This is a genomic window from Actinomadura macrotermitis, from assembly GCF_009604375.1.
GTDB classification, from domain to species: Bacteria; Actinomycetota; Actinomycetes; order Streptosporangiales; family Streptosporangiaceae; genus Spirillospora; species Spirillospora macrotermitis.
In genome coordinates this window covers 224366-338636 of sequence record NZ_WEGH01000004.1, presented here as the reverse complement: position 1 = coordinate 338636, position 114271 = coordinate 224366, and the positions used below count along the sequence as shown (strand labels likewise).

The 114271-nt window shown below is 73.3% G+C and carries 93 protein-coding genes and 2 pseudogenes (2 of these 95 cut by a window edge); 53 read left to right on the top strand and 42 right to left on the bottom strand.

What is annotated here, in order from left to right:
* A protein-coding gene (locus ACRB68_RS30075) for a hypothetical protein (RefSeq protein WP_328595066.1) crosses the window boundary here: on the top strand, positions 1-326 show its 3' portion. 82 nt of this gene lie to the left of the window's left edge; only the last 326 of its 408 coding nucleotides appear in the window; the start codon falls outside the window, past its left edge; the stop codon is at positions 324-326.
* 13 nt (positions 327-339) lie between these two features.
* Here ACRB68_RS30075 and glgX read toward each other — a convergent pair whose 3' ends face one another.
* From glgX to ACRB68_RS30055, 4 genes are all read right to left on the bottom strand, one after another.
* Positions 340-2439, bottom strand: coding sequence for a glycogen debranching protein GlgX (gene glgX, locus ACRB68_RS30070; RefSeq protein WP_153538465.1), 2100 nt, complete (start codon positions 2437-2439; stop codon positions 340-342).
* A 96-nt stretch (positions 2440-2535) separates the two neighbouring features.
* A complete protein-coding gene (locus tag ACRB68_RS30065) occupies positions 2536-3270 on the bottom strand; it encodes an SUKH-4 family immunity protein (RefSeq protein WP_194293510.1) in 735 nt (244 codons plus the stop codon).
* A gap of 17 nt (positions 3271-3287) precedes the next feature.
* Entirely contained in the window at positions 3288-3800 is a 513-nt protein-coding gene (locus tag ACRB68_RS30060; RefSeq protein WP_153538461.1) for a GNAT family N-acetyltransferase, read from the bottom strand.
* A 10-nt stretch (positions 3801-3810) separates the two neighbouring features.
* Positions 3811-4356, bottom strand: coding sequence for a DUF4262 domain-containing protein (locus ACRB68_RS30055; protein ID WP_153538459.1), 546 nt, complete (start codon positions 4354-4356; stop codon positions 3811-3813).
* 108 nt (positions 4357-4464) lie between these two features.
* Between ACRB68_RS30055 and ACRB68_RS30050 the strand changes: the two genes are divergently transcribed.
* Together ACRB68_RS30050 and ACRB68_RS30045 are read left to right on the top strand one after the other, a co-directional pair.
* Positions 4465-6189 carry a GTPase family protein gene (locus tag ACRB68_RS30050; RefSeq protein ID WP_235960404.1) on the top strand — a complete coding sequence of 575 codons (1725 nt, stop codon included), beginning with the start codon at positions 4465-4467 and terminating at the stop codon, positions 6187-6189.
* Positions 6186-7763: a YfjP family GTPase gene (locus tag ACRB68_RS30045; RefSeq protein ID WP_153538457.1), complete on the top strand. Its 1578-nt coding sequence runs from the start codon at positions 6186-6188 to the stop codon at positions 7761-7763. The genes ACRB68_RS30050 and ACRB68_RS30045 overlap by 4 nt, the downstream gene beginning before the upstream one ends.
* 17 nt (positions 7764-7780) lie before the next feature.
* On the opposite strand, the gene ACRB68_RS30040 is transcribed toward ACRB68_RS30045, so the two are convergent.
* The 3 genes from ACRB68_RS30040 to ACRB68_RS30030 form a co-directional block, all read right to left on the bottom strand.
* Positions 7781-7951 carry a hypothetical protein gene (locus ACRB68_RS30040; RefSeq protein ID WP_153538455.1) on the bottom strand — a complete coding sequence of 57 codons (171 nt, stop codon included), beginning with the start codon at positions 7949-7951 and terminating at the stop codon, positions 7781-7783.
* Positions 7952-8017: 66 nt separating this feature from the next.
* On the bottom strand, positions 8018-8452 hold the full coding sequence (locus tag ACRB68_RS30035) for a PaaI family thioesterase (protein ID WP_153538453.1): 435 nt from the start codon (positions 8450-8452) through the stop codon (positions 8018-8020).
* A 14-nt stretch (positions 8453-8466) separates the two neighbouring features.
* Positions 8467-9393: a zinc-binding dehydrogenase gene (locus ACRB68_RS30030; protein ID WP_153538451.1), complete on the bottom strand. Its 927-nt coding sequence runs from the start codon at positions 9391-9393 to the stop codon at positions 8467-8469.
* Between the two features lie 117 nt (positions 9394-9510).
* Between ACRB68_RS30030 and ACRB68_RS30025 the strand changes: the two genes are divergently transcribed.
* Together ACRB68_RS30025 and ACRB68_RS30020 are read left to right on the top strand one after the other, a co-directional pair.
* Positions 9511-10404, top strand: a complete 894-nt coding sequence (locus ACRB68_RS30025; protein WP_328594960.1) for a LysR family transcriptional regulator — start codon at positions 9511-9513, stop codon at positions 10402-10404.
* A 138-nt stretch (positions 10405-10542) separates the two neighbouring features.
* On the top strand, positions 10543-11895 hold the full coding sequence (locus ACRB68_RS30020) for a polysaccharide lyase 6 family protein (RefSeq protein WP_153538447.1): 1353 nt from the start codon (positions 10543-10545) through the stop codon (positions 11893-11895).
* A 41-nt stretch (positions 11896-11936) separates the two neighbouring features.
* Here ACRB68_RS30020 and ACRB68_RS30015 read toward each other — a convergent pair whose 3' ends face one another.
* The 9 genes from ACRB68_RS30015 to ACRB68_RS29975 all read right to left on the bottom strand — a co-directional run bounded on the left by ACRB68_RS30015 (position 11937) and on the right by ACRB68_RS29975 (position 22599).
* On the bottom strand, positions 11937-12911 hold the full coding sequence (locus ACRB68_RS30015) for an N-acetylglucosamine kinase (protein WP_328594959.1): 975 nt from the start codon (positions 12909-12911) through the stop codon (positions 11937-11939).
* Positions 12908-14158, bottom strand: coding sequence for a 6-phospho-beta-glucosidase (locus ACRB68_RS30010; protein WP_153538445.1), 1251 nt, complete (start codon positions 14156-14158; stop codon positions 12908-12910). Before ACRB68_RS30010 ends, ACRB68_RS30015 begins: the two co-directional genes overlap by 4 nt.
* Positions 14155-15000 (bottom strand): carbohydrate ABC transporter permease, encoded by an 846-nt coding sequence (locus tag ACRB68_RS30005; protein ID WP_153538443.1) that lies wholly within the window; start codon positions 14998-15000, stop codon positions 14155-14157. The genes ACRB68_RS30010 and ACRB68_RS30005 overlap by 4 nt, the downstream gene beginning before the upstream one ends.
* Positions 14997-15956: a carbohydrate ABC transporter permease gene (locus ACRB68_RS30000; protein WP_328594958.1), complete on the bottom strand. Its 960-nt coding sequence runs from the start codon at positions 15954-15956 to the stop codon at positions 14997-14999. Before ACRB68_RS30000 ends, ACRB68_RS30005 begins: the two co-directional genes overlap by 4 nt.
* Before the next feature lie 4 nt (positions 15957-15960).
* On the bottom strand, positions 15961-17280 hold the full coding sequence (locus ACRB68_RS29995) for an ABC transporter substrate-binding protein (protein WP_207709867.1): 1320 nt from the start codon (positions 17278-17280) through the stop codon (positions 15961-15963).
* A gap of 76 nt (positions 17281-17356) precedes the next feature.
* Positions 17357-18574: an ROK family transcriptional regulator gene (locus ACRB68_RS29990; protein WP_153538441.1), complete on the bottom strand. Its 1218-nt coding sequence runs from the start codon at positions 18572-18574 to the stop codon at positions 17357-17359.
* A gap of 106 nt (positions 18575-18680) precedes the next feature.
* Entirely contained in the window at positions 18681-19658 is a 978-nt protein-coding gene (locus tag ACRB68_RS29985; RefSeq protein WP_153538439.1) for a TolB family protein, read from the bottom strand.
* Complete coding sequence (locus tag ACRB68_RS29980; protein ID WP_153538437.1) at positions 19655-20887, bottom strand: MFS transporter; 1233 nt, start codon at positions 20885-20887, stop codon at positions 19655-19657. The genes ACRB68_RS29985 and ACRB68_RS29980 overlap by 4 nt, the downstream gene beginning before the upstream one ends.
* Before the next feature lie 110 nt (positions 20888-20997).
* Entirely contained in the window at positions 20998-22599 is a 1602-nt protein-coding gene (locus ACRB68_RS29975) for a discoidin domain-containing protein (RefSeq protein WP_207709866.1), read from the bottom strand.
* Between the two features lie 279 nt (positions 22600-22878).
* Here ACRB68_RS29975 and ACRB68_RS29970 point away from each other — a divergent pair, with 279 nt between their 5' ends.
* The 6 genes from ACRB68_RS29970 (at position 22879) to ACRB68_RS29945 (ending at position 30469) form a co-directional block, all read left to right on the top strand.
* Complete coding sequence (locus ACRB68_RS29970) at positions 22879-24555, top strand: glycosyl hydrolase family 8 (protein ID WP_328594957.1); 1677 nt, start codon at positions 22879-22881, stop codon at positions 24553-24555.
* Positions 24556-25016: 461 nt separating this feature from the next.
* A complete protein-coding gene (gene cqsA / locus ACRB68_RS29965; RefSeq protein ID WP_153538435.1) occupies positions 25017-26207 on the top strand; it encodes an alpha-hydroxyketone-type quorum-sensing autoinducer synthase in 1191 nt (396 codons plus the stop codon).
* A gap of 9 nt (positions 26208-26216) precedes the next feature.
* Positions 26217-26495 (top strand): acyl carrier protein, encoded by a 279-nt coding sequence (locus ACRB68_RS29960; RefSeq protein ID WP_207709865.1) that lies wholly within the window; start codon positions 26217-26219, stop codon positions 26493-26495.
* A gap of 5 nt (positions 26496-26500) precedes the next feature.
* A complete protein-coding gene (locus tag ACRB68_RS29955) occupies positions 26501-27760 on the top strand; it encodes a beta-ketoacyl-[acyl-carrier-protein] synthase family protein (RefSeq protein WP_153538433.1) in 1260 nt (419 codons plus the stop codon).
* Positions 27757-28725, top strand: a complete 969-nt coding sequence (locus ACRB68_RS29950; RefSeq protein WP_153538431.1) for a beta-ketoacyl synthase N-terminal-like domain-containing protein — start codon at positions 27757-27759, stop codon at positions 28723-28725. The genes ACRB68_RS29955 and ACRB68_RS29950 overlap by 4 nt, the downstream gene beginning before the upstream one ends.
* 100 nt (positions 28726-28825) lie before the next feature.
* Complete coding sequence (locus ACRB68_RS29945; protein ID WP_153538429.1) at positions 28826-30469, top strand: phytoene desaturase family protein; 1644 nt, start codon at positions 28826-28828, stop codon at positions 30467-30469.
* 9 nt (positions 30470-30478) lie between these two features.
* On the opposite strand, the gene ACRB68_RS29940 is transcribed toward ACRB68_RS29945, so the two are convergent.
* Entirely contained in the window at positions 30479-32317 is a 1839-nt protein-coding gene (locus ACRB68_RS29940; RefSeq protein WP_153538427.1) for a glycosyl hydrolase family 18 protein, read from the bottom strand.
* Between the two features lie 307 nt (positions 32318-32624).
* Between ACRB68_RS29940 and ACRB68_RS29935 the strand changes: the two genes are divergently transcribed.
* Positions 32625-34523 (top strand): APC family permease, encoded by a 1899-nt coding sequence (locus ACRB68_RS29935; RefSeq protein ID WP_328594956.1) that lies wholly within the window; start codon positions 32625-32627, stop codon positions 34521-34523.
* A 15-nt stretch (positions 34524-34538) separates the two neighbouring features.
* Here ACRB68_RS29935 and ACRB68_RS29930 read toward each other — a convergent pair whose 3' ends face one another.
* Entirely contained in the window at positions 34539-35492 is a 954-nt protein-coding gene (locus ACRB68_RS29930; RefSeq protein WP_153538425.1) for a carbohydrate kinase family protein, read from the bottom strand.
* Positions 35493-35737: 245 nt separating this feature from the next.
* Between ACRB68_RS29930 and ACRB68_RS29925 the strand changes: the two genes are divergently transcribed.
* The 15 genes from ACRB68_RS29925 to ACRB68_RS29860 all read left to right on the top strand — a co-directional run bounded on the left by ACRB68_RS29925 (position 35738) and on the right by ACRB68_RS29860 (position 50290).
* A complete protein-coding gene (locus ACRB68_RS29925) occupies positions 35738-36085 on the top strand; it encodes an NADH-quinone oxidoreductase subunit A (RefSeq protein WP_153538424.1) in 348 nt (115 codons plus the stop codon).
* On the top strand, positions 36076-37161 hold the full coding sequence (locus ACRB68_RS29920; protein WP_207709864.1) for a hypothetical protein: 1086 nt from the start codon (positions 36076-36078) through the stop codon (positions 37159-37161). The genes ACRB68_RS29925 and ACRB68_RS29920 overlap by 10 nt, the downstream gene beginning before the upstream one ends.
* The gene (locus tag ACRB68_RS29915) at positions 37154-38056 is read left to right on the top strand and encodes a complex I subunit 1 family protein (RefSeq protein WP_328594955.1); all 903 of its coding nucleotides are present in this window, start codon (positions 37154-37156) and stop codon (positions 38054-38056) included. Before ACRB68_RS29920 ends, ACRB68_RS29915 begins: the two co-directional genes overlap by 8 nt.
* Before the next feature lie 12 nt (positions 38057-38068).
* A complete protein-coding gene (locus ACRB68_RS29910; RefSeq protein ID WP_153538422.1) occupies positions 38069-38575 on the top strand; it encodes an NADH-quinone oxidoreductase subunit J in 507 nt (168 codons plus the stop codon).
* The gene (gene nuoK, locus ACRB68_RS29905; protein WP_328594954.1) at positions 38572-38877 is read left to right on the top strand and encodes an NADH-quinone oxidoreductase subunit NuoK; all 306 of its coding nucleotides are present in this window, start codon (positions 38572-38574) and stop codon (positions 38875-38877) included. Before ACRB68_RS29910 ends, nuoK begins: the two co-directional genes overlap by 4 nt.
* On the top strand, positions 38874-40724 hold the full coding sequence (locus tag ACRB68_RS29900; RefSeq protein WP_153538420.1) for a proton-conducting transporter transmembrane domain-containing protein: 1851 nt from the start codon (positions 38874-38876) through the stop codon (positions 40722-40724). The genes nuoK and ACRB68_RS29900 overlap by 4 nt, the downstream gene beginning before the upstream one ends.
* Positions 40721-42220 carry a complex I subunit 4 family protein gene (locus tag ACRB68_RS29895; RefSeq protein ID WP_328594953.1) on the top strand — a complete coding sequence of 500 codons (1500 nt, stop codon included), beginning with the start codon at positions 40721-40723 and terminating at the stop codon, positions 42218-42220. The genes ACRB68_RS29900 and ACRB68_RS29895 overlap by 4 nt, the downstream gene beginning before the upstream one ends.
* Positions 42217-43599 (top strand): NADH-quinone oxidoreductase subunit N, encoded by a 1383-nt coding sequence (locus ACRB68_RS29890; protein WP_328594952.1) that lies wholly within the window; start codon positions 42217-42219, stop codon positions 43597-43599. Before ACRB68_RS29895 ends, ACRB68_RS29890 begins: the two co-directional genes overlap by 4 nt.
* A gap of 104 nt (positions 43600-43703) precedes the next feature.
* Positions 43704-43829 carry a hypothetical protein gene (locus ACRB68_RS42185; RefSeq protein WP_268890496.1) on the top strand — a complete coding sequence of 42 codons (126 nt, stop codon included), beginning with the start codon at positions 43704-43706 and terminating at the stop codon, positions 43827-43829.
* A 66-nt stretch (positions 43830-43895) separates the two neighbouring features.
* Positions 43896-45329, top strand: a complete 1434-nt coding sequence (locus tag ACRB68_RS29885) for an MFS transporter (protein ID WP_153538418.1) — start codon at positions 43896-43898, stop codon at positions 45327-45329.
* 105 nt (positions 45330-45434) lie between these two features.
* Positions 45435-45941: a DUF4396 domain-containing protein gene (locus ACRB68_RS29880; RefSeq protein WP_153538417.1), complete on the top strand. Its 507-nt coding sequence runs from the start codon at positions 45435-45437 to the stop codon at positions 45939-45941.
* Positions 45942-45993: 52 nt separating this feature from the next.
* Entirely contained in the window at positions 45994-46377 is a 384-nt protein-coding gene (locus ACRB68_RS29875) for a BlaI/MecI/CopY family transcriptional regulator (RefSeq protein ID WP_328594951.1), read from the top strand.
* 4 nt (positions 46378-46381) lie between these two features.
* Complete coding sequence (locus ACRB68_RS41650) at positions 46382-47314, top strand: M56 family metallopeptidase (protein ID WP_153538416.1); 933 nt, start codon at positions 46382-46384, stop codon at positions 47312-47314.
* 61 nt (positions 47315-47375) lie between these two features.
* Complete coding sequence (locus tag ACRB68_RS29865; RefSeq protein WP_153538415.1) at positions 47376-49808, top strand: molybdopterin oxidoreductase family protein; 2433 nt, start codon at positions 47376-47378, stop codon at positions 49806-49808.
* Positions 49805-50290, top strand: coding sequence for a hypothetical protein (locus tag ACRB68_RS29860; RefSeq protein WP_153538413.1), 486 nt, complete (start codon positions 49805-49807; stop codon positions 50288-50290). The genes ACRB68_RS29865 and ACRB68_RS29860 overlap by 4 nt, the downstream gene beginning before the upstream one ends.
* A gap of 14 nt (positions 50291-50304) precedes the next feature.
* On the opposite strand, the gene ACRB68_RS29855 is transcribed toward ACRB68_RS29860, so the two are convergent.
* The 4 genes from ACRB68_RS29855 to ACRB68_RS29840 all read right to left on the bottom strand — a co-directional run bounded on the left by ACRB68_RS29855 (position 50305) and on the right by ACRB68_RS29840 (position 55319).
* A complete protein-coding gene (locus ACRB68_RS29855) occupies positions 50305-52119 on the bottom strand; it encodes a glycoside hydrolase family 35 protein (protein ID WP_328594950.1) in 1815 nt (604 codons plus the stop codon).
* The gene (locus ACRB68_RS29850) at positions 52116-52991 is read right to left on the bottom strand and encodes a carbohydrate ABC transporter permease (protein ID WP_153538411.1); all 876 of its coding nucleotides are present in this window, start codon (positions 52989-52991) and stop codon (positions 52116-52118) included. The genes ACRB68_RS29855 and ACRB68_RS29850 overlap by 4 nt, the downstream gene beginning before the upstream one ends.
* Complete coding sequence (locus ACRB68_RS29845; RefSeq protein ID WP_153538409.1) at positions 52988-53947, bottom strand: carbohydrate ABC transporter permease; 960 nt, start codon at positions 53945-53947, stop codon at positions 52988-52990. The genes ACRB68_RS29850 and ACRB68_RS29845 overlap by 4 nt, the downstream gene beginning before the upstream one ends.
* A gap of 73 nt (positions 53948-54020) precedes the next feature.
* Complete coding sequence (locus tag ACRB68_RS29840; protein ID WP_207709863.1) at positions 54021-55319, bottom strand: ABC transporter substrate-binding protein; 1299 nt, start codon at positions 55317-55319, stop codon at positions 54021-54023.
* A gap of 235 nt (positions 55320-55554) precedes the next feature.
* Here ACRB68_RS29840 and ACRB68_RS29835 point away from each other — a divergent pair, with 235 nt between their 5' ends.
* The 5 genes from ACRB68_RS29835 to ACRB68_RS29815 all read left to right on the top strand — a co-directional run bounded on the left by ACRB68_RS29835 (position 55555) and on the right by ACRB68_RS29815 (position 60533).
* Positions 55555-56586, top strand: coding sequence for a LacI family DNA-binding transcriptional regulator (locus ACRB68_RS29835; protein ID WP_207709862.1), 1032 nt, complete (start codon positions 55555-55557; stop codon positions 56584-56586).
* A 312-nt stretch (positions 56587-56898) separates the two neighbouring features.
* Positions 56899-57783 (top strand): SIS domain-containing protein, encoded by an 885-nt coding sequence (locus ACRB68_RS29830; protein ID WP_328594949.1) that lies wholly within the window; start codon positions 56899-56901, stop codon positions 57781-57783.
* Positions 57784-57788: 5 nt separating this feature from the next.
* Positions 57789-58727, top strand: coding sequence for an ROK family protein (locus tag ACRB68_RS29825; protein WP_153538403.1), 939 nt, complete (start codon positions 57789-57791; stop codon positions 58725-58727).
* Between the two features lie 8 nt (positions 58728-58735).
* The gene (locus ACRB68_RS29820) at positions 58736-59641 is read left to right on the top strand and encodes a 1-phosphofructokinase family hexose kinase (protein WP_328594948.1); all 906 of its coding nucleotides are present in this window, start codon (positions 58736-58738) and stop codon (positions 59639-59641) included.
* Between the two features lie 25 nt (positions 59642-59666).
* Positions 59667-60533 carry a class II fructose-bisphosphate aldolase gene (locus ACRB68_RS29815; RefSeq protein ID WP_153538399.1) on the top strand — a complete coding sequence of 289 codons (867 nt, stop codon included), beginning with the start codon at positions 59667-59669 and terminating at the stop codon, positions 60531-60533.
* On the opposite strand, the gene ACRB68_RS29810 is transcribed toward ACRB68_RS29815, so the two are convergent.
* Complete coding sequence (locus ACRB68_RS29810) at positions 60534-61532, bottom strand: LacI family DNA-binding transcriptional regulator (RefSeq protein ID WP_235960536.1); 999 nt, start codon at positions 61530-61532, stop codon at positions 60534-60536.
* Positions 61533-61842: 310 nt separating this feature from the next.
* On the opposite strand from ACRB68_RS29810, the gene ACRB68_RS42640 reads away from it, so the two are divergent.
* Both ACRB68_RS42640 and ACRB68_RS29800 read left to right on the top strand, forming a co-directional pair.
* Complete coding sequence (locus ACRB68_RS42640; protein WP_207709860.1) at positions 61843-64071, top strand: RICIN domain-containing protein; 2229 nt, start codon at positions 61843-61845, stop codon at positions 64069-64071.
* Between the two features lie 222 nt (positions 64072-64293).
* Positions 64294-65472 carry a S8 family peptidase gene (locus ACRB68_RS29800; protein ID WP_153538395.1) on the top strand — a complete coding sequence of 393 codons (1179 nt, stop codon included), beginning with the start codon at positions 64294-64296 and terminating at the stop codon, positions 65470-65472.
* A 47-nt stretch (positions 65473-65519) separates the two neighbouring features.
* Here ACRB68_RS29800 and ACRB68_RS29795 read toward each other — a convergent pair whose 3' ends face one another.
* A complete protein-coding gene (locus ACRB68_RS29795) occupies positions 65520-67913 on the bottom strand; it encodes an FdhF/YdeP family oxidoreductase (RefSeq protein ID WP_328594947.1) in 2394 nt (797 codons plus the stop codon).
* A gap of 317 nt (positions 67914-68230) precedes the next feature.
* Here ACRB68_RS29795 and ACRB68_RS29790 point away from each other — a divergent pair, with 317 nt between their 5' ends.
* The 3 genes from ACRB68_RS29790 to ACRB68_RS29780 all read left to right on the top strand — a co-directional run bounded on the left by ACRB68_RS29790 (position 68231) and on the right by ACRB68_RS29780 (position 70843).
* Positions 68231-68491, top strand: coding sequence for a hypothetical protein (locus ACRB68_RS29790; RefSeq protein ID WP_153538394.1), 261 nt, complete (start codon positions 68231-68233; stop codon positions 68489-68491).
* A gap of 207 nt (positions 68492-68698) precedes the next feature.
* On the top strand, positions 68699-69169 hold the full coding sequence (locus ACRB68_RS29785) for a spore-associated protein A (RefSeq protein ID WP_153538392.1): 471 nt from the start codon (positions 68699-68701) through the stop codon (positions 69167-69169).
* A 159-nt stretch (positions 69170-69328) separates the two neighbouring features.
* Complete coding sequence (locus ACRB68_RS29780) at positions 69329-70843, top strand: ricin-type beta-trefoil lectin domain protein (protein ID WP_153538390.1); 1515 nt, start codon at positions 69329-69331, stop codon at positions 70841-70843.
* A gap of 28 nt (positions 70844-70871) precedes the next feature.
* On the opposite strand, the gene ACRB68_RS29775 is transcribed toward ACRB68_RS29780, so the two are convergent.
* A complete protein-coding gene (locus ACRB68_RS29775; RefSeq protein ID WP_235960529.1) occupies positions 70872-72245 on the bottom strand; it encodes a wax ester/triacylglycerol synthase domain-containing protein in 1374 nt (457 codons plus the stop codon).
* A gap of 537 nt (positions 72246-72782) precedes the next feature.
* Between ACRB68_RS29775 and ACRB68_RS29770 the strand changes: the two genes are divergently transcribed.
* From ACRB68_RS29770 to ACRB68_RS29760, 3 genes are all read left to right on the top strand, one after another.
* Positions 72783-73799 (top strand): beta-ketoacyl-ACP synthase 3, encoded by a 1017-nt coding sequence (locus ACRB68_RS29770; RefSeq protein ID WP_153538386.1) that lies wholly within the window; start codon positions 72783-72785, stop codon positions 73797-73799.
* The gene (locus ACRB68_RS29765) at positions 73792-74607 is read left to right on the top strand and encodes an SDR family oxidoreductase (RefSeq protein WP_153538384.1); all 816 of its coding nucleotides are present in this window, start codon (positions 73792-73794) and stop codon (positions 74605-74607) included. Before ACRB68_RS29770 ends, ACRB68_RS29765 begins: the two co-directional genes overlap by 8 nt.
* Before the next feature lie 250 nt (positions 74608-74857).
* Positions 74858-75895, top strand: coding sequence for a 3-oxoacyl-ACP synthase III family protein (locus tag ACRB68_RS29760; protein ID WP_153538382.1), 1038 nt, complete (start codon positions 74858-74860; stop codon positions 75893-75895).
* 73 nt (positions 75896-75968) lie between these two features.
* Here the strand turns inward: ACRB68_RS29760 and ACRB68_RS29755 are convergent, their stop codons facing one another.
* The 3 genes from ACRB68_RS29755 to ACRB68_RS29745 all read right to left on the bottom strand — a co-directional run bounded on the left by ACRB68_RS29755 (position 75969) and on the right by ACRB68_RS29745 (position 79471).
* Positions 75969-76976, bottom strand: a complete 1008-nt coding sequence (locus ACRB68_RS29755; protein ID WP_153538380.1) for an AurF N-oxygenase family protein — start codon at positions 76974-76976, stop codon at positions 75969-75971.
* Between the two features lie 411 nt (positions 76977-77387).
* On the bottom strand, positions 77388-78782 hold the full coding sequence (locus ACRB68_RS29750; RefSeq protein ID WP_153538378.1) for a wax ester/triacylglycerol synthase domain-containing protein: 1395 nt from the start codon (positions 78780-78782) through the stop codon (positions 77388-77390).
* A gap of 434 nt (positions 78783-79216) precedes the next feature.
* Positions 79217-79471 carry an acyl carrier protein gene (locus tag ACRB68_RS29745; protein WP_153538376.1) on the bottom strand — a complete coding sequence of 85 codons (255 nt, stop codon included), beginning with the start codon at positions 79469-79471 and terminating at the stop codon, positions 79217-79219.
* A 246-nt stretch (positions 79472-79717) separates the two neighbouring features.
* On the opposite strand from ACRB68_RS29745, the gene ACRB68_RS29740 reads away from it, so the two are divergent.
* Complete coding sequence (locus ACRB68_RS29740; protein WP_407924320.1) at positions 79718-80677, top strand: beta-ketoacyl-ACP synthase 3; 960 nt, start codon at positions 79718-79720, stop codon at positions 80675-80677.
* Positions 80678-81514: 837 nt separating this feature from the next.
* Positions 81515-82921 (top strand): serine/threonine protein kinase, encoded by a 1407-nt coding sequence (locus tag ACRB68_RS29735; protein ID WP_153538374.1) that lies wholly within the window; start codon positions 81515-81517, stop codon positions 82919-82921.
* A gap of 140 nt (positions 82922-83061) precedes the next feature.
* On the opposite strand, the gene ACRB68_RS29730 is transcribed toward ACRB68_RS29735, so the two are convergent.
* The 3 genes from ACRB68_RS29730 to ACRB68_RS40330 form a co-directional block, all read right to left on the bottom strand.
* Complete coding sequence (locus tag ACRB68_RS29730; protein WP_153538372.1) at positions 83062-88611, bottom strand: SDR family oxidoreductase; 5550 nt, start codon at positions 88609-88611, stop codon at positions 83062-83064.
* A 6-nt stretch (positions 88612-88617) separates the two neighbouring features.
* The gene (locus ACRB68_RS29725) at positions 88618-89943 is read right to left on the bottom strand and encodes an acyltransferase domain-containing protein (protein WP_153538370.1); all 1326 of its coding nucleotides are present in this window, start codon (positions 89941-89943) and stop codon (positions 88618-88620) included.
* A gap of 148 nt (positions 89944-90091) precedes the next feature.
* Positions 90092-90259 carry a hypothetical protein gene (locus ACRB68_RS40330; protein WP_194293548.1) on the bottom strand — a complete coding sequence of 56 codons (168 nt, stop codon included), beginning with the start codon at positions 90257-90259 and terminating at the stop codon, positions 90092-90094.
* 860 nt (positions 90260-91119) lie between these two features.
* On the opposite strand from ACRB68_RS40330, the pseudogene ACRB68_RS41640 reads away from it, so the two are divergent.
* Positions 91120-91237: pseudogene (locus tag ACRB68_RS41640) on the top strand (IS5/IS1182 family transposase); the annotation flags it as partial.
* A 59-nt stretch (positions 91238-91296) separates the two neighbouring features.
* On the opposite strand, the gene ACRB68_RS29710 reads toward ACRB68_RS41640, so the two are convergent.
* A complete protein-coding gene (locus ACRB68_RS29710; RefSeq protein ID WP_153538364.1) occupies positions 91297-91542 on the bottom strand; it encodes a hypothetical protein in 246 nt (81 codons plus the stop codon).
* 719 nt (positions 91543-92261) lie between these two features.
* Between ACRB68_RS29710 and ACRB68_RS29705 the strand changes: the two genes are divergently transcribed.
* The 5 genes and pseudogenes from ACRB68_RS29705 to ACRB68_RS42890 all read left to right on the top strand — a co-directional run bounded on the left by ACRB68_RS29705 (position 92262) and on the right by ACRB68_RS42890 (position 97812).
* Positions 92262-93182, top strand: a complete 921-nt coding sequence (locus ACRB68_RS29705) for a metal-dependent hydrolase (RefSeq protein ID WP_153538362.1) — start codon at positions 92262-92264, stop codon at positions 93180-93182.
* A gap of 752 nt (positions 93183-93934) precedes the next feature.
* Positions 93935-94196, top strand: a pseudogene (locus ACRB68_RS42895) (IS630 family transposase); the annotation flags it as partial.
* Between the two features lie 1029 nt (positions 94197-95225).
* Entirely contained in the window at positions 95226-96422 is a 1197-nt protein-coding gene (locus ACRB68_RS29695) for an alpha-hydroxy-acid oxidizing protein (protein ID WP_153538360.1), read from the top strand.
* A gap of 187 nt (positions 96423-96609) precedes the next feature.
* Positions 96610-96780, top strand: a complete 171-nt coding sequence (locus ACRB68_RS29690) for a hypothetical protein (RefSeq protein WP_153538358.1) — start codon at positions 96610-96612, stop codon at positions 96778-96780.
* 519 nt (positions 96781-97299) lie between these two features.
* On the top strand, positions 97300-97812 hold the full coding sequence (locus tag ACRB68_RS42890) for a transposase (RefSeq protein WP_207709859.1): 513 nt from the start codon (positions 97300-97302) through the stop codon (positions 97810-97812).
* Positions 97813-98167: 355 nt separating this feature from the next.
* Here the strand turns inward: ACRB68_RS42890 and ACRB68_RS29680 are convergent, their stop codons facing one another.
* Positions 98168-99148, bottom strand: a complete 981-nt coding sequence (locus tag ACRB68_RS29680; RefSeq protein WP_153538356.1) for a 3-oxoacyl-ACP synthase III family protein — start codon at positions 99146-99148, stop codon at positions 98168-98170.
* A gap of 229 nt (positions 99149-99377) precedes the next feature.
* On the opposite strand from ACRB68_RS29680, the gene ACRB68_RS29675 reads away from it, so the two are divergent.
* Together ACRB68_RS29675 and ACRB68_RS29670 are read left to right on the top strand one after the other, a co-directional pair.
* The gene (locus tag ACRB68_RS29675; protein WP_194293508.1) at positions 99378-100277 is read left to right on the top strand and encodes a patatin-like phospholipase family protein; all 900 of its coding nucleotides are present in this window, start codon (positions 99378-99380) and stop codon (positions 100275-100277) included.
* Positions 100278-100418: 141 nt separating this feature from the next.
* Positions 100419-101267 carry an SDR family oxidoreductase gene (locus tag ACRB68_RS29670; RefSeq protein WP_207709858.1) on the top strand — a complete coding sequence of 283 codons (849 nt, stop codon included), beginning with the start codon at positions 100419-100421 and terminating at the stop codon, positions 101265-101267.
* Between the two features lie 72 nt (positions 101268-101339).
* On the opposite strand, the gene ACRB68_RS29665 is transcribed toward ACRB68_RS29670, so the two are convergent.
* From ACRB68_RS29665 to ACRB68_RS29655, 3 genes are all read right to left on the bottom strand, one after another.
* A complete protein-coding gene (locus tag ACRB68_RS29665; RefSeq protein WP_153538352.1) occupies positions 101340-102749 on the bottom strand; it encodes a wax ester/triacylglycerol synthase domain-containing protein in 1410 nt (469 codons plus the stop codon).
* 359 nt (positions 102750-103108) lie between these two features.
* Positions 103109-104737: an acyl-CoA dehydrogenase family protein gene (locus ACRB68_RS29660; RefSeq protein ID WP_328594945.1), complete on the bottom strand. Its 1629-nt coding sequence runs from the start codon at positions 104735-104737 to the stop codon at positions 103109-103111.
* Complete coding sequence (locus tag ACRB68_RS29655) at positions 104734-105333, bottom strand: TetR/AcrR family transcriptional regulator (protein ID WP_153538350.1); 600 nt, start codon at positions 105331-105333, stop codon at positions 104734-104736. Before ACRB68_RS29655 ends, ACRB68_RS29660 begins: the two co-directional genes overlap by 4 nt.
* A 118-nt stretch (positions 105334-105451) precedes the next feature.
* On the opposite strand from ACRB68_RS29655, the gene ACRB68_RS29650 reads away from it, so the two are divergent.
* A complete protein-coding gene (locus ACRB68_RS29650) occupies positions 105452-106135 on the top strand; it encodes a DUF1707 SHOCT-like domain-containing protein (protein WP_153538348.1) in 684 nt (227 codons plus the stop codon).
* Between the two features lie 18 nt (positions 106136-106153).
* Here ACRB68_RS29650 and ACRB68_RS29645 read toward each other — a convergent pair whose 3' ends face one another.
* Both ACRB68_RS29645 and ACRB68_RS29640 read right to left on the bottom strand, forming a co-directional pair.
* Positions 106154-106417, bottom strand: coding sequence for a hypothetical protein (locus tag ACRB68_RS29645; RefSeq protein WP_153538346.1), 264 nt, complete (start codon positions 106415-106417; stop codon positions 106154-106156).
* Between the two features lie 31 nt (positions 106418-106448).
* On the bottom strand, positions 106449-107948 hold the full coding sequence (locus ACRB68_RS29640; RefSeq protein ID WP_153539279.1) for a flavin-containing monooxygenase: 1500 nt from the start codon (positions 107946-107948) through the stop codon (positions 106449-106451).
* 152 nt (positions 107949-108100) lie between these two features.
* On the opposite strand from ACRB68_RS29640, the gene ACRB68_RS29635 reads away from it, so the two are divergent.
* Positions 108101-108715 carry a TetR/AcrR family transcriptional regulator gene (locus tag ACRB68_RS29635; protein WP_153538344.1) on the top strand — a complete coding sequence of 205 codons (615 nt, stop codon included), beginning with the start codon at positions 108101-108103 and terminating at the stop codon, positions 108713-108715.
* Here ACRB68_RS29635 and ACRB68_RS29630 read toward each other — a convergent pair.
* A complete protein-coding gene (locus ACRB68_RS29630) occupies positions 108712-108948 on the bottom strand; it encodes a hypothetical protein (RefSeq protein WP_153538342.1) in 237 nt (78 codons plus the stop codon). The genes ACRB68_RS29635 and ACRB68_RS29630 overlap by 4 nt on opposite strands.
* Positions 108949-109090: 142 nt before the next feature.
* Here ACRB68_RS29630 and ACRB68_RS29625 point away from each other — a divergent pair, with 142 nt between their 5' ends.
* Entirely contained in the window at positions 109091-111832 is a 2742-nt protein-coding gene (locus ACRB68_RS29625; protein ID WP_207709857.1) for a SpoIIE family protein phosphatase, read from the top strand.
* A gap of 93 nt (positions 111833-111925) precedes the next feature.
* On the opposite strand, the gene ACRB68_RS29620 is transcribed toward ACRB68_RS29625, so the two are convergent.
* The 3 genes from ACRB68_RS29620 to ACRB68_RS29610 all read right to left on the bottom strand — a co-directional run.
* Positions 111926-112657: a sirohydrochlorin chelatase gene (locus ACRB68_RS29620; protein ID WP_407924319.1), complete on the bottom strand. Its 732-nt coding sequence runs from the start codon at positions 112655-112657 to the stop codon at positions 111926-111928.
* A 5-nt stretch (positions 112658-112662) separates the two neighbouring features.
* Positions 112663-113373, bottom strand: a complete 711-nt coding sequence (locus ACRB68_RS29615) for a phosphoadenylyl-sulfate reductase (RefSeq protein WP_328594944.1) — start codon at positions 113371-113373, stop codon at positions 112663-112665.
* Positions 113374-113579: 206 nt separating this feature from the next.
* Positions 113580-114271: the 3' portion of a nitrite/sulfite reductase gene (locus ACRB68_RS29610; RefSeq protein ID WP_328594943.1), read on the bottom strand. Its footprint extends 961 nt past the window's final position; only the last 692 of its 1653 coding nucleotides appear in the window; its start codon lies beyond the right edge, outside the window; its stop codon occupies positions 113580-113582.

Sequence of the window (114271 nt, the reverse complement as noted above, 5' to 3'; positions counted from 1 at the left end):
GCGGCCAGGCGACCAAGGTCACCCGGTTCCCGGCGCTGATCCTGGTCGGCCACCCGAGCGCCGCCGTGCTCGGCCTGCTGGTCTGGATCGGCTACCTGCTGTCGGGCGCCGCCGTCTACGCCTGGACGGCGTTCGCGGCGCTGCTGGTGACGATCGCGCAGGGCGTGCTGCTGTTCACCCGCTGGCTGATCGGCCACGGCGGCCGGCACGCGCGCGGCACCGACCAGCCGTTCCCGGCCGCCGCGGTGGTGATCCACGGCCTGGTCGCGGCGGCCACCCTGGTCCTGGTCCTGGTCACCGCGATCAACGCCGGGAGCCGCCCCTGAAGGGCCGTCCGGCTCAGGCCAGGCGGCGCAGGACGACCAGGGAGCGGTCGGTGAGCTGCACGTGGTCGCGGGCCTTCAGCCGGCGCCGCTCGCCGGCGGTGCGCGGCGCCGCGGTGTCCAGCACGAACTCCCAGCGCTCCCCGTAGGCGGCGCCGGGCAGGGCGAAGTCCAGCGGCGCGGCGCCCGCGTTGATCAGCAGCAGGAACGAGTCGTCGCGGACGGGCCGGCCGCGCGGGTCCGGCTCGGTGATCGCGTCGCCGTTCAGGAACGCCGCGAGCGACTTGGCGTACCCGGCGTCCCAGTCGCGGCCGGTCATCGGCTCGCCCGCCGGGGTCAGCCAGACGATGTCGGCGAGGTTGTCGCTGCCGGGGCCGGCGCCCTGGAAGAAGCGGCGGCGGCGGAAGACCGGGTGCTCCGCGCGGAGCCGGGTCAGGGTGCGGACGAACTCCAGCTCGCCGGTGTCGTCCCAGTGCACCCAGGCCAGCTCGTTGTCCTGGCAGTAGGCGTTGTTGTTGCCGAGCTGGGTGCGGCCGAGCTCGTCGCCGTGCGACAGCATCGGCACGCCCTGCGACAGGAACAGCGTGGCCAGGAAGTTGCGCTTCTGGCGCGCGCGCAGCTCCTGGATACGCGGGTCGCCGGTCTCCCCCTCGGCGCCGCAGTTCCAGGAGCGGTTGTCGTCGGTGCCGTCGCGGTTGCCCTCGCCGTTGGCCTCGTTGTGCTTGACGTCGTAGGAGACCAGGTCCTGCAGCGGGAACCCGTCGTGGCAGGTGACGAAGTTGATCGAGGCGAACGGGCGGCGCGAGCTGTGCTCGTACAGGTCCGAGGAGCCGGTGAGGCGGGAGGCGAACTCGGGCACCGTCGCGTAGGAGCCGCGCCAGAAGTCGCGGACGGTGTCGCGGTACTTGCCGTTCCACTCGGTCCACAGCGGCGGGAAGTTGCCCACCTGGTAGCCGCCCTCGCCGACGTCCCACGGCTCGGCGATCAGCTTGACCTGCGAGACGACCGGGTCCTGCTGGACCAGGTCGAAGAACGCCGCGAGCCGGTCCACGTCGTGCAGCTCGCGGGCGAGCGCCGAGGCCAGGTCGAACCGGAACCCGTCGACGTGCATCTCCAGGATCCAGTAGCGCAGCGAGTCCATGATCAGCTGCAGCGCGTGCGGGCTGCGCACGTTCAGCGAGTTGCCGCAGCCGGTGTAGTCCAGGTGGTAGCGCCGGTCGTCGTCGCGCAGCCGGTAGTAGGCGGCGTTGTCGATGCCGCGGAACGACAGCGTCGGCCCGAGGTGGTCGCCCTCGGCGGTGTGGTTGTAGACCACGTCGAGGATCACCTCGATGCCGGCCTCGTGCAGGGCGCGGACCATCGCCTTGAACTCCAGCACCTGCTCGCCGTACTGGCCCGAGGCGCTGTAGGCGTTGTGCGGGGCGAGGAACCCGATGGTGTTGTAGCCCCAGTAGTTCGTCAGGCCGCGCGCGACCAGGGCGTGCTCGGGCACGAACTGGTGCACCGGCATCAGCTCCACCGCGGTCACGCCGAGGTTCCTCAGGTGGTCGATCATCACCGGGTGCGCGAGCCCGGCGTAGGTGCCGCGCTGCTCGGCCGGGATGCCCGGGTGCAGCTTGGTCAGCCCCTTGACGTGCGCCTCGTAGATGACGGTCTCGTGGTAGGGGATGCGCGGCGGCCGGTCGTCGCCCCAGTTGAAGAACGGGTTGATGACGACGTTCTTCGGCATGTACGGGGCGCTGTCGTCGGTGTTCAGCGCGTCGGGGTCGGCGAACCGGTAGGAGAACAGCGACTCGTGCCAGCGCAGGCTGCCCGCGACGGCCTTGCCGTAGGGGTCGAGCAGCAGCTTGGCGGGGTTGCAGCGGTCGCCGTCCTCGGGCCGGTACGGGCCGTGCACCCGGTAGCCGTAGCGCTGCCCGGGCCCGACGCCGGGCAGGTAGCCGTGCCAGACGAACCCGTCGACCTCGGGCAGCTCGTGCCGGGTCTCCCGGCCGCCCCCGTCGAACAGGCACAGCTCGACCCGCCGGGCCACCTCGGAGAACAGCGCGAAATTGGTGCCCGTGCCGTCCCAGGTGGCGCCCAGCGGGTAGGGCTCGCCAGGCCAGACCTCCGGCATCGTCCCGCTCCTCGGTTCAGTGTTCACGGCCGCGTCGATTGTGACCTACCCGTCCGCCATGTGTACTCCGCGAACGCGCGGCCGTCAGCCCGATCATCAACATGGGCGGTCGTAGACGGCCTCGAGCCACAGCGACTCGGCGCCGCCCGGCCCGATGGTCGGGTCGACGGCCCGCACGCCCGCCAGGGCGCGCCGTTCGCAGTCGCGGGCGCGTTCCAGATGGGCGTCGGCGGCGTCCTCCCACGCCGACATGACCGCCGCCGCGCGCTCGGCCGAGCCGTGCCGCTCCAGCAGCTCGGCGCGGGTGCCGGGCACCGGCGGCTCGGTCAGCTCGCGCAGCGGCCCGGCCGCGGCGCTCCACCGCCAGGCGACCTCTACGAACCGGGCGACCGAGGCGTTGAGGTAGGCGACGGCGGGCCGGTACAGGTCGCGGTAGATGCCGCGCAGCGGCAGCGGCAGGTCGGCGGCGGTGACCGGCCGGTCCCGGACGGCGAGGACGCGGCCGTCGCCGGCGACCGCGCCGATCCGCGGCGTCGCGCCCGAGCCGCCCCAGCGGCCGAGGTCGTACAGGCGCTGGCCGGGGGAGGCCAGGCGGCGCTCCTGCGGCCCGGCCAGGTTGGGGACCAGCAGCGGCTCGCGGCCGGGCTGCGGCGCGGGCCGCAGCGCGATGTCGGTCGGCAGGCCCCAGCGCAGCAGCGCCGCGCGGTCGTCGGCGGGCAGGTCCCAGGAGCCGACGGGGTCGGCGGGGAAGGCGCAGCGGCGTTCCGCGTCGACCACCTCGTCCAGCGGCGCGGTGAACGCCTCGTGCAGCCGGTCCTCGATCGTCGTCATGCTCATCGCCCCCGCGCTCACCGGTCCCGCCACACGATCTCGCCGTCGGCCAGGTCGCCGGTCGGGCGCAGGCCGAGCTTGCGGGCGACGGCGGCCGAGGCGGCGTTGGCGGGGTGGATGGACGCCGACAGCGCGGTGACGCCGTGGCCGCGCAGCCAGCCGGTGACGGCGGCGGCGGCCTCGGTGGCGAAACCGAACCCCTGGTAGTGCGTGCCGATCACCCAGGCGACCGACGCGGACAGGCCGTCCACGCCGGGGGTGACGGTGGCCTGCACGGTGCCGACGGCCTGCGCGTCGCGGCGGCGGCGGGCGATCCAGTTCAGCCAGCCCTCCTGGTGGAACGGCGCGGGCCCGGCGGCCAGGCGCTGGTAGCGCGCGCGCAGCTCGCCGAGCGGGAGCGGGGCGCCGCCGATGAAGTCGTGGAGCCGCAGGTCGTCCAGCACCTGCGTCATCTCCTCGGCGTGGTGGGCGCCGAGGGGTTCCAGCAGCAGCCGCTGCGTCTGGACGGGCGCGGCGATCGGTCCGAACATTGTGCCGACCTTACAGATGCCGAGTCCAAGATCCGGCCGGATGCTGGCGTGGATGAAGCCAAAGCCAGGGCTGGGAATGGCGGAACGGCAGCTCGGTGCCGGGCTGCCAGGGGAACAGACCGCCCTCGTCGGGCCACACCACCTGGAGGAACTCCAGCGGCGGGCGGCGGTAGAACGACACCGCCCCCGGGAGCAGCGCGCGGTACCAGGGCTGCTCCACCGCGCGGAACGCGGCGGGGCGGCCGCGCACGGCGTCGTCCAGCCGGCCGCCGGCGACCGGCCCGGCGCCCTCGGCGGTGCGCCGGCCGAGCGCGTTCAAGATCTCCTCGGTCTCGTACACGTCGCCGCCGAACATGGCCAGCTCGGGCGCCCGGTGGCTGTGCCAGAGGCCGACGGTGTAGGCCCAGCCGGGACCGTCGTCGCCGGGGACGAGCACGACGCTCCAGCCGTACTGGGTGATGTGCACGATCGTGCGGAGCAGGAAGTTGTCCATCCGGTCGCGGTCGCCGTAGTCGTGGCAGAGCACGCAGTGGCAGGGCGGGGGGCCGTCGGACATGACTTTCAGCTTACGATCATTTTCGGTGAACGGTCCCGCCGCCGGCGCGTCCCGCAGATAGTCGCCGCCGGAGCGTTGCGAGCGCGCCTGGCGGGGAAGGCCGGGCGTATGGCGGATGGGTTGTCGGCGGCGCTGCTGGAGCTGAGGCACCGGCTCGATCATGATCTTTTCCCGCTGGCGATCGGGGACGCCGCGGCCGACCGGCGCGCGCTGCGGGAGCTGGCCGGGCAGCTCGACGACTACCTGCTGCCGCGCCTGGCCGCGATCGACGCGCCGCTGCTGGCGGTCGTCGGCGGCTCCACCGGCGCGGGCAAGTCCACCCTGGTCAACTCGCTGGCCGGGGCGGACGTCACCGAGGCGGGCGTGCTGCGCCCGACCACGCTCGCGCCGACCCTGGTCGTGCACCCGGCCGACGCGCGGTGGTTCCTGTCCGCGCACGTGCTGCCCGGCCTGCCCCGGGTCACCGGCCACGGCCGCGGCGAGCCCGGCACGCTGAAGGTCGTCACCACCGAGGCCGTCCCGGCGGGGCTGGCGCTGCTGGACGCGCCCGACATCGACTCGGTCGTCACCGCCAACCGCGAGCTGGCGTCCCAGCTGCTCGCCGCCGCCGACCTCTGGCTGTTCGTGACCACCGCGTCCCGCTACGCCGACGAGGTGCCCTGGGGGTTCCTGCGCACCGCGCACGAGCGCAGCACCGCCCTCGCGATCATCTTGCAGCGGGTGCCGCGCGACGCGCTCGGCCCGGTGAGCCGCGACCTGAACCGGCTGCTGGACGAGCACGGCCTCGGCGGCACCCCGCTGTTCGCGGTGCCCGAGCTGGACCTGCCCGCCGAGAGCACCCGGCTGCCCGCCGCGGCCGTCCGGCCGGTCCGGCAGTGGCTGGACGGGTTGTCGGCCGACGCGCAGGCCCGCGCCGAGGTCGTCCGGCGCACCCTGTCGGGCGCGCTGGACAGCCTGGCGGTGCGAGTCCCCGCGCTCGCCGACGCCGCCGACCGGCAGCGGCTCGGCGCCGGCGAGCTGCGGGCGCTGGCCGGCCGGAGCTACGCCTCGGCGATGACGGCGTTCGACGAGGGCATGCGCGACGGCACGCTGCTGCGCGGCGAGGTCCTCGCCCGCTGGCAGGACTTCGTCGGGACCGGCGACCTGATGCGCGGCCTGGAGTCGCGCGTCGGGCGGCTGCGCGACCGGATCACCGCCGCGCTGCGCGGCCGCCCCGCGACCGCCCGGGAGCTGCGCACCGCGCTGGAGAGCGGCGTCGGATCGCTGATCCGCTCGGTCGCCGACGGCGCCGCCGAGCGCGCGGTGGAGGCGTGGCTGGCCACCCCGGCGGGCCGTGACCTGCTGGAACGCGCGGGCGTGGCGGCGGCGGGCCGGCTCGGCCGGGCCTCGCCGGAGCTGCGCGACCGGGTGGACGCCGCCGTCCGCGACTGGCAGGGGTACGTGCTGGAGCTGGTGCGCACCGAGGGCGCGGACCGGCGCGGCGTCGCCCGCGCGGCCTCGTTCGGGGTGAACGGGCTCGGGCTGCTGCTGATGATCGGGGTGTTCGCCTCCACCGGCGGCCTCAGCGGGCTGGAGATCGGCATCGCGGGCGGCACCGGCGTGCTCAGCCAGAAGCTGCTGGAGGCGGTCTTCGGCGACCAGGCCGTCCGCGGCCTCACCGACAGTGCCCGCGACGACCTGCGCCGCCGGGTCCGCGCGCTGCTGGACGCCGAGGAGGAGCGCTTCACCGCGCTGCTGGACCAGGTGGCCGTCCCCGACAGCGCACCGCTGCGCGCCGCCGCGGCGGCCGTGCACGCGCACCGGCGCGAGCTGCCCGAAGGGGAGGCGCGATGAGGCCGCGGCGGCGCCCGACACTGGACGAACGGCTGTCGGCGCTCGGCGCGGCCGCCGCGCTGGCCGAGGGGAGGCTGGACGAGGCGCCCGTCGAACACGCCCGCGCGGTCGTCGCGCGGGCCGGGGCGCGCGCCGCGCTGTCGGCCGAGCACAGCGTCGCGGCCCTGGCCGGCGCGACCGGCAGCGGCAAGTCGTCGCTGTTCAACGCCCTGTCCGGCACCGATCTGGCCGACGTCGGCGTCACCCGCCCGACGACCTCGGCCGCGCAGGCGGTGCGCTGGGACCCCGAGGGGTCCGGCCCGCTGCTGGACTGGCTGCGGGTGCCCAAGCGGCACACCGCCGAACCCGACACCGCCCTGTCGGGGCTGGTGCTGCTCGACCTGCCCGACCACGACTCGATCGAGGTGGCGCACCGGCTGGAGGTGGACCGGCTCGTCGGCGTGGTCGACATGCTCGTGTGGGTGCTCGATCCGCAGAAGTACGCCGACGCGGCCGTCCACGAACGCTACCTGCGGCCTCTGGCGCGGCACCGCGACGTCATGGTCGTCGTGCTCAACCAGGTCGACCGGCTGCCCGGCGGCGCCGTCGCGCGCTGCCTGGACGACCTGCGCCGCCTGCTCGCCGACGACGGCCTGGCCGGGGTGCCCGTCCTCGGCGTGTCCGCCCGCACCGGCCAGGGCCTGCCCGAGCTGCGCGCGCTGCTCGCCGACCGGGTCTCCGCGCGGCGGCTGTGGGCGGCGCGGCTCGCCGCCGACGCCGCCACCGCGGCCGACGGGCTCGCCAAGGCCGCCGGGTCGACCGCGAAACCGGGGAAACCGGCGGGCGGCCTGGCCGGGCCGCTCACCACCGCCCTCGCCGACGCGGCCGGGGTGCCGGCGATCGTGGCGGCCGTCGGCAAGGCGCACCGGCACCGTGCGGCCGCCGCGACCGGCTGGCCCGCGACCCGGTGGCTGCGCCGGCTGCGCGCCGACCCGCTGCGCCGCCTGCGCCTTGGCGGCGGGCGCACCTCGCTGCCGGCCGGGACGGCCGTCCAGAAGTCCGCGGTCGACCTCGCCGTCCGCGAGGCCGGCGCGGGACTGGCCACCGGGCTGCCCGAGCCGTGGGCCCGGTCGGTCCGGGAGGCTGCGCGCGCGCAGAACGACGAGCTCGCCGAGGCGCTCGACAAGGCCGTCGCCGCCGCCTCCCTGGACGCGGCCCGCCGGCCCCGCTGGTGGACCCTCGCGGGGGTGCTCCAGTGGGTGGTGTTCGCCGCGGCCGTCGTCGGCGCGCTCTGGCTGTTCGCGCTGTTCCTCGTCGGCTACCTGCGGCTGCCCGAACCGCCGACGCCCGAGGCCGGCGACGTGCCCTGGCCCACCGCCCTGCTGCTCGGCGGCGTCCTCGCCGGCCTGCTGCTCGCCCTGCTGTTCCGGGGCCTGGCATGGGTCGGCGGGCGCCGCCGCGCCCGCAAGGCGTCCCGGGCGCTGCGCGCGGCGGTCGCCGATGTCGGCGAGCGGCTCGTCCTCGGCCCGGCCGAGGACGAACGCGCCCGCTTCACCGAGTTCACCGGCGACCTGGCCCGCGCCCGCGCGGGCTGACCACCACGGGACGAACGTCAGGTGCGCAGAGCGTAGACAGCGGCTCCGGCGGCCAGCACGGCGAAGACCCCCGGCCCGATCATCGCCCCGAGACCGGCCGTCACCGCGTCGGAAAGGCCGAGCCGCTTTTGCAGTCCCGGTTCGGCGGGTGCGCTTTCCGGGACAGGGTCGTGCTGCGCTGAGGTCATTTCAGGTAGGGGTTTAGTGCGGGCAAGGAAAAGGGAATGCGAAAGGGAGGCGGGCCGTCCAGGTGTTCAGTTCGCCGCCAGGCGGGCCGTCGCCGTGGCCAGCACGATGTCCTTCACCCGCAGGACGGCCTTGGTGGTGACCACGTCCCCTTCGCAGGACTCCGGGATCGCCTCCAGGGTGACCGGCTCGTCCGAGGGCACGACGTCGAGGTACTCGACGTCCAGGCCGAGGATCCGGATGCCGTTCAGCCTGCCGCGCTCCTGGAGCACGTGGTGGATCGCCGCCCAGCCGGACACCTCCTCCAAGAGGACGGCGAGCAGGCCGTTGTGCAGCCGGCCCGGCGCCCCCTCGTAGAAAGCGCCGCCCTGCCATTCGGCCGTGACGCCCTTGCCGGCCGGGTGGTGCCGCAGCCCCAGCCCGTCGGAACGGGCCGGGCCGCACGCCCAGCAGATGGAGCCGGGAGCGATCCGTTCGTTGATGCTCTGTACGGATGAAGCCATGTGCGCCTCCGTGGCTAGTCGGGGATGACCAGGACCGCCTTGCCGCCGTCGAGCTTGCGTTCGGCCAGCAGCTCGATCGCGGTGTTGAGGTCCGACCAGTCGCCGCTGAACCCGATCGTCGGGTGCAGCCGCCCGTCGGCCACCAGGTCCACCAGGATCCGCAGGTCCCGGTCGACCGGGTCGGTCGAGGCGTAGGAGATGTAGTTCTGGACGCGGGCGCCCTCGTGCCCGATGAAGTCGTAGACCGCCAGCCGCCCCGGCTCCCCGGAGCTGGTGCCGAGGACCACGATGGTGCCGCCCGGGACGATCTGCTTGACGGCCGCATTGAACGCTTCGCCGCCCACCGACTCCTGGATCAGGTCGAACGGCCCGGCCGCCTGGTCCACCGCCGCGACGGTCTCGTGCGCGCCGAGCCCGCGCAGCTCGTCGCGGACCAGGCCGGCGCGGGTGGTGACCGCGCTCACCCGCGCGCCCGAGCGGGCGGCGAGCTCGACCTGGAAGCGGCCGACCGCGCCGTTGGCGCCGGTGACCAGGACCCGCAGGCCGAGCAGGTTCCCGCCGATCCGCAGGGTGCGCAGCGCCGTCAGGCCGGCGATGGGCAAGGTGGCGGCCTGCTCGATGGTGACGCCGTCGGGCAGGACGGCCAGCCGGCCGGTGGGGACGGCCGCGAGCCGGGACCAGCCCGCGCCCTCCACCAGGCCGACGACCCGGGCCCCGGCGGGCGGCCCGGAGCCGTCCCCGGCCGGCTCCACCACCACGCCGGCGATGTCCTGGCCCGGCCGCCACCCCGCGGCCCTGGCCTTGAGCAGCGCCAGCTCGCCGCGGTTGACCGAGAAGGCGCGGACCGCGACCAGCGCCTCGCCCGGTCCGGGGCGGGGCTCCGCGGCCTCGCCGAACGCGGTCGGCGCGATACCGCCCGGTGTGCCGATAATTGTGCGCATGCTCTCCTCCGTGCGAGTATGACGTTGCGATACCAATGAATCAGAAGCGGTACCGGCCACCAAGGAGCAATCGGTTATCGCTGCGATCATTGATGGTGATCGACGGGGCGGGCGGTAGTGGACCTTCGGCAATTGGAATGCTTTCTCGCGGTGGCGGAAGAACTGCATTTCGGCCGCGCGGCCGAACGCCTCAACGTGGTGCAGCCGTCGGTCAGCCAGCAGATCCAGCGGCTGGAGCGCGGCCTCGGGGTGCGGTTGTTCGACCGGACCTCGCGCCAGGTGGCCCTGACCGCCGCGGGGATGCGGCTGGTGCCCGAGGCCAGGGCGATCATGTCGGCCGTCGAGCGGGCCGCCGCGGCGGTCCGCGAGGACGGCGGGAGCGTGCTGCGGCTCGGCACCGCCGACGTGCTCGGGGAGCGGCTGGACGTGCTGCTGGAGCTGTTCGGCCGGCGCCTGCCGGGCGGTTCGGTGAACCTGGTCCAGGTGAGCCCGCGCGAGCGCCTGGAGCGGGTGCGCTCGGGCGCCCTGGACGCCGCGCTGATCCGGTCGGCGGCGCCCGTCCCGGGCGTGCGGCTGCGGCCCCTGTGGGAGGACCGGGTGGTCGCCGCCATTCCGGCGGCCCATCGGCTGGCGGCGAATGCGCGGCTCAGGCTGCGCGATCTCGGCGGGCTTCCTTTGCGTCTCGTCCCGCGCGAGGACAACGCGACCTTCGTCGACAAGATCATGGCGTCCTGCCGGGCCGCGGGATTCGAGCCGCGGCTCGGCCCGCCGTTCACCGGGCTGCAGGACACCCTGGTCGAGATCGCCTTCTCCGACGGTTCGTGGACGGTCCTGTACGAGGCCACCGGGCGCATCGTGTCCACCCGGCGGATCGCCGTCCGCCCGCTGGACGACCCCGGCCTCAGCGTCACGACCTACCTGGTCACCGGCGAGAACCCCGGGCCCGCGGCCCGTGCCCTCCTGGACGCCTGCGCCGAGGAGTTCACCGCCCCGGCCGCACCGGTGGACTGATCCGCTCGCGGAGTCACGGCGCACCGCGCGGGGGAAGCGGAAACCGTGCACATCGGATGAATATTTCCGCGACTTCGAGAATGCCGCGCGGAACGGCTTTAGACTGCCCTGGTCCTGAAGTCGATCAAGGTGGATCCATTGAACTTCCTGGTGAAGGCCGGCATCGGAGGCGCGGCGGTGCTGGCCGCCGGCGGGACCGTCGCCGTCATGGCGTCGGCCGACCCGGTCACGGCGCGGCCGGTCGCCGCGCACCGGACCGTCCCCGTCGACTCGATCGCGGCGCTCCAGCGGGCGGTGGACCGCGCCGCCGCCGGTGACGAGATCGTGCTGAAGGCCGGCTCCTACCGGGTCGACCGGCCGATCACCGTGCGCGGCGCCCGCGACCTGACCGTCCGGGCGGCGCAGGTGGGCAAGGTGACGCTCACCGGCACGGCCGGGTTCGAGCTGTCGGGCACCGACCGCGTCACGCTGTCGGGCTTCGTCTTCCGGCAGTCGGTGCCGGTCGAGGTGCCCGCGAGCGCCCCCCGCACGCGGCTGACCCGCAACGTGTTCCGGCTGGCCGAGGGCCCCGGCAAGAACAACTGGGTGTCGGTGGCGGCCGACGACGTGTCCGTCGACCACAACGCCTTCCAGGGCAAGCGCTCCCAGGGCGTCTACCTGCAGATCTTCCGGGACGCCACGGCGATGCCGCAGCGGACCCGCGTCTACGCCAACCTGTTCGCCGACCACCGGTACGCCGGCGCCAACGGCGGCGAGTCGATCCGGCTCGGCTACGGCGCGCAGGCCGCCCTGGTCGCCAAGGCGCGCATCGAGCGCAACCTGTTCGAGCACGCCGACGGCGACGCCGAGGCGCTGTCGGTGAAGTCCTCGGGCAACACCCTGCGCTACAACACCTTCCGGTCCAGCAAGGGCTGGCTGGTGCTGCGCGCCGGAAAGAACAACAGCGTGTACGGCAATTTCCTGCTCGGCACGTCCGGTATCCGGGTGCACGACGCCGACAACAAGGTCTACGGGAACTACGCCGGGGCGCTCACCATCGGCGGCTTCAAGAGCGACCACGCGCCCGCCGACCGGCTCGTCCTCGCCTACAACACCATCGTCGGGCCGGTGACCAGCAGCTACACCGGCGCGCCGAAGGGGGTGCTGTTCGCCGACAACCTGCTGAAGAGCGCCCAGGTGCGGCTCACCACCGACGGCTCGTGGAAGTGGACGGCCAACCTGATCGACTCGCCGAGCGTCTCCGGCGTCCCCGCCGGATACCTCAAGGGCGACGCCCGCCTGGTCCGGGCCGGCGAGATCTACCGGCTGACCGACCGCAGCCCGGCGATCGGCCGCGCCGTCGACGCCACCGGCGTCCCGGCGGTCACCGTCGACATCGACGGCCAGCCGCGGCCCGCGCGCGGCAAGGACGTCGGCGCCGACGAGTTCAGCACCGCCGCGCCGATCGACACGCCGCTGACCGCGGCCCGCGTCGGCCCCGCCGCCAAGTGACCGGAGCCCCGCGGGCGGCACGCCGCCCGCGGGGTCCCAGGTCAGGCGTGGTACGCGGCCCGCAGGGCGGTCTCGGCCCCGGCGGGCGCGCCGTGCCGGTCCAGGGCGAGCAGCGCGGCGCCGAGGATCGGCGGCGCCTCCGCCACGACGAGCCGCGCGTGCGGCGCCTCGCGGGCGAAGCCCTCGGCGACCGGCTCCATCAGCACCGGCCGCCGCGCCCGCAGGACGCCGCCGCCGAGCACCACCTCGGCCGGGGTCTCCAGCAGCCCGAGCCGCCGCAGCGCGCCGACGCCGAGCAGCACGATCTCCCCGGCCTGCCGGGCGACGATGCCCTCCGCGGCCGGGTCCCCCTGATCGGCGACGTCCAGCAGTACCGGCACCAGCTCCAGCAGGCGCCGTTCGGGCAGAGTGCCGGCGTGCACGGCGAGCGCGACGTCGGTGGCGCGGTCCAGGCCGAAGTGCGCGGCGGCCGCCGCCGCGAGCGCCGTGCCCGGGCCGCGGCCGTCTTCCGCGCGGACCGCGTGCCACATCACCGCCTCGCTGAGGGAGGCGCCGCCGCCCCAGTCGCCGGTGATGCGGCCGAGCGCGGGGAAGCGGGCGAGCGCGCCGTCCGGGCCGACGCCGACGCAGTTGATGCCCGCGCCGCACACGACCGCGACGCCCCACCCGGCCGCCGCGCCGGTGCGCAGCAGCGCGAAGGTGTCGTTGGCGACGTGCACGGACCCGGTCCAGCGCCGCTCCAGCAGCGCCTTCTCCAGGACCGCCTCCTCCTCGGGCAGGTCCGCGCCGGCCAGGCACGCGGTCAGCAGCGCCACCTCGCCGGCGCGCACGCCCGCGCGGCGCAGCGCGTCGTCGACGACGACGGCCAGCTCGGCGACGGCGGGCCCGACGCCGTCCAGCTGCGGCCGGAACGCGCCGCCGCGCCCGGTGGCCAGCAGCCTGCCGTCCGCGGTGAGGACGGCGACGTCGGTCTTGCTGTTGCCGCCGTCCACGGCGACCAGCGGCGCGCCGCTCACCGCTCCCTCCGCGCGGCCTCGGCGGCGAGCAGGTCGGCGGCCAGCCGGTCGGCCTGCTCGATCTGGCCGATCAGCGGGTGCGCCAGCAGCGCCGTGCGCACCCGGTCGTACCCGCCGTGCAGCGCCGCGTCCAGCGCGAGCTCCTCGTAGGCCGACACGTGCGCGACGAGCCCGGCGAACAGCGGCTCCAGCGGCGGCACCGGCAGCGGGACGGCCCCGGCGGCGGTGATCCGCGCGGGCACCTCCACGACCGCCTCCGGCGGCAGGAACGGCAGCGTCCCGCCGTTGCGGACGTTGGCGACCTGCACGTCGCCCCGGTCGCCGAGCAGCGAGGCGATCAGGTCGACGGCGGCCTCGGAGTAGTAGGCGCCGCCGCGCTTCTCCAGCAGCTCGGGCTTGGTGTCCAGCGCCGGGTCGGCGTAGATCTCCAGCAGGCGCTCCTCCATCGCGGCGACCTCCTGCGCGCGCGACGGCGCGTCCAGCTGGTCGCGGACGACCCGGTCGTGCTCGTAGAAGTAGCGCAGGTAGTACGACGGCACGACGCCGAGCCGCCGCAGCAGGTCCGGTGGCAGCCCGACGTCGGCGGCGATGCCCTCGGCGTGGTCGGCGAGCAGTTTCGGCAGCACCTCCTGCCCGCCGGCCGTCACCGACCGCACCCACGTCAGGTGGTTCAGGCCGGCGTGGCCGAGGGCGACCTCGGCGGGCGGCACGTCCAGCAGCGCCGCGAACCGCCGCTGGAACCCGATCGCGACGTTGCAGAGGCCGACGGCGCGGTGCCCGGCGTCCAGCAGGGCGCGGGTGACGATGCCGACGGGGTTGGTGAAGTCGACGATCCAGGCGTCCGGCGCGAGGGCGGCGACCCGCTCGGCGACCCGCAGCACCACCGGGACGGTGCGCAGCGCCTTGGCCAGGCCGCCCGCGCCGGTCGTCTCCTGCCCGACGCAGCCGCACGCGAGCGGCAGCGTCTCGTCGCCGTGCCGGGCGGCCTGCCCGCCGACGCGCAGCTGGATCACCACGGCCTGGGCGCCCGCGACGGCGTCGTCCAGGTCGGTGGTGGTGCGGACGGTCGCGGGATGCCCGGTGCGGGCCAGCATCCGGGCGGCGACGCCGCCGACCAGCTCCAGCCGCGCCGCGGCGGGATCGGTGAGGACCAGTTCGGTGACGGGCAGCGTGCCGGCGAGCCGGGCGATGCCGTCGACCAGTTCGGGGGTGTAGGTGGAGCCGCCCCCGACGACGGTGAGTTTCAACCTTTGACTCCTGTCAGTGTCACGCCCTGGACGAAGACCCGCTGCGCGAGGAAGAACACGACGATCACCGGCGCGGCGGCCAGCAGGGTGGCGGCCATGGTGAGGTTCCACTCCACGTGGTGCGCCGCGCGGAACGAGGCGACGCCGACCGCCAGCGTCCAGTTCTCGGGCTGGGCGTAGACGAGCGGGCCGAAGTAGTCGTTCCAGCAGTAGAAGAACTGGAACAGCGCGACGGCGGCGATCGCCGGCCGCGCCATCGGCAGCACGACCCGCAGCATCGTGCGCAGCTCCCCGCAGCCGTCGACGCGGGCGGCGTCGGCGTACTCGCGCGGGATCGTCATGAGGAACTGCCGCAGCAGGAAGATGGAGAACGCGTCGCCGAACAGGTTCGGCAGGATCAGCGGCCACAGCGTGCCGGTCAGGTGGAACCGCGCCCACACGATGTAGAGCGGCACCATCGTGACCTGCGGCGGCAGCATCATCATCGACACGACCAGCACCAGCGCGAGCTTGCGGCCGCGGAACCGGAACCGGGCGAGCGCGTAGGCGGCGGGCACGCTGCTCACCAGGCCGAGGACGGTGGCCAGGGTCGCGTAGACCAGGCTGTTCACCGTCCAGCGGACCATGTCGCCGGAGAACACGCGGCGGAAGTTCTCCCAGTGCCATTCGGTCGGCCAGAGCGACCCGCTGAGCGCCTGGCGGTCGCTCATCACCGCGGTCAGCGCCATGAAGACCAGCGGCGCGAGGAACATCACCGCGAGCGCGACCGCCAGGGCGTGGGTGGCGACCCACAGCAGCGCGCGGCGCCCGCGCGAGCCGCCCGCCGGAAGTGCCATCGTCATGATGCCTCCGCGTCGGTGAAGGCGTGGAACCGGCGGAGCAGCACCAGCGTGAAGGCCATCGCGACGGCGAACAGCACCAGCGCCAGCACGCACGCGTACCCCATGTTGAACTGCCGGAAGCCCTCGTCGTAGAGCCACTGGGGATAGGTGAGGGTGGACCCGTCGGGGAAGCCGGGCGCGAACTGGGTGCCGGGCTGGTCGGCCTGCCCGGCGGCGACCTTGGCCGCCACGAGGGCCTGGGTGAAGTACTGCAGCATCTCGATGACGCCGGTGACGGCGGCGAACGCCAGCACCGGGCTGACGGTCGGCAGCGTGATGTGCCGGAACCGCTGCCAGGGGCCGGCGCCGTCGATCGCGGCGGCCTCGTGCAGCGACACCGGGACGTCCAGCAGCGCCGCCAGCAGGATGATCATCACGTCGCCGACCGCCCACAGCGCGAGCAGCGCGAGGCCGGGCTTGGCCCAGGCCGGCTCGTTGAAGAAGTCCGGCAGGTCCACCCCGAGGCGCCGGGCGATCGCGGGCACCGGGCCGGTGCCGGGGTTCATCACGAACACGAACGCGACCGTCGCCGACACCGGCGGGATGAGGTAGGGCAGGTAGAACACCGACCGCAGCAGCGAGCCGCCGCGCCGGACGCGGGTGAGCAGCTGGGCGACGCCGAGCCCGAACAGCACCCGCAGCGGGACGACCACGACCACGAGCCACATCGTGTTGCGCATGGCCCGCCAGGCGTCGCCGTCGTGCAGCAGGTAGCGGTAGTTGTCCAGGCCCGCGTACTGCAGGGTGAACAGGTCGTAGCGGGTGAAGGAGAAGTAGACGGTGGCCGCCAGCGGGTAGCCGAACAGCAGCACCGCGCCGACGAGCCAGGGCGCCAGGAAGAGCGGCACGGCCGGTGACCGGCGGCGCCGCGCGCGGGGCCCGGCGGCGCGCCGCCGGGCCAGGGACAGGGCGGTCACCTGGTCAGCCGCCGTTCAGCTGCAGCGACTTGTCGATCCTGTTGTCCAGGTCGCGCAGCGAGGCGTCCAGGTCGCGGACCCGGCCGGGCTCCCACTGGTCCTGCACGAACTGCTGGAACTTCACGACGTAGTCGTTGCCGTTCGGCGTCGGCGGGGTGGTGGTGCTCGCCGGGTGCTTGAAGATCTGCAGGAACGTGGCGAACTGCGGCGGAAGCCTCAGGTCGGGCGAGGCCAGCGCGGGGATCGTGCTCGGCACGTTGCCGAGCTCGTTGGCGAGGCCGACCAGCGCGGCGGTGTCGGTGGTGAGGAAGCGGACGAACTCCCATGCCGCCTGCGCGTGCTGCGACCCGCGCGGCACGCCCATCACGGTGCCGGCGATGAACCCGCCGCCGTACTGCGCGGCCCGGTCGTCGGCGACCGGCGCGGGCGCGGTGCCGTAGTCGACCTTGGGCGCCTCGCGCTTGAGGAACATGGTGCGCCACTCGCCGTCGACGGCCATCGCGACCTTCCCCTTCTGGAAGGGGTTGGACGCCTCGAACTCCTGGCCCATCGACCGCAGGAACTTCTTGACGTTGGCGTAGCCGTACCAGTCGATCAGCTCTTTGTTCCACTTGAGGTAGGCGGCGACGTTCGGGTCGCCCGAGAAGCCGCCCTTGCCCTCGGGGGTGAGCCAGCGGATGCCGAACTGGGGCGCGATGTGCTGCGGGACGTGCTCGTAGTACTGCACCGACGGCATGAACCCGGCGACCTTGATGGTGCCGTCGGGGTCGCGGACCGTCAGCTTCTTGGCGAGCGCGGTCAGCTCGCTCATCGTCTTCGGCGGCTGCTCGCCCTTCATCAGCGCCTTGTTGTAGTACAGGCCGTAGGTGTCGGCGAGCAGCGGCATCGCGCACCGCCGCCCCTTGAACTGGGTGTAGTCCTGGACGGCCTTGGGGAACTGGGCCAGGTCGACGCCGCTCTTCTTGATGTAGGGCGCCAGGTCCTGCCAGGCGCCGCTCTGGCACCACTGGCCGACGCTGTCGGTGGTGAAGGAGGCGACCACGTCCGGCGGGTTGCCGCCGCGGATGGCGTTGGTGATGCGGTCGTCGGTCTGGTCCTTGACCACCTTGACGGTGATGTTCGGGTGCGCCTTGCGGAAGCCGGCGACGGCGTTCTCGAACGCCTTGGCCTCGGCGTCGGCGCTCCAGCCGTGCCAGACGGTGATGGTCTGCGGCGCGTCGGCCTTCGGCCCGGTGCCCTGGCCGCCGGACGCCGTGCAGCCGGCGGCGAGGACAAGGGATGCGGCGGCCGTGGCCAGCGCGGCCGGCCGTGGTGACAGGTGCACTCCTGGGTCTCCTTCGGGGGGTGCGGCCTCGGCCGCGTGGGGGGCTGGAGGGAGCAGCGGGGGATCAGGGCCCTGGTCAGGGCAGCGAGCGGGTGAAGACCTCCTCGCGCACGTCGCGCAGGGCGAGCTGGAGGGCGCCGGCGAGGATCGGGTTGCCCTCGACCGAGCCGAGCCGGACCGTGGGGCGGGGGACGGTGAGGGTGTGCAGCTGCTCCTCGACCAGGTCGCGCAGCGGCTCGCCGCCCGCGCGCAGCACGTCGCCCGACAGCACGATCATGCCGGGGTCCAGCACCGCGACCACGGTGGCGAGGGTGGCGGCGAGGCGGGTGGCCAGCTCGGTCAGCGCGGCGCGGGCCTGCTCGGCGCGTTCGGCCGCCTGCGGGCCGGCGCCCCCGTCCAGCGCCGCGACGGCGCGGCGCAGCGCGACCGTCGCGTCGTGGCCGCGGAAGCCGTGCGCGCGCAGCAGCCGCAGCACCGCCGGGCCGCCGGTGAGGGACTGCACCGGGCCGGTGCCGCCGCGCCGCACGCCGCGCACGAGCGGGGCGTCCGCGGCGGGCATGTAGCCGATCTCGCCCGCGCCGCCGGTCGCGCCGCGGTGCAGCACGCCGTCCAGCACGATGCCCATGCCGACCCCGGCGAACACCCACAGCAGCACGAAGTCGCGGACGCCGGCCGCCTGCCCGGCGGCCAGTTCGGCGAGCGCGGCGAGGTTGACGTCGTTCTCGATCTCCACCGGCAGGCCGAGCCCGGCGGCGAGCCGGTCGCAGATGCCCGGGCCGTGCCAGCCGGGCAGGTGGCTGGCGTAGCCGAGGCGGCCGGTGGCGGGGTCCAGCGCGCCCTGGATGCCGATGACCGCGCGGTCGATCCGGTCCCGGGTGAGCCCGGCCGCCGCGGCGGCGCCGTCCACGGCGGCGGCGGCCCGCGCGACGACGTCGCCGGCCGAGCGGCCCGGGGTGGGCAGCTCGTACTCGCCGAGGACTGTCCCGGCGAGGTCGGCGACGGTGGCGGCGATCCGCTCGGGCGTGACGTCCAGCGCGGCGGCGTGCGCGGCGGCGGGGTTCAGCCGGTACAGCTCGGCGGTGCGGCCGGGGGAGCCCTCGCGGATGCCGTCGCGCAGTACCAGCCCGGCCTGCTCCAGCCGGGCCAGCAGCTGGCCGGCGGTCGGCTTGGACAGGCCGGTGAGCCGGCCGAGCTCGGGCCGGCTGAGCGAACCGTGCGCCAGCAGCGCCTCCAGCGCGGCGCGATCGTTGATCGCGCGCAGCAGGCTGGGGGTGCCGGGGACGGATGCGGTCATGGAAGGGGGCTCCTCGTGCGGCGGACGGTCGTCCATTGAAAGTTAGGAAGGTTTCCTAACTCTGAAATCTAGAGAGCGGCCACCTCCGCGTCAAGAGCCGTTCACCTCAGCGCACCGCGACGGGGGAGGAAGCGCCCGGAACCAGCCGGGACGGCGTGCCGCTCCCGTCCGCCGGCACCGACCACACGTCGCTGCCGCCGCCCTGGCGGGGCAGCGCGTACATGACGGTCCGGTCGTCCAGCCACGCCGCCTGGTCGTCGACGCTCGCGGTCTCGGCGAGCGCCGTCTCGCGCATCGTCGCCAGGTCCAGCACGTACAGCCGCCACGGCCTGGCCGGGTCCGCCGAGACGCGCTTCTTGAACGCCAGCCGCCTGCCGTCCGGCGACAGCGACGGGCACTCCAGGTTCTCGCGCAGGACCTTGGCCTCCCACGCGCCGTAGTCGCCCTGCACCAGGTAGGTCCTGCCCTTGCTCGACATCGAGGCGTAGAAGCGGTTGTCGTCGGCCGCGAACGTCACGCCCCAGTAGTTGACGTCGGGGGAGCGGTAGCGGCGCCCGTCCTTGAACAGCGGGATCTGCTCCATGTTGACGACGGTGTAGCCGGTGCGGGTGTCCAGGATGCCGGTCCAGGTGGAGAAGCCGGTCTCGTTGTAGGCGTCGCCGCGTACGAACACCGTCCACGACACCATCCGGCCGCTCGGTGACACCCGGGCGCGGTTGGGGACGCCCGCCAGCTTGACCTTCCCCACCTCGCGCATCGACCGGTCCAGGACGGTCATGGACGTCCCCGGCACCGGCCCGGCCTGCGTGGCCAGGCACGCGCCGGTGCCGTTCGCGGCGTAGAACCGGGCGCAGGAGCGGGCGCCGAGCGCGGGGGCGGACGCGGGCGCGGCCAGCGGTGCCGACGCCACCCGCCCGCTCCCCGCGCGGTACATCAGCTGCCCGCCGCGGCCGAGGTCCAGGGTCGCGGCGCGCGGGCCCGGGTCGTCGCGGCGGGCGGCCATGGCCGAGTAGGTCGCCCCGGTCGCCGCGAGCAGGCCCGCGGCGGCCACGACGACGACCGTGCGGCGGCGTCCCTCGTTCATGCCTTCCCCTTCCGTGACGGTGCGAGCGTCCAGGCCGCCGCGATGCCCGCGAGCAGCCCGCACGTCATGACGGCGAGCCCGGGGCGCGCGCCCCACAGCGTCCACGCGGCGCCGAACAGCACCGAGGCGAACATCCGCGCCGTCGCCTGCCCCGTCTGCACCAGCGCGAGGCCGCTGCTGCGCAGCCCCTCGGGGAACAGCGGCGCGGCCACGGCCATCAGCACGCCGTCGGTCGCGGCGTAGAACGCGCCGTGCAGGACCAGCACCGGGACCAGCAGCAGCGCGCCCGACCAGGGGGTGAGCAGCAGCGCGCAGGCGCCCGCGAGGGCCAGGTGACCGGCCAGGAACGTCGCGTACCGGCCGGTCCGGTCGGCGACGCGGCCGAGCGGCACGGCCAGAAGCAGGTACACGCCCGCCGTGCCGAGCGGCAGCAGCGGGAAGTAGCCCGGCGCCATGCCGAGGCGCCGCTGCAGCAGCAGGTAGACGAACGCGTCGCCGACCGTCACCAGGCCGAGCGCCACCGCCACGACGCACACCCGCCGCACGGCCGGGTCGCCGAGCAGCCGCAGCGCGGCCCGCAGCGACACCGCCGCGCGGTGCTGCGCCGGCCCGCGGTGGTCCTTGACGTAGAGGACGAGCAGCAGCACGCCGAGCGCGGCGACGCAGAAGGACACGACGAAGACCGCGTCGTAGGCGCCGGCCGTCGACCACAGCACCGCGAACGCGGCGAGCGGGCCGAGGAACGCGCCGGCGGTGTCCATCGCGCGGTGCACGCCGAACGCGCGGCCCTGCGCGTCCGGCGCCGCGCTCAGCGAGATCAGCGCGTCGCGCGGGGCGGTGCGCAGGCCCTTGCCGGTCCGGTCGGCGGCGACGACCGCGCCGAGCGCGCCGACGGCGCCGCCCGCCGCGAGCAGCCCGAGCTTGCAGACCGCCGACAGCCCGTAGCCGATCCCGGCGACGAGCTTGTGGCGGCGGCCCCGGTCGGCGGCGTGCCCGGCGGCGAGCCGCACGAACGCGGTGACACCGAAGTACAGGCCGTCCAGCATCCCGAACTGCAGCGGGCTGAGGCCGAGCCCGAGCACCAGGTACATCGGCAGGACGGCGGTGACCATCTCCGAGGACACGTCGGTGACCAGGCTGACCGCGCCGAGCGCCAGCACGTTGGCCGGGACGGCGCGCGGCACGCGGGGGCGGTGCGGGGCGAGGGCGGCGGCGTCGGCGATGTACATCCCTCACCGCCCGCCGGGACGTCGGGGCATGGCTCCTCCAGGGGACGGGGTGGTCCGGCGCCCGCCGTACCGGGCCTGGGTCTGCGGGCGCCGGACCACGTGCGGGGGGACTAGTGGCAGGCGGTCGGGCCGGTGGTGTCGAGCGTCCGGCCGTCCTGGTGGACCATGTCGGCGGTGTAGGAGCCGTCGGCGAGCGTCAGCTTGAGCACGCCGAAGATGTCGGTGATCCGCTTCTGGCTGTTGGGCTGGGTGCTCTCGAAGTCGTAGGTGCTCGCGCCGCCGGTGCCGACCAGCAGCTCGCGCGGCCCGTCGGCCGCCGCGCCGCCGGAGGCGTTCTGCGGGGCGAACCGCTCGTACAGGTGGTCGTGGCCGTTCAGCACCAGGTCGGCGTGGTACTTGTACAGCACCTGCCAGGCGGGCTTGCTGACCGCGTCGGCCTGCGGGCCCGAGCTGTACAGCGGCTTGTGCCAGTAGGCGGCCACGCACTTCTTGGTGTTGGCGGCCAGGTCGGCCTCCAGCCACTTGATCTGGGCGGACGTCGCCGACATCGACAGCTCGGAGTCCAGCGCGATCATGTGCCAGCCGCCGCGCTCCCAGCTGTAGTAGGTCTTGCCCTGCGGGGTGGCGCGGGCGCCGAAGTAGGACTTGTAGTCGGCGGCGGTCTCGGTCGCGTCGTTGTACTCGTGGTTGCCGGGCACCGGCCGCGTCTTGGCCTTGAACCGGCCCCAGGTGGTGTCGTAGTAGGCCTTGTAGTCGGCGAGGCTGCCGGTGTCGTACTGGTTGTCGCCGAGGGTGAGGATCTCGTCGGGGTTGATCGCCTCGATGCGCTTGGCGGTCTGCTGCGCGCCGCAGCTGCTGCTGGAGGCCTTGCAGTGCTCGGAGATGTCGCCGGCGGCGGTCGCGACGAACGTCGTCTCGCCCGCCTTCGGCACGCCCGGCACGGCCGCGCTCGCCGCCGAGACGTTGCCGGCGGCGTCGCGGGCCCGCACCGTGTAGGAGTAGGTCTGCCCGGTGGTGAGGCCGGTGTCGGTGTAGGACGTCCCGGCGGGCGAGGCCACCACGGCGCCGTCGCGCAGCACGTCGTAGCCGGTGACGCCGGTGTCGTCGGTGGACGGCGACCAGCCGAGCGACACCGAGGTGGTGGTCGTGCCGGTGACCCGCAGGCCGGCGGGGACGCTCGGCGCCTGGGTGTCGGGCCCGGACGGGGTGCCGTAGACCTCGACCTCCCACAGCGAGTACCCGTAGGAGGTGCCGCGGGCCCGGCCGTAGACGCGCACGTAGCGGGCGGTGCCCGTCACGGCGCGGTCGTCGACGCCGCCGTCGCCCGAGCTGGTCGAGTAGGCGCTGGTCCAGGTCGTGCCGTCGGTGGAGCGGTCGATGCGGTAGGAGGAGGCGTAGGCGTCCTCCCAGTTCAGCTTGACCCGGGTCAGCGCGGCGGGCGCGCCGAGGTCGATGGTGATCCACTCGGGGTCGTGCCCCTCCTGGCTCGCCCAGCGGGTCGTGGTGCTCCCGTCGACGGCGTTGGCGCCGGCGAACTCGGCGGTCTCGGTGGAGGAGGTGGTGACGGGCTTGCCGCGCGAGAGCAGGGTCTCTGCGGCCAGGCGGGCTGCCGGGCCGGCGTTCTGCGCGCTCGCCGCGACCGTCGCCGGCAGGGCGAGGGCGGCGGCGGACAGCAGGATCAGGCCGGTGGTGCGGAACGGTCGAAGACTCAACTTCGCCTCCAGGCGGGGACGGCTTACCGGACCCCCCGATAGTTAGGAAAGTTCCCTAACTTGCGGAGAATCACAGCATCCGCGCCCACCACTGTCAACAGCCGGACGGGAAAACTCAGGTGAACGCGGCCGGAGCACCACCGGGTTAGGAAGCCTTCCTTTCGAACCCCTTGACGGCGCCCCGGGATCGATCTACGTTGCGAGCGACCCGGGCCTGGGTCGGACCGTGCAACCCCCCGCCGGAGAGGGCGTGCCCTCTCCCGAGTCCCGGAGCCGCCCGTGCCCGCACCGCCCCGCAAGCTCACCGCCCTGCTGTCCGCCCTCACCCTCGCCATCGGGGGCCTCGCCATCGCCGGGCCGCTGCCCGGCGCGTCGGCGGCCGGCGAGAACCTGGCGCTGAACCGCCCCGTCCAGGTCTCCTCCAGCGAGTCCGCCGCGTTCGGCGGCGCCGCCGCCGTCGACGGCAGCGCCACCTCCCGCTGGGCCAGCCAGGAGGGCCACGACCCCGAGTGGATCAGCGTGGACCTCGGTTCGGCGCAGCCCCTGCGCCGGGCCGTGCTGCGCTGGGAGGCCGCCTACGCCTCGGCCTACCGCATCGAGGTCTCCGCCGACGGCACGAACTGGACCAGCGCCTACTCGACCACCACGGGCGACGGCGGCACCGACGACGTGTCCGTCACCGCCACCGGCCGCTACGTGCGCGTGTACGGCACCAAGCGCGCCACCTCCTACGGCTACTCGCTGTGGGAGCTGGAGCTGTACGGCGACGGCGGCACCACCCCGCCCCCGACCACCCCGCCGCCCACGACGGGCGGCGCGGTCCCGTTCGGCAGCCACCTGAAGCCGTACGTGACCGGCACGCTCAAGCCGTCCGGCGCGCAGAGCACCGTCGACCAGGCCGTGGTGCGCTACTACGAGCAGTGGCGCAACGCCTTCGTCAAGCAGAACTGCGGCAACGGCTGGTACGAGGTCATCTCGCCGGACGCCGACCACCCCTACGTCGCCGAGGGCCAGGGCTACGGGCTGGTCGTCAGCGCCACGATGGCGGGCGCCGACCCGAACGCCAAGAAGATCTTCGACGGCATCCTGAAGTTCGTCCTGGCGCACAAGTCGGTGAACGACCCCGACCTCGCCGCCGCCGAGCAGGACACCTCCTGCAAGAGCGTCAACGGCAGCGACTCGGCGACCGACGGCGACCTGGACATCGCCTACGGCCTGCTGCTCGCCGACCGGCAGTGGGGCAGCTCGGGGACCTACGACTACCGCGCGCTCGCGCTGAAGCGGATCAACGCGATCAAGAGGTCGGAGGTCGACGGCAGCACCCACATGCTGCTCGCGGGCGATTGGGCGAGCGGCGCCGACCGGCAGATCTCGCGCTCCTCGGACTGGATGATCGGGCACATGCGCGCGTTCCGCCAGGCGACCGGCGACACCACCTGGGACACCATCCGGGAGAAGCACCAGAACGTCATCGCGGCGCTGCAGCGCGACTACGCCGGCTCCACCGGGCTGCTGCCCGACTTCGTGCAGAACACCACGACCACTCCGCGCCCGGCGCAGGGCAAGGTGCTGGAGGACCCGAACGACGGCGCCTACTGGTGGAACGCCTGCCGTGACCCGTGGCGCCTCGGCGTGGACGCCGCCACCACCGGCGACGCCCGCTCCACCGCCGCGGTGCGCAAGCTGAGCGGCTGGATCCGGCAGAAGACCGGCGGCGACCCCGCCAAGATCAAGAACGGCTACACGCTCGGCGGCTCCCAGCTGTCGGGCGACCACGACGCCGCCTTCTGGGCGCCGTTCGCCGTCGCCGCCCTCAGCGACCCGGGCGCGCAGGCGTGGCTGGACGCCCTGTGGGCCAAGCTGGCCGCCGGCCAGGTGAACGGCGGGGACTACTACTCCGCCAGCATCCACCTGCAGACGATGATCGCCGTCAGCGGCAACTTCTGGCGCCCCTGACACCCGCGCGGCCCCTCGGCGGCCCCTCTGGCGCACCTGCGCCAGAGGGGCCGCCCCTTTCCGGCGCCGCGGCGAGCTTCACAGTTTGAGAAACTCGGCAAACACCGCCGGAGCACGGTCCCGGCGATCTACGCCGGGAACCGATACGCTGCACGGTTTCGCTGATTGCGCGCCGACCGAAAAGGTCATGCAGCAAACCGGGCATCATCGGGCACCTTTCCGGACAGTGCAGGACCGAAAAGGGTGCGGAAGGGGACCGAAAAGGGGCCGGGACTCGGCCGCGCCGGGCCGCCTTGCGCGAAGAATCCGCGGAAGATACCTACGGGGGGTCCCGGTCGGCATCCAGTAAAAGCTTCAAGCACACAGCGTGATCGACGATCACCGAGTGTCACACTCGTGGGGTCGGGACGACCTTGACCACAAGGTCTTGTCCAAGGTCTTGATCACAGGATGGAGCGCCGGTGCACGACGTCGTGGGATCCCTGCCGAACCGGCTCGCCGCCTGGGAGGCGCGGCAGGCGGGCTGGGGCGGCGCGCTGTTCCGGGACCGGCCGCCGGCCCGGCGCGGTGACGTGGTGCTGATGAGCAACGACTACCTGGCGCTCGGCCGCCACCCGGCCGTCGCCCGCGCGCAGATCGCGGCGCTGCGCGCCAGCGGCAGCGGCCCGCTGATGTCGGGGGTGTTCGTCGACGACGGCGACCCGCTGCGCGAGCTGGAGGAACGGTTCGCCGCCTTCCTCGGCGCCCCGGCGGTCGTGCTCTGCCAGTCCGGCTGGGCCGCCAACGTCGGGCTCCTGCAGTCGGTCGCGCGCCCCGGCTCCCCGGTCTACGTGGACGCCGCCGCGCACGCCTCCATGTGGGCCGGCATCGAGGCGGCCGGCGCCGTCGCCCGCCCGTTCGCGCACAACGACACCGGGCACCTGGAGCGCCTGGCCCGCCGCCACGGCCCCGGCCTGATCGTCTTCGACGCCCTGTACAGCGTGTCCGGCGACCGATGTCCGCTGGCCGCGCTGGCCGAGGTGGCCGCGCGGACCGGCTGCGAGCTGGTCGCCGACGAGTCGCACTCGCTCGGCGTGCTCGGCCCGGCCGGCGCCGGCCTGGTGCCCGCGCTCGGCCTGGCCGACCGCGTCGCCTACCGCACCGCGAGCCTGTCCAAGGCGTTCGCCGGCCGGGCCGGCCTCATCGCCTGCTCCCGCCGCGTCGCCGGCTACCTCCCCTACCACGCCCCCGGCGCGATCTTCAGCTCGACGCTGCTGCCGCACGACGTGGCCGGCCTGCGGGCCGTGCTCGGCCTGGTGCGCACCGCCGGCGACCGGCGGGTGCGCCTCGCCCGCAACGCCGCCGCGCTGCGCGAGGGCCTCACCGGCCTCGGCTACGACATCGCGCCGAGCGAGAGCCAGATCGTCTCGCTGCCCGCCGGCGGCGAGGACCGGCTGCGCCGGCTGCGCGCCGCGCTGGACGCCCACGGCGTCTTCGGCGCGCCCTTCGCGCACCCGGCGGTGCCGCGCAACCGCGCCGTGCTGCGCCTGTCGGCGCACAGCGGGCTGACCCGCGCCGACCTCGCCCGCGTGCTGGCCGCCTGCGCGGCCGTCCGGGACGAGGTCGCGCCGCCCGCAGAGACGTCCACCCGCCGCCTCGCGGCCGCCCGTTAGGAGACCCAGTTGAGGAGTGCCGTGCTGACCAGCGCCACGCCGACCCTGACCGACACCCGCACCGAGAGGATCATCCGGATCGTCGCCGAGCATCTGGAGGTCGATCCGGCCGAGATCGGGGAGGGCGACCTGTTCGTGGAGGACCACGGCGCCGACTCGATGGCGCTGATCGACGTGCTCGCCGCGCTGGAGCGCGAGTTCCGGGTCGCCATCGACCAGGAGGAGCTGCCGAAGATGGTCGACGTCCGGGGCGTGCGGGCCGTGCTCGACGCCGCGCCGCCCTGGTGACCCCGATGCCCGCCTCTCCCGCCCTGACCACCCCGGGGCCGCATGCCCGGCGCCGCCGGGTCGTGGTGACCGGCCTCGGGGTGCTCTCCGGCATCGGCACGGGCGCGGCCGGGTTCGCCGCCGCGCTGCGGGCCGGCCGGAGCGCCGCCCGCCCGCTCACCGCGTTCGACACCACGGGGTACGCGCACGCCACCGGCTGCCCGGTCACCGGCTTCGAGCCGGACCGCCGGCTGCGCCGCGTCCCGCCCGGCGACCTCGGCCGCGCCGCCCAGTTCGCGGCCGCCGCCGGGCGGATGGCGGCGGCCGACGCCGGGCTGGCCGAGGCCGACCTGCGCGCCGTCCGCTGCCAGGTGTCCATCGGCACCACCGACGGCGGGTCGCACGAGCTGGACGGCCTCACCGCCGCCGAGCTCGCCGGCGGCCCGGCCGGGCTGGACCCCGCGGCCGTCCGCCGCGTCCCCGCGCCGGGCCTGTCGGCCGCGGTCGCCCGCGAGCTCGGCCTCACCGACGTGGAGGCGACGACGATCGGCACCGCCTGCTCGGCCGGCAACCACGCCATCGGCGACGGCCTGGACGCGATCCGCTCCGGCGACGCCGACATCGCCCTGTGCGGCGGCGCCGACGCGGTCTGCCGCAAGACCTTCACCGCGTTCTACCGGCTCGGCACCGTCGCCCCGGACCAGTGCCGCCCCTTCGACGCGGGCCGGCGCGGCATCCTGCCCGGCGAGGGCGCCGGGGTGCTGGTGCTGGAGAGCCGGGACGCGGCGCTCGCCCGCGGCGCCCGCGTCTACGCCGAGGTGCTCGGCTACGGGCTGAACTGCGACGCCCGCCACCCGGTCGCGCCCGACCAGGACGGCGTCGCCCGCTGCATGGAGCTGGCGCTGCACGACGCCGGCGTGGCGCCCGGCGACGTCGACCTGATCTCCGCGCACGGCACCGGCACCAAGGCCAACGACGTCACCGAGGCCCGCGCCATCCGCGCGGTGTACGGGCCGGAGCCGCCGCGCACGGTCGGGCTGAAGTCGATGCTCGGCCACACCATGGGCGCGGCGAGCGCGCTCGCCGCCGCCGCCTGCGCGCTGGCGATCACCCACCGGTTCGTGCCGCCGACCATCAACCACCGCGGCACCGACCCGGCCTGCGAGATCGACTGCGTGCCGAACACCGCCGTCGAGGCGGACCTGCGGGTGGTGCAGAACAACGGGATGGCGTTCGGCGGCAACAACGCCGTCGTGCTGTTCGGCCGCCACGAGGCGGCGTCATGATGGACATCACCGGCTGGTCGGCGGTGTCGCCGTACGGCGTCGGCGCGGCCTCGTTCGCCGCCGGCGTCCGGTCCCGGCGGCCCGCCGCCGCCGAGCCCGACCCCGCGGGCGTGCCCGGCGCCGAGGTGTGCCGGGTGCCCGGCTTCGACCCGCGCACGGCGCTCGGCGGGAAGGGCACCCGGGCGATGAACCGGGTGACCGGCCTCGCCGTCACCGCCGTCGGCGCGCTGGCGGCGGCGCGGCCCGAGCCGGACGCGGCGCTCGTCCTCGGCACCACCAGCGGCAGCGTCCAGTCGATGATGGACTTCACCCGCGCGTCGCTGACGGGGGAGCGGCCCTTCGACGTGGAGCCGTCCGCCGTCCCGGGCGCGGTGATGAACTGCGCGGCGGGCTTCAGCGCGATCCGCTACGGCCTCACCGGCCCGAACACCACGATCGCGGGCGGCCGTGCCGCCGGCCTGCTCGGGCTCGCCTACGCCCGCCGGCTGCTCGCCGCGGGCCGCGCGGCCACCGTGCTGTGCGGCGCGGCCGAGGAGTGCTCGGCGGCCCGCTCCTGGCTGGAGCACCACGCCCGCTCCGGCGCGCCGGCCCGGCTCGGCGAGGGCGCCGGGGTGCTGCGCCTGGAACCGCCCGGCGCGCCCGGCGCGCTGGCCCGGGTGCTCGCGGTGCACTCGGCGCTGGACACCGGCGTCGCCGAGGTGCGCCGCCGCGCCCTGGCCGCGGCCGGCGTCCCCGCCGCGGCCGAGGTGCCCGACGTCGCCGCGCTGATCGGCGACACCGGCGCGGTGTCGGCGGTGTTCCAGATCGCCGCCGCCCTCGCCACAGGCGGCGGCACGTCCGGCCGGACGGTCGTGGTGACGGCCGCCGACCCGGCCGGCATGACCGCCGCCGCCGTCCTGGAACTGCGCCCCGGCCACCGGCCCGGCGAGCATGACCACCACGGCCGCCTGGTAGGTGCGCCTTGACCACGAGCCTGCGGAGCATGATCGCCGCGACGGCTCTGGAGCCGCGCGCCGGCCGCCACCCCGGCGGGCGTGGTCGCCGGGGTCGGCTTGGAGGTGCGCATTGACCTCCAGTGATGAGAGCTACGACGCGGTGGTCGTCGGGGCCGGGATCGGCGGGCTGGTCTGCGCCTCCTATCTCGCGGTGGCGGGGCTGCGGGTGCTGGTCGCCGAGCGGCACACCGTCGCGGGCGGCAACGGCCAGGTGTTCCGGCGGCGCGGCCGCTACGAGTTCGACGTCGGCGTCCACTACCTCGGCGACTGCGGACCCGGCGGCGTCATCCCGGCGATCCTGGCGGGGCTCGGCGCCGACGGCCGTGTCGCCTTCCTGCCCTTGGAGCCCGACGGGTTCGACCGGGTGCTGCTGCCTGGGCTGACGGTGGACGTGCCGGTCGGGTGGGATCGTTACCTGGACCGGCTCACCGCCGCGCTGCCCGCCGAGGCGCCCGGGATCACCCGGTGCGTGCGGACCCTGGAGGCGCTCGCCGCGGCGCTCCGGGGCCGGTCGCTGTCGAGCGCCGCGCCCTCGCGTTCGGACGTGGACCTGCTGCGAACGGGCGCCGGGTCGCTGGCCGGGCTGTTCGCCGCGTGCGGGCTGTCGGCCCGCGCCGGGACGCTGCTGGCCGCGCAGTCGGGCAACTACGGCGCGCCGCCGTCGGGCACGTCGGCCACCGCGCACGCCGCCATGATCGACCACTACCTGCGCGGCGCCTACTACCCGGCGGGCGGCGGCCAGCTGCTGCCCGCCACCCTGGTCGAGGTGATCGAGGCGCACGGCGGCGAGGTCCGCACCCGCTGCCCGGTCCGGCGCGTCACCACGGGCGGGGGACGGGCCACCGGCGTCGTGCTGGACGACGGCACCGCCGTCCGGGCGCCCGTCGTGGTCTCCAACGCCGACTACCGGCACACCGTCCTGGAGCTGTGCGCGGACGCCGCGCTCCCGCGCCCGCTGGTGGACCGCACCCGGGACGCCACGATGCGGGCGGCGGCGGCCGTCCTGTACGTCGCGCTGGACCGGCCCCTGGACATCCCGAACGCGAACCTGTGGTGGTGGCGCGACGCCGACGCCGAGGCGGCCTACCGGGCGCTCGGCACGGGTGAGCCGCCCATGGCCTTCCTGTCGTTCGCCTCGGTCAAGGACCCGGGCGCGCGGGCGGTCTGCCCGCCCGGCCACGCCAACTTCCAGGTCATGACGCTGGTCCCGCCGGCGCCGCCCGGCCCGCCGGACTACCGCCGCGACCCCGGCTATCTCGCCGCCAAGGACCGGCTCACCGCCGAGCTGCTGGACATCGCCGAGGAGCTGCTCGGCCCGCTGCGCGCCCACGTCGTCCACCTGGAGACCGCCACCGCCCGCACCAACCGGCGCTTCACCGGCGGCAGCGGCGGCACGCCCTTCGGCCTCGGCGACTGGGGCGGCGTCCACCGCCGCCCCGACGTGCGGACCTCCGTCGACGGCCTCTACGTCGCCGGGCAGGACACCCGGTACGGGTCGGGGATCGTCGGCGCCGCCGTCAGCGGCATCACCGCCGCGGGCCGCGTCCTCGGCCGCGACCTGCTGCCGGAGGTCCACGCGGGCGCCGTCCTCGGCGACCCGGCCCGCCTGCCCGCGCGGGGCGCCGCCTTCGACCCGCTCCAGGTGTCGCGCGGCTCGCGCCGGACGCGCGGTGCCCGGGCCACCGCAGCGGTCGGCGGCCCGGGCACGGTCTAGGGGGCGGTGCTAGCCGATGCCGCCCTTGATCGCGGCGATGAGCTCGCCGTTGGAGGTGTCGCCGCTCAGCTCCCAGAAGAAGGCGCCGCCGAGGCCCTGGTCCTTGGCGTAGCCCATCTTCCCGCCGATGATGGCCGGGGTGTCGTAGCTCCACCACTCACTGCCGCACTTGGCGTAGGCGGTGCCGGCGACGGTCCCGGTCGCCGGGCACTTGCCCTTCAGGACCTTGTAGTCCTCGATGCCGGCCTCGTAGGTGCCCGGCGCCGCGCCGGTCGCGGTGCCGCCGGGCGTGTCCTGCGTGACGCCGGTCCAGCCGCGCCCGTAGAAGCCGATGCCGAGCAGCAGCTTGCCCGCCGGGACGCCCTTGGACTTCAGCTTCTGGATGGCGGCGTCGCTGTAGAAGCCCTGCTGCGGGATGCCCGGGTAGGAGGTGAGGGGAGAGTGGGGGGCGGTCGGGCCCTTGGCGTCCCAGGCGCCGAAGAAGTCGTAGGTCATCGGGTTGTACCAGTCGACGTACTGGGCGGCGCCCCCGTAGTCGGCGGCGTCCATCTTGCCGCCGGAGGAGCCGTCGGCGGTGATGGCGGCCGTCACCAGGTTGGACGACCCGAACTTGGCGCGCAGCGCCGCCAGCAGGTTCTTGAAGGAGGCGGCCCCGCTGGTGTCGCAGGTCAGCCCGCAGGCGTTGGGGTACTCCCAGTCGATGTCGATGCCGTCGAACACGTCCGCCCAGCGCGGGTCCTCGACGAGCTTGTAGCAGGAGTCGGCGAACGCGGCCGGGTTCGCCGCGGCCTGGCCGAAGCCGCCCGACCAGGTCCAGCCGCCGAACGACCAGAGGACCTTCAGGTTCGGGTACTTCTTCTTCAGCTTGCGCAGCTGGTTGAAGCTGCCGCGCAGGGCGCCGTTGTCCCAGGTGTCGGCCTGCCCGTCCACGCTCTCGGCGGCCGAGTAGAACCGGTCGTAGTCGGCGTAGCTGTCGCCCACGGTGCACTGCCCGTTCTGGACGTTGCCGAAGGCGTAGTTGATGTGGGTGAGCTTGGCCGCCGAGCCGCTCGTGTCGATGTTCTTGACGTGGTAGTTGCGCTGGTAGACGCCCCAGTCGGTGAAGTAGCCGATGACCTTCTTGCCGCCGGGCGGGGGCGGCGTGGTCGGCCCGTCGTCGGTGGTGACGCTGACCGCGGCCGACGCGGCGGAGACGTTGCCGGCCGCGTCGCGGGCCTTGACGGTGAAGGAGTAGGCGGTCTTCGGCGTCAGCCCGGTCACGGTGGCGCTCGTCCCGGTCACCGTGTCGGCCTTGGCGGCGCCCTGGTAGACGTCGTAGCCGGTGACGCCGACGTTGTCGGTGGAGGCGGTCCAGGCCAGCGAGACGCTGGTCGCGGTCTTGGCGGTGCTGCGCAGGCCGCCCGGCGCGGTCGGGGCCTGGGTGTCCCCGGCGGGGCCGCCGGATCCGTCGCAGGCGCCGTCGTTGACCTTGCAGCCGGTGATCCAGCCGGACCCGGTGCCGCCGAACCCGAAGCTGGCCGTGCCGCCCGCGCCGACGGTGCCGTTCCAGCCGACGTTGGTGAAGGTGTAGTGGTCGCCCGCGACCGTCTTGGCCGCGTCCCAGGTGGAGCCGACGGACGTCCCGGCGGGCAGGTCGAACTCCACCTTCCAGCTCTTGATCTCCGCGGTGGTCCCGTTCTTGACGGTGCACTTGCCCTCGAAGCCGGTGCCCCAGTCCGAGGTCTTGGCACAGGTCGCGGTGACGGCCCCGGCCGCGGGCGCCGGGGGTGCCGCCACCAGTGCGCCGGCCGCCGCCAGCGTGAGCGCGCCGACGAGCGCGATGGCCCGCCGTCCGCCGGATCTGGACATGATTCTCCCGTTCGTTCGGCCCCCGAACCAGCAGGAATCTCACTCTCTCTTAGGAAAGTTTCCTAAGAAATTGCGCCGATCGTAACTTCGCCGCCAGGGGGTATCAAGAGCCCGGACAAGATCGTCTGGCGGCCGCGCACCGGTCTACCCGGCACGCTGGAGTCATCGGCGGGCAGGCATGGAGAAACCGCACCGGGGCATGCCACGTCCAACTCGGTCGGATAGCTTGTCCTGCCCCAACGGACAGCAAGAGAGCACAGGTGGAACGCCGGTGAGCACGTCAGCCCAACCCTCCGGGGGATCGTCGGTGCGGCAGTGGCTGCTTCAGGGGCTGCACCGCCCCGGGCGCAAGGCGGGGCCGCACCACCAGCACGTCCCCGAGCACGAGGAACCGCCGCACAAACAGCACCGCTGGTGGCAGGTGATGTGCCTGACCGGCGTCGACTACTTCTCCACCCTCGGCTACCAGCCGGGCATCGCCGCGCTCGCCGCCGGCGCGCTCAGCCCCATCGCGACGCTGCTGCTCGTCGCGCTCACCCTGTTCGGCGCGCTGCCGGTCTACCGGTCGGTGGCCGGGCAGAGCCCGCACGGGCTCGGCTCGCTGTCGATGCTGGAGAAGCTGCTGCCGGGCTGGCGCGGCAAGCTGCTGGTGCTGTTCCTGCTCGGCTTCGTGGCCACCGCGTTCATCGTGACGATCACGCTGTCGGCCGCCGACGCCTCCGCGCACCTGCTGCACAACCCGTTCGTGCCGGCCGGCGTGGCCGACTGGCAGATCCCGGTGACGCTGGCGCTGATCGCGGCGCTCGGCGCGGTGTTCCTGGTCGGCTTCAGCGAGGCGATCTCGATCGCGGTGGTGCTGGTGGCGGTCTACCTCACGCTGAACGTGGTGGTGATCGGCACCGCGCTGGCCGAGGTCGTGCAGCACCCCGGCAAGGTGACCGACTGGCGCTCGGTGCTGACCTCGGACTACTCCAGCCCGGTCGCGATGATCGCGGTGTCGCTGTTCGTGATGCCCAAGCTCGCCCTCGGCCTGTCGGGCTTCGAGACCGGCGTCGCGGTGATGCCGCTGGTCAAGGGGAACATCGAGCAGCGCATCGGCGGCGCGCGCAAGCTGCTGACCACGGCCGCCGCGCTGATGAGCGTCTTCCTCATCACCTCCAGCTTCGCCACCACGGTGCTGATCCCGAAGAAGGAGTTCGAGGAGGGCGGCCAGGCCAACGGCCGCGCCCTGGCCTACCTGGCGCACCGCTACCTCGGCGACTGGTTCGGCACCGCCTACGACCTGTCCACGGTCGCGATCCTGTGGTTCGCCGGCGCCTCGGCGATGGCCGGCCTGATCAACATCGTGCCGCGCTACCTGCCCCGCTACGGGATGGCGCCGGACTGGACCCGGGCCACCCGGCCGATGGTGCTGATCTTCACCGGCATCTCGTTCGCGATCACGCTGCTGTTCCGCGCCGAGGTCGAGGCGCAGGGCGGCGCCTACGCCACCGGCGTGCTGGCGCTGATCCTGTCGGCCGCGGTCGCCGCGACGCTCGCCGCCTGGAAGCGCGGCCGCCGCCCCGCCTCGGTCGGCTTCGGTTTCATCGCCGCGATCCTGGTCTACGCGACCGCCGCCAACATCGTCGAGCGGCCCGACGGCCTGGTCATCGCGGTGCTGTTCTGCGTCGCGATCGTGGTGACCTCGCTGGTCTCGCGCGCCACCCGCTCGACCGAGCTGCGCATCACCGATGTCGCCTTCTCCGACGAGGCGCGCCGCTACCTCAACGAGGGGGGCGAGATCCGCTTCATCGCCAACGAGCCCGACGCGCGCGACCACAAGGAGTACGCCGACAAGGCGCGCGAGGCGTGGGAGCTGCACCGGCTGCGCAGCGACGAGGGCCTGGTCTTCCTGGAGATCACCGTGAAGGACGCCTCGGAGTTCGAGAGCGAGCTGCGGGTGACCGCCGAGGAGCGCCACGGCTACCGGGTCATGACCGCGGAGAGCCCGAGCATCGCCAACGCGCTCGCCGCGGTCCTGCTGGAGGCGCGCGACGAGACCGGCAAGCAGCCGCACATCTACTTCCACTGGGCCGAGGGCAACCCGGTGGGGGCGCTGCTGCGCTACCTGGTCTTCGGCGGCGGCGACGTCCCGCCGATGACCCGCGAGATCCTGCGCCAGGCCGAGCCCGACGCCGAGCGCCGCCCGCTGGTGCACGTCGGCTGACCGCTGGCGCCCCGGTCAGGCCGGGGCGCCGGCGAGCTGGTGCGCCCACGGCGGGTTCGCGCCGGCGACCGAGCAGGTGAGGGCCGCGACGCGGACCGCGAAGCGGCACGCCGCGGCCACCTCGTCGAGGGTGAGGCCGTCCAGCCGGCCGCCGAGCCGCCCGGCGCGCGAGAGCCGGTGCAGCAGCCCGGCGGTGAAGGAGTCGCCGGCGCCGATGGTGTCCACCACCTCGACGGCGGGCGCGGGCACGGTGACGCGGGCGCCGTCCAGGGACGCGAGCGCGCCGCTCCCGCCGAGGGTCACCACCACCAGCCGGACGCCCGCCCGGTGCCAGGCGTCGCAGGCCTGCTCCGGGGTGGCGCCGGGCATGAGCAGCTCCAGGTCGTCCGAGCTGAGGCGCAGGATGTCGGCGAGCGCGCACCAGCGGGGCAGCCGCTCCCGGTAGCCGGCCGGGCCGACCAGCAGCGGGCGCACGTTCGGGTCGATGGAGACGGTGGCGCCCGCCCGCGCCCGCTCCAGCATCGCCTCGATCCGCCGGCCGCCCGGCTCGCGGACGAGCGCGAGCGAGCCGGTGTGCAGGCAGGCGGCGTCCGGGCCGGGCACCGCGGCGAGCTCGGCCTCGCTCCACTGCCAGTCGGCGGTGCCCTCGGCGTGGAAGGAGAACGCGGCCTGGCCGCCGCCGTCCAGCGCGGCGATGGCGAGCGTGCTCGGCTCCGCCGCCGCGACCGCGGCCGACAGGTCCACGCCCGAGCCGGCCAGGTGCGCGCGGAACAGCGCGCCGAAGGGGTCGGCGGAGATCCGGGCGTGCAGCCGCGCCGCGCCGCCGAGCCGGGCGAGCGCCACGGCGGTGTTGGCGGGGCCGCCGCCCGGCAGGCAGCGCAGGGCGAGCTCGCCGGGCCGCGGCTGGTCGGTGTCGGCGAAGGCGTCGGCGACGCATTCGCCGAGGACGGCGATCGGGCGCTGGGCCATCGGTGCGCCTTTCGGGTCGGAGGCGGGGACCGCGGGACGGCGATGCGGACCACGTTACGACCCGTTACCGGCGGCGGGCCCGCGACTCGGCGGCACAGACCTCGTCTCGCCGCCCGTCAGGTCCCGTCCTCCAAGGCGGCCGGGTCTTCGCCCGCCTCCCACCGGGGCTGACCCGCGCCGCATGAACAGACCGTGCGCGGGGGATCACGAGACGTAAGGGAAGATCGTCTCGGGGAGGGCGCGCCATGGAGCCGTACGCGGCGGTGCTCGCCCTGCTCGGCCTGCTGGCGGTGGTGATCGCCTCCGTCTACTCGCTGTCGTACGCCCTCGCGCCGCCGGGCACGCCGGCCGCCGGCCCCTTCCTGTCGGGCGCGCGGCCGGAGGAGCACGCGATGTCGCGCTACCACGTGCGCTGGTACGCGGTGACGCTGCTCTTCCTGGCCTTCGACATGGAGATGGTCTTCATGTACCCGTGGGCGCTGGTCGTCGCCTCGGTCGGCGCCAAGGCCGTGGTGGAGATGTTCGCCTTCCTCGGGCTCCTCATGGCCGGGGTGCTCTACGCCTGGCGCGAAGGGGCGCTGCGGTGGTCCTGAGCGCCCGGCTCGCCCGGTTCGCGGCGGCACGCCCGCCGTCGTTCCTGGTCGCCGCGCCCGGTGCGACCGGGACGCGGCTGCGGGCGGAGGCGGAGCTGCGCCGGCGGGATCGCCGCTGCGTCGCGGCCCCGCCGGCGGCGGCGGTCCTGGTCGTGTGCGGGCGTCCCGGCGCGGGGCTCGGTGCGGCGGTCGAGCGGGTATGGGACGGCATGCCGGGCCCGCGGGCCCGGGTCGGACTGGGCGAGACGGCGTCGCGGGAGGAGATCGCGGCGGCACTGGAAACGACCGCCCTCGAACCCGCCGCGCCCCCCTCGCACCAGGACGAGGACGTCCCGATGGCGGACCGGGCGGCGGACCGGGACGGCCTGAAGCTGGACGTCCTGCACGTCCCCCTCGGCCCCGTCCTCGCCGACTGGCCCGCCGGGCTCGCCCTCCGCCTGACGCTGCAGGGCGACATCGTTCAGGCGGCCGAGACCGTCGTGGTGGACGCCCCGGAAGGCCCGTCGTTCTGGGACGGGCCATGGCTGCGCGCCGCCGCCGGGCAGCCGGTCACCGTGGGCGAGGCGGAACGCCGCCGCGCCGCATCCCACCTGGACGGCATAGGACGGCTCCTGGCGGTCGCGGGCTGGCAACACGCCGCCGACCAAGCGCGCGCACTACGCGACGAGGTTCTCGCCGACACACCCGCGGAGGCCCTGACCGCACGATATGCGGGCTTCGCCCGCCGCGTACGCAGGTCAAGGACGCTGCGCTGGATGCTCACCGACGTGGGTGTCCTTAGCTCGGAGACAGCGGGCCGGTATGGGCTGGCCGGATACCTCGGTGATGCCCACGACCGCCTCACCGGCAGGCTCGACGAGATCGGTCAGGCGCTCGCTCAAGTCGATGCCCAGGCGCTGCTGACCGGCGACGGCGGTCCGCGCGGTCCGATCGGGCAGCGGCCGAGCGGAGCGCTGCTGGCCGTTCTGCCGAGGCTGATGGAAGGGGCGGAGCTGGCGGCCGCTCGGCTTACCGTCGCGAGCCTGGATCCGGACATCGACCAGCTCGCCGTTCCGGCGGAGGCCGCCGGTGGGTGAGGCGACGCCGGTCTGGGCCGTGGTGGCGCTCCCGCTGGTGCTGGCCGGGCTGATTTGCTCGGCCGCCGCGCTGGACGCGGTGTTCTGCGCCGGCGGCAGGCCTGCGGACCCGCTGCGCGAAGGCGTGCGGCTGCTTCTGCAGCAGCGCCGCCGGACGCGCGGGGCGGATCTGCTGCTGATGCGCGCCGGAGTGATCAGCCTGCCGGTGGCGGCGTTCCTGGCGGCGATGGTGATCCCGCTCGGCGCCGCGCCCGTGCTGCCGTCATCGGTCGGCGTGGTGTGGTTCAACGCCATGGAGGTCGTCGCGTGGGCCTCGCTCTGGCTGACGGGCTGGGGCGCCGACTCGGCGTTCCCGCTGATCGGCGGGTACCGGTTCCTGGCGCAGGGGCTGGCGTACGAGCTGCCGCACATGTTCGCGCTCATCACCGCGGCGCTGGCGGCGGGCTCGCTCGACCTCGGCGCGGTGGCCGCCGCGCAGGAGGGGCTGTGGTTCGCGGTCTGGATGCCGGTGGCGTTCGCGGTCTACCTGCTGTCGGCGCTGGCGATGGCCTTCTGGGGGCCGATGGGCCATCCCCTCGCCGGCGATGTGGCGGGCGGCGTGCCGCTGGAGCTGGCCGGCCCGGACCGGCTGCTGTTCTTCGCCGGCCGGCTCGCGCTGCTGGCCGTCGCGGCGGCGGCAGCGGTGCCGCTGTTCCTCGGCGGCGGCGCCGGGCCGTGGCTTCCGGCGTGGGCGTGGTCGCTGGTGAAGACGTACGCGGTGCTGGTCCCGCTGGTCTGGGTGCGGCAGCGGGTGCCGGTCGTCCGGATGGACCGGTTCATGCAGGTGGCGTGGACGGTGCTGATCCCCGCCACGCTCCTGCAGATGCTGGTGGTCGGCCTCGTGGTGCTGGACTGAGGGGGAGGGGAGATGCAGGTCGTCGCGTTCTGGGCGCTCGCGGTCGCCGCCGTCGGCTTCGGGGCGGCGGTGTTCGCGGTGAACTCGATGGCGCGGGCCACCTTCGCCCTGCTGGCCTCGTTCCTGTGCGCCGGCGGGGAACTGCTGCTGCTCGGCCTGGCCTACCCCGGCGTGCTGACGATCCTCATGATGATCATGGAGATGCTCGTCATGGCGGTCTTCATGATCATGTACATGATGGACCCGGGCGGGCTGATGCCGATGTCGATGGTGCACGGCCGGCGCGGCGCGCTCGCCATCGCGGCCGGCGTCTTCGCCGCGCTGGCGGCCGGGATCGTGCTCACCCCGTGGCCGCACCGGCAGGGGGCGCCGCCGCGCGACCCGGCCTTCGCGCTCGGCGAGGCGGTCATGGGGCCGAAGATGCCGGTGATGATGGTGGCCGGCGTCGCCATCCTCGCCACGATGATCGCCTCGGTGGTGCTGGCCACCGGCCGGGGCCGCTACGGCGGCGCGGAGTGAGCCTCCAGGCGTTCCTGCTGCTCGCCGCCGCCCTGTTCGCGGTGGGCCTGTACGGCGCGCTGTCCCAGCAGTCGGTCGTGATGCTGATGATGGGCCTCGAACTCATGATCAACGGGATCCTGGTCGCGGCCGGCGCGTTCTGGCACTACGTCGCGCCCGGGGCGGCGGACGGCCAGGTCCTGCTGCTGGTGGCCCTGACGGTGATGGCGCTGGAGATGGCGGCGGGCTTCGCCGTGGTGACGGCGCTGTACCGCGCCCGCGAGGTGGACACGACCGACGACGCCGGGGACCTCAAGGGATGACCGCCCTGCTGCTGCCCGCCCTGCCGATCGCCGTCGGCATGGTGCTGATCGTCGCGGGTTTCTTCCCAGGCCGGCGCCTGGACCGGGTGGCGCCGGGGCTCGCGGTGACGGCCGCGCTCGGCACGCTCGTCTTGGCCGTCGCGGCGGCGTGGACCCGGCCGTCGGCGCGGTTCCCGCTGTTCGGCGGCCTGCCCGCCGGGCTCGCGGTGGACGGTTCGTCGGCCGCCCTGGTGGTGACCGTCGCGGCGGTGAGCCTCGCCGTCCTGGTGTTCGCGGCGGGGGAGTTCGCCGCCGGCGAGGCGCGGGCGCGCTTCTTCGGGCTGATGCTGGTCTTCACCGGCGCCATGCTGGTGACGGTCACCGCGACCGGCCTCGCCGTCCTGCTGATGGGCTGGGAGGTCATGGGCGCGATGTCGTACGCGCTCATCGGCTTCTGGTGGCGCGACCCCGGCCGGGTCCGCGCGGCCGGCGTCTCCTTCCTCACCACCCGCGCCGGCGACCTTGGCCTCTACCTCGCCGCCGGCGCCGCCCTGGCCGGGACCGGCTCTCTGGAGCTGTCCGCTCTGGCAGGCGCGGACGAGCCGTGGCGGGACCTGGTCGCGGCGGGCGTCGTGCTGGCGTCGCTGGGCAAGTCGGCGCAGCTGCCGTTCTCGTTCTGGCTGTCGCGGGCGATGGCCGGCCCGTCGCCGGTCTCCGCGCTGCTGCACTCGGCCACCATGGTCGCCGCCGGCGCGTACCTGCTGCTGCGCCTGCAGCCGCTGCTGCACGCGACCGGCTGGGCGGCGCCGCTCGTCGCCTGGTCCGGCGCGCTGACCGCCCTGCTCCTCGGCGCGGTCGCGCTCGCCCAGCGTGACCTCAAGCAGTTGCTGGCCGCGTCGACCTGCGCACAGATCGGCTTCATGGTGCTCGCGGCCGGGACCGGCACGGTCGCGGGCGGCGCCGCGCACCTGGTCGCGCACGCCGCTGTGAAGAGCCTGCTGTTCCTCTGCGCGGGGGCCTGGCTGACGGCCCTCGGCACCAAGGCCCTGGACGAGCTGCACGGCGCGGCCCGCCGGTACCGCCTGGTCGGCGTCACTTTCGCCGTGGGGGCGCTCGCCCTCGCCGGGGTGCCGCCGCTGTCGCTGTGGGCGACCAAGGGCGCGGTGCTCGCCGCCGCCCGCGATACCCCCGCCCTGTACGTCGTCGGCCTCGCGGCCGGCCTGCTGTCGGCCGGGTACGCGGCCCGCGCCCTGGTGGCGGTCTGGCGTCCGGCGGACGCGGCGACCAGGGACGACACCGAGCGGCAGGGAACGCGGCGCGTCAGATCGCAGGCGCCGCTGCCCGTGCTGGCCGTCGCCGCCGCGACCCTGGGCGCGCTCGTGCTGCCACCGCTCGCCGGCCCGTGGCGGCGCCTCCTTGGCGACACCACGGCCACCGGTCCGAATGCGACCGAACTGACTGTCTCCGGCGCGCTGGCCCTCGCCGTCCTCGCCCTGACCTGGTTTTCGGCGCGCTGTTCGGGCACCGTGCGCGCGCCCTTCGCCCTGCACTGGTTCCGGCTGGAGCAGGTCGCCGTCCTGCTCGTCGCGCGCCCGGTATGGGCGCTGGCCTGCGCACTGGCCCGGTTCGACGACCGCGTCATCGACGGCGGGGTGCGGGCGGCCGCCGCCGGGGGACGGCTCGCGTCGGCCTTCGCCGCCCGCCGCATAGAACCCGGAATCGACGGCCTCGTCAACGCGACGGGCGGGACGGCCCGCCGGCTCGGCGCACTCGCCCGCCGCCCCCAGACCGGGCAGGTGCACCTGTACTACGCCCAGGCCGCGGTGCTGTTCGCGGTGCTCGTCCTCATCGTGCTCGTGGCCGGGTGACCGTGCTCTCGCTGACGATCTTCCTGCCGCTCGCCGCCGCGCTCGGGCTCTGCGCCGCGCCCCGGCTCGGCGACCGCGCCGCCGGCTGGGCCTGGATCGCCGCGTGCGCCGCCGACCTCGCCCTGACCGTCGCGTTGTGGATCGGCCACGGGAACGGTACGGGGGTATCCCACGAGACGAACCTGCGCTGGATCCCGTCGGTCCGCGCCGGCTACCACGTCGGCGTCGACGGCCTGTCGCTGCCGCTGCTCGCCCTCACCGCCCTGCTCTTCCTCGCCTGCGCGGTCTGCTCCCTCGGCCGGGCGAAGCGGGCGCGCGCCTTCGCCGCGCTGTTCCTGGCCCTGCAGACGGTCTGCCTCGGGCTGTTCGCCGCGCTCGACCTGCTGCTGTTCTTCGTGTTCTTCGACCTGTCCATCGTCGGCATGTACTTCGTCATCGCGGGCTGGGGGCACGGCGACCGGACGCGGTCGGCGCTGAAGTTCTTCCTCTACACCTTCCTCGGCTCGCTCGTCCTGCTCCTCGGCTTCATCGGGCTCTACCTCGGCGCCGAACCGCACACCTTCGACATGGCCGAGCTCATCCGCACGCCGCCGCTCAGCGGGTCGCCGGGGACGGCGGCGCTGGTCCTGCTGGCGGTCGGCATCGGCCTGGCCGTCAAGACACCGGCCGTGCCGTTCCACACCTGGCTCCCGCCCGCGCACACCGACGCACCCGCCGCCGGATCGGCGATCCTGGCCGGCGTCCTGCTGAAGATGGGCCCCTACGGCCTCGTGCGGATCGCGATGCCGATGCTGCCGGACGCCTGGCGCCGCTACGCCTGGCTCGTCATCGTGATCGGGGTGGCCGGAGTCCTGTACGGGGCGCTCGTCGCGTTCGCCCAGGAGAACCTCAAGCGGCTGGTCGCCTACACCTCGGTCAACCACATGGGCTACGTCGTGCTCGCGCTCGGCGCCGCCGGGGCCGGGGGAGAGGAGGCCGCGCGGCGGCTCGCGGTGACCGGCGCCGTCACCCAGCTGGTCAGCCACGGCCTGGTCACCGGCGCGCTGTTCCTGCTGGCCGGCGTGCTGTACGACCGGACCGGGGCCTACGACATGGGCCGGTTCGGCGGCATCGCGGGGGTCGCGCCGGTCTTCTCCGGGCTCCTCACGGCCGCCGCGTTCGCTTCGCTCGGGCTGCCCGGCCTGTCCGGGTTCATCGCCGAATTCCAGATCTTCACCGGGGTCATCGGGAGCGGAGGCGGCGGGACCGCCGTGGCCGGCGCGCTGGCGGTCGCCGGCGTCCTCATCACCACGGCGCTGTTCCTGCGTCTCCTGCAACGCACTCTTCTCGGGCCGCCCGGTGAGCTCACGCCGCGCATGACCGACATGCGCCGGCCCGAACTCGCCGCAGTCGCCCCGCTGCTGGTGTCGTCGCTGGTCATCGGCATCGCGCCGCGCTTCCTGCTGGACACGATCGAGCCGGTGTCGGCCGCCGTGGTCCGGCTGGTGGACCGGTGAACGAGAACCCGGCCGACCTGCTGCCGGAGCTCTGTCTGCTCGCCGGGGCCATGGCCGGGCTGCTGTGCGGGATGTTCTCGCCGCGCGACCGGCAGTGGCCCGCCGTCGCCCTCTGCGCGGCGGGCCTGGCAGCCGGGCTCGTCACGGCCGCCGTCGCGGCGGGGCGCCCGGACGCGACGGCGTTCGAGGCGTTCACGCTCGACCCCGTCACCCACGCGACACGGATCATCGTGCCGGCGGCGACGCTGCTGGTCGTCGCGCTCGCGGCCGGCCCGCTGCGCGGCCACCCGCGGGAGACCGAGTTCCACGTGCTGGTGGTCCTGGCCGCCCTCGGCACGATCATGCTGGGCGCCTCGTCCGACCTGCTGGTGCTGATCGCCGCCTACCTGCTGGCGAGCATCCCCGCCTACGCCCTCGCCGGCTTCGCCAAGGACGCGCCGGGCACCGAGGCCGCGCTGAAGTACTACCTGATGGGCGCGCTCCTCGGCGTCTTCATGCTGGCCGGGGCGACCCTGCTGTACGGGACGGGGCGCGGCACCTCCTACGCGGCGCTCCGCGACGGCCTCGCGGAGGCTCCGGCGGGAGCCGCCGCGGTCGGCGTCGTCGGGGTGCTCGCGGGGCTGATGTTCAAGGCGGGCATCGTGCCCGCGCACTTCTGGGTGCCCGACGTCGCGGAGGGGGCGCCACCGGCCGTCGCGGCGTTCGTCACCACGGTCCCGAAGATCGGCGCCTTCGCCGCCCTCTACCGCTTCACGACCGAGGCGCTCCCCGCGCACCTGCTCGACCGGCCGCTGCTGCTCGCGGTCGTCGCCGCCGCGACCATGACGCTCGGCAACCTCGCGGCGTTCGGGCAGGACAACGTCCGCCGCCTGCTGGGGTACTCCACCATCAGCCAGGCCGGGTACCTGCTCGTCCCGGTCGCGGCGGCCGGGCGCAGCGGCCTGGCCGAGACCGCGCTGCTGTTCTACCTGGCCGCCTACGCCGTCACCAACCTCGGCGCGTTCGCGGTGGTCATGGCGGCCGGCCGCGACGACCTGGCCGCCTACACCGGCCTCGCGCGGCGCTGCCCGCTGCTCGCGGTGTCGCTGGCGGTCTGCCTGCTGGGCCTGGTCGGGACGCCGCCCACGGCCGTGTTCCTCGGCAAGGTGCTGATGTTCGGCGCGGCGGTGGACGGCCGCCTCGCCTGGCTCGCGGTGGTCGCGGCCGTCAACTCCGTGGCGAGCGTCTTCTACTACCTGCGCTGGATCGGCCCGGTGTTCGCGCGGAGCGCGGCCTGGGAGGGACGCCTGGACGGCCGCGCGCGGTGGCTCGCCTGCGGTGCGGCGGCGGGCTCGCTCGTCCTCGGCGTCGCCGGCGGCGTCGTGCTCTCCGTCGGCTGAGCGGAGAGCGTCGCCGCCGGCTTGACACTCCTGAACCCCAGGGGGGTATAGTCACGTCCTGTTCGCGAGATACCCCCTAGGGGTAAAAGAGAAGGGGTTCGGCCATGTGCGCCTGTCAGACCACCGTGACCATCGCCGCCGCCCCGCCGGCCGAGGCCCGCGCCGCGGCGGACGAGACCGAGGACCGCCGCGCCGCCCAGCGCGCGGAACAGCAGACCACAGACCGCTAGCCGCTCCCGCGGCCGTCATCGGGTCCCGGCGCCGCACCGGCGCCGCGACCCCGGAAGGAACCCCCGATGTCCTCCCCCGACCCCCGCCGCTGGTGGGCACTGGCCGTGCTCGCCGGGGCGCAGTTCATGGTCATCATGGACACCTCGATCATCGGCGTCGCGCTCCCGGAGATGCAGCGCGACCTCGGCTTCAGCCCGGGCGGGCTGCAGTGGGTCTTCAACGCCTACGTCGTCGCCCTCGGCGGCCTGCTGCTGCTCGGCGGCCGGCTGTCGGACCTGCTCGGCGCCCGCCGGGTCTTCGCCGCCGGCTGGGTCACCCTGATCGCCGGCTCGGTGGTGGCCGCGGCCGCCGGCGGGCCCGGCGTGGAGATCGCCGGACGGGCGATCCAGGGCGTCGGCTCGGCGCTCATCACCCCGTCCTCGATGACCCTGCTCATGGCGTTGTTCGGCGGCCGGCCCAAGGAGCTGCCGAAGGCGATGGCCTTCTACGGCACCGCCGCCCCGGCCGGCGGCACGGCGGGCGTCTTCCTCGGGGGCGTCATCGCCGAGTGGCTGAGCTGGCCCTGGGTGTTCGTGATCTACGTGCCGATCGGTCTGCTGTCCCTGGCCGTCGTCCCGGCGCTGCTGCCCGCCGTCCCCGGCCGCCGCAGCGGGCTGGACCTGGCCGGCGCGGCCGCGGTCACCGGCGGCCTCGCCCTGGCGGTCTACGCCATCGTCCAGGCCCCCGGCAAGGGCTGGACCAGCGCCGCGACGCTGCTGGAACTGGGCGGCGCGATCCTGCTCCTGGCGGCCTTCGTGGCGGTCCAGCGGGCGCTGCGCAACCCGCTCATGCCGCTGCGGATCTGGCGCACCCCGAACCTGGCCGGCGCGAACCTGGCGATGACGCTGCTCGGCGCCGCGTGGATCCCGATGTGGTACTTCCTCAACCTCTACCTGCAGCAGGTCCTCGGCTACGGCGCCTTCTCCAGCGGCGCCGCACTGGTGCCGATGACCGCGCTGATGATGGTGCTGATGGTCGGCGTCACCGGGCGGCTCATCGCCCGGTTCGGCACCAAGCCCCTCATCGCCACCGGCCTGGCGGTGCTGGCCGGCGGCCTGGCGATCCTGTCCGCCGTCAGCCCCACCGGGAACTTCTGGGCCGACGTGCTGCCCGGCTCGCTGGTGTCGGCGGTCGGGATGGCGCTGGTCTTCATCCCGGCGATGATGGCCGCGATCGGCGGCGTCGGCCCGCAGGACGGCGGCCTGGCCTCGGGCATCGTCAACACCACCTACCAGATCGGCTCGGCCGTCGGCCTGGCCGCGATGACCGCCCTGGCCACCTCGCACGGCGCCGACAGGCTGGGGAACCTGCCCGCCCTCACCGACGGGTTCCAGGCCGCCTTCGTCGGCGCGGCGATCGTCGCCCTCAGCGGCGCCGCGCTGGCCCTGGTCACCCTGCGCACCCCCAGGCAGACCCCCGCGACCGAGGAGGACCCCGCCCTGGCCAAGACCGCCGCCTGAACCGGCCCGCACCCTGATCGGCCGAGGCCGCCCGCGTCACCACGCGGGCGGCCTGCACCGTGGAGTAACCTCCTACACGTTGTAGGAGCTATGAGGAGGCCCCCCATGACCAGCCATGACCACCACGAACACGGGCACGAGCACGCCGCACATGACCACGCCGGGCACGGGGGAGCGGTGACCTGGGCGGCGGCGGCCCAGGCGACCCTGCACTGCCTGACCGGCTGCGCCATCGGCGAGGTGCTGGGCATGGTGCTCGGGACGGCGTTCGGCTGGTCCAACCTGGTCACGATCATTGCGGCGATCGTGCTGGCCTTCTTCTTCGGTTACGCGCTGACCATGCGCGGGGTGCTGAAGGCCGGGCTGCCGCTGCGGGCGGCCGTCGGGGTCGCGCTGGCCGCCGACACCGTGTCGATCGCGGTCATGGAGGTGCTGGACAACGCCACCATGGTGGTGATCCCCGGCGCGATGCACGCCGGCCTCGGCGACCCGCTGTTCTGGGGCGCGCTGGCCCTGTCGCTCCTGGTGGCCTTCCTGCTGACGACCCCGGTCAACCGCTGGATGATCGGGCGCGGCAAGGGGCACGCCGTCGTGCACCGGTACCACCACTGACCTCCCGTCCCCCCGCGCTCCGGCAGAATGAGGGGAGGACGGAGGTGGCCGTGTGGCCGGACTGGGCGGATCCCTCGAGCGCTCCATCATGGAGGCGCTGTGGGCGGCCCCCGGACCCCTGCGGGTCCGCGAGCTGCTGGACGGGCTGAACGAGAAGGCGGCGAAACCGCTGGCGTACAACACCGTGCAGACCGTGACGGAACGGCTCGCGCAGAAGGGGATGCTGCGCCGCACCCCCGACGGCCAGGCGTTCCGCTACAGCCCGACCCAGGCGCGCGAGGAGTACGCCGCCCGGCTGATGCTCGACGCGCTCACCGACGCCCCCGACCACGGCGCGATCCTCGCCCGCTTCGCCGAGAGCGTGCCCGCCGAGGACGCCCGGCACCTCCTGGACGCCCTGCGCCGGCGCGCCGCCGGCGGCGGGCCCGGGGCATGACCGCGTGATCGGCGCGGTGGCCGCCCTGCTCGCCGCGGCCGTCCTGCTCGGCTGCTCGGCCGGGCCCGTCCTGGACCGGCCGTGGCGGTCGGCCGGCCCCGGCGCGGTGGCCGCCTGCTGGGCGGCCGCGCTCGCCGGCACCGCCGTCGCGTGCGCCGGGGTGGTCGCGGTCGCGCTGCTCGCGCCGCCGGCGCCCGGCCACGGCCTGGTGGAGTGGCTGCGCGACTGCCTGCCGCACCACCGGCACGGGGCGGTCGCCGCGGCGGCCGCGGCGAGCCTGGCGCTCGCGGCGGCCTGCGCCGCCCGGCTGCGGCGCGGCCTGCCCCGGCTCGGCCGGGCGGTGCGGCACCGCCGCCGGCACCGGGAGATGCTGCGCCTGGTCGCCCGCGAGCACGGCCGCCACCCCGACGTCCTGGTGCTGGACCACCCCGTCCCGGTGGCCTACTCGCTGCCCGCACGGGAACGTTCCATCGTGGTGAGCACCGGCGCCCAGCGGGCGCTCACCGCCGACGAGCTCGGCGCGGTCCTGGCGCACGAGCGGGCGCATCTGCGCCGGCGCCACCACGCGCTGCTGCTCATGCTCGACCTCGTCCACGCAGTGCTGCCGTGGTCGCCGACCGTCCGGCGGGCGAAGGCGCGGCTGCCGCTGCTACTGGAGCTGGCCGCCGACGAGGCGGCGGTGCGCGCCTGGGGGAGCCAGGCCCTGGCGGGCGCCCTGCGCCGGCTGGCGGCGGCGCCCGGGGCGGCGCACGCGCTCGGCGCGGCGGGGCCGGGCGAAGGGGGGCTGGCCGAGCGGCTGCTGCGGCTGGAGGCCGGCGTGCCGGACCGGCCGCGCCGGGCCGCCCGGGCGGCGGCCTGGGCCTTCGCCGCGGGTGCGGTCGTCCTGCCGCCCGCCGCGGCGGCCGTCGCGATCTTGAAACTGTCCGCACCCTGCTGAGGCGTTTCACCGCCGTCTCGGGTGGCAGGAGTACATCTGCCGTGCGAGAAGGGGGCTCACCATGGGGAAGATCGACCGGATCGCCGAGCCGTGGGGCACGCGGACGCCCTACGGGCCCGGGCAGGAGTGGCCGTCCCGGGTGGACGCCTTCCTGGAGGAGGGCGCGGCGGTGGAGCGCTGGGTGCCCTCGGCGTCGATCCTGCACTCCAACGGCGACGCCCTGGACATCGCGGTCGCGGGCGGCCGCATCGTCGGGGTGCGGGGCCGCGCGGACGACCGCGTCAACCGCGGGCGCCTCGGCCCGAAGGACCTGTACGGCTGGCAGGCCGGGCGGTCCTCCGACCGGCTGGCCCGCCCGCTGGTCCGCGACGGCGACCGGCTGGTGGAGAGCGACTGGGACACCGCGATGGACCGGATCGTGCGGCGCTCCAAGGAGCTGCTGGACGAGCGCGGGCCGGGCTCGATCGGCTTCTACACGAGCGGCCAGCTGTTCGCCGAGGAGTACTACACGCTGTCGGTCGTCGCGCACGCCGGCGTCGGGACCAACCACCTGGACGGCAACACCCGCCTGTGCACCGCCACCGCCGCGGCCGCGCTGAAGGAGTCGTTCGGCACCGACGGGCAGCCCGGCACCTACGCCGACATCGACCACGCCGACGTGATCGCGTTGTTCGGCCACAACATGGCCGAGACGCAGTCGGTGAGCTGGGCGCGGATCCTGGACCGCCTCGCCGGGCCCGAGCCGCCCGCGCTGGTCTGCGTCGACCCGCGCCCGACACCCGTCGCCCGCGCCGCGACCGTCCACCTGGCGCCGCTGCCGGGCACCAACGTCGCGCTGATGAACGGCCTGCTGCACCAGATCATCGAGAACGGCCACATCGACCGGGAGTACATCGACCGGCACGTCGTCGGGTTCGACGAGCTGGCCGAACGCGTCAAGGACTACCCGCCCGAGCGGGCCGCCGAGATCTGCGACGTCCCGGCCGCCGACATCCGGCGCGCCGCCGAGGTCCTCGGCACCGCGCGGCGGCTGCTGTCCACCGTGCTGCAGGGCTTCTACCAGTCGCACCAGGCGACCGCCGCGGCCGTGCAGGTCAACAACCTGCACCTGATCCGCGGCATGCTGGGCCGGCCGGGCTGCGGGCTGCTCCAGATGAACGGGCAGCCGACCGCGCAGAACACCCGCGAGTGCGGCGCCGACGGCGACCTGCCGGGCTTTCGCAACTGGGCCAACGACGAGCACATCGCCGACCTCGCCCGCATCTGGAACGTCGAGCCCGACGCGCTCCCGCACTACGGCCCGCCGACGCACGCCATGCAGATCCTGCGCTACGCCGAGCAGGGCTCGCTCGGGATGCTGTGGATCAGCGGCACCAATCCGGCCGTCTCGCTGCCCGAGCTGGCGCGGGTGCGCTCGATCCTGGCGCAGGAGCGGCTGTTCGTGGTGGTGCAGGACATCTTCCGCACCGAGACCGCCGAGCTGGCCGACGTGGTGCTCCCGGCGGCGACCTGGGGCGAGAAGACCGGTATCTTCACCAACGCCGACCGGACCGTCCACCTGTCGGAGAAGGCCGTCGAGCCGCCCGGCGAGGCCCGCGCCGACCTGGACATCTTCCTCGACTACGCCGCGCGGATGGACTTCCGCGACAAGGACGGCGCGCCCCTGGTCAAGTGGCACGACCCCGAGTCGGCGTTCGAGGCGTGGAAGGAGTGCTCGCACGGCCGCCTCTGCGACTACTCCGGGCTGAGCTACGCCAGGCTGCGCGGCCCGAGCGGCGTCCAGTGGCCCTGCAACGACGAGCACCCCGACGGCACCGAGCGGCTGTATGCCGACGGCGGGTTCTGGAGCGCGCCGGACGTTTGCGAGAGCTACGGCCGCGACCTGGTCACCGGCACCCCCGTCGAACCAGGCGAGTACCGGGCGCTGAACCCCGGCGGCAAGGCGATCGTGAAGGCGGCGGCGTACCTGCCCCCGCACGAGGCGCCGGACGCGGACCACCCCTACGCCCTCATCACCGGCCGCACGCTCTACCACTTCCACACCCGCACCAAGACCGGCCGCGCCCCGCAGCTGGACGCCGCCGCGCCCGAGGTCTGGGTGGAGGTCGCCGCCGCCGACGCGGCCGCCCGCGGCCTCGCCGAGGGCGACCTGGCCGAGGTGACGACGCCGCGCGGCACCGTCCACGCCAAGGTCCGGGTCACCGGCATCCGCGAGGGCGTGCTGTTCCTGCCGTTCCACTACGGCTACTGGGACCGCGCCCCGGACGGCGGCCACGACCGGGCGGCCAACGAGCTCACGCTCACCGACTGGGACGCCGCCTCCAAGCAGCCGATCTACAAGACGGCCGCGGCCCGCATCGCCCTGGCCGAGCGCGGCACGGGCCCGTCGGCCGCGCCCACCACCACGGCCTCCGCGCCCCTCGCCGCGGCCGGGGCGCCCACCAGCGGCGGGACGGCCGCGCTGGCCGACGAGCAGCCGGGAGGAACGCGATGAGCGTCGCGGCCGTTCTGCGCGAACTGCACGCCCACGAGCAGGAGCTCGCCCACCGGCTGCTGCGGGTGTCCGAGCGGCACCGGCCCGAGCCCGAGATCCACCACCTGGCCCGCGACCTGGCGGGCTGGTCGCGGCGGCACCTGGTCGAGATCGCCGGGACCGGCCGCCGCTTCGGCCTGGACCTGGATCCCGACCCCGCCGTGGAGCCGGGCCTGGCCGCGCGGCTGCGGGAGAAGGGCGGCGAGCTGGCCGGCCGCCGCCCCGAGCCGGGCCTGCTGCTGCTGCACGACCTGCGCGGCGTCCACGTCCAGGCGGCGGAGGTGTCCGTCGACTGGGTGATGATCGCGCAGGCCGCCCAGGCGTCCAGGGACGGCGACCTGCTGGCCCTGACCGACCGGTGCCACCCCGACACCCTGCGGCAGATGCGCTGGGCCAACGCCCACGTCAAGGTGCTCAGCCCGCAGATCCTGCTGAGCACCTGAGCCGGGGCCGCGGCTCAGAAGGTCTCGACGTACTCCTCGGCCGGCCCGAGCTCGGGCGCGTCGCGCAGCTCGATCCGCTCTCCGAGGCGCTCCAGCTCCAGCAGGGTGACGGTGTTCTCGCCCCGCACCAGGAAGGGGGCGGGCAGGTAGTGCGTCACCTGCGGGCCGATCTCCCAGTAGCGGCCGAGCAGGGCGCCGTTGACCCAGAAGAAGCCCTTGCCGAAGCCGGGGAACGCCAGGAAGGCGTCGGCGGGCTCGTCCACGGTGAACCGCGCCGTGGCGAACCCCGCGCCGCCCCGCGGCCCGGCGGCGGAGACGGCGCGCCCGAGGTCGGCGGCGGTCCACTCGTCGAGCGGCAGGGGGTGCATCGTCCAGCCGTGCACGAGGCGGCGTCCGACCAGGACGCCGCCCAGGATGCCCTTGCCCTCGCCGAGGCGCGGCCCGTAGTTGATGCGCCCCTGGTTCTCGACCAGCAGGTCGAGCCGCACCTGCGCGCCGGCGCCCTCGACGGTGAGCGAGGCGGTCTCGCGGTCGAGCACGCCGGCCGGCGCGCCGTCGACGAAGACCTGGGCGCGGTCGTGCAGCCCGCGCACCGTCACCTCGTTGGCCCCCCGGGGCAGCCGCGGGTGCGCGCGGTAGAGCACGAGCCCGGACGCCTGCCCCAGCTCCTCGAAGGCGAGCGGGTGCGGGGAGGGGACGGGGGCCGACACCGCGTCCAGGGCGGCGAGCAGGCCGGCGCCGCGGGTGACGCCGATCCCGCGGGGCGCCAGCAGCGGCGGGTCGGCGGGCAGGGGCCGGTCCGCGGTGCCGGTCACGGCGCGCAGCCGGTCGCGGATCGCGAAGAACTTCGGGGTGAGGGCGCCGTGCTCGGCGATCGGCGCGTCCGAGTCGTAGCTGGTCACGGTCGGCTGGAGGGCGTCGCCGTCGTGGTTGGCGCCGGCCCAGAGCGCGAAGTTGGTGCCGCCGTGGGCCATGTAGACGCTGACCGAGCCGCCGAGGCCGAGGATGTCGGCGAGCGTCCCGGCCGCGCCGTCGACCGGGCGGACGTGGTGCTTCTCGCCCCAGTGGTCGAACCAGCCGTTCCAGAACTCCGCGCAGACGAACGGCTCGCCCGGCCGGCGGGAGCGCAGCAGCCGCGCCGCCTGGTCCGCGCGGGAGCCGAACGTGGCGGTCGCCAGCTCGCCGGGCAGGGCGCCGCCGTCGAGCATCAGGTCGGTCGGCCCGTCCGCGGTGTAGAGCAGCTCGGTGATGCCGCGCTCGACGAGCGCGTCCCGCAGCCAGCGCAGGTAGCGGTGGTCGTCGCCGTAGCTGCCGTACTCGTTCTCGATCTGCACCGCGACGACGGGGCCGCCGCGGGCGGCCTGGAGGCCGGCGAGCCGCGGGATCAGCTCGTCGAACCAGCGCGCCACCTCGGCCAGGTAGGGCGGGTGCGAGGAGCGGACCCGCATCCCGGGCGTGCCGGTCAGCCAGGCGGGCAGGCCGCCGTTGTCCCACTCCGCGCAGATGTAGGGGCCAGGCCGCGCGATCACGTCGAGGCCGGTCTCCTGGGCGAGCCGGACGAAGCGCTCGACGTCCTGCCAGCCGTCGAAGCGCGGTCGGCCGCGCTCGCGCTCGTGGAAGTTCCACGGGACGTAGGTGTCGACGGTGTTCAGCCCCATGGCGGCGACGCGCTCCAGCCGGTCCGCCCACTGCCGGGGGTGGACCCGGAAGTAGTGCAGCGATCCGGCGAGGACGCGGTGCGGCCGGCCGTCGCGCAGGAGCTCGCCGCCCGGGTAGGACAGGACGGCGGCCGGGCGGGACCGGGCGGCGGGGGGCTGCAGGAGGGTCACTTGATGGCTCCGGCGGTCATGCCGGAGCGCCAGAACCGCTGCAGCGCCAGGAAGGCGGCGAGGAGCGGGACGATCGACACCAGCGATCCGATGACCACGAGCGGCGGGGGCACCGCCACGTGGCTGGCGTTCCAGCCGACCAGCCCGACGGTGACGGGCTGCAGGTGGTCGTCGCCGAGCACCATGGCGGGAAGCAGGTAGTTGTTCCAGATGTCCACGAACTGGAACAGGAAGATCGTCACCAGGGCGGGCAGCATCATGGGCACCGCGACCGAGCGGAAGATGCGCAACTCGCCCGCCCCGTCCAGGCGGCACGCCTCGACCACCTCGTCCGGGACGCTCTGCGCCGCGAAGACGCGGGCCAGGTACACCCCGAAGGGGCTGACGACGCTGGGCAGCAGCACCGCGAGCGGGTTGTCGATCAGGTGGACGCCCGAGAACATCAGGTAGAGCGGCAGCGTGAACAAGATCTTGGGCACCAGCACGGCGGCGAGGACCGCGCCGAACAGGACGCCGCGCCCCCGGAACTCGTACTTGGCGATGGTGTAGCCGGCCAGGGCCGACAGCGCGGTGCCGGCGAGGGCGCCGATCCCGCAGTAGGCGACGCTGTTGAGCATCCACCGCCAGAAGATCCCGTCGCTCTGCGCGGTGAGCTCGGCGATGTTGTGGAACAGCCCGAAGCCGTCGAACCAGAGCCCGTTGCCGCTGAACTGCTCGCCGAACGGCTTGGTGGCGGAGACGAACAGCCACCAGAGCGGCAGCAGGAAGTAGAGGCTGGAGAGCGTCAGCAGCAGCATGACGACGGCCCGGCTCGTGAAGGTGGTGTCCCGGCCCGACCGCGGCCGGGACGGGACGGCCCTGCCCGCGCTCATGCCCTGCTCCTCTCACCGGTCGCCTTGAAGAAGAAGAAGGACACGACGCCGACCAGCACGGCCAGCACGACCGACTGCGCGGCGGCGTAGGGGTAGTTCCCGGCCGCGACGGCGGCCTGGGCGGACATGATCGGCGTGAAGGTCGAGGAGACCGACCCGCCGGAGACCGGCTGCAGGACGGCGGGCTCGTTGAACAGCTGCGCCGATCCGATGACGGAGAAGACCGCGGTCAGGACCAGGGCCCCGCGCACCGCCGGGATCTTGATGCTCCAGGCGATGCGCGGCGCGGAGGCGCCGTCCATCTTCGCCGCCTCCAGGATCTCGGCCGGGATCGACTGCAGCGAGGCGTAGATGACGATCATGTTGTAGCCGGTCCAGCCCCAGGTCACGATGTTGGCCACCGACCACAGGACGGCACCGCCGCCGAAGAACGGGATATGCAGGCCGAGCGGCTCCAGCAGGTGGTTGACCGGGCTCGACTGCGGCGAGTACATGAACGACCAGATCAGCGCGCCGCTCACGCCGGGGACCGCGTAGGGGACGAAGCCCGACAGGCGGAAGAACCCCTTGCCGCGGGCGGACCTGGAGTCGATCAGCAGCGCCAGCCCGAGCGCGAGGAGCAGCATCACCGGCACCTGGACGACGCCGAAGAGGGCGATCCGGCCGAGCGAGGACAGGAACTCCCGGTCGCCGAACACCTGGGCGTAGTTGCCGAGCGGGTCGAACACCTTCGTCGGCGCGGTCAGCCCGAGGCCCGACCGGTGGACGGTGAACAGGCTGCTGACGGCGGCGTAGCCGATCGGCGCGACGTACATGGCCGCGAAGAGCACCATGAAGGGGGCGCAGAACAGCAGCGGCGTGCGCCGGCCCCGCCGGGCGCCGCGGCCCCCGCGCCGGCGCGGCGGCGGGGCGGGCCGCCCGGCGGCGGCCTCGGCCGTCGGGGCGAGGTTGGTCATCGGTTCGTGTCCTAACGTTCCGCGGGCGCGGAGCGGCGGCCGCGCGGGCGCGGCCCGCCGCTCCGGCGCGCGATCACTGGGAGACGCTGAGGTGCTGGTTCTTCATCTCGGCGATCGTCTTGTCCTGGGCGGACTGCAGGGCCTCGTCGAAGGTGCCCTTGCCCGACCACGCCTTGCCGAGCCCGTCGTCCAGGTCGGCGGCGGTCTTGGTCATGACCGGGCCCCACCGCCAGTCGGGGTTGACCTTCGGCGCGGCCTTGGCGAAGACGTCGAAGATCTTCTGGCCGCCGAAGTAGGGGTCGGCCGCGCCCAGCTGCGGCAGGTCCAGCAGCGCCTTGGCGGCCGGGTACACCGCGGCCTTCTCCACGAGCGTCCCGTAGGCGCCCCGGTCGGTGCTCATCCAGTGCGCGAACTCCCAGGCCGCCTTCGGCGTCTTGCAGCCCTTGAGGACGGCGGTGGCCGACCCGCCCGCGTTGCCGACCTGCTCGGCGCCCGCGGTCCACTGCGGCATCGGGGCGACGGCCCACTGGCCGGAGCCCTTCTTGGCGCTGTCCTTCAGCACGCCGGCCTGCCAGACCGCGCCGACCACCGTGGCGATGTCCCCGTTGCCGAGGCCGGTGTACCAGGCCTGGTCGTACATGGGCGCGCTGCTGACCAGGCCCTTGGCGACCAGCCCCTGCCAGTAGGAGGCGATCTGCTTGTTGGCCGGCGAGGCGAGCGTGACCTTCCAGGAGTCGCCCTCCACGCCGAACCAGGAGGCGCCGGCCTGCCAGGCGAGGCCCGAGTAGTCGTAGTCCATGTAGGGCGAGGTGATGTAGCGGTGCGGGCCGGAGGCGTGGATCTTCTCGGCGGCGGTCCGGTACTCGTCCCAGGTGGCGGGCGGCTTCAAGCCGAGCGAGTCGAAGACCTTCTTGTTGTAGAAGAGCGCCATCGGGCCGGTGTCGACGGGGGCGCCGAAGACGTTGTCGCCGAGCGTGACCGACTTCCAGGCCGCGTCCTGGAACTCGCCCTTGGCCGCGTTCGCGTACTTCGCGACGTCCTGGAGGGCCCCCTGGGCGGCGAAGCTCGGCAGCGTCTCGTAGCCGAGCTGGGCCAGGCACGGCGCGTTGCCCGCCTTGACCGCGTTCAGCATCTTCTGGTAGCCGCCCTTGGCGCCGGGCTGGACCTGCTGGTAGGTGATCTGCGTGCCGGGGTGAGAGCCGTTGAACGCGTTGACCGCGTCGGCGTAGCCCGGAGCCCACCCCCAGAACGTCATCGCCGCCTTCTCGCCGCCGCCGCCCTTGCCGGCGTCGCCCGAGCCGGAGCCGGAACACCCGGCGAGCATGAGCGCGACTGCGGCCGCACCCGCCATGCGCATGGTCAGCTTCTTCACGGTCTCTCCTTCGAAGTAGGGGGAGAGAGGACCCGGCCCTCCCGGGGCCGGTCGCGATGCTGGGACAGACCGTGCGCTCCAGCACCGACGCGGCGGGTTCGCCGGCGTGGTGGAACTATGGCACACGATGTTATCGATGCCAATAGGTGTCCAGCAGGAGTTCTTTCGCTTACGGGAAAGGGTCGCCGCGGCCATGAGCGCGCTATCATCACCACGGCCGACCAGGAAGGGACCCATGGACAAGCGCAGTGGGGACGGCGGCGGACGCCCTCCCGGGATGGCCGATGTCGCCCGGGTCGCCGGGGTGTCCCCGCAGACGGTGTCGCGGACCCTGGCCGGCCATCCCAACGTGCTGGAGGAGACCCGGGCGAAGGTCCTCGCGGCCGTCGAGCAGCTCGGCTACCGCAAGAACAACGCCGCGCGGGTGCTGTCGTCGGGCCGCAGCCGCACCATCGGCGTCGTGACGCTGCAGACCGGCTTCTTCTCGCGCGCGGCCGTCATGTACGGCATCGAGAGCGCCGCGCGCGAGGCCGGCTACTCGGTCTCCAACGCCACCACCGCCTCCCTGGACACCTCCGCCATCGAGGACGCGCTGTCGCGGCTGGTGGAGCAGGGCGTCGAGGGCGTCGTGCTCGCGGTCCCGCTGATCCACGTGAGCCGGCGCATCGAGCAGCTCACCCGCTCGATGCCCACCGTCGCCATCGACGGCTCGCGCACCTCGGCCACCGAGGTCGTCGCCGTCGACCAGGCGCAGGCGGCGCGCCTGGCGACCCGGCACCTGCTGGAACTCGGGCACGAGACCGTCTGGCACGTCGCCGGGCCGGGGCAGTGGCTGGACGCGGCCAGCCGCGTCCAGGGCTGGCGCGACACCCTGGAGGAGGCGGGGCGGGCCGTCCCGCCCGAGCTGGAGGGCGACTGGACCCCGGCCTCGGGCTACCGGAGCGGCCTCATCCTGCGCCAGATCCCCGACGTCACGGCGGTGTTCGTGGCCAGCGACGAGATGGCGTTCGGCGTCATCCGGGCGCTGCACGAGGCCGGCCGGCGGGTGCCGGACGACATCTCCGTCGTGGGCGTGGACGACATCGCGCTGGCCGAGTACTGCTCGCCGTCGCTGACGACCGTGGCCCAGCCGTTCCCCGAGATAGGCGCCATGGCCGTCTCCCACCTGATGCGCCACCTGGCGGACCGGGACGCCGTGCCCGAGCCCACCTCCGTCGAGCCGGCCCTGATCGTGCGCGCCAGCACCGCCCCGGTCCGCCGGGGCTGACCGGCGACAGGCCCGCCGTCCCCGCCCGTGGTGCGGGGGACGGCCGGTCAGGCGTGCCACCGGTCGGCGGCGGCTGCCGGGTGCAAAGCGATATCACCAGCAGGGATGGCTTTTTCCGGGCAGCGATGATATCGATATCATCCACCGTCCCGGTTCCGTGGTGTGAGCCGCCCGCGCCTCCGGGCCCTTCGGCGCGCCGTCCGATGCGGCACGTGTCCGCCCGCGTCCCCTCGCCGCCAGTTCGTGCTTGAAGTTGCTCGATTCTGCGCCATAGGGTGCAGTAACAATCATCGTGTTGCCTGGAGGTTGTTCGTGTCCCACGTCGACGAAGAGATCGCGAGCCAGCCGGAGTGCTGGGAGCGGGCCGCCGAACTGGCCGGCCCGCAGGCCGCCGCGCTGCCCGCCCCGGGAGAGCGCGTCGCCGTCGTCGGCTGCGGCACCTCCTTCTACATGGCGCAGGCGTACGCGTCCCTGCGCGAAGGCGCCGGGCAGGGGGTCACCGACGCGTTCGCGGCCTCGGAGTTCCCGGCCGGCCGCACCTATGACCGGGTGCTCGCGCTGAGCCGCTCGGGCACGACGACGGAGGTGCTGGACCTGCTGGCCCAGGTAGCGGACGGCACCGCCACCACCGCCGTCATCGCGGACCCCGACACCCCGATGGCCTCGCTGGTCGGCTCCGCGATCGTGCTGGACTTCGCCGACGAGCGCTCGGTGGTGCAGACCCGCTTCGCCACCTCCGCGCTCACCCTGCTGCGCGCGCACCTCGGCCTGCTGCCCGGCACCGCCGTCGCGGACGCCCGCACGGCGCTGGCCGACACCTCCCTCGGCGAGCTGGCCGGCTGCGCTCAGTTCACCTTCCTCGGCCGGGGCTGGACGGTGGGCCTGGCCAACGAGGCCGCGCTGAAGATGAAGGAGGCGTCGCTGTCCTGGACCGAGTCGTACCCGGCGATGGAGTACCGCCACGGCCCCATCAGCATCAGCACCACCGGGACGGCCACCTGGATGATCGGCACCGCGCCGGCCGGCCTGGCGGGCGACGTGCGCGCCACCGGGGCGCGGTGGGTCCAGGGGGAGCTGGACCCGCTGGCCGAGCTGGTCCGGGTGCAGCGCCTGGCCGTCGCCGTCGCCGCGGCGCGGGGGCTGGACCCCGACCGGCCGCGCCACCTGACCCGCTCGGTCGTCCTCGCCGGCGGCTGACCTCCATGAGCGACATCATCGCCCTGGACGTCGGGGGGACCAGCATCAAGGCCGCCCTGCTCGGCGAGGACGGCGAGATCCGGTGGTGGCGGTCCCGGCCCACCGGCGGGGAGCACGGGCCGGACCGCGCGGTGGAGACCATCGCCGGCTTCGCCGCCGGCCTCTGCCGTGAGGCCGCGCGGAACGGCCGGCCGGCGGCGGCCGTCGGGCTCGCCCTGCCCGGCATCGTGGACGAGAGCGAGGGCACCGGCGTCTACTCGGCCACCCTCGGCTGGCGCGCCGTGCCCTTCCGCGACCTGGTCGCCGAACGCACCGGGCTGCCGGTGGCGGTCGGCCACGACGTGCGGGCCGGGGGAGTCGCCGAAGGGCGGCTCGGCGCCGGGCAGGGGCGGGACCGCTTCCTGTTCGTGGCGATCGGCACCAGCATCGCCGCCGCCCACGTCACCGCCGGGCGGGCCGATCCCGGCGCGCACCACCGCAGCGGGGAGATCGGCCACCTGCCGGTCCGGCCGCAGGGCGAGCCCTGCCCCTGCGGCGCCCGGGGCTGCGCGGAGCGCTACGCCTCGGCCGCCGCGGTCGCCCGCCGCTACGCGGCCGCGACGGGGGAGCACGCCGAGCCGGAGGAGATCGCCCGGGCGGCCGCCGCGGGCGAACCGGCCGCCGCCGCCGTCTGGCGGGAGGCGGCCGAGGCGCTGGCCGACGCCCTGCTCGTCGCCTGCACCGTCGTCGACCCCTCGCTCGTCGTGGTGGGCGGCGGGCTGGCCGGGGCCGGCGACCTGCTGCTCGATCCGGTGCGCCGCCACCTGCGGCGGACCGCCACCTTCCAGGTGGTGCCCGATCTGGTCCGCGCCCGCCTCGGCGATCGCGCCGGCTGCATCGGCGCGGGCCTGCTCGCCGGCGACCTGCTCCGGGCACGCCGGACCGGCGCGGCGGCCCGCCCATGATCGTTACCGTGACGCCGAACCCGGCGCTGGACGTCACCTACCGGCTCCCCGCCCTCCGGCCGCACGCCGCCAACCGGGTGGCCCACGTCGCCGCGCAGGCCGGCGGCAAGGGCGTCAACGTCTCCCGGGTCCTGCACGCGCTCGGCCGGCCGACGCTGGCCGTGCTGCCCCTGGGCGGCGAGACGGGCCGGGCCGTCCGGCGCGACCTCGAGGAGGCGGGCGTCCCCCACGAGGCGGTCTCCATCGAAGGGGAGACCCGGCGCACCGTCGCGGTCGTGGACGACGTCGACACCACCATGCTCAACGAGGCCGGCCCGCACGTGGAGGAGCAGGAGTGGGCGGCCCTGCGCGCGCGGGTCCTGCAGCTCCTCCCGGCCGCCCGGGTCCTGGTCGTCTCCGGCAGCCTCCCGCCCGGGGTGCCCGCCCAGGCGGGCGCCGGCCTGGTCGAGCTCGCGCACGCCCGCGGCGTGCCGGTCATCCTGGACGCCGACGGCCCCGCGCTGGTCGCCGGCCTGGCCGTCCGCCCCACCGCCGTCAAACCGAACGCCGCCGAACTGGCCGCGGCGACCGGCATCGACGACCCCGCCGCGGCCGCGGCGGCCCTGCTGGAGGCGGGCGCGCAGGCCGTGGTCGCCTCGCTCGGGCCGGACGGGCTCCTCGTCCGCACCCCCGAGGGCTGCTGGCGGGCCCGGCCGCCCGGCGGGGTCGCCGGCAACCCCACCGGGGCCGGTGACGCCGTGGTCGCCGCGCTCGCGACCGGGCTCGCCGAGCGGGCCCCCTGGCCGCTGATCGCCGCCGACGCCACCGCCCTGTCCGCCGCCGCCGTCCTGGCCCCCCGGGCCGGCGCCTTCGACGCCGACGCCTACCGGCGCTTCGCCGCGGCCATCCGTGCCGAGCGCCTCACCCCGGCCTGACCGCCCGCCCCTCTGGAGGACCCCCATGACCCTGGCCGCAACCGGCGAGCTGCTCACCGCGGCCGCCGACCAGCACCGCGCCGTCGCGGCGTTCAACGCCATCACCCTGGAACACGCCGAGGCCATCGCCGAGGGGGCCGAGGCCGCCGAAGCCCCCGTGATCATCCAGATCAGCGAGAACGCGGTGAAGTACCACGGCGGCCGCCTGCTGCCACTCGCCCGCGCCACCGCCGAGGTCGCCAAGGAGGCGGCCGTGCCGGTGGCGCTGCACCTGGACCATGTGAAGAGCACCGCTCTGCTCAGGCAGGCGGCCGACTGCGGGATCGGCTCGGTGATGTACGACGCGGCGCACCTGCCCTACGAGCGCAACCTGGCGGAGACGCGCGACGCGGTCCGGTGGGCGCACGAGAACGGCCTATGGGTGGAGGCCGAGCTCGGCCAGGTGGGCGGGAAGAACGGCGAGCCGCCGCTGGACGCGCACGCCCCCGGCGCCCGCACCGATCCCGGCGAGGCCCGGGAGTTCGCGGCCGCCACCGGCGTCGACGCGCTGGCCGTCGCCATCGGCAGCTCCCACGCCATGACCAGCCGGACCGCGCGGCTCGACCACGACCTGCTCGCGCGCCTGCACGCGGCCCTGGACGTCCCTCTGGTCCTGCACGGCTCGTCCGGCGTGCCCGACGAGGAGCTGACCAGGGCCGTGGCCGGCGGCATCACCAAGGTCAACATCGGCACCGCCCTCAACATCGCCATGACGACGGCCGTCCGCACCCGGCTGGCCGCCGGCGCCGGCAGCGACCCGCGCCCCTACCTGGCCGAGGCCCGCCAAGCCATGGCCGCCACGGTCACCCGCCTCATCGGTGTGCTGAACACCCCGGCCGCCGCCCGCCTCTGATCACGCGCGCGGGACCGGGCCGCTGCTGTCGCGCACGATCAGCTCGGGCGGCAGCGGCCGGGGCGTGCCCACCGGTTCGCCCGGCGCGGAGACGGCGCCCAGCAGCAGCTCGATCGCCTGCCGCGCCATCTCCCGCGTCGGAAGGGCCACGCCGGTGAGCGCCGGGCGCGACAGCGGCCCTGCGGGGTCGTCGTCGTAGCCGACCACCGACAGGTCGCGCGGCACCGAGCGGCCGGCGTCGCGGGCCGCCTGCAGCGCGCCGGCGGCGAGGACGTCATGGGTGGCGAAGAGTGCGGTCGTGTCGGGATCCGCCGCGAGCGCGGCGCGCGCGGCGGCGATGCCGCCCGCCAGGCCGGCGGAGGCGGGCACCAGGTGGACCGCGCTGTCGGGGACCGTCAGGCCGTCGTCGGCGAACGCGCGCCGCAGGCCCGCCACGCGGCGGCCGTGGGCGGGACCGGCGAGGACGGCCACCCGTTCGTGCCCGAGTTCCCGCAGGTGGCGCCCGGCCAGGTGGCCGCCGAGCTCGTAGTCGATCGTGACCACGGGGAACCGGCCGGGGAGCTCGGTCTCCCATGCGCAGAGCACCACCGGGAAGCGGGCGCCGGCCGGCAGCGGCAGCCGGCCGGGGAGGTCCTGGTCGCCCGCGATGAGCAGCCCGTCGACCGACCGGCTGGTGAGGCCGGCCAGGTGCTGCCGGGCGCGCCCGCCGTCGCGGCGGGTGGTGCACAGCAGCAGGTGGTAGCCCTGCCGCCCGAGCGCGTCCTCGGCCTCCTCGACGACGTGCGCGTAGAAGGCCGTGGTGACGGTGGGGACGAACAGGCCCACGGTCCGCGTGCTGCCGGTGGCCAGCGACCGGGCCACCAGGTTCGGGGTGTACCCGAGCTCGTCGATCGCGGCCCGCACCCGCGCCTCGGTCTCCGGGCGCACCGCGACCCGGCCGGTGACGACGTTGGAGACGGTCTGTTTCGTGACGCCGGCGCGCCGGGCCACATCCTGCATCGTCACCAAGGGCGCCCCGTCTTCCGCCGGCCGAGTCCAGGCGCCCGCACCGTATCCCCGCCGGGGGAGCCCGTCAAGATCCCTCCGCTCATGCGCGAAAGAGCGTGCAATCGGGGAACTCCGTGCAGGAAATTGCAGAAGCCTCTTGTTTTACCGGTCAAATGAGACGTAGCGTGCCGAGCCATGAGCGGTCCTCAGCACGGACCGCTCGCGGGGGACTGAGAGCCGGCCGAGCCGGGTGTCAGGTGGTGCACCGTCCGCATGGACCGCCGCAGGCAGGCGCGGTCCCGACACGAACCCAGGAGTACCCGTGTCCATTCCCCGACCGAGGCGCACCGGCCTGGTGATCGCCGGCCCGGCGCTCGCCCTGGCCATCGGCGTCGTTCCGGCGGCCACACCGGCGTCGGCGGCCCCGTCAGCGGCCCCGTCCGAGGCGACCTACACCGTCAGCGTCGGCGCGAAGGGGTCCTGGACCCATCCGGACGACACTCCGGCCAGTACCTACGTCGACAAGGACGGCACCTTCTACTTCCAGCAGGCCCACGCGCTCTACGGGGCGTCCGAGGGCCGCGCGTGGAGCTTCTTCACAGGTACGAACCTCGATACCGCCACCCTGTCCGGCACCATCAGCAACGCGGTCAATCCCGCCAACTCCGCCGACAAGAACAACGACACGACCTGGCGGTGCAACAACAGCCCGACCGGCCTGGAGGCCACCGCCCCGCCCGCCGGATCGAGCTACTCCCAGAAGAACTTCTGCGACCTGACCAACGTGTGGGCCGACCCGGACACCGGCGACTGGTACGGGCTGGTGCACAACGAGTTCACCCCGCAGCCCTTCGGCGACGGCCTGCACTACGACTCGATCGACTACGCGGTCTCCACGAACCAGGGCCGGACGTGGTCCATCAAGGGCCACGTCATCACCTCGCCGTACAGCACCAAGCGGGGCGACACCGCGGCCTTCCCCCAGCAGACCTACCACTACGGCGACGGTGACCCGAGGCTGTTCGTCGACACCGCCTCGGGTTACTTCTACGTCTACTACGGCTCGCGGATCGTGGAGAAGGGCGGCGGCTGGAAGGCCTTCCACGAGCACGTGGCCCGCGCTCCGATCTCCGCCAAGATGGCGCCCGGATCATGGAGGAAGTGGTACGGGGGATCGTGGTCGGAGGCCGGTGTGGGCGGCCGGGAGAGCAACATGGTGCCGGTCGGCTCCACCAGCGCCACCGGCTACACCCCGGTCTCGGGCGAGTACGACCCGGCCAACAGCGGCACGGTGAGCCAGCAGGTCGCGGCGGGCAAGATGCCCCCGACGTCCCCGCTGTTCGTCATGGACGTCACCTACAACGCCTATCTGGGCCTGTACATCGGCGAGCCGCAGGCGGTGAACCAGGACGGGACGGAGCCGCAGCACTTCTACGCCACCGATGACCTGGCCACCCAGAAGTGGTTCGAGATCGGCACCACGGGCAGCGGCTACACCACCGCGTCGTGGTACCGCTGGTTCCTCGACGGCGTGAACAAGACGAACTCCGGCATCGTCGGCAAGTCCTTCCGCTCCTACTGCTCGTTCGGCTGCTCGGGCGGCTCCTCCGGCGAGTACGTCAACGTCACGATCGGCTCGTCCGCGCCCGCCGCGCCGGTCACCTCGGGCAGGGCCTACCGGATCACCGGCGGGGGCGGCCGCGTCCTCGCCCAGGTCTCCGGCGGCTCCGGCACCACCTCGCTGGCCGCCGCCACGGGGTCGGACCTGGAGTCGTGGATCTTCACCGCCAACGGCGACGGCTCGTACCGCGTCGCCAACGCCGGCACCGGCCGGCTGCTGGGCGTCGACTCCACCACCGCCGCCGGTCGCGCCTGGGGCGCCAAGCCCACCGTGACCGCCGCCGGGACCGGCGGCCCCACCGCCGGACAGCAGTGGTTCGTCGTTCCCGGCGCCGCGGGGACCCACCGGCTGGTCAACCGCTACAGCGGCCTGGTGATCGGCCTGTCCGCCGCCTCCGGCCGGCTCGCCGAGACGACCCCCGCCCGCTCCTGGACCGACGCGACCGGCGGCGGCGTCGGCGGGGGGCGCACCGCCGCCGAGCAGACCCTGACGCTCACCCCGGTGGGGACGGCGCCCGGCTCCCTCGACGGCACGCACACGCTCGTCACGGGCGGCAAGGCGCTGGAGGTCCCCGGCCACAGCACCACCGCCGGCGTCCAGCTCACCACCTATGCCGGGAACGGCGGCGCCAACCAGAGCTGGAAGTTCACCCGGCAGCCCGACGGCTCCTACGAGCTCGTCAACGCCGAGTCGGGCTTGTGCGCCGATGTCGACGGCGGCTCGGCCGCCGCGGGCGCCAAGGTGATCCAGTGGCCCTGCAGCGGAGGCGGCAACCAGCACTGGACCGTCGGCCGCCAGGCGAACGGCGCCTACACCGTCGCCTCGGTGAAGAGCGGGCTGCTGCTCACCACCGCGTCCGGCTCCGACGGTTCGCCGGTGACGCAGCAGCCGGACGCCGGCTCGTCCCTGCAGCGGTGGACGATCGGCTGACGGCGCTCCGCGGCGGCGGGGCCGGATGCCCGGATCCCGGGCATCCGGCCCCGCCCGTGCCGCCGGCGTCCCCGGCCGCGCGGGCGGGCCTTACGGCGTGTCCGGAAAGGGCGGTGTAGCGGAGATCACGTTGACCCTGATTCAAAAAGACATGATCGTCTCTTTGGAGTGAGAGGGAGCCGCGCCGCCGCCGAGGCGGCCGCCCCCCGGCGAAGGGACACCATGATCAGGTCTGCACTCTTCGGAACCGCCGCGGCGCTGGCGCTGGCGCTCGCGACCGCCTCCCCGGCAGCCGCCGACGGCGACCCCAAGGTGAAGGTCGCCCAGGCGCGCGAAGGCAAGGGCATCCCCGGCCAGTACATCGTGACGCTGAAGAAGGACGCCTCGGCCGGGACCGCGCTGGCGAGGGCGGACGTGAAGCGCCCCCTGCACCGCTACACCAGGGCGCTCAACGGGTTCGCCGCCAAGCTGTCGGCCAAGCAGCTGGACAGGCTGCGCCGGGACCCGCGGGTGGCGTCGATCGAGCAGGACCAGTACGGGACGATGTCGGGCACCCAGGTGAACCCGCCGTCGTGGGGGCTGGACCGCATCGACCAGGCGCACCTGCCGCTGGACAGGTCCTACACCTACACGTCCACCGGCGCCGGCGTGCACGCCTACGTGCTCGACAGCGGGATCAAGACCGACCACCCCGAGTTCGGCGGCCGCGCCGACGTCGCCTACGACGCCCTCGGCGGCGACGGGCAGGACTGCCAGGGCCACGGCACCCACGTGGCCGGCACCCTCGGCGGCTCGACCTACGGCGTGGCCAAGGGCGTCAGCCTGCACTCGGTGCGGGTGGGCGACTGCTCCAACACGATCCTGTCCGCGATGATCGCGGGCATGGACTGGCTGACGGCCCACCACGCCTCGCCCGCGGTGGCCAACGTCTCCTCCAGCTGGCCGAAGTCCGACAGCCTCGACGCCGCCACGAACCGGCTCGCCGAGTCGGGGGTCTTCGTCTCGGCCGCGGCCGGCAACGGCGCCGACATCGGCGTGTTCTACATCCGCTTCGACGCCTGCGGCTGGTCGCCCGCCAGCGCCGCCGGCGCGACGACGGTCGCCAACAGCACCAGTGGCGACAAGCAGGCGCGCAGCAGTAACTACGGCTCCTGCGTCCACCTGTACGCGCCTGGCACCGACATCGTCTCGGCCAATTTCCGCGGCGGCTACGTCCCGATGACCGGCACCTCGATGGCCGCCCCGCACGTCGCCGGGGCCGCGGCCCTGTACAAGGCCGTCCACGGCGACGCCGACTACCGCACCATCCGCTCCTGGCTGACCTCCCACGCCGCCTCCGGCGTGATCGACCAGGTCGAGACCAGCACGCCTAACCTGCTGCTCCAGATCCAGGACCTCTGATCCGGGGCCCTGGCGGGAGAGCGGCTCTCCCGCCAGGGCCCCGGTGTTCAGGCGTGCTGCGCGACCGGGTGCACGACGCGGTCGGCGGTCGCGGTGACGGTGACCTTCAGGTGCTTCATGAGCGGCTGGTCGCTCTGCGTGCTGTAGTCGCTGATGGAGATCAGCGCGTTCAGCTCGGGCATGTACCCGGCCGCCATTCCGCGCGGCATGTCGTGGGCGACGGCCAGGAACCCGTTCAGCGAGCGGACGCTGCCGTCCTTTGCGGTGGCGGTGATGTCGACGGGATCGAACGGGGCGATGCCGCGCTCCTTCATGTCCTCCTTGTTCATGAAGACCAGCGTGCGCAGGTTCTCGACGCCCCGGTAGCGGTCGTTGTCGGAGTAGATCGTGGTGTTCCACTGGTCGTGGGAGCGGATCGTGCTCAGCACCAGGGTGCCGGGCGCGGGGACGACGTCCGGCAGCGGCGCGGTGCCGAACTCGGCCCGTCCCGACGGGGTGAGGAAGACCAGCTCCCGGGCGGGCTGCCTGATGCGGAAGCCCATCGGCAGCCGGACCCGGCGGTTGAAGTCCTCGAACCCGTCCAGCACCTGGGACATGGTGTCGCGGATGCGGTCGTAGTCCTCGACGTACCACTCCCACGGGGTGGCCGAGTCCGGCAGCGCCGCGCGGGCCAGCCCGGCGATGATGGCGGGCTCGGACCGCAGGTGCGGCGAGGCGGGCTTCTTCATGCCGACCGACAGGTGCACCATCGCCATGGAGTCCTCGACCGAGGTCCGCTGGAGCCCGCCGGCCTGCTCGTCCTTCTCGGTCCGGCCGATGCACGGCAGGATCAGCGCGCGGCGGCCGTGCACCAGGTGGCTGCGGTTCAGCTTCGTGCTCACGTGGACGGTGAGCTCGCACCTGCGCAGCCCCGCGTAGGTGTAGCGGGTGTCGGGCGCGGCGAGCGCGAAGTTGCCGCCCATGCCCACGAACACCTTGACCGAGCCGCGGTTCATCGCCTCGATGACGCCGACGACGTCCAGGCCGGGCTCGCGCGGCGGGTCGATCCCGCAGACCTCGGCGAGCCGGTCCAGGAACTCCTGCGGCGGCCGGTTGTCGATCCCGCAGGTCCGGTTCCCCTGCACGTTGCTGTGCCCGCGCACCGGGGACGGCCCGGCGCCCTCGCGGCCGAGGTTGCCGCGCAGCAGCAGCACGTTGACGATCTCCCGGACGGTGTCGACGCCGTGCTCGTGCTGGGTGACGCCGAGGCACCAGCTGATGATGCTGCGGTCGGCGTCGCGGTAGACGCGGGCCGCCTTCAGGATCTGCGCCCTGGGGATCCCGGACTGGTGCTCGATCTCCTGCCACGGGGTGGCCGCGCACAGCGCCTTGTACTCCTCGAAGCCGGTGGTGTGGCGCTCGACGAACCGCGCGTCGACCGCCCCGGGGTCCTTCTCGGCCAGCTCCAGGGTCGCCTTGGCGATGCCGCGCATCAGCGCCATGTCGCCGCCGGGGCGCGGCTGCAGGTTCAGGTCGCTGGTGCGGGTGGACTTGAACATCGCCATCCGCAGGAACTCGTGCGGGATGATGGTGCGGGTCGCCCCCGCCTCGACCAGCGGGTTGATGTGGACGACCTTGGCGCCGCGCCGGCAGGCCTGCGCGAGCGTGGTCAGCATCCGCGGCGCGTTCGACGCCGCGTTGACCCCCATGATGAACAGGGCGTCGGTGGTCTCCCAGTCCTTCAGGTCGGCGGTGCCCTTGCCCGTCCCGAGCGAGGCCTGCAGCCCGCGCCCGCTGGCCTCGTGGCACATGTTGGAGCAGTCGGGCTGGTTGTTGGTGCCGAGCTCGCGGGTCATCAGCTGGTACAGGAACGTGGCCTCGTTCCCGAGCCGGCCCGAGGTGTAGTAGGCCGCCTCGTTCGGGTCGTCCAGGCCGCGCACGGTGTCGCCGAACAGCGCGAAGGCGTCGTCCCAGGAGATCGGGACATAGTGGTCGGTCCCGGGGTCGTACACCATCGGCTCGGTCAGCCGGCCCTGGTCCTCCAGCTCGAAGTCGCTCCATTCGAACAGCTCCGACACCGAATGCCGGGCGAAGAAGTCGCGCGTCACCCGCTTTCCGGTCATCTCCCACGTGACGTGCTTGATGCCGTTCTCGCAGATGTCCAGCGCCAGGCCCTCGGTGTCGGGCCAGGCGCATCCGGGACAGTCGAAACCACCGTTCTCGTGGTTCATCTTCAGCATCGCCCGGGTGCCTTCCGCCACCTCGCGTTCACGCACCAGGAATTGGGTGACCGCCTTGGCCGCGCCCCACCCGGCGGCCGGGTGGTGGTAGGGCCTGGACCGCGGCGGGCCCTGCGGCGCCTCGCCCACCCGCGGCTCCAGCCGCTCGCCGGCGTCCTGCTCCTCCTGCCTGCGGATCTCCTGGTTCCCCTCGTACCGCTCCTGACCGTCCGAAGCACCCACCGCGCATCCCTCTCAGCCGCTCGGCCGCGCCGCCCGGCCGGTCCGCCGTTCACGCCGGACCGGTCCGCCGACCTTATTCAATTTCAGGTTATTCCCTGTTTCCGGAGAGGCGACCCACGGTTCTCTGGCGGTTGCCCGGCGAATGCGGAGGGGAAGAATCTAAAAGAACTCCCATGATTTCCCCTGCTTTTCTTGTGGGACCGATTCCGGTTTGAGGCGGATGGTCGGAGGAAGGGATCGAAGGAGAGCGGCCATGCCGAAGAAGTCCCGCCTCAGGGCCGGGGCGGCAGGCGGGTAGCAGAGCGGGGGAACGAGCGATGGCGCATCACCACAAGTCGAACGAGCAGGTCGAGGGATCTCCCCTGACCGGCCATGGGGACGGCATGCCGCGCCGCCCCGACGAGGACGGGCTGCAGGAGCGCGCGCAGGTCGACCGGCTCGTGGCGGGCGTGCCCCTCGACCCGGCCGAGGACCCGGAGGCGGAGCGGGCCGGCGCCGAGCACGAGGCCGAGGCGGCGCACGAGGCCGAGGACGAGGACGCCGGGAAGGGGTTCCCGCCGACCCGCTACGACGGCTGACCCGCTCACCGCGCCGCCGTCCGCGCGGCCGGCGGCGCGGGACCCCTGCGGGCCGGGACGGCGGGCATCGTCAGCGGGACGTGACAAGGCAGAAGATGATCTAGGGGACCTTGATCATTTACAGTGTCCCTGCCCGGCGGCCCGTGGCCGAGGCGCCGGGGCGCGGCCGGGCGGCGACCGCCTTTCCCCGTCCCGGAAGCGAGTCCTGTGAGAACCCTGCGCAACGCCATGATCGGCACCTCGGTCACCGCCGCCGCGTTCGCCGGCACCCTCGGCGCGGCCACCCCCGCCTTCGCCAACAGCCCCGTCGTCTCGGCCTCCTCCGTCTGCGGGCCGGGCTACGCCGTCGTCGGGAGCTACCGGCTGACCGACACCACGCCCAGCAGGCCGCACTATGCCGACACCTGGGTCACCTACAACGCCTCCAACGGCAAGAACTGCGTCGTGTCGATCCGCCGCACCGGCTACACCGGCAAGCGCTGGATCGAGGCCGGCGTGAAGCGCCTCCACGACTCCAAGTACAGCGTCGACGAGGGCTACTACGCCAAGTACGCGGGCCCGGTGTACACCGCCGGATCGGCGCGCGGTACCTGCATCATGGTCCTCGGGTACGCGGTGAACCCGAAGTCCGGCTACACCTACAACCTGCTGTCCACGGGCCCCGTGCACTGCGGCTGACCTCGGTCGGGGGAGGTGCCGCCCGGCACCTCCCCGCTTCGGCGCGGGTCCCGGCGGGCCGCCCGCCCCCAAAAAACTTGAGCAGTTTTCACGTTTGGGTCTTCCCGGAAGCTACCGGTCGGTTTATCACCAGAGGTAGCACCCACCCCGGGAGGTTCCATGCCACACACCAGGCCATGGCTGAAGGCCTGTGCCCTCACAGCCGCCGCGGCCCTGACGCTCGGCTCGCTCACCGCACCCGCCGCGAGCGCCGCCCCCTTCGCCCCCGCCGCCGCGGCGGCGTCCACGCCGCTCCCCGCGGAGCTGGAGCAGATCCGCGCGGCCGAGGCCACCAAGCTGTACGGCAGCCCGGAAGAGCGCCCGATGGCCGAGCGCAAGACGGGACTCGTGTCGATCGGCGACTCGGAGATCTCCGGTGAGGGCGCCGGCTCGTACTGGCCCGACACCGCCGGCCCGACGAACTGGTGCCACCGCTCGCAGGTCGCCGCGATCTACCGCACCACCGTCCCGGCCGACGTCCCCACCAACGTCTCCTGCTCGGGCGCGGCCACCTACCACGTCAAGATCGGCGGCGTGAAGCAGTACGCCGACCAGCTGGTGCAGAGCGACAACCTCGCCATCAAGGCCCGCAACACCCGGGTCAAGATGGTGGTCGTGGTCATCGGCGCCAACGACGACATCCAGTTCGGGCCGGTGATGACCGACTGCGTGGAGCGCTGGATCCTCGCCAAGGGCGCCTGCGAGCCGGTCTACGCGCCGGGCTGGCAGGCCCGCGTGGACGGCATGGTGCCGAAGGTGGCGGCGACCGTCACCGACCTCAAGAAGGTCATGAGCGACGCCGGGTACGCCGACGGCTCCTACAAGCTCATCCTGATGGGCTACCCGTCGCCGATCAGCCCCGACATGGCCGACAACCCCGACTTCCCCGGGAAGGTCCCCGGCGGCTGCCTCGGCTACGACTCCGACGCCGCCTGGGGCCGCAACGCCGCCGTCCCCGCCTTCGAGCGCGGCATCCGCAAGGCGGCCCAGCAGTCCGGCGCCTCCTACCTGGACGACTCCCGCCTGTTCCACGGGCACGAGGTGTGCACGGAGACGACCTGGGCGCGCGGCTTCTTCTACGACGGCTCGTTCCCGCCGGACGAGAACTCCGTCCGCCAGTCCTACCACCCCAACGCCGCCGGGCACGGCGCGTTCGCGTCGTGCTTCAGCCAGTTCTACGACTCGGGCCTGCGCGAGGCGTCCTGCGCCGACCCCGCCTCCACCAACGCCCCCAAGCTCTACGCGGGCGCATGGGACGACATGTTCAAGCCGATCAGGAACCAGGCCACCGGCCAGTGCCTCGACACCGTCGCCGGCTCCTCCCGCAACTACACCGCCGTCGTGGGCTGGAACTGCCACGGGGGCCGCAACCAGACCTGGTGGTACGACCCCGCCTACAAGTCCATCCACACCGGCCTGTCCCACGACCGGTGCCTGGACTCCCGTGACATCGCCGCCCCCACCGCCGCCATCCTGTGGAACTGCCACGGCGGCGCCAACCAGCAGTGGACGAGGCCCGCGGACGGCACGATCCGCCCGGCGACCGCGAACGGCCTCTGCCTGACGCAGCCGGTCGCGGACAAGGCCGTGGCGCTCCGCCCCTGCGACGGCTCGCCCGCCCAGCGCTTCGCCTAGTCCCCGCCTATGCGAACGGTCCCCGGCATCATCCGATGCCGGGGGCTCGCGTTCTCTCCGCGAGGGCGGGCAGCCGGGCGAGCTGCTGTTCGAACAGGTCGATGACGAGAGCGATGTCGAGGAACGCGGCGGGGTCGAGGTTCAGGCAGACCGCGCACTCCTCGCCCATGGTGATCATCGTGGCGTTGCAGGCGATGCCGCCCCGGGGCGCGAAGGCCATCGCGCCGGTGACCCGGGCCCCGGCCACGTGAGAGGCCGGCGGCGGCCCGAAGAAGCTGCTGGCCATCAGGTCGATGCCGTGCGACAGGGCCACGGTGGCGTTGCGGACGAGCGGGCCGGGAATCCAGGAGCCGATACCGCTGAGAGCCGGGAACAGCTCCGTCACCACATTGGCGCGTGCCCGCAGCAGACGCTGGTTCACCAGCCGCGCGCGTTCGGCCGGGGACAGGTCGGTCAGGGGGCCGTGAAGCCTCAGCACGCCCACATGGTTGCCCAGCCGGGGACGGTCCACCGGCTGCAGGTTGACCGGGACGGCGACCGTCAGCGATCGCTCGTCATGGCGGAAGTGCCGGTGGTAGTCGGCGAAAGCGCCCAGCACAAGCGACAGCAAGAGCGCGGTGACACTGACGCCGACGGCTTTGGCGGCCTGCTTCAGCTCGGTGACGGGCACCGGCACGACCTCGTAATGCGGGACCGTGTTGCGCCGGCGCAGCAGCCGGGATCCGCGGAACGGCGGCCCGGCCTGTTCCAGGGAGCGCAGCAGGCGCAGGGAGCGGTCGGCGGCCGCCCCGGGGCGGCGCAGCGCGCCGCGCACGCCCGCGCTCACCGAGCGCGCCAGGCGGCCGGACTCGCGCGGCACGGTGCCGAGGTCGACGACGACCTGGCTGACGGCCCGCGAGTAACGCCGGCGCGAGGCGGTGGTCGTTCTGGTGATGGCCGTGGGGACTTGCGCGGCCGGCCGGCCCTCGGAGGGAGAACCGAACAGGTCGGTGAAGACCGACACGGCGGACACACCGTCGGCGAGGCTGTGATTGTGCCTGATGACGAGCGCGGCCTTGTCCTGCTGGTAGCCGCCGACCAGCAGTGCCTGCCAGGGAGGCCGGTCGCGCTCCAGGCCGGTGCACTCCTGCCATTCCAGCAGGTTCAGCAGCTGGCGCGGTGTGCCCGGTTCGGCGAGCCGGAGCGCGTGGACGTGCCTCGCGAGCTGGAATTCGGGGTCGGGCATCCAGACCGCCGCCCCGAGGCCCCACCGCGGTTCGACGGCACGGCAGGACAGGACGGGATATCGCCTGACGGCCCGCTGGCAGCATGCCCAAAAACGCTGCCACTCGGGTTCCCGGTCCAAAAGCCATACCGATATCACGTCGCTGCGCAGGTGAATATCGTCGCTGACCCGCCACATGAGGGTATCGGTTCCGCCCATGCGGTAGTGGCCGTCTGCGGTGTCCATCAATCACCCGTTCCAGATCGATCGATGACCGTTCTCTGGCGCCGTTCAGAGACGTCGCATATCAGAACTGGGACGCTACTCCGGGGAATATTCGGAGTCAACGGCCGGTCTGTTTCGTGCTGGGCGTCGGTGGTGTCCTGGCGGTCCTTTGATCGGCATGCTGACGGCACTGGCGGAGCGCGGGGTAATGCCCGACCTGATCGCCGGTGCGTCGGCCGGCGCGCAGATCGGCGGTATCTTCGCCGCCCGTTCCGTCCCTCGGTCCAGGCCGACGTCCGCGAGGCCACGCGGGCCGCTCTCGAACGCCATGTGGTCGTCTCGGCCGTTGCGGGACCGACCGCGCCGCTGCACAAGCTGGGAAATTAGTCCTATCGCGCCGTGGTGAAAATCCGCATAGCCTGAATTCGTGTGGCGAGGGCCGCATCGGCGGACGACGATTCCTCACATGCGGAGCGGCCGCCCGCCGAAACAGATCGATAAGGGGCTGCCATGGTTCCGCGTAGCGCTTCGGTGCGGGGCGTGGGCGGATACCTTCCACCCCGCATGGTGGGAAATGACGAGTTCGCCGCCCGGCTCGACACCTCGGACGAATGGATTCGTTCGCACCTCGGCATCCGTTCCCGGCGGATCGCCGAAAAGGAGTCCACCTCGGATCTGGCGGTCAAGGCCGGGAACTGCGCGCTGGAGTCGGCCGGGACCGGCGTCGACTCGCTGGTGCTGGCGACCACGACGCCGGACCATCCGGTGCCCGCCTCCGCGCCCGCCGTCGCCGCCCGGCTGGGGCTGGGCCCCGTCGCCGCCTTCGACCTCAACTCCGCGTGCAGCAGCTTCGTGTACGCGCTCGCCGTCTCGGCATCGATGATCGTCGCCGGGCTGGCCGAACGGGTGCTGGTGATCGGCGCCGACACCGCGACCACGCTCATCGACCCGGCCGACCGGCTCACCAGCGTGATCTTCGGTGACGGGGCCGGGGCCGTCGTCCTCGAGGCGGGGGACGCGGCGGACGCCGGGGCGGTCGGCCCGTTCGTCCTGGGCAGCGACGGCGGCCGCGGGGACCTGCTGGTCGTTCCGGGGGGCGGTTCCCGCCAGCGCAAGGACCTGGTCCCCCCGCAGGACGGGCCCTTTCTCAGGATGGAGGGGAGGGGGGTGTTCGACGGGGCGGTCGCCGGCATGAGCGCGACGGTCGGAAAGGTCGCCGCGCAGGCCGGCTGGAGGCCCGGGGACATCGATCGCCTGGCCTGCCACCAGGCCAACCAGCGGATCATCGACGCGGTGGGCGCCAGGCTCGGCCTCCCGCCCGACCGGCTGCTGAGCAACATCGAGCACGTGGGCAACACCTCGGCGGCGTCCGTTCCGCTGCTGCTCGCCGAATCGAGCCGGCGGGGCCGCCTGGCCGAAGGGCAGCGCGTGGTGCTCGCGGCCTTCGGCGCGGGGCTCGCCTGGGGCGCGGCCGCTCTCCGCTGGCCCGGCGTGCGGGCCGTCACCGAAGGAGTCGCAGATGGGTAGTCCGAAGGGCCCGGTCTCGGTCGTCACCGGAGCCTCCCGAGGGATCGGCGCGGCCGTCGCGACGACGCTCGGCAAGGCGGGCGGGACCGTGATCATCACCTACCGGCAGGATTCCGCCGCGGCCGAGCGGGTGGCGCAGGCCGTCGAGGCCGCCGGTGGGAGAGCGCTGACCTGCGCGTACGACCTCGAGGAGGCCGACGCCGCGGCCAAGCTGTTCGACTTCGCCCTGACCAGTTGCGGGCGGGTGGACCACTTCGTGGCCAATGCGGCGGCCGGCCCCGTGAAGCCGGTCTCCGCGCTGCGCCCCCACCATCTGGACCGGGCCCGGTCGGCGAACTCCCGGGCCTTCTTCCTGGCCGCGCGGCACGCCGCCGACCACATGGGCGACGGGGGCCGGATCGTGGCCCTGACCTCGGTCGGCGCGCGCTTCGCGCTGCCCGGCTACGCGGTGGTCGGCATGGAGAAGGCATCGATCGAGGCATGGGTGCGCAGCCTGGCGGTCGAGCACGCCCCGCGGGGGATCACCGTCAACAGCGTCCAGGGCGGCCTCGTCGACACCCGCTCGCTCGCCCACTGCCTCGAGCAGAACGATGTGACCATGGCGCAGGCCGCCTGCTTCATTCCCGCCGGCAGGATCGGAACGGCGCAGGAGATAGCCGACGTCGTCGTCTTCCTGCTCGGTCCGGGCGCCTCCTACCTGACCGGGCAGAGCGTCGTGGTCGACGGCGGCCTGAGCGTTTTCCATCCGGTGTTCGGCGCCGCGTCGCCGGACGGCCCCGCGCCCCGCGCCCCGGGAGCGGACTCGTGACGGTGCCCGCCCTCATCGTCGGCGGGGCCTTCGGGTCCGGACACGCCACGGCGGGCGGGCCGGATTCCCGCCACCCGTCCTTCTGTCGGCTCGACCGCCCGCCCGCTCCGCAGACGTGGAGACAAGCCATGGAACCTCGCCCGGACCGGCCGCCGGCCCAGCCGACTCCCGCGGACCTCGACGCCGTCGTCGGCGCGCCGCCGCGAACACGGCCGGGCGCCCGCCCGACGCCGTGGCCGGGACGGTCCGGATGAGCCACCGGGGACTGCCCCACGAGGCCATCGGTATCACCGGCGTCGGCGCGAACGTCCCGCATCGGGTGCGGTCCAATGCCGAGCTCTCGGCGATCCTGAGCGTTGACGAGTCCTGGATTCTGCGGGCCGCGGGCATCCGCGAACGCCGCGTCGTCAGCGGCGGCCTTTGCGCGTCCGACCTCGCGGCGCACGCGTCCCGGGAGGCCCTCCACCACGCCGGGGTCGACGCCGGGGAGCTGGGGCTGATCGTCCACGCCAGCAGTACGGCCGACGAGATGGTGGTGGCGTCGGCATGCCGGCTCCAGGCCGCGATCGGCGCCGGCCTGGTGCCGGCCCTCGACGTCAGCGGGGCCTGCACCGGCTTCGTCAACGCCCTGCGGGTGGCCGAGGGGCTGATGAGGGCCGATCCGGAGATCAGGCATGCGCTGGTGGCGGGCAGCGAGGTCTTCTCGAAGTTCATCGACGTCACCGACCGCGCCACGGCGGTGCTTTTCGGAGACGGCGCCGGAGCCGCGGTCCTCAGCCGGGTTCCGCGGCCCTACGGCCTCCTGCACACCTGTCTCGGCGCCGACGGCAGGGGCGCCGACCTCGTCGGCATCGCGGCCGGCGGCGGGAGGATGCCGGCCACCCCGGACACAGTGGCCGAGGGACGGCACTTCATCCACATGCGAGGAAGGCCCATCCGGGCGTTCATCCTGGACAGGCTGCCGCTCCTGCTGGAGCAGGTGTTGATCGAGACCGGTCACTCGATGGACGAGATCGACCTCGTCATCCCTCACCAGGCCAACATGAGGCTGGTCAAAGAGATGCTCGCCGGGATCGGGGTGCCGGACGATCGCGTGGTGTTCACCGGCGAGCGCTACGGGAACACCGGAGCTGCCTCGATCCCCATCAGCCTGCACGCCGCCGTCCAGCAGGGCCGGCTTCATGAGGGAATGCTCGTCCTCTTCATCGCCTTGGGCGCCGGCCTGACGTGGGGGGCGACACTGATCCGCTGGGGCGGCTCCACCGGCACGGCCTCGCCGAACCCGTGAGTTCCCCGCAAGGTCCCGCCGCGGCCATCGGCGATCACGCCGTACCGCCGCACACCGGCCTTCGAAGCACGATCTAGACGGCTCCCCCGCCCGTCGCCGGCGCCGGCGATCCCGCGCGGCGGCCACGGGGGGCGTCCCAGATCCCCAGCACCTTCCACGCGGGCGTGTTCACGGGCGTGATGAGCCCCAGAGAGAACACGAGGTCGCGGGTCCTGCCGAGCGAGGCGCAGATCTCCGTGCGGGTCGCGGCATTGTGGTACGCCGCACGGACGACCGGCCGGGGGATGCCGAAGTACCGCACCATCGTGCCGGGCGGGAACAGCATGATCCGCGCTACGGTCGCCAGGACGAACGGCGTGACCAGGCCGAAGACCTCACGCTCCGCCCGGCTCATCTGCGGTACCCGGTATCTCAGGTAGTGCTGGGCGAAGGATATGTGCCTCGCCTCCTCGGCGACGTGCAGACGAAAGATGGTCTCCGCGAGCGGATGTTCGATCCACTTCTCTCTCAGCATCTTGCGCTGCATGTAGTCGATCGGCTCCTCGCCGCCGAGCACGAACATGAAGAACAGCTCGGGGCTCACCAGCGGAGCCCATCGCGCCAGCTGCCCGATCAGGCTGAAAATCCGCGGCATCCCCCCGACCGGCATCCCGGTGCGGTTGACGAACTCCTGGAACATCATCCCGTGCTGGCACTCCTCCGCCGTCTCATGATAGAGATAGCGGAATTCCGGACTGCCGTTGGGCAGCCGGTAGGCGAAACTGAGCAGCCCCTGTTTCAGCAGATTCTCGAACTGCATTCCGGTCTTGTACGACGCCGCCAGGCGCCACAGCCCGATCCGCGCCTGGACCTCTCGCGACTGCGACCGGTACCAGGCGGTCTCGCTCAGCCGGTCGAACGGCGGCAGGACCCAGCGCGGATCGTCAGGGTCGATCTGGAAGCGCGGATCATCCCAGGGAATGTCGACGTAAGCCTCGCAGTGCTTGTTCACCGACGCCTTGTTCAAGCGGTCGATCATCGCCAGATAGACCTCATGGTCCTCGGGCCGCCCGGGCCCTCGTCCCGCGAGCCGGACGGTCATCGCCGCACCCGACCGGACGGCCCCCAAGGCGCCGCGTCCAACAATGCGCATTCCACCGGGAACGTATCCCAGTCGTCCTATGATCATTCCGGCCTCCTCGCCGGTGGCGGGCGATAATCCATTCTCGCTCATATCGATCAGGTCGCCACTGGCCGTTCGGTGGATATATCTCTGGACTCGTCGCCATCCTTTTAAGGCCGATAGAGCATCCCGTGAGCGGTCCTGTTTCTGCCGGCCGCGCTTGAGGGCGACGACAAGGGCCTCGGCGCGGCCGTGCACGCCGATTTTCCGGAAGAATGCCTAGCCCGGCAACGGTGAGGACGCGAAATTCTTGAACGAAGAGTCCGGCGTCCTTTCGGAGGGGCGAAGCGGCATCCCTCCCGTCCGGGGAGCCGGAACCCGGCAGAACGGTCATTGCGGGGCTGTGGCGAGGACTTCCCGGAAGCCTTCCTCGAGCGCCTGCATGAACCCCGCCGGGTCGGTGACGGCTGCGGTGTCCAGGGTGACGCCGAGGGAACCCCGATTTCGGTGGACCACGAGTATCGCCATCACCGCGCAGCCGGGGGCTGGGCCGAAGCAGTGCGCGTCGGTGACGGCGGCGTCGGCGAGGCGGACGGGACGCTGGAACCCCGACACCTGGCTCGCCTGGAGGTCGTGGCTGCGCCCCAGCCGCCCGACGAGGTCGGTCACCACAGGGGTCGGCAGCCGGTTCAGCAGCGTCAAGAGCAGATCCAGGCCGCCGGGCGTGAACGCGTCGCGGGCACGGGCGGTCCGGTCGCGGACGGCCGCCATGCGCCTGCGCGGATCCGGCTCGTTGAGCGGCCCCGCGAGGCGGAGGCCGGCGATGCGGTTGCCGCCGGGCGCCCCGGGCCGGTGGGGGAGGGGCAGCGGGACCGCGAGGGGAAGGTCGCCTGTGGATGCTCCGTGCTCGGTGTGGTAAAGACGCAGCCCGCCCAGCAGGGCGGCGAGGTAGGCGTCGGACGGGGCGCAGCCCGCCGCCCTGGCCGCGGCGCGCAGGCGGTCGATGGGCAGGTTCATCATGCCCAGCCGCCGTTCTGTGCCCCGCCGGCGGAGCAGCGGGGAGGGCTTGCAGACCGGCAGCGGGGCCATCCCGCCGACCGTGCGCAGCGTCCGGGCCGTGTCCAGCGCGGTGTCCAGCGGCCTCCGGGCGGTACGGGCCGCACCCAGCGCCGAACGCCGGAGCATGCGGCCGCTCAGCAGGCCCCCCGCCTCCGGCTGGGCGGGAGGCGGGATCACCGGGGCCTCCGTCAGCACCGCGAGGTGCCGGTGCCGCTGCGCCGGCGGCGGGCCGGGCTCGGCTCGGGAAGGCTGCGGCGGGCAGGTCCGGCTGAGGAACCGGGTCAGCCAGAAGGAGATGGCGCGGCCGTCGGCGACGCAGTGATGGATCCGGAGGATCCACGCGGCCGCCTGCCGGTCGTCCTCCCCGGTGAGTCCCTCCACGAGGATGCTCTCCCAGAGGGGGCGCCGGTCGTCGAACGGGGCGGCGGTGACGTGCCGGGTCAGCTCGAGCAGTTCCGCCTGCCCGCCCGCGCCGGGGAGACGCAGCCGGCGCATATGGCGTCCGATATCGAACTCCGGGTCCTCCTCCCAGCCGCAGTTCCCGCCGAGCAGGGAGGGGGAGGTCGGCCGTTGGCGCAGCCGGGGGACGACCCGGGCGGCCCGCGCGTGGTCCGACTTCACCTGGTCCCAGTCCGGCACGCGGTCCAACAGCAGCAGGATCGTCAACGGCGCGCGCAGGAGCGGTTCGCTCTGGCAGCGCCACATGAGGGTGTCCAGCGGATTCATTGAATCCGGGCACGGCACCGCGTCGATGCCCGACGGCAGGGAGAGCGTCACATCTCCTCCTTGGAAGGCGGGTCAGCCGCCGGTGGTGGCGGCCGCACGGGGGACGTGCCTTTTCAGATCCCGCGCCTTCCAGGAGCCCACAGCGATCGGCTCGTGCACGCGGACGTTCACGCGGCCCGCCCGGACGGCCCCCGGCGCCCGTCGCATCGGCTCCCCGGCGCTGCGGATCACGATCGGCGCCACCGCGACCCCGGCCTGCCACGCGGCGTGGGCGACTCCGGGGAGCCGCGTGCTCAGTCGGGCCCCCGTCCCCGTGACGAGTCCCGCCGTAGGCGGCCGCCACCGGTTCGGGGGAGGGCCGCCCATCCATCCACAGCGCCGGCCGGCTGTGCTCCGCGGCGGCGAAGTCCGGCAGGGCACAGGATCGGTGCGGTTTACGCGGCGGCCCCTTTGGTCTCCAGCATCTCCAGGAGCCTGCCGAAGGACTTGTCCATGGAAATCAGCTCCTCGGCGAACGGGATGTTGAACTCTTCCTCCAGGGTCAAGGCCAGCTCCACCAGTCCCAGCGAGTCCAGGCCGAGGTCGGTGAGCGTCGACTCGGAGGTGATGCTCTCCCGGGGAACGCCGAACTGCTCGCTGATGATGTCGGCGACGCGTACGCGCAGCAGGCCGATGTTGCTCTGGGACATGGTTCTCTCCGTTCTCTGCGAGAAAGCCGACGTCCTGCCGACGACTCAAGCATCGCGCAGTCCGGGCCCACCTACTATGGGAAAAAGGTCCCGGCTCTTGCCGAAAATCCGCCAGGACATGGACGTCATGAATTCCATTGCCTACGGTGAGATCGTCATCGTTCCAGTCGCCGCCGAGGTGAGGAAGAATCGAATGAGGAAACAGTGACCGGCGTTGGTGCGGGTTCCCGGGGCTCGCATTGCCGAATCGCCTCCCTGGGCGTGTACCGGCCCGCCCTCCAGGTCAGCAACCACGATCTCAGCGAAATGATGGACACCAGCGACGAATGGATCGTCAAGCGGACCGGCATCCGCGTGCGCCGCCTCGCCGGTCCTCAGGAGCCCCTGAGCCGGATGGGCGCCGCCGCGGCCGAACGCGCGCTCACCGCCGCCGGCGCGGCGGTCGCCGACATCGACTGTGTCATCGGCGCCACCATGAGCTTCACCGGCCAGACCCCCGCCATGGCCGTCCGGATCGCCGAGCGCCTGGGGATCGCCGGCCCCCCGGCCTTCGACCTGTCCGCCGCCTGCGCCGGCTTCCCCTACGCCCTCGAAACGGCGCGCGGCCTGATCAGGGCGGGCTCCGCGCGCACGGTGCTGGTGGTCGCGGCGGAGCGGATGACCGACATCGTCGATCCACGGGACCGCGCGACCGCCGTGCTGTTCGCCGACGGAGCGGGCGCCGCCCTGGTGACGCGCTCGGACGAACCCGGTGTCGGACCGGTGGTGTGGGGCAGCGACGGCTCGCTCAGCAGGGCGCTGGAACAGCGGGTGGAGTGGGCCTCCTTCCGCGACGGCCTGACGGACGAGCGTCCCTACCTCCGCATGGAGGGGCCCCGGCTTTTCCGATGGGTCATCGATGAGATGCCGAAGGTGGCCGGCCGGGCGGTCGCCGCGGCCGGCCTGACCCTGGACCAGATCGACGCCTTCGTGCCGCACCAGGCCAACATCCGCATGATCGAGTCCATGGTCCGGTCGCTCGGCCTGCCCGAGCGGGTCGTCGTCGCCGAGGATCTCCGCGACCAGGGCAACACCTCCGCCGCCTCCATTCCGCTGGCGCTGGAGCGCCTGGCCGCCGACGGAGACGTCAAGCCCGGCGCGGTGGCGCTGCTCCTAGGTTTCGGCGCCGGCGGCACCTATGCCGCCCAAGTGGCGCAGCTCCCCTGACGGCCCTGCGCAGGGTGAGGGGAGGGCCGCTCGGCTGCTTTTCCTATTCTGAATCACTTGTCCTGCCTTCATGGCGAAGGCGACCTGGCCTGGTGCTCCGGGACGTTCGAGGGGTTTCCCGGCGCGACGATCACGCCGGTATGGGCCCCCGCTCGATGGCTCCGACGCCGACGTGCTCCAGAAAGGCCGCGGCCGAAGGTACCTCATCGGTTCGCGATGCGCTCGAATATGCTTTGCCTGCCCCAAAAGTGATCACAACATCGCTGCGGTTACGCGTTCGGGGCATCCTGAAGGTCGTCGGCATGGCATTCGGGCCTTCCTCGATCTTCTGTTTCGCCGTCCCGGATGTGAATGACCACCTGGATCGGTGGTGAGCAGTCCGGAAAAGACTGCTCCAGGAGTGGCCGGATTCTGTTCTAGTGATCATTTTCGAGCTTTCCTATAAACGGAAAGCTCCAGTGGATCTATGTTCGTGGAATCTCCGTCAGGGTACTTGCCACTGACTTGGGGCGAGAAAGGGTTTCGAAGCGGACGATCGCTTTGAGGAGTGCAGGCGGTCGTCAGGACGAGCTTGCTGGAAGTGGTGCCGTTCCATGACCTGGAGGCCGTCCGCGCGAAGGGCGCCGGATCGCCCGCCTACTTCCACTTCGGCGTGAACCTGGCGGCCTGCCTCGCCCCGCATCGTCCCCGACGCACCCCCGCTTGCGCGAACAGGCCCCCGGCATCGTCCGATGCCGGGGGCCTGCCGCTGGTGGCGCCGCCGGTTTAGGTGGATGCAAGGCATAATTCGGACGGCCGATTGCGGGATCGGCCGTGTGACCCTCACAGGAGCCGTCGTTGACGAACACTTCCCCCCTGCGCCCGGAGGACCCGGAACGGCTCGGGCGGTACCGGATGCTCGGCAGGCTGGGGCAGGGCGGCCAGGGCGTGGTGCTGCTGGGCGAGGACCCGGAGGGCAGGCGCGTGGCGGTGAAGCTGCTGCACGCGCATCCCGAGCAGGACTCGGCGCAGCGCAGGCGCTTCGTCCAGGAGCTGGCCGCCGCGAAGCGGGTGGCGCGCTTCTGCACCGCGCAGGTGCTGGACGCCGACCTCGCCGGCGACCGCCCCTACATCGTCAGCGAGTACGTCGAGGGGCCGTCGCTGAGCCGGGCGGTCGCCGAGGACGGGCCGATGGCCGACGGGGCGCTGGAGCGCCTGGCGATCGGCACGGCCACCGCGCTGGTGGCGATCCACCAGGCGGGCCTGGTCCACCGCGACTTCAAGCCGCACAACGTCCTGCTGGGCGGCGACGGCCCGCGCGTGATCGACTTCGGGATCGCCAAGGCCCTGGACGCGGCGGCCACGGTGACCAGCGGGGTCGTCGGCACCCCCGCCTACATGGCCCCCGAGCAGATGGGCGGCGGCGTGCCGGTCGGCCCGGCCGCCGACGTGTTCGCCTGGGGCGTGACGATGGCGTTCGCCGCCAACGGCACGCCGCCCTTCGGCCAGGACACCATCCCGGCGGTGATGGGCCGGATCCTGCACGGCGAGCCCGCGCTGGGCGGGCTGGACGGCCTGCTGCGCGATCTGGTGGCGCAGGCGCTGGCCAAGGACCCCGCCGAACGCCCGACCTCGATGGGACTGCTGCACCGGCTGCTCGGCCAGGACGGGCAGCCGGCCGCGTCCGAGGTCGAGCGGCGGACCTCGGCCGACGGGCTCCTCGCGGAGGGCCGCACCCACGCCGCCGCGCTGAACGTCACCGCTCCCCGTGGCGGCGCGTCCGCGACGCGCGCCGGGGCCCTTCCGGGCGGCGCGCAGGTCGCCGCCGGTCCAGAGGCCCCGCGCTCCGGCCGGCGCCGGCGGCTGCTGCGGGGCCTGGCGGCCGCCGTTCTCGTGGTCCTGTTCGCCGGGGGCGGCTACGCCGCTTATCAGCAGCTCGGCGACGGCGATGACGACGGCGCGGCCTCCGAGATGCCCTCGCCCGACAGCCAGGGCCTGCCGGGCGAGAGCGGCTCGGGCGTGGACCCCACCGGGCCCGCGTCACCCGCCGCCTCGCCCTCGGCCAGGCGGACGGCCGCCTCCCAGAAGGTCATCGTCCCCGACCTCCGCGGGCTCCAGGAACTGGCGGCACGGCGCGCCGCGGCCGATGCGGGACTGGTCCTGCCCGACGTCTCCAGCGAAGGCGGGCGCGTCGTCAGGCAGATCCCGGCCGCCGGGACCAGGGCGCCCCGCGGCACGGTCATCAAGGTCACCTGGCGGTTCTGACGCCCCCGAGGTCACGAGACCTTGGGAGTCGCGCGCTCGATGATGGGGGCCAGGTCCAGGCCGGGCGGGTGGCGCAGAAGGCGCCGGCGGATCAGATCATGGTCCCCCGCCGCCTTCGCCATGGACTCGTCAGGCCGGCGCTACTGGTGATCATTGGGGGACGGGGCCTCGCCCTTGGGGTGACCGCGCAGACCGTCGATGCTGACGAGCACGGCCCCGGTATCCGAGACGGCGGTACAACGGAAGGCGGCGTCTTCGGAAGGGCCGGTGCCGGCCGGGGCGGGTTCCGGCGTGCTGAGCAGGTGGACGGGCGCCGCCGCGGCCACTTCGGCGTCGGGACCCGGCCGGTGGAAGGTCACCCGGTGGAAGGACTTCAGCGCGAAGACGGGGATTCCCCGCGGCGTGCGGGCGTTCAGGACCGAGATCCTGGCCAGCGCGTCGAAGAGGAACGCGGGGGTGTGGAAGGCGTGGAAGGGGAGGTCGGACAGCTCGGACGGCAGGCGGAACCGTCCATAGGCGTGCCCGTCGTACACGGCGGCGGCGTCAGTGGTGACGAAGGGTCCGGTGAGCGCGATCGAGCCGTTGGGCAGGTAGTAGGGGTCCGGAAGGGATTCCGCCGAAGCCGGTGGCAGCGGGACGGGCGCGGACGCCGGTTCGGCCGCCGGGGCGAGCACGACCGTGCAGGTGGTGTAGACGCGGTCGGCTTCCAGGACCTCGCCGGAGGGGGTCCGGACATCGCTGCTGAAGGTGACGGCGACCCGGGTTTCGGCCGGGTCGTCGGCGATCGTCTCGAGCCCGATCCGGAAGGCGGCGTCCCCGTGGCGCGGGTGCGTCTTCACGAAGTGGGTGAACTCGCCGTCGAGCACCGCGACCGGCACCAGCGACGGGTGCAGCGTGGTGGCCGCCTCCACCGCCATCTCCACCAGGAAGGTGCCGGGCACCGTGGGCCGGCCGTCCACGAGGTGGTCCATCAGGTAGGGGTGGCGGCCGACGTCGATGGAGCAGTCGAGGGTCGCCGAATCGCCTGACGGGAAGGGCCCCGGTCCCAGCAGCGGGTAGGTGCGGGGAGTGTCGGTGCGGAGGCCGGGGAACCGCTGCCCGACCACGGCCATGTCCCCTGGGCCGAGCAGCACGGTGTAGGGCGGGTGCGGGGCGTCGGCGAGCTCGGCGCGGAAGAGCCGGACGCCCTCCTCGGTGGTGATCCGGGAGAGTCCCGTGCGGGCGAGCCGCCGTTGCAGCATCGGGTCGGAGGCCAGTCCGGTGTCGCGCCAGACGGGCCAGCCGATGGTGAAGTGGTCCTGGCCGCGCGCGTTCGCCTGGCAGGCGGCGGTGGCGAGGTAGTCGTTCGCCGCGGCGTAGTCGAGTTCGCCGGGCTGGCCGGCGAGCGCGGCGATGGACCCGAAGTTGATCCAGCGCGCGGGCGGCCGGTCGGCGAGCGCCTCGGTCAGGTTGTGGTGCCCGCGGACCTTGATGTCGCGGACGCGCCGGAAGTCATCGAACGGCTTGCGGGGTGTCTCGGCGGGCCGGTTGGCTCCGGCCGCGAACAACAGCAGGTCGATGTGCGGCGTCTCGGCGTGGATCCGCTCAACGGCGCGGCCGACCGCTGCGCGGTCGCGGACGTCGCAGGTCAGGTAGGTGACCCTGTCCTTTCCGGCGACGTCGGCCAAGGCGGCCAGACTGCGCCGGGAGTCGCCGAGCGCGCGCAGGCGATCGTATTGCGAGACCGCCTCGGGGATGGAGAGTTCCGGGTCGCGGTCGCGGGCCTGCTTGATGTAGCCGGCCCGGTCGGCCGCCTCCGCCGGGTCGGGTTCGTCGCCGATCGGGCTGCTGCCGAGGATCCACATCCGCGGCCGTGCCTCTTCGGCGAGGTCCTTCAGCAGCTCGGCGGTGATGCCGCGCGAGCCGCCGACGGCCACCACGACACTGGAGGACTCCAGCGGCGGCGCGGGCTCGTCCGGGGCGGTCAGCGGGATCAGGCGCGTCTCCTGCCGTTGTCCGGGGGAGGGGTGCACCACGACGGGGGTGGCGCGCTGGGCGCCCAGTTCCTCCTCCAGTTCGCGCAGCGCGTCGGTGGGGTGCGGCGTGCCGGTGACGAGGCAGAGCAGGTCGGCTTCGGGCCAGTCGCAGGCGAGGGTCTTGACGAAGCCGGTGAACATTCCTGCCGCGGCGGCGGGCAGTTCTCGCTCGATCGCGTCGCACAGCACGATGGCCGTGCTTCCGCCCGCCAGGTCGTCGAACAGTTCCTTGACCGTCAGGAACGCCAGGTCGTGCAGGTCGATGAGCCGCTCGGTGGCCGCGGTCGTCGCCACGATCCGCAGGTGGCGCGGCCGCCAGGGAAGCGACGCGAGGGCCGGACCCGCCTCGGACGCCGCCGAGAGCGTCAGGTGGCGCCCGGGCGGCATGCGGTCGGTGAGCGCGGCGGGGGCGTCGGTGAGGATCACGCAGTCGTCGGGGAAGAGGGGCACGGTCCGCCCGGCCCGCTCCGCCGGAACAGGATGGAGTTCGACGGTGAAACGTGCGACGGTCTCCTCCGCGGCGGATCGCCGGGCGGGCTCGTGAGCGGGCTCCGAGGCCGTGACGGTCAGGCGCGCGGTCCGCTCGGTGAGGGGATCGGTCCAGGCCAGCGACGCGCTCTGCCGCCGGAGCAGGTGCCCGAGCACGGTGAACGCCGAATCGGCCGCCAGAAGGCTGGGACCCGGCGGCGGTGCCGTGGCCTCGGCCTGCTCGCCGCCACCCGGCTCGATCCGTCCCAGGGGGGTGAGGTCGAAGCGTTCGGCGATGCTCCGCCGGGTCAGGGCGAGGCACAGCGCGCCTTCGGCGAGCCCGTCCGCGCCGGGGCCGAGCGCCGGGCGGACCAGGTCCTCCCAGGAGGGCCGGGCGTTGCCGTTCACGGCCACGACCAGGGCGAGGTCGAGATCACCCGAACGCAGGTAGTCGCAGGCCACGGCGAGCGCGTCGATGCCCGAGGCGGTCCCGCTGTCGATGCCCATCGTGAGCCCGTGGACGTCCAGCGCCATGGCCACCCGCGCGGGTGCCAGCCCCGGCGCGGAGCCCGGGTAGGAGTCCTCGGTCGGCGCGTCGATGCCGGTGGTGGCGAGTTCGGTCAGCTCCGCGAACGCCGCCCTGGCCTGCGGGCTCGCACCGGGCTCCGCGTCGAGCGCGGCGCCGAGCCCGGCCAGCGCGCAGCGCAGCGCGTACCCGCAGGCGTGGTGGGTGAGGCCGGTGTGCGCCCCGATGACGCCGGCGGTGTCGCCCAGGGCGTCCCAGACGCCGCCCAGCCGGTCGCGCAGGCCGTCGGCCGCCAGCAGCGCCAGGCGCTGCACGGCGTCGATGCGGTCCTGGCCGCCCGGCGGCATGGGCAACATGCGGAAGGGGACCTCGGGCAGTTCGCGGAAGCGGGCGGGCCAGCCGGGCGTCCCGCCGTCCAGCCAGCGGGCGATCTCCTCCCGGCCGGGGGCGCCGGGCAGGACGGCGTTCCAGCCGACCGCCACAACGGGATCGTCGTCCTTGGCGGGATGCGGAGCGGGACGCAGGGAGGGGTGCGGCTCGGTGACGACCGCGTGCGCGTTGGTGCCGCCGAAGCCGAAGGAGTTGACGCCGCCCTGGCGCGGCCGGTACCGGCCGCGGGCGGGCCAGGGCACCGGTTCGCCGGGGATGCGCATGCCGTGCGGCAGGTCCCAGGAGCGCGGCGGCCGGGCCGGCGGGCGCTGGGCGGGGATGCGCTCCTGCTCGAGGCCGAGGAGGAGGTGGATGAGCGACACGACCCCGGCCGACCAGCCGGTATGTCCGATAAGGGACTTGTTGGAGGTGACGGCCATGCGCCCGGGACCGTGGAACATGTCCTTGAGGGAACCGATCTCGACGAGGTCGCCGGCGGGTGTTCCGGTACCGTGCGCCACGGTCCAGCCGGTGTCGGCGGGATCGCGTCCGCCACGGTAGGCGCGCCGTAGGGCGAGGACCTGCCCGTCGCCGTTCGGCGCGTAGATCGCCTTGCCCTTGCCGTCGCACGAGATCCCGATGCCGGTGATGACCCCGTGGATCCGGTCGCCGTCGGCGCGGGCCCGCTCCAGGGTCTTCAGCACCACGACGGCGGCGCCGTCGGAGAACAGCGTGCCGTCCGCCTCCTCGCTGAAGGCGTGCAGGCCGCCGGTCTCGCTGAGCCCCTTCAGCTTCGAGAACAGTGTCATCACGCGGGGCGTGACCGCGAAGGTCCCGCCGCAGACGGCGATGTCGCAGGCTCCCGAGCGCAGCCGGCGCATGCCGAGGTCGACCGCGTACAGCGACGAGCTGCAGGCCGTGTCGACCGTCAGCGTGTCGATGCCGGGCGGCAGCAGCGAATCCGCGGCGTCCCGGACGCTGACGTGCGGCAGGCTGCGTTCGGGCCGGGTGCGGGCGTGCTTGAGGTGCCGTTCGGCGATGCCGGCCAGTTCCCCGCCGCCCGGGTGGTCGGCGAGCAGGTCGCGGATCGCGGCCAGGACGGCGGACTCCTCCAGATGCTGGCTGCCATCGGGCGTCGCCCCGACCAGCAGCGCGACCCTGTCGCCGGTTCGCGCCGTCCGGTCGTGCCACGCCTGGCCGAGTGCGGTGCGCAGCCAGGCGGTGGTGTAGTCCTCTTCGCGGGTCGCCTCGTCCACCCGCGTGGTGACGAAGCCGAAGGCGGAGGCGTAGTTGCGGTCGGGGCTGTCGGGGTCCGCCGAGTGGTGGGCGGCCAGGGACCAGCGCTCGCCGGGCTCGCGGAAGACCGGCTCGCCCGCCTGGAGCAGCCGCCACAACGCACCGGGATCGGCGGCGCCGGGGACGACCGCGCCGATGCCGACGATCGCGACGGCCTCGCCGGCATCGATCTCCTCCTCGCCGGACGCGGCGGCGTCGTCCTGACCGGCCCGGGGTCCGGCGGCGGCCTCCGGCGCGGCGTGCCGGTAGGCGGGCGGGGTCAGCAGCGGCGCGCCGAGCGACAGCCCCCCGTCGACCAGCACCGTCTGACCGGTGATCATGGCGGCCTGCGGGGAGGCGAGGAAGAGCACCAGGTCCGCGTACTCCTCGGCGGTCACCAGCCTGCCGAGCGGCGCCGCCTCCTCCACCACCCGCCGGAACCGGTCGTGGTCGGGGAACAGGCCGAGCACCTCGCCGTCGACCGGCATGCTGGAGGCGCAGTTGACGCGGATGCCCGCGGGCGCCAGTTCCACCGACAGATAGCGGGTGGCCGCCTCCACCGCCGCCTTGGCGACGCCGACGGCCGCGTAGTTCCCCATGACCATGGTGGCGCCGATGGACGACAGGTTGACGACGGCGCCGCCGTCCATGATCCCGGCGGCTTGCAGCGAGAGATCGACCGTGCCCTGCACGCAGGTCCGCCAGGTCCGCGTCCATTCGCGCTCGGTCAGCTCCTCCATGGGCCGCAGCCACCTGGCGGCCGCGTTGTTGACCAGGACGTCCAGCCTGCCGGCCCGCCGGCCCACCTGGTCGAGCATGCGCCGGACGTGCTCGGGCTTGGCGACCGAACCGCGCAGCGACTCCACGTCGGCGCCCTCGGCGCGCAGCTCCCGCACCGTCCGTTCCGCCTCGTCACCGGAATGGAACCAGTTGACGAACACCTGGGCTCCGGCCAGCGCGAACCGGCGGCTGATGGTCTTGCCGACGCCCCGGCCGCCGCCGGACACCAGGACGACCTTGCCGCGGAAATCAGGCACGACGGCTCACCCCTCGCCCTCGTCGGCGGTCATCCGGCTCCGGACCGCCTCGGCGACGGCCTCCAGTGTCGGATGGTCGGCGATGTTCACCTCGTCGTCGGTGGACAGGCCGAACCGTTCGGCGACCTTGGTCAGCAGGGTGGTCTGCTTGAGCGAGTCGATGCCGAGATCGGCCTCGAGGTCGGCGCCGGCCTCGAACGCCTCGACCGGGTACTCCAGGGACTCGGCGTAGAGCTCACGCAGGGTCTGCAGGACGTCGCCCGGCTCCGCGCTTTCGGAGCGGTCCGCCGGTTCGGGCTCCGCCGGAGCGGGCTCTGCCGGAGCGGGCTCCGCTGGTTCGGGCTCCGCCGGAGCGGGGCGCGGGCTCGGTTCGGGCTTATCGGGGGAGCTCTCGGCGGTTTCCCCGGCGGGCCGCGGCGGCTCCGGTCCGGTGTCCCAGGTGGAGGTCCGGACCGAGGGGACGGTCTGGCCGGCCAGTCCCGCCGTCGCCCGGCCCACGCCGCATTCGACGAAGTGCCGGGCACCGCGCTCGTGCAGGCTCCGTACCGCCGCCATCAGTTCCACCGGCGCGACGAACTGGTCGGCCAGCAGAACGGCCAGGTCGTCATCGTCGCCGACGAAGCGCGCCAGCAGCGGCGAGTACACCAGACGGGAGAGGGGGCGCTGCGGGATGCCGGTGATGCCGGACCGGTAGGCGGCGACGGCACGGGCCATGCGGGGGCTGTGGAAAGGGAAGGGCGCGTGGAGGCGGGTGAAGGGCACCTCCAGCGCCCCGGCGAGGGCCTCGACGCGTGCCAGCGCCCGGTCCGGGCCGGACACGACGGTCTGGCCGGGCGCGTTGCGGCACGCGACCGCGACGGCCGGATCGTCGGCCAGCCGCAGCAGGGCCTCGGTCCGCGCGGCGTCCAGCCCGAGCGCGGCCATGCCGCCGTCGCCGGAGTTCAGGCCGGCGAGCGCGGCGTTGCGGGCCAGCAGCACCCGGGTGCCGTCGGCGACGGAGTAGCCGCCCGCGCAGGTGAACGCGGCGTTCTCCCCGCCGCTGTGTCCCATCAGGACGGTGTCGTCGCGAAGGTCCTGCTGGTTGGCCGCCCACATCGCGACCGAGGCCGCGAAGATCCCCAGCTGCAGGCCGTCCGGATGCAGCCGCGCGAGCTCTGCCAGCGACAGGCCCGGCTCGGCGGCGACGAGCTGGTCCAGCAGCCCTCCCGACGCTGCGCCCACCTCCTCCAAGGCCGCCGCGGCCTCCGGGGACGCCTCGCTGAGCGCTGGCAGGACTCCGGGGCGATAGGCGCCCTGGCCGGGGAAAAGGAGGACGGTCAGTTCGGTGTCCATGCCCGGGCCTTCCGGATGAGGAGGGACATGCCGGCGCCCGGTTCATACGCGCCGGCCCTCGACGGCGCGGCGCCATGGGATCGGGAGAAACGGATCGAGAAAGACATGGGTCGGCTCTTTCGCGGGATAGAGGATCGATTCGGTGGGTTCATTGCGGCAGGTCGTGCCGTAAGCAGGGTTCTGCGGTACCGAGATGCTCGAACACGGCGACCGGTACGTTCCGGGTGGTGGCAGGCCGGATGATCTCGTCGACCGTCAGCCGTTCGGCGGCCGGATCCCGCCGGCGCAGGATGCCGACCGCGCTCGGAGCGCCCATCGCCGCGATCTGAGCGGTCGGCCACGCGTACACCGCGTCGTCGCCCGGCCGGCGCGATGGCCTCCGTCCCGTTCCGGCCGGCGGGATGCACCGGTCCCGGAGAACGCTCAGGGACCCGGTGCCCGCCGCCCTCCGGCGCGGCCTCGCCGATCGGCGAGGACAGGGCCGGACTGCCGGACTCGGCGAGTTCCACCACCCGACGACGGCGATCGCTCTCATTCTGGGCAGGACCGGCCATGGAACACCTCTTGCTGGACGACGCCGCGGTTTCGTCACTTGAACCGTTGTTCGAAGGGGGTGACCGAAATACTTGTTTTCGCGGTGGAAGCCGTGCCCTATGTCACCTCTGACGATGGGGATAAACATTTTCTTTTAGCGCACGCTCACCTCTGCGAACGGCAGTAACTGGCATGGCCACAGTGCTCACTGTTTTTTGGTATTCCGACGAGGCCGATGCTCTCGCCCGGCGGGCCGGCGTTGATTTTCGGGGCCGCCCGCCATCGCTCCTGCCGGCACCGGCTGCCTGGACTCCGGCCGTGGCCGTCGCTCGCGCTGCCCTGGTCGACGGCAGTGAGCTGATTCCAACTTGATCTTGCTGGTCACAAAGTGGTGCGGTCGGTGCGGAGTGGTCTATGGCCAGAGAGTTCCTGGTGGATCGAGGTGTGCGACGACCTTGACTGCAAAGGGGGGCTCCGATGCTGCTGTCTTTCTCGGCCCGCACGTTCATGGCCGACTCGATCGGCGGGCACCGGATCCAGGCCCGGTCACGGTGGCGGCGGCTGCCGCCCGGTCGTCAGGCGCTGCCGGGTGCCGGTGCGCCTGCGCCGCAACGAGACCTTCGACCGGCTGTACTGCTCGGAAAGCACCGCCGCCACGGCGTGAACGTCCCGTTCATCACCGGTCCGGATGGCCGGCCGATCTGGGCGGCACCGGCTCTGCCTGGCTCGACCCCATGACCTGACCGCAGTGCGCGCGCACGGCTTGAACGTCGTTGTCCAAGCCATCCTCACCCTCCGCCACACCAGCGGAGGATGGAATCAGCTCAGTGGATCGGCGCGTTCGCCGGGTTGCTGGCGCGGGGCGGTCCGCTGATCGCCGATGGCCGGCCGGGGCGTCCGTGGGCGTTGCCGCCAGCCGCTCAGGTGCTGCTGGTGGCGGTGTACCGGCACACCGACCTGGCGTTGCGGCAGGTCGGGCCACTTCGCGGGCGCGATGTCATGGCCGATGGCCTCTACCTGCACGACCTCACCCTCACCGGGTGGCCATCCATCGACCACGACCATCACAGCCCGCTTCACAACACAGTGACGAGACGGCCTTCAGTGGTTCGAGCATGGGCATGTCGCCCCTCCTTGCCCCTGAGGGCGCGTTCCGGAGCGTCAGGCCGTTTCGGTCGTCCTGTAAGTTCACCCGGCCCTGATGTCCGGGCTAGACGATTCTTTCGGCCGCCGATAGCTTATACAGACTTCTGTCAAGCGAAGTCAGGGAGAAAGTTACTAACAATCGAATGTGGCGACCACGCCTCATGGTTTCATATATCGTGGACACTCAAGGGCTCCTTGACTTCGCAGATTGCTCCACGCACGATATCACCGAGCACAGTAGTCGTATGCGTAGAAGGGAATGGTGATACTTCATAATCTCATCGAGTGCGCGCGCTTGCTTCGGGAACGGCTCCCGGTCTTGGACGACTTCCATCCCCGTTCGGACGCTGCGGCCGGGCAGGACGTTCGCGATGAGTGACACCCGTGTTCGTACATTTCATCGGCGGTAGGCGTTCGAATCAGCCTTGTCGCATCTCCAGCAGCGGGTAGCCGGCATAGCCGTGTGCGCCATCGCTGAACGCACGTCGCTCTGTGCAAGTTCGGTGGCAGAAACCGGCCTGAACTCATCTTTTCATTTGTCGCCGGCGCGCAAGGCGGCCAAGCATGTTCCGCGCGATCCGCGGGCCGGGCGGCCGCCAACAGACGGGCCGGCGAGGTCCGGAAGGAGTAGGACCGAGATGACCGACGTTCGTACGACATCGCTTGTCCACCTGAGGCCGATACGTCCGCGCCGCGTCAGCTTCGGTCTGGGAACCGACGAGGCGACTCCTCGGCACTTCATGCGAGGCGACCTGGTGATGAGCCATGTCGTCGCAGCGCTGTCGGCGGTGTTCCCGGAGGGGGAGGCCTACTTCATCCGCACCGTTCGCAACTATCGCGACCAGGTCACCGACCCAGGACTGAAGGAGCAGGTCACCGGGTTCGTCGCGCAGGAGGCCGCCCATCGACGCGAGCACCGTCAGTTCAACGACCGGCTCGCGGCGCTGGGGTATCCCACCCCCCTCGTCGACCGGCTCACCCGCTACGTTTTCGGGCTCACCGAGAAGTCGGTGCCGCGCAACGTCCAGCTCGCCGTCACGGCGGCGCTGGAACACTACACCGCGACCCTGGCCGAGGTGCTGCTCACCGATCCTGACGCCCAGAAGCTCTTCGGCGACGACGAGATCCGGACGATGTTCCTGTGGCATGCCCTGGAGGAGGTCGAGCACAAGGCGGTGGCGTTCGACGTCTACCAGGTGATCGGCGGCGGCCCGTTGCTGCGGGCCTGGACGATGCGGCTGGTCAGCCTCTCCTTCGTCGGCTCGATCTCTTTCAGCGCCGCGCTGTCGATGGCCCTGGACCCGGCGGCCTACGACCCGCGGCGTCTGCTGCCCAGCGTCGTCAGGCTGCGTCGTTCGCCATGGCTGCGGCGCGACACGCTCCGTCGGATCCAGGACTATCAACGGGCCGACTTCCATCCCGGCGACCGCGAGACCGCGGCCTTGGTCGCGCGTTGGAGCGACGAGCTCAGTCCCCGGATCGGAAAGCCCGTCTCCATGGCCCGCCATGGAGAGCCTCAGCCCGGATCCCCGGCCGATGGTCGTCGACCGGATCGGTAGTGCAGGTCCGGGGCACTCGTCCGGCCGCTTGCCATCGAGCCGACCGGGCCGGCTCCGACGTCCGAACGGTGCAAACCGGCCAAGTCATCGTCCGCCCTGACCGGTGCTGCCGTCCGATCACTTGGCCGAACGCTCTCGGCGAGCAGCGTGAGAGGCCGGCGCGCGGTTTCGCTGACGCGCTCGGTCCGCCTCTGGTGTCGCGCCGAAGCCGACCTTCGTGCTCCTGGCACCGCTGCGGCCGACAGACCCGCTTCTCGTGAGTCGACCGCTTGTGTGCGCGGCGTCGCGGGTCTTGTACGGTGCCGCTGCACGACAAGCCGTGCGACAACGGCGGCGGAGCACGCCACAACACCCTACGGACCTGCCTTTGGAACACGCCCTAGCCGGGCGGGGCAGACAGCGGCGCATGCAAGGCCGGCTGTCGCGGCCGCGGCAGCCCGCAGCAACGCCTCTCTCGTTCAGGATGCCCGCGTAGCTGCGCAGAAGGCCGTGATGCCACAGCCGGGCGCCAAGAGCGCTGCCAAGGCCGCCGAAGCCGGTGATCAGGCTTCCCAGGCCACGAACGCGGCTGCGTGCGCCGGTGCCAACGCCGCAGCGGCGAGCGACGCCGGCAACTGGGCGGTGAATCCGGTGCCAAGCAGCAGGGGGTGCAGGCGGCCGCTGCACGGGCACAACGACTCACTGAGCAAGCTACGCGGGCGGCCAACGCCGCATCTGTCAACTCTGCCAAGGCCGCTGAGGACGCCGCCGGCAAGGCCCTCAAGACCATCCGGGCTACGCGCCCCGACGGCGCCCCGATCTACGTGGTCTTGGACAACCTGTCGTCCAACAAGACCCCCGCCATCCGCACCTGGTCGCGCAAGAACAAGGTCGAGCTGCGCTTCACCCCGACCGGCGCGTCCTGAGCCCACCCGATTGAGGCCCAGTTCGCGGACCGCTGCGCACCTTCACGATGGGCAACCCCGCCCCCCCGTCTTGGCCCGCAGGCTGCAGCGATACCTACGCTGGCGCAACACCGGCAACGCTGGGGCCGCCCGTGTCCCAAGGCCGCATGAACAAACCCGGTGAACCCAAGCGGTCAACTCACTGGCGGCATCCCTGACGGCCCGTTCGGCATGCACCGAAACGTCGGGGCCGCACGCCCGCACACATTTTGTTGATCTACGGCCGAGGGGCGAAGGGATTCTAATTTCCAGGCGGCCTTTCCGCCAACGGCCAGCTCACAGGCATGGCCTCAACTATTCGTCTGCCGCTGCCCACATTCCCGTGCAATCGGCGGTCAGAAGGATTATGGATCAATCCTAAAGTCTGCTGTCGAAGCATTTGCCGACCCCTCGCTATAAGGTAACACTATAGTTGCCATATCGGAAATGGGTTATTCCCCAAGGTGGCGCATAAGGGGCATCATGGTGGAAATAGTCGCAGGTGACCGGCGCTAATATCACTGGCCGCCATCGTACATGCTTTCCGAAGTGGCTTCCGGTCTTATGTCAGGAACCCTGGAAATCGTTCCCGGCAGAGGAGGCCGGCCGATTCCAGTGGCCGGACCTGTCCGGACATCCACTCGGGCGTGGCGACGAGCAGCCTGGGATATGGGGTCCCGGAAGTATGGGAGGAAATGGAACGGCAGGTGCGCACCGGCGTGGTGCGCCTGTCACCGTTCTGCATTGACGGACGCGCGTGGAGACGGCCGAGCGGATCGCTGCGCTGTCGGGTATCTCCGACGCCGTGTGCTCGTGGCGCTGGTGGTCCAGGCGGCCGAGCGGCGCCCGGAATGCTCGGCGGTGACCGGCGACCGTCTTCTATTGCGCTCCGGCAGCGGTCTTTCGGGCCGACGATGCCATGCGCACCAGGGACGTCGGGCGCGCCGCGGCCACTGGCATGTCAGCGTTCCCCTGAAGCCGACGATAGGGGATGGGAGGACTCTGATTTAATCGGTTTCGCATAGCCGAAATGTTGAGCAAGCAATTCTTCTATTGGTGTCAGAAGTTGGCGCCGGCGCTGTGCTCATGTCGGGCGGCCCAGTCGTTGGAGGCAAAAAGGATGGGTTATACGGGAAATTATCAGGGTCAGGTTTTCAAGGAGGGCGGAAGCCGGTTTCCGTTCGGGGTGACCGAACTGGAAGAGGCCGCCCGTCGAGCGCTGTCGACGCGGTCGTTCGACTACATCGCGGGCGCGGCCGGACGGGGATTGACCGCAGCGGCCAATCTGGACGCCTTCGCCCGCTGGGGGCTGAGGTACCGGGTTCTGCGGGAAGGGACTGCGGTCGACACCTCGGTGAGGCTGCTGGGCACGCCGATGAGCATGCCGGTGCTACTGGCCCCGGCAGGGGTCGCCGACCTCGCCGATCCCGGCGCCGAGTGCGCCGCGGCGCGGGCGGCGGCTGAGGCCGGCGTGACCCAGGTGTTGTCGACGTCGGCCTCAACGTCGCTGGAGCAGGTCGCCCAGGCCGCTCCCGAGGCTCCCAAGTGGTTCCAGTTCGCCTGGCCCGACGATGAGAAGCTGGCGCGCTCGTTCATCGCCCGCGCCGAAGCCGCCGGCTACAGCGCGATCATGCTGATGGGCGACTGTTACACGGCCGGGTGGCGGCCCCGGGAGTTGGCGGCGGGATTCTCTCCGTTCCAGCATGGTTACGGCTTGGACAACTACTTGTCCGACCCGCGTTTTTGGGAACTGGCCGGACTCAGCCACGGCGGCACTGACATCCGAAACGATCCCGCCCGTCTGGAGAAGGCGGTCGCGACCTGGAACCGCATCTTCACCAAACCCAGCCTGACCCCCGCCGACCTGTCGGTCCTGCGGTCCTGGACCAAGCTGCCGATCGCGGTCAAGGGCGTTTGCCGTCCGGAGGAGGCGGCACAGCTGGTCGATGCCGGTGCCGATGCCATCGTGGTGTCCAATCACGGCGGGCGTCAGCTTGACAGCGGAGTGGCGGCGCTGGACTGCCTGGCGCCGGTGGTGGCCGAGGTCGCGGGCCGCGTTCCGGTGCTGTTCGACTCCGGAGTACGTACCGGCACCGACGTGCTGATCGCTCTGGCCCTGGGGGCGAGTGCCGTCATGATCGGCCGGCCGTGGCTTTACGGCCTGGCGGTGGGCGGTCAAGCCGGCGTCGAGCATGTCCTGCGGTGTCTGCAGGCCGAGTTCAACGATGCGTTGGAACTGACCGGCCACCACCGGTGCGACACCCTGTCCGCAGCGGACCTGACTCCCCTGCCTGCGCACGGGAGGGAAGGGACATGAACCGGCGGCCCGAGCGTTACGGCGACGCACTGTTCAGCCATGCCGCTGCCGGGGAGAGGACACCGCCTGACCGCTTTGAGTGATGTGCTGGACCCGGCCTCCTTCGAGGTACCGGCAGCTTTGCCGCGCCGGCCGGGAACGCGTTGCTTGGAACTGGGGGGCCGGCGCCGGCACCGTGGCGCGCTGGATGGCCGAACACCTCCCCAGGGTCGAGATCACCGCCATGGGCACCATTCATGAACTCGCCGACACCACCACCTGCGACGCGCTCGGCCGTCCCCTCTCAGCCGACGACACCGTGATGTGGGCATCGTCGATCGCTTGCGGACGCTGCCACTACTGCCAGGACCTGCGCTGACCGACACTGTGCGCCCACGACGCACCTACGGGATCAACCGCCCCACCACCGGCTCCCCTGGCCAGGGGACCGACTTCATCACGCTGGAAGCCGGAACGACGTGATCGGCCTCAGTCCGTAGATCGACCCGCTCGCTGCCATGTCCCTGGCCTGCGCCGGACCGACCATGGCGCAAGTCCTGGGAGAGCGGTGCCCAGCCAGACTCGGCCAGACCGTCGTGGTGCAGGGCAGCGGCCCCGTCGGTCTGGCCGCCGCCGCTTTGGCGCAACTGTCAGGCGCCTTCGTCATTCTGGTGGGGGACCGCCCGCCCGCCTGGAAGCAGCCCGAGCCGCAGGTATCGGCGATCAGCACGTGGAGGTCGCCCCATCCGGCGATCTCACCACCGCCCAAGCGACGATCCTGGATCTCGCCGGCGGCCTAGGTCGTGTTTCGAAGTCTGCTGTGTGGTGGTGTGTCGCGATCGCCGACGCATGAGGTCTCCGGTGGCAGGTTCAGTGACCAGGCAGTGCCGGAGACCTGGTGGCCGGCCTGGCGGTGACGAGGCGGTTCGATCTGACCGAGGCGCAGTGGACGGTCCTGGAGCCGCTGCGGCCCGTCCCCGATCGGCCGGGCCGTCCGTTGCGGTGGACCGAACGCCGGCTCATCGACGCCATCCGCCGGCGGGTGCGGGTAGGCACGTCAGCGGGACGTGCCTGCCCTGGCTCCTGGCAAGCGGTCTGCTCGTTGTTTCGCCGCTGGCAGCGGGCCGGGATCTGGGATCAGATCCTGACCGGTCCGCAGGCCCGCGCCGATGCCGCCGGACTGATCGACTGGCGGGTCGGGGGACTCCATCATCGCCCGCGCTCACCCGCCCGCCGCCGGTGCCCGTACCGGCCTCCAGCAGGACCCGGCGGGCGGCGTCGGCTCCTGCTGCGGGCCGGCCGACCACAGGCTGGGACGCTCGCGCGGCGGGCCGGCCACCAAAATCCATGTGCCTGCGAGCAGGGCCGCCGGGTGCTGGCGATGGCCGGGCAACGCGGCGACTCGCCCTAGTTGCGGCCGGTGCTGGAGGCGATCGCGGTGCCGCGGATCGGGCCCGGGCGCACCCGCCCGGTGCGGGTGCGGGCCGATAAGGCCTACTCCCCATGCGCCGATCGTGCCTACCTGCGCTGTCGTGGCATCGGTGCCACGATCGCGCAACCGGCCGGCCAGATCGGCCACCGCCGACGGCGCGGCCGCGCCGGTGGACGGCCACGGCATTCTGCGCCACCGACCACAAGGTCCGGCACGCGGTGGAGTGCGGCATCGACCGCCACCGCGCCGTGGCCATCCGGTACGACGAACTCGCCGTCCGCTACCAGGCCATCGTCAACATCGCCTGCATCAACGACCGGCTTTGAAACACGCCCTAGTACCACGTCAGCAGGGCCGCGCCCGCGGTCATGCCACCGCCCACGCTCGCGAACATGACGCGCGCACCGCGTTCCAGAGGCTTGGCTCGCACGCTCTCGTTCAGGGTCACCAGCAACGAAGCCGCCGCGCTGTTGCCGTAAAGGCTCCCGGTGACCGGAACGAGCGTGGGATCCACGGCGAGCAGCCGGGACAACTCCTCCAGTAGCCGCGGGTTGGCCTGGTGGAGGATCCACCGGTCGATGTCCCGTGCCCGCAGACCGGCCTCGTCGAGCACTTCCGAGATCAGTTCCGGCAGTATGCGGATGACGTACTCGCGCACTTCCGGACCGTGCATCCGGAACCTGTCCAGCCTTCCCGCCAGGGCCGCGCCATCGATCGGTTGCCGCGTCCCGCCCGCGGTCACCTCGACGTAGTGGGCGAATTCGCCGTGGGCGGTGAGCCGGTAGGGGCCGAGCCCGAAGCCGTCGGGCACCCGCCCCAGCAGTACCGCGCCGGCGCCGTCCCCGAACAGGCTGGCGGTACGGCGGTCACGGCCATCCACGATCTTGCTGTACATGTCCGCCGCGACGAGCAGTACCGGCGTTCCCTCCTGGAAGGAGGAGAAGGCGGCGCCGGTGACCAGTCCGTACAGGGCTCCGCTGCATACGGCATTGATGTCCAGGGCAGGGAAGCCCCCCAGGCCGAGCCGTCCCTGCAGGATGGCGGCCGTGGCCGGTTGCGGCTGGTCCGGTGTCGATGTCGCCACGATCATCGCCGCCAGACGCCCGAGCGCCTGCGGGCACTGCGTCTCCAGATCCCTGACGGCGCGCACCGCCAGGTCGGAGGTCCGCGCCCCCTCCGGCGCGTACCGGCGTTCGAAGACGCCGGTGCGCTCATCGATCCAGGATTCGGGTACGTCCGTCCACTGGGCGACCGTGGCGTTGTCGACGATCTCTTCCGGCACGTACGCACCGGTGCCCAAGATTCCGATGCCCATCTGTGGTTCCCTCCGCCGCACGGGTCGATCGCTGGTCTCCCCGGGGGGATACGTCCGCGGCGTGTACCGCACATTTCTTGCCGTTCCGCGCTTTCCGGCGAACAATTCGGTATCCGAGACCCGGGGAAGAGGATATGGAGCACCCGAAATCAATTTGCTGTCACGGGTCCATCCTTTGATCACTCAGCCTCATCTTTACATGGCAGTCATGGACTTGTAAAATATGATCATGGAGAATGAGGGAAAGATCGCTTTCGTTCTCAGCGGTGGCGGAAAGCTGGCCAGCACGGAACTGGGAATGCTGACCGCACTCGTCGAGGCGAGGGTGCGGCCGGACATCGTGATCGGCTCGTCCGCCGGCGCACTGATCGGTTCTGTGTTCGCAGGTTCTCCGGACCGGGACGGGCTCATCGCCGTACGAGGTCTCTGGGAGGACTTCCTGCTCGATGCCGACCTGCGGTGGGATGTTCGCGACGCCTTGGCCCGCCTGGTCTCAAGGGGGCGGCGCAGGCGTACCCAGCGAGCACTGCGCTCGGCTCTCGCCCGCTATCTGATGAGGGAATCCTTCGAAGAACTGCCTGTACATTTCGAGTGCGTCGGTCTCGACATGGTGGCCGGCCGGGAGGTCTGGTTCGATTCCGGTCCGCTCGTCCCGGCCCTGCTGGTGGCGGCTGCCGCGCCGGCCATCATGGAGCCGGTCAAAATCGGGGACACCTATTACTGCGACGGAGGCGTCGTCAACCCGTTCCCGATCGACCGCGCCGTCCGCCTGGGGGCCCGGACCATTTACTTCTTGCAGATCACCGACATGGAGAGGTCGCTGGGCTTTCCCCGTTCCCTGTGGGAGGTCGGGCTGACGGGAATGGTACTGCGCTGGCGCCACCAGAAGATGGTCGCCGGCCTCCCCCCTGACGTGACCGTGCACATGCTCCCCGTCGGCCGCGCGGATCCGTCGTCGGGACCGCAGGTGTTGCGACGCATCATGGGAATCGACCTCAGGGACCCCTATCAAGAGAGCGAGCGCCGTATCCGGGAGGCCTACCTGTCCACCAAGGCCTACCTGGCGACCAGCGCCAAACTGAGGTATTCGGGCCCCGCCGCCGTGTGGCAGGAGGCCGACCGGGACTAGGGCCGGGACGCGTGCCGCTCCAGCGGGGTCGCACGTAGGCCGGGACCGGGCCTCGATGACGCCGATGCCGGTCGCGAGCGCGCGAGGCTCGCGCGCGGCGCGGTGATGAGCCGCGTGCCGATGAACGGCGGAGGACGCGGAGTGACGATCAGCGACCGTCCCACGACCAGGGAAGAGGCTTTCATGAGTGAGTTCGCCAAGACCGTGGCCGTCATCACCGGCGGGACGAGGGGAATCGGCCGCGCCCTGGCCGGCACTCTCGCCCGTGCCGGCGCGACAGTGGTGTTCAGCTACCGCACCCGTGGCGACCTGGCCGAAAAGGTGCAAGCCCAGATCACCGCCGACGGCGGCCAGGCCCTGGCGCTGCAGAGCGACATCGAAGACCCGGACAGTGTCCGGCGCCTGCTCGCTGAGGCGGTCCAGACCTACGGCCGGCTGGACCACTTCGTGGCCAACGCGGCGGCGGGCCCGTTCAAACCCGTCTCCCGTCTGGACCCACATCACCTGGACCGCAGCTACGCCACCGGCGCACGCGCATTCGCGCTGGCGGCCCAGCACGCCGCCGAACTCATCATGTCGAGCACACCGGACGGCCGCATCGTGGCCGTATCCTCCTTCGGCGCCGACCAAGCGCTCCCGTACTACGCCGCGGTCGGCGTGCAGAAGGCCGCCATTGAGGCATGGGTGCGCTACCTCGCCTGCGCATACGCGCCTCGCCTCAACGTCAACGCCGTCAGCGGTGGCCTGATCGCGACCGATTCCCTCAGCCTCTACGCAGGCACGTCCGGAATGGACCTCGGCGAAGCCGCCACCTGCATCCCGGCGCGACGCCTGGGCACCGCTCAGGAGATCGCCGACACCATCGCCTTCCTGCTTTCCCCCCGCGCCTCCTACATCACCGGCCAGACGCTGACCGTCGACGGAGGCATGGCCGCCGCCTCGGCCGTTCCGCCGCACTTCGAAGTCTCCGGCGAACAGTCACCAGAATGACCCGTGCGGCAGGCCGGCCCGGCAGGAAACATCCCGCGGGCCCGGGCGAGTCGAGGTGCCCCCGCCCCCGTTTCAGGAGGCGGAGGCCGCGATGCCGATGATCTCCTGAAGGTGGCGCCGCACCAGGGCACAGAAAAGATCAGGATCGGATATCGCCGCGGGATCGAGGTTGAGCGTCAGGTACCCCTTGTCGCCATGTGACGTCAGAGCCGCCAGGCAGGCCGATGAGGCGCGCGGTCCGAGGATGAAGGAGTCGGTGACCTCTGCGCCCGCCAGGTGCACCGGCGGCGTGAGGCCGACCATGCTGCTCACCCAAAGATCGATGCTCCGGCACAGCAGAGGAGCCGTCGAGCGGATCAGCGGCGCGGGAACCCAGGCGCCGAGTTCGGCCAAAGCCGGGAAGAGGCCGTTCACGGACCTGGCGCGGACGCGGGCCAGCTCGCTGTGCACGGCCCTGACACGGTCTGCGGCATTCATGTCGCTCAATCGCCAGGCCAGCAAGAGCGCGGACACTTCGTTGCCGCCGACATGGCGTCCCGGCTTCCGGACGCTGACCGGAACCGCGATCGGAACGGCTTTCGTTCCCACCCCACGGTGCCGGTGATAGTCGTGACCGGCACCGAGGACCGCCGCCGCGAACGCCGAAGTCACCGTGGCGTCCACGTGTTTGGCCGCCTTCTTCAAGGAAGGCATCCGCAGGTCGATGACTTCGAACCGGCGGGCCAGGCTCCGCTGCCCGAACAACCGTGACGGCCGGGCACGGGGGATGGCCTGTTCGGCCGTCTGGACCAGTTTGAAAGCTTGGCGAGTTCTCGACCAGGGATGCTGGGATGCCTGCCGTACTTCCGCGGACGTGGTCCGCAGGACTTGCGCGACTCCCCGCGGAAGCGCGCCGACACTGAGCGCGATCTGTTCCCGCCGCCAACCCGATCCTTTCACGTGCGGAACCGGTCCGCGGTCACCCTTCGTCGCCGTTGGGCGCGGTGATGCGCCGAGCAGGAACTGCAGCGTCTGCAAAAACCCGTGGCCATCGGCCAGGGCGTGGTGCCACTTCACCACGACCGCCGCCCTGGAGGCGTCGAAGCCCCTGAGCAGGAGAACTCCCCATGGGGGCCGGCTTCGATCGAAATCCAGCGCGCTCCATCGTTCTGCGATATCCAGCACCTGGCGCAGGTCGCCCGGTCCGGGCAGAATGTTTTCGGATACGTGGTCGCTGAGGCGGAAATGTGGGCAGTCGGCATATCCGGGCGGCCCCAGGCCCATCAGGGGTTCCACGACGCGCTGCTTCAGCCGCGGCAGTTCGTCCGTCGCCCACTCGCAGCATTCAACGAAGCGCCGCCACTCGGGGGCGCTGTCGAGCAGACCGATCCAGACACATTCGACACGCGCGCGCGGGTCGGCGCTCATCCGCCACATGATGGCATCGACGCCGCCCATCAGGCCGTCGGATTCCCAGCCGTCCACTGTTCTGCCGTCGTCCATCGCCACTCCTGGCAGGGAGCGCTGACGCCATGCCTTGAGCGTCAAAGCCAAATTTAATTTACTATCCTTGCCATAATTAGTCAAGTATATGACGGCATGAAGTCAAATGAATGAGGAGGTGCCTCCACGCTGAACATTTGTGCCCGCGGTCTTGCGGAAATCAATGAGAACGAAGATCCAGTTTCAGGCCGGGCGACCGGCGGCCCGGCCGCCTTGGCGCTCGGGGCTTGATCGGGACCGGGGCGCAGGGCGGCCACCGCTGCGAGCAAGTGAGTGCGTCCGGCCCGGCAGGCTCTCGCGCCACGGCGGTGTCGAGCCCGGGCCGGGAGGGGGCCGCAGGGCCCCTCCCGGCCGACGCGTCAGGGGATCTTCGGGGTCGCCCGCTCGATGATGGGGGCCAGGTCCAGGCCGGCCGGGAGGGTGCCGTAGGCGCCGCCCCAGTCGCCGGCCAGGCGGGTGGCGCAGAAGGCGTCGGCGACGGCCGGGTGGCCGTGCCGGACCAGCAGCGAGCCTTGCAGGACCAGGGCCATCCGTTCGGCGATGCGGCGGGCGCGCAGCTCGATGGTGGCGAGGTCGGTGAGGGAGTCCTTGACCTCGGTGACGGCGGCGTCCAGGCGCGCGTCGGCGCCGGCGGCGAGCGCGACCTCGCCGAAGAACGCCTCGACGGCCTGCGGCTCCTTGGCCATGGCCCGCAGCAGGTCGAGCGCCGCGACGTTGCCCGAGCCCTCCCAGATGGAGTTGAGGGGCGACTCGCGGAACAGGCGCGGCATGCCGCTCTCCTCCACGTAGCCGTTGCCGCCCAGGCACTCCAGGGCCTCGGCGGAGTGGGCCGGCCAGCGCTTGCAGACCCAGTACTTGCTGACGGCGAGGCCGAGGCGCTTGAAGGCCGACTCGGACGCGTCGCCGCGCACCGAGCGGTCGGTGGCGCCGGCGAGGCGGGTCATCAGGACGGTCGCCGCCTCCGACTCGACCGCCAGGTCGGCCAGGACGTTGCGCATGAGCGGCTGGTCGATCAGGTACGCGCCGAACGCCTTGCGGTGCGCGGCGTGGTGCGCGGCGGTGATGAGGCCCTGGCGCATGCCCGCGGCGGCGCCGATGACGCAGTCCAGGCGGGTCATGTTGACCATCTCGATGATGGTGCGGACGCCGCGGCCCTCGTCGCCGACGCGCCAGGCGACGGCGTTGTCGTACTCGACCTCGGAGGAGGCGTTGGACTTGTTGCCGAGCTTGTCCTTCAGCCGCATCAGGCGCAGCGGGTTCAGGGTGCCGTCGGGCAGGACGCGGGGGACCAGGAAGCAGGTCAGGCCGCCGGCGGTCTGCGCCAGGGTGAGGAACAGGTCGCACATGGGCGCGCTGGTGAACCACTTGTGGCCGACCAGGCGGTAGGTGCCGTCGGCGTGCGCGGTGGCCGTGGTGGTGTTCGCGCGGACGTCGGAGCCGCCCTGCTTCTCGGTCATCGACATGCCCGCCAGCAGGGCGTTCTTGGTGAGCGGCGCGCGCAGGCCGAAGTCGTACTCGGTCTTGGCGAGCAGCGGCTCGTACCGCGCGGCGAGCTCGGGGGACTGGCGGAGGGCGGGGACGGCCGCGTACGTCATCGAGATCGGGCAGCCGTGCCCGGCGTCGACGCGCCAGGCGTAGAACTTGGCCGCGCGCGCCACGTGGGCGCCCTCGCGCTCGTCGGCCCAGGGGGCGCCGTGCAGGCCGCGGGTGACGGCGACGTTCATCAGCTCGTGCCAGGCCGGGTGGAACTCGACCTCGTCCACGCGGTGCCCGTACCGGTCGTGGGTGCGCAGGACCGGCGGGTGCTCGTTGGCGAGGCGCCCCCACTCCTGCGCCCGCTCGGTGCCGGCGAGGACGCCCAGCTCGTGCACCTCGGGCGCGGCCCAGCCGGCGCCCTCGCGGGCCAGGCCGTCCAGGAGCGCGGCGTCGTCGGCGAGGTCGTGGCCGGCGAGCGGGGGGACCTGGTTGAACACTTCGTGGGTCGTCACGGCTGCACTCCAAGGGCACGCTGGGCGAACAGGATGAGGGCGGGGACGGTCTCGGGGCCGATGGCGCCGGCCTGCAGCGGCCCGACCAGGGCCTCGCCGATCGCGCCGACCAGGGCGGTGGCGCTGAGGGCGGGGTCCTGCGCGGGCAGCTCGCCGGTGGCGACGCCCTCGGCGACGTAGGCGGCGATGACGTCGGCGTAGGCGCGGCGGAACACCAGGCGCTCGGCCTCCACCGCCGGGTCGACGGGCTCGGCGAGCAGCGCGTAGGCGAGGCGGGGCGCGCGCAGCGCCCGGCCGGCGAACGTCCGCACGGTCGCCGCGACGCGCTCGCGGGCGGTGCCCTCGAGCGCCGCCGCGCGGGCGACGGCGTCCACCTCGCGCTGCGAGGCGGTGCGGAACACCTCGGCGACCAGGTCGGCCTTGGCCGGGAAGTGCCGGTAGACGCTGCCGGTCGCCATGCCCGCGCGCTCGGCGACGGCGGTGACCGAGCAGCCCCGGTAGCCGTGCTCGGCGACCAGCTCCAGCGCGGCGGCGAGCACGCGCTCGCGCGAGGCGGTCAGCCGCGCCTGCACGCCGGGCGTCCTCCGATAGGCCATGACAAGGATTGAACCTCAGTTCATTCCTTGCTGGCAAGCCCGTCCTCCTGAATGCGGAGGTGGCATCTCGTCCGCGCGGCGGATTGTTCGCGCGCGCCGGGGGCATACCTTCGAAACCATGAGTCAGCCCACCCCGCAGCCCGGGCGGCCCGCACCGGTCCGGCCCGCCGGGCCCCCTCCGGTCACCGCCGTCCCGGACGCCGGCCGCGTCCGCGCCTCCGACGCCGAGCGGGAGGCGGTGGTCGAGCGGCTCCGGGTCGCCTCGGTGGAGGGGCGGCTGACCTTCGAGGAGCTGACCGAGCGCACCGAGGCCGCCTACGCGGCGGTCACCCGGGGCGAGCTGGAGCGCATCACCGGCGACCTGCCGGGCGTCGGCGCGCCGCTGGCCGACCCGGCGCCGGCGCAGGTGCGCCGCCGCTTCACCGCCATCATGGGGGACTGCACCGAGCGCATCACCGGCCGCGTCGAGCAGGAGCTGGAGGCCCTGTCGGTGATGGGCGACGTGGTGCTGGACCTGCGCGGCGCCCAGGTGCCCTCGGGCGAGATCGTCATCACCGCGACCGCGGTGATGGGCGACGTGAAGATCATCGTGCCGGACGGCGTCGCGGTCGACCTCACCGGCTACGCCGTGCTCGGCGACCGCCGGGTGCTCACCCGCGCGGCCGCGGCCGGGCGGCGCGTCCCGATCGTGCGGGTCCGCGCGCACGCGGTGATGGGCGACGTCCAGATCGTCGACGACGAGCACCACGGCCCGGTCCGCCGCCTGACGGCGTCCGGGCGGGAGGAGCGGGACCGGCGCTGACCGGCCCCGCCCCCGGGGTCAGGACGCGTTCTTCAGGCCGCCCGCCACGCGGGCGCCCAGCCAGGCGGTGTAGGCGACGGTGCCGGCCACGCCGATCTTGCGGGTCTTCTTCAGCGACACCGCCAGGCCGAGGGCGAGCTCGGTCGCGCCGTTGCGCTTGATCCAGGCGTCGGTGTCGTTCGGGAAGGGCAGCCGGGAGATCGGCTCGAACGCCTTCGGGGCGGCGAAGTGGGCGGCACCGGTGGCGGCCAGGACGAGCCCGGCGGCGCGGAGAAGGGACATGGAGGTACTTCCTTTCGGGCAGTGTGATCGTCTAGTGCAGCACAGTCCCGGACGTGTAGGCGTAGTCGTCCAGGTCGAAGGTGCGGCTGCGGCGCCACACGTACAGGCCGGACTGCGGCCGCACGTAGGGCGAGTCGCCGTGCCGGTCGAAGTAGTAGCTGTTGGCGGACGCGCAGCTCGGCTGGGCCAGGATCGTGCCCTTCATCCGGCGGCGCATGTCCGCGGTGAACGCGTCGTGCGGGCCCTGCTTGACGGCGATCCGCCGCGCGCCGCGCCGCCGCGCCTCGGCGATGCAGCGCACCGCGTGGGTGGCGCCCGCCTCCAGGATGGAGAACCAGGACGCGCCGGTGACGCTGTAGGGGCCGTTCAGCAGCCAGAAGTTCGGCGCCTGCGGCACCGCGACGCCCTCGTAGTTGGCGTAGCGGTGGGCGTCCCAGTGCGCGCCGAGCTCGACGCCGCCGAGACCGGTCACCGGGAACGGCGGCATCGCGCCGATCTCCAGCGTGCGGAACCCGGTGGCCAGGACCAGCACGTCGATCGCGCGCTCGCGGCCGTCGCGGGTGACGATCCCGGCCGGGGTGATCCTCTCGATGCCCTCGGTGACCAGCTCGACGTCGTCGCGCATGAAGGCGGGGTAGTACCGGTTGGAGAACGAGGGCCGCTTGCAGCCGAACGCATACTTCGGAGTCAGCCGGCGGCGCAGCGCCCGGTCGGGCACCTGGCGGCGCAGGTGCGCGCGGCAGATCGCCTCGACGGCCCGCACCAGGAACGGCGCCTTCTTGTAGTGCACGATGCCGAGCACCATGATGGCCTCGGACACGGCCGCGGTGACGTAGCGGACCAGGTGCTGCACCGGCGGCGCGACCCGGAACAGCAGCCGCACCGCCCTGGGCACCGCGAAGTCGATCTTGGGGAAGACCCAGATCGGGGTGCGCTGGTAGACGTCCAGGTGCGCGGCCCGCTCCGCGATCTCGGGGATGACCTGCAGGCCGGACGCGCCGGTGCCGATCACCGCGACGCGCTTGCCGGCCAGGTCCAGGCCGTGGTCCCAGCGCGCGGTGTGCACGACGGCGCCGGCGAACGAGTCCAGGCCCGCGATGGCGGGGTTCTTCGGCTGGTCGAGGGGGCCGACCGCCGACACCAGGAACCGCGCGGTGATCTCGCCGCCGTCGGTGCGGACCCGCCACAGGTCGGCGCCCTCGTCGAAGTCCGCGGCCTCGACCCGGGTGTTCAGCCGCAGGTGCGGCCGCAGCCGGTACTTGCCGGCGCAGTGCTCGGCGTAGGCGCGCACCTCGGCGCCGGGCGCGAACGCCCGCGTCCAGCCGGGGTTCGGCTCGAAGGAGTAGGAGTAGGTCGCCGACGGCACGTCCACGGCGACGCCCGGGTAGGTGTTGTGCCGCCACACGCCGCCGACGTCCGGCGCCGCGTCCACGATGACGAAGTCGCGCACGCCCTTGCGGCGCAGCTCGATCCCGACGCACAGCCCGGAGAACCCCGCCCCGACGACGAGCACCTCATGGTCGGGCCTCATCGACATCGCCTGCCCCTCCGCCTCGATCGGGATACCGAAGGTATTCAGCAGCTGGACGCGACGTCAATAGGTGCTCGCCGGTACGGGTTGAAGGGGAGGGGAGCCCGCGGATACCGTGAGTATCCGGATTCCGGCGGGCGGCGAGGACGCGGATGGCACGACTGACCAGGGCGGAGAGCCAGGCGCGCACGCGCGAGCTGCTGCTCGCCACGGCCCGCCGGCTGTTCCTGCGTGACGGGTATCACGCCACCTCGCTGGAGAAGGTCGCCGAGGCGGCGGGCTTCTCCAAGGGCGCCGTCTACTCCAACTTCGGCACCAAGGACGAGCTCTGCCAGGCCGTCATCGACGCCGTCCGCGCCGAGCAGGTGGCGCTGATCACGCAGGCGTTCCTCGGCGAGGGCAGCGACGAGGACCGCCTCGCGGTGTTCACCGGCTGGGCCGAGCGCACCATCGGCGACCCGGGCTGGACCCTGCTGGAGGCCGAGTTCGCCATCCACGCCGCCCGCCGCGACCCGGCCCTGCGCGAGCGGGTCGCGGGCGGCGGCCGCCACTGGTCCAAGGCGCTGCGGCTCCTGCTGGAGGAGGAGGCGCGCCGCCGCGGCGTCGCCCTGCCGCTGCCCGCGGCCGAGTTGGCGGACGCCCTGCTCAGCCTCGGCGTCGGCCTCGGCATCCGCCGCGCGATCGACCCCGGGCTGTCCCCGCGCGCCCTGCCCGACACGGTCCGGCTGCTGCTGGACGCCGCCACCGGCCCGCCGGACGAGGGCTAGCGGCTGTCGTCCGTGCGCTCGGCCTCGGCGACGCCTTCGGGGTCGGGCGGGAGGGTGTCGGCGCGGTCGGTCCGCACGCCCGGGACGCCCGTCCCGCTGAGGTCCTCGGTGTCCTTCTCGTCCTCGTAGGCGGACGTGGTGCCGCCGGTCGCGTCGCCGCCCTGCGTCACGGGGGCGAAGAACTCGTCGTCGGGGTGCTCGGGCGCGTGGCCGAGATCGTCGCTGTTGCTCATGGGACGTCCCTACCCGCCCGGAGACGATCACACCGGGACCATGCCAATTTGCGAAGTCGCCGGTCGCGAGGGGGTCGATGGGGTTACCGTCGCGACAGCGTCACAGATGGTGATCACAGATCTCGGCGGGGCGAGGTGGGTCATGGGGGCAGTGGCGAGCCCGCCCCGGGCGACGGGCGGCCGCGGCGGGCGCGGCGGGGGCGGACCGGACGGGGTCCGGTCCGTCCCGGCGCCGCCCGCCTGCCGGCGGCTGGTCCGGCTGGCAGGGGCGGGCGCGGGGGCGCTCGCGGTGGCCGGGACGGCCGGCCTGTGGCCCGGCGGCGCGGCACTGCGGCCGGTCACCGGCCCGATCGCGACCCAGCCGGGCACGGCCGTCGCGCTGCTGCTGCTCGCGGTCGCGCTGCCGCTGACCGGGCGGCGCCGGCAGCGCTGGCCCCGCGGCTGCGCGGCCGCCGCCGCGGCGATCGGCGCCGCGGCGCTGGCGGGCCAGCAGGCCGGCCCCGGCCGGATGACGCCCGGCACCGCCGGCTGCCTGGTGCTGCTCGGCACGGCGCTGCTGCTGCTCGCCGGGCCGGGGGACCGCCGCCGGCGGGCGCCCGCCGCGCAGGTCCTCGCGCTGCTGGTCGCCCTGCTCGGGCTGGTGCGCCTGCTCGGGTTCGGCTACCGGGTGCCCGAGCCCGAACCGCTCGGGCAGCCGGCGACGGCGGTCCTCGGCACCGCGCTCGCGCTGCTGCTGCTCGGCGCCGGGACCTTCCTGGCCCGCCCGGAGGAGGGCCTGGCCGGACTGGTCACCCGGCCGGGCAGCACGGCGCTGCTCGGCCGCTGGACGCTGGTGCCCACCGTCCTGGTGCCGCCGCTGCTCGGCCGGCTGGTGCTGGCCGGGCAGGACGCCGGCCTCTACGGCGAGCGGCCGGCCGCGGCGCTGCAGGTCCTCGGGCACCTGGTGGTGCTGGTGGCGTTCGGCTTCGGCGCGCTGGCCCTGGCGAGCCGGATCGAGGCCGAGCGCGACCAGGCCGAACGCGCCCTCGCCGACTTCGCCCGGCTGCAGGAGCTGCTCGACCTCACCCCGGCCGTCATCTACATGAAGGACCCCGCGGGCCGCTACCTGGCCGTCAACGCCGAGTTCGAGCGCCTGTCCGGCCGCCCCCGCGACCAGGTCCTCGGCCGCACCGCGCACGAGCTGTTCGCGCCGAAGGCCGCCGAGCAGGGGGAGCGCAAGGACCGGCGGGCGCTGCGGATCCGGCGGCCGGTCCAGTCCGAGGAGTCCCTCGCCGGCGCCGACGGGACGCGCCGCCACCTCATCACCCGCTTCCCGCTGCTGGACGCGGCCGGCCGGCCGTACGCGCTCTGCGTCGTCGCCACCGACGTCACCGCGCGCGCCGGCGCCCACCGCGAGCGGCGCCGGCTGCAGCAGCGGTACCGGCACCTGCTGGAGTCGGCGCCCGACGCCGTCGTCATCGTCAACGCCGCCGGCGTCATCGAGCTCGTCAACGCCCAGACCGAGCGGATGTTCGGCCACCCCCGCGCCGAGCTGCTCGGCCGCCCGGTGGAGATGCTGGTCCCCGAGCGGTTCCGCGGACGCCACCCCGCGCGCCGCGACGCCTACCTGACCGACCCGCGGACCCGGCCGATGGGCGCCGGCCTCACCGGGCTGACCGGGCTGCGCCGCGACGGCACCGAGTTCCCCGTCGAGATCAGTCTCAGCCCGCTGGAGACCGAGGACGGCGTGCTGGTCTCGGCGGCCGTCCGCGACGTCACCGACCGGCGCGCGGCCGACCGCCGGCTCACCGAGCTGGCGACCATGGCCGAGTCCAGCCAGGTCGCCCTCGTCGGCTGCGCGCCCGACGGCACCATCACCTACTGGAACAGCGGCGCGCGCCGGCTGTACGGCTACGGCGCCGAGCAGGCCATCGGCCGCCCAGCGGAGATGCTGGTGCCGCCGGGCCGCCGCGCGGGCGCCGCCGAGATGTTCGCCCGCGTCCTCACCGGCGAGCGCGTCCCGCCGTTCGAGACCGAGCGGCTCACCCGCGACGGCGAGCGCATCGACGTCGAGCTCACCGTCTGGCCGGTGCACGACGCGAGCGGGGCCGTGGTCGGCATCTGCAAGAGCGCCCACGACATCACCGCGCGCAAGAGCGCCGAGCGCGAGCTGCGGAACCTGTACGAGCAGCAGCGGCACATCGCGCTGACCCTGCAGCGCAGCCTGATGGAGATGCCGCAGCCGCCGCCCGGCGCCGACACCGCGTTCCGGTACCGGCCCGCCACCAGCGGCGCCGGCGTCGGCGGCGACTGGTTCGACATCGTCGCGCTCCCCGGCGGCCGCACCGGCGTGCTCGTCGGCGACGTCATGGGCCGCGGGCTGGAGGCCGCGGCGGTCATGGGGCACCTGCGCGCCGCCGCGCACGCCCTCGCCAAGACCGGCATGCCGCCCGCCGCCCTGATGAACGCCCTGGACGAGGTCGTCGCCGAGCTGCCCGACCAGTTCGTCACCTGCTGCTACCTGGTCGCCGATCCGGCCCGCGGCCGCGCCGAGGTCTGCTCGGCCGGGCACCTGCCCGCCCTGCTGCTGCGCCCCGGCCACACGGTGAGCGAGGTGGCGGCGCCGATCAGCGTCCCGCTCGGCGTCGGCGGCGTCCGGCACCGGCAGGCCGCGCTCGCCCTGCCGGCCGGCACCGTGCTCGCCCTGTACACCGACGGCCTGGTCGAGACGCCCCGCACCGACATCGACGTGCGCGTCGACCTGCTGCGCCGCGCCCTCACGGCCGCCTCGCGCACCTCCCCGAAGCTGGACGACATCGCCGACGGCGCCCTCGCCGCGATGCTCCCCGAAGAGAGCCAGGACGACGACGTCACCCTCCTGCTGATGCGTTTTCCACCCGCCTGAGCCGGCAGCAGCCGGGCGGTGCTCACCGCAGCGGAGCGCCAGCGGAGTGAGGATGAGGACCGAACCGGACCGGGGGGCGTGGGGGGCGCCCCCTCACACGGCCACAGAATCCTGGTGGGCCAGTGCCTCGGCATGGCGCTTGAGGATCAGCTCCGCGATCTCCGGGGCCGCGCCGAGGACCGGCGACACCGCGTACGCGCCCGCCGCCAGGGTCTCCCGGCGGACCTTGTCGGCGAAGTACCCGGGCGCCAGGAAGTAGGAGGCGACCGCGACGCGGGGGACGCCCGCGTCGCGCAGGGCCGCGACCGCCTCCGCCGGGGTCGGCCGGGACGCCGACGCGTACGCCGCGACGACGCCGCGCCAGCCCCGGGCGCGCCACCGCCGCGCCATCGTCTGGACGGTGGCGTTCGCCGACGCGTCCGAGGACCCCGCCGAGACCAGCACGACCGCGGTGCCGGGGTCGCCGGCCGGCACGCCCGCCTCGGCCAGCCGGCGCTCCAGCGCGGCCGTCAGCAGCGGGTCGGGGCCGAGCGTCGCGGCGGTGCGCAGGTCCAGCCGGGGGTGCCGGCGGCGGACCTGGGCGAGCACGCCCGGGATGTCGCTCTTGCTGTGGTAGGCCGCCGTCAGCAGCAGCGGCAGGACGACCGCCGCGCCCGCCCCGTCCCCGGCGAGGGCGGCCAGGACGCGGGCGGGCGCCGGCGCGGCGTGGTCCAGGAACGCGGCGTGCACCGGCAGGTCCGGGCGCAGCGCCCGGACCCGGTCCAGCAGCTCCGCCACGGTGGCGGCGGCGCGCGGGTCCCTGCTCCCGTGCGCCACCGCCACCATCGGCGTCACAGGTGAATGCCGCATTCGGTCTTGCCCATCCCGGCCCAGCGCCCGCTGCGCGGGTCCTCGCCCGGCGCGACGGGGCTGGTGCACGGCGCGCAGCCGATCGAGGGGTAGCCGTCGTAGTGCAGCGGGTTGACCAGCACGCCGTTGTCGGCCATGTAGTCGTCCATCTGCTCCTGCGTCCAGTCCAGGATCGGGTTCACCTTGACCATGCCGCGCCGCCGGTCCCACTCGACCACCTTGCGGTCGCGGCGGGAGGACGTCTCGTCCCGGCGGATGCCGCTGAACCAGGCCATGTAGCCCTCCAGCGCCTTGCCGAGCGGCTCCACCTTGCGCAGGTGGCAGCACAGGTCGGGGTTGCGGCCGTGCAGGCGCGGGCCGAGCGCGGCGTCCTGCTCGGCCACCGTCCGCGACGGCGTCACGTTGATCACGTTGACCGGGTAGACGGCCTCCACCGCGTCCCGGGTGCCGATCGTCTCGGCGAAGTGGTAGCCGGTGTCGACGAACAGCACGTCGATGCCGGGCTTGACCTTCGACACCAGATGGATCAGCGCCGCGTCGGACATGGAGGAGGTCAGGCAGATCCGGTCGCCGAACGTGGCCGCCGCCCACCGGATGACCTCCAGCGTGGGCGCGCCCTCCAGGGCGTGCGCGGCCGATGCGACGATGTCCTCAAGATCCAGGGTCGGTCTGTCGGTCTCCAGCAGTGTCACCGGGGGTCTCCTTGCTCTGTTGGGGGGCTCCAACACCGAGGAACTTCAGTCGGAAGGAGCGGACGCAGTCACGGCAGAACCACGCCCCCTCCTCCTCGCGCGGGACGAGGTCCTCGTCACCGCAGTAGGGGCAGTAGAACGGCGCGGCACGCTCGCTCATTCCTTGATCCCCTCGATCGCTGCGGGCCCGGGCGCTCCGGGCGCGCTCACTTCAGGTCGGCTTCGTCGGCGCGGCGGGTCCAGTCGGCGAACGACTCGCCCTCGGCGCGCTGCTCGTCGTAGCGGCGCACCACCCGCTCGACGTAGTCGGTGAGGTCGGCCGAGGTCGTCTTCAGCCCGCGCACCTTCTTGCCGAACGAGGCGCCGACCTGGCCGCCGAGGTGGATCTGGAAGCCCTCGACCTGGTCGCCGTTCTCGTCCACGACCAGCTGGCCCTTCAGGCCGATGTCGGCGACCTGGATCCGGGCGCAGGCGTTCGGGCAGCCGTTGACGTTGATCGTCAGCGGCTGGTCGAAGTCCGGCAGCCGCTTCTCCAGCTCGTCCACCAGGTCCATCGCGCGCTGCTTGGTCTCGACGATCGCGAGCTTGCAGTACTCGATGCCGGTGCAGGCCATCGCGTGCCGGCGGAAGGTGGACGGGCGCACCTGCAGGTCCAGCGCGCCGAGCGCGTCCGCGAGCGCCTCGGTGCGGTCCCCGGGCACGTCCAGGATGATCATCTTCTGCTCGGCGGTGGTGCGCACCCGGCCCGAGCCGTACTCCTCGGCCAGGTCGGCGATCTGGCCGAGCAGCTCGCCGTTCAGCCGGCCGACGCGCGGCGCGAACCCGACGTAGAAGTTCCCGTCCTGCTGCCTGCCGATGCCGACGTGGTCGCGGCGCGGCAGCGGCGCGGCGGGCTCGG

Excerpts from the sequence above, each read along its gene's own strand:
- glgX (WP_153538465.1), bottom strand. The coding sequence starts at position 2,439 with ATGCCGGAGGTCTGGCCTGGCGAGCCCTACCCGCTGGGCGCCACCTGG.
- ACRB68_RS30065 (WP_194293510.1), bottom strand. The coding sequence starts at position 3,270 with ATGACGACGATCGAGGACCGGCTGCACGAGGCGTTCACCGCGCCGCTG.
- ACRB68_RS30060 (WP_153538461.1), bottom strand. The coding sequence starts at position 3,800 with ATGTTCGGACCGATCGCCGCGCCCGTCCAGACGCAGCGGCTGCTGCTG.
- ACRB68_RS30055 (WP_153538459.1), bottom strand. The coding sequence starts at position 4,356 with ATGTCCGACGGCCCCCCGCCCTGCCACTGCGTGCTCTGCCACGACTAC.
- ACRB68_RS30050 (WP_235960404.1), top strand. The coding sequence starts at position 4,465 with ATGGCGGATGGGTTGTCGGCGGCGCTGCTGGAGCTGAGGCACCGGCTC.
- ACRB68_RS30045 (WP_153538457.1), top strand. The coding sequence starts at position 6,186 with ATGAGGCCGCGGCGGCGCCCGACACTGGACGAACGGCTGTCGGCGCTC.
- ACRB68_RS30040 (WP_153538455.1), bottom strand. The coding sequence starts at position 7,951 with ATGACCTCAGCGCAGCACGACCCTGTCCCGGAAAGCGCACCCGCCGAA.
- ACRB68_RS30035 (WP_153538453.1), bottom strand. The coding sequence starts at position 8,452 with ATGGCTTCATCCGTACAGAGCATCAACGAACGGATCGCTCCCGGCTCC.
- ACRB68_RS30030 (WP_153538451.1), bottom strand. The coding sequence starts at position 9,393 with ATGCGCACAATTATCGGCACACCGGGCGGTATCGCGCCGACCGCGTTC.
- ACRB68_RS30005 (WP_153538443.1), bottom strand. The coding sequence starts at position 15,000 with ATGACGATGGCACTTCCGGCGGGCGGCTCGCGCGGGCGCCGCGCGCTG.
- ACRB68_RS29990 (WP_153538441.1), bottom strand. The coding sequence starts at position 18,574 with ATGACCGCATCCGTCCCCGGCACCCCCAGCCTGCTGCGCGCGATCAAC.
- ACRB68_RS29985 (WP_153538439.1), bottom strand. The coding sequence starts at position 19,658 with ATGAACGAGGGACGCCGCCGCACGGTCGTCGTCGTGGCCGCCGCGGGC.
- ACRB68_RS29980 (WP_153538437.1), bottom strand. The coding sequence starts at position 20,887 with ATGTACATCGCCGACGCCGCCGCCCTCGCCCCGCACCGCCCCCGCGTG.
- ACRB68_RS29955 (WP_153538433.1), top strand. The coding sequence starts at position 26,501 with ATGCCCGCCTCTCCCGCCCTGACCACCCCGGGGCCGCATGCCCGGCGC.
- ACRB68_RS29950 (WP_153538431.1), top strand. The coding sequence starts at position 27,757 with ATGATGGACATCACCGGCTGGTCGGCGGTGTCGCCGTACGGCGTCGGC.
- ACRB68_RS29940 (WP_153538427.1), bottom strand. The coding sequence starts at position 32,317 with ATGTCCAGATCCGGCGGACGGCGGGCCATCGCGCTCGTCGGCGCGCTC.
- ACRB68_RS29930 (WP_153538425.1), bottom strand. The coding sequence starts at position 35,492 with ATGGCCCAGCGCCCGATCGCCGTCCTCGGCGAATGCGTCGCCGACGCC.
- ACRB68_RS29925 (WP_153538424.1), top strand. The coding sequence starts at position 35,738 with ATGGAGCCGTACGCGGCGGTGCTCGCCCTGCTCGGCCTGCTGGCGGTG.
- ACRB68_RS29910 (WP_153538422.1), top strand. The coding sequence starts at position 38,069 with ATGCAGGTCGTCGCGTTCTGGGCGCTCGCGGTCGCCGCCGTCGGCTTC.
- ACRB68_RS29900 (WP_153538420.1), top strand. The coding sequence starts at position 38,874 with ATGACCGCCCTGCTGCTGCCCGCCCTGCCGATCGCCGTCGGCATGGTG.
- ACRB68_RS42185 (WP_268890496.1), top strand. The coding sequence starts at position 43,704 with ATGTGCGCCTGTCAGACCACCGTGACCATCGCCGCCGCCCCGCCGGCC.
- ACRB68_RS29885 (WP_153538418.1), top strand. The coding sequence starts at position 43,896 with ATGTCCTCCCCCGACCCCCGCCGCTGGTGGGCACTGGCCGTGCTCGCC.
- ACRB68_RS29880 (WP_153538417.1), top strand. The coding sequence starts at position 45,435 with ATGACCAGCCATGACCACCACGAACACGGGCACGAGCACGCCGCACAT.
- ACRB68_RS29865 (WP_153538415.1), top strand. The coding sequence starts at position 47,376 with ATGGGGAAGATCGACCGGATCGCCGAGCCGTGGGGCACGCGGACGCCC.
- ACRB68_RS29860 (WP_153538413.1), top strand. The coding sequence starts at position 49,805 with ATGAGCGTCGCGGCCGTTCTGCGCGAACTGCACGCCCACGAGCAGGAG.
- ACRB68_RS29850 (WP_153538411.1), bottom strand. The coding sequence starts at position 52,991 with ATGAGCGCGGGCAGGGCCGTCCCGTCCCGGCCGCGGTCGGGCCGGGAC.
- ACRB68_RS29845 (WP_153538409.1), bottom strand. The coding sequence starts at position 53,947 with ATGACCAACCTCGCCCCGACGGCCGAGGCCGCCGCCGGGCGGCCCGCC.
- ACRB68_RS29835 (WP_207709862.1), top strand. The coding sequence starts at position 55,555 with ATGGACAAGCGCAGTGGGGACGGCGGCGGACGCCCTCCCGGGATGGCC.
- ACRB68_RS29825 (WP_153538403.1), top strand. The coding sequence starts at position 57,789 with ATGAGCGACATCATCGCCCTGGACGTCGGGGGGACCAGCATCAAGGCC.
- ACRB68_RS29815 (WP_153538399.1), top strand. The coding sequence starts at position 59,667 with ATGACCCTGGCCGCAACCGGCGAGCTGCTCACCGCGGCCGCCGACCAG.
- ACRB68_RS29810 (WP_235960536.1), bottom strand. The coding sequence starts at position 61,532 with ATGCAGGATGTGGCCCGGCGCGCCGGCGTCACGAAACAGACCGTCTCC.
- ACRB68_RS29800 (WP_153538395.1), top strand. The coding sequence starts at position 64,294 with ATGATCAGGTCTGCACTCTTCGGAACCGCCGCGGCGCTGGCGCTGGCG.
- ACRB68_RS29790 (WP_153538394.1), top strand. The coding sequence starts at position 68,231 with ATGGCGCATCACCACAAGTCGAACGAGCAGGTCGAGGGATCTCCCCTG.
- ACRB68_RS29780 (WP_153538390.1), top strand. The coding sequence starts at position 69,329 with ATGCCACACACCAGGCCATGGCTGAAGGCCTGTGCCCTCACAGCCGCC.
- ACRB68_RS29775 (WP_235960529.1), bottom strand. The coding sequence starts at position 72,245 with ATGTGGCGGGTCAGCGACGATATTCACCTGCGCAGCGACGTGATATCG.
- ACRB68_RS29770 (WP_153538386.1), top strand. The coding sequence starts at position 72,783 with ATGGTTCCGCGTAGCGCTTCGGTGCGGGGCGTGGGCGGATACCTTCCA.
- ACRB68_RS29765 (WP_153538384.1), top strand. The coding sequence starts at position 73,792 with ATGGGTAGTCCGAAGGGCCCGGTCTCGGTCGTCACCGGAGCCTCCCGA.
- ACRB68_RS29760 (WP_153538382.1), top strand. The coding sequence starts at position 74,858 with ATGAGCCACCGGGGACTGCCCCACGAGGCCATCGGTATCACCGGCGTC.
- ACRB68_RS29755 (WP_153538380.1), bottom strand. The coding sequence starts at position 76,976 with ATGACCGTCCGGCTCGCGGGACGAGGGCCCGGGCGGCCCGAGGACCAT.
- ACRB68_RS29750 (WP_153538378.1), bottom strand. The coding sequence starts at position 78,782 with ATGAATCCGCTGGACACCCTCATGTGGCGCTGCCAGAGCGAACCGCTC.
- ACRB68_RS29745 (WP_153538376.1), bottom strand. The coding sequence starts at position 79,471 with ATGTCCCAGAGCAACATCGGCCTGCTGCGCGTACGCGTCGCCGACATC.
- ACRB68_RS29725 (WP_153538370.1), bottom strand. The coding sequence starts at position 89,943 with ATGGACACCGAACTGACCGTCCTCCTTTTCCCCGGCCAGGGCGCCTAT.
- ACRB68_RS40330 (WP_194293548.1), bottom strand. The coding sequence starts at position 90,259 with ATGGGCGCTCCGAGCGCGGTCGGCATCCTGCGCCGGCGGGATCCGGCC.
- ACRB68_RS29710 (WP_153538364.1), bottom strand. The coding sequence starts at position 91,542 with ATGGTCGTGGTCGATGGATGGCCACCCGGTGAGGGTGAGGTCGTGCAG.
- ACRB68_RS29705 (WP_153538362.1), top strand. The coding sequence starts at position 92,262 with ATGACCGACGTTCGTACGACATCGCTTGTCCACCTGAGGCCGATACGT.
- ACRB68_RS29695 (WP_153538360.1), top strand. The coding sequence starts at position 95,226 with ATGGGTTATACGGGAAATTATCAGGGTCAGGTTTTCAAGGAGGGCGGA.
- ACRB68_RS29690 (WP_153538358.1), top strand. The coding sequence starts at position 96,610 with ATGGCCGAACACCTCCCCAGGGTCGAGATCACCGCCATGGGCACCATT.
- ACRB68_RS29680 (WP_153538356.1), bottom strand. The coding sequence starts at position 99,148 with ATGGGCATCGGAATCTTGGGCACCGGTGCGTACGTGCCGGAAGAGATC.
- ACRB68_RS29675 (WP_194293508.1), top strand. The coding sequence starts at position 99,378 with ATGGAGAATGAGGGAAAGATCGCTTTCGTTCTCAGCGGTGGCGGAAAG.
- ACRB68_RS29665 (WP_153538352.1), bottom strand. The coding sequence starts at position 102,749 with ATGGACGACGGCAGAACAGTGGACGGCTGGGAATCCGACGGCCTGATG.
- ACRB68_RS29655 (WP_153538350.1), bottom strand. The coding sequence starts at position 105,333 with ATGGCCTATCGGAGGACGCCCGGCGTGCAGGCGCGGCTGACCGCCTCG.
- ACRB68_RS29650 (WP_153538348.1), top strand. The coding sequence starts at position 105,452 with ATGAGTCAGCCCACCCCGCAGCCCGGGCGGCCCGCACCGGTCCGGCCC.
- ACRB68_RS29645 (WP_153538346.1), bottom strand. The coding sequence starts at position 106,417 with ATGTCCCTTCTCCGCGCCGCCGGGCTCGTCCTGGCCGCCACCGGTGCC.
- ACRB68_RS29640 (WP_153539279.1), bottom strand. The coding sequence starts at position 107,948 with ATGAGGCCCGACCATGAGGTGCTCGTCGTCGGGGCGGGGTTCTCCGGG.
- ACRB68_RS29635 (WP_153538344.1), top strand. The coding sequence starts at position 108,101 with ATGGCACGACTGACCAGGGCGGAGAGCCAGGCGCGCACGCGCGAGCTG.
- ACRB68_RS29630 (WP_153538342.1), bottom strand. The coding sequence starts at position 108,948 with ATGAGCAACAGCGACGATCTCGGCCACGCGCCCGAGCACCCCGACGAC.
- ACRB68_RS29625 (WP_207709857.1), top strand. The coding sequence starts at position 109,091 with ATGGGGGCAGTGGCGAGCCCGCCCCGGGCGACGGGCGGCCGCGGCGGG.
- ACRB68_RS29620 (WP_407924319.1), bottom strand. The coding sequence starts at position 112,657 with ATGGTGGCGGTGGCGCACGGGAGCAGGGACCCGCGCGCCGCCGCCACC.